Raw genomic sequence first — 107,744 nt, 5'->3', positions numbered from 1 at the left:
AACGGCTTCAAGCCGATGGGCGACCTGACGAACGCACTCACGCTGTCGACGGGCAACTGAGCGCCGGGCCGATTCACGAACGCAACATCGCTTCTTCGGGCGGCTTCGGCCGCCCTTTTTTTATCGATCGCGAGCATCCGGCCGGCCGCCCCTGCGAACGGACGGCCCGCGCGCGCCTCGTTTAGAATGCGCACTGCCTTTTTTGACCGCCCCGCACTCAGAGCGAGACCGCCATGATCATCAAACCGCGCGTACGCGGCTTCATCTGCGTCACCACCCACCCCGCCGGCTGCGCGGCGAGCGTCCGCGAGCAGATCGCGTACGTCGCCCGCCGTGGGCCGCTCGAGCACGGCCCGAGGAAGGTGCTCGTGATCGGCGCGTCGACGGGCTATGGGCTCGCCGCGCGCATCGCGGCCGCGTTCGGCGCGGGCGCAGCGACGCTCGGCGTGTTCTTCGAGCGCGCGCCGCTTGACGCGAAGCCCGGCACGGCGGGCTGGTACAACAGCGCGGCATTCCACGACGAAGCCGCCGCGCGCGGCCTCTACGCGGCGAGCATCAACGGCGACGCGTTCTCCGACGCGATCAAGCAGAAGACGATCGACGCGATCAAGCGCGATCTCGGGCAGGTCGATCTCGTCGTCTACAGCGTTGCCGCGCCGCGCAGGACGCATCCGAAGACGGGCGTCACGTTTCAGTCCACGTTGAAGCCGATCGGCCACGCAGTGCGGCTGCGCGGCGTCGACACGGACAACGAGGCGATCAAGGAAACGCTGCTGCCGCCAGCGACGCCCGACGAGATCGCGGGCACGGTCGCCGTGATGGGCGGCGAGGACTGGCAAATGTGGATCGACGCGCTCGACGCGGCGGGCGTGCTCGCCGACGGCGCGAAGACGACCGCGTTCACGTACCTCGGCGAGAAGGTCACGCACGACATCTACTGGAACGGCTCGATCGGCGAAGCGAAGAAGGACCTCGACCGCACCGTGCTCGCGCTGCGCGAGAAGCTCGCCGCGCGCGGCGGCGATGCGCGCGTATCGGTGCTGAAGGCGGTCGTCACGCAGGCGAGCTCCGCGATTCCGATGATGCCGCTCTATCTGTCGCTGCTCTTCAAGGTGATGAAGGCGCGCGGCACGCACGAAGGCTGCATCGAGCAGGTCGACGGCCTGTTGCGCGACAGCCTGTACGGCGCGCGGCCGCACGTCGACGCCCAAGGCCGGCTGCGCGCGGACCGGTTCGAGCTCGATCCGGCCGTGCAGGCGCGCGTGCTCGAGCTGTGGGACCAGGTGACGGACGACAACTTGTATGCGCTGACCGATTTCGCGGGCTACAAGACCGAATTCCTGCGCCTGTTCGGCTTCGAGATCGACGGCGTCGATTACGATGAGCACGTCGATCCGAACGTACAGATTCCGAATCTGATCGACTGATTCGCGAATCGTGCGGCCGCCGCACGCGCCCCGCCGATGCGCGTCACACGAGCCCGTTCTCCGTCGCGTACATGAACAGATCGACGTCGGATTTCAGCCCGAGCTTGCCCATCGCGTTGTGCTTGTGCGTGCTGACCGTCTTGATGCTGCGGCCATAGCGGTTCGCGATGTCGGTCATCGTCATCCCGGTCGCGCACAGCCGCACGACCTCGATCTCGCGCGGGCTCAGTTGCGGCGGCGCATCCGTCGCGCGCATCGCGAGCCCGCTCGCCGCGCCCGCGTGCGTGCCGACGAACGGCCGGCCCTGGCACACCGCGCCGACCGCGCGCGGCAGTTCGTCGAGGTCGCCGCGCTTGCTCAGCACCGCGAGCGCGCCCGCCTGGCGCATCGTGTGCATCAACACCGGATTGTCGAGCATCGTCAGCACGATCACGCGCACCGAAGGATGGCCGTCGCGGATCGCGGTCAGCATCGCGAGGCCGTCGGCGGCCCGCTGGTCGGGCATCGCGAAATCGGTGATGACGATGTCGCACGGCGTGGTCGCGAGCAACGCGAGCAGCCCCGCCGGATCATGCGCCTCGCCGACGATCGACACGTCGCCCATGCCAGCCAGCATGTGACGCACGCCCAACAGCACGAGCGGATGGTCGTCCGCGATCAACACTTGAACGCTCATTTACCTTCCTCCTTTTGGATCGCCGCGATCGCGCGATTGCGCCGGATGCGCAACGCAACGCAGCAAATGATTCACCATCGCGAGGATTTCCCGGACTGCGCCGCGAATCGCGCGCGCGTCGCCCGCCGTCAGCAGATGGTGGAATTCGTCGAGCAACGCATCGACGTGCGCCTGCCCGAACAGGCTGTACGTGCCGCGCGCCGTGTGACACCACGTGCGCAGCTCGCGAGCGGAGAGGCCGTCGCGCAGATCGCGCATCAGCGTGTCCCGGTCGCGCTCGAGCGCGCGGCGGCACGCGCCCAGGATCGCGTCGCGCGCCCCGCCGTGCTCGGACGACGCGCCGAAGCCCGCGAGCAGGCGCGCCGCGTCGATGCGCGACGGATCGAAGCGTAGCGCGGGCGCGGGCTCGATCGCATCGACGAGCACGCGCTCGAGCGCATCGAGCGTCGTCGGCTTGCCGATGCAGAACGTCATGCCGGCCGCGACGCAGCGCGCGCATTCGGCATCCGACACGAGCGCCGTCACGCCGACGACGGGCGTCGCGCGCACGCGCGCATCCGGATGCGCGCGGATCGCCGCCGTCAGCGCGACGCCGTCCATGCCCGGCATCCGACAGTCGGTGAGCACGACGTCGAACGCGCCCGTCTCGAGCGCGCGCAACGCTTCGTCGCCGCTCGCGCTGAAGCGCGCGCGGTGGCCGAGCGCATCGAGCTGATAGCGCAGCACGATGCGGTTCATCTCCTGATCGTCGACGACGAGCACGCGATACGCGCGCGACTTGCCCTCCGCCGCCGCGCGCGCGCACGTCGCGTCGCGCGCATCGAGCGCGGCGCGCAGGCTGTCGACGAACGCGCGCCAGCCGAGCGGATTGCCGCTCAGGCGCACGTGCGAGCCGTCGTCGGTCCAGCCCGCGGGCTCCGGCACATCGGTCACGCCGACCCAGCCGACCTGCGGCCGCGACGCATCGACGCGCGCGTCGTCGCACAGCACCGCATCGACGTGGGCCGCGCCGCGCGCGGCCACCCGCACGCCCGCCGTGCGCGCGTAGGCGGCAAGCGTCGCCGCGAGCGCGGCGTCGCCGACGTCGATCGACACGACCCGCCCCGCAAGCGCATCAGGCGCGTAGCCGCGCGCCGCGACCGCGCAGCGGATGCGCGCGGTCGCCGTCGTTCCCCTGCCTTCATCACTCGTCAACGTCACGTCCCCTCCCAGCAATCGCGCGAGCTTGCGCGCGATCGCAAGCCCGAGCCCCGTTCCCGATTCCGTGCGCCGCGCGCCGCGCGCCGCGCGCACAAACGGCGTGAAGAGTCGCGTCAACTCGTCGGCGGCAATGCCGATCCCCGTGTCGACGACCGTCGCGACGATCTCGACCGAACCGTCGACGTCGTCCGCCGCGCGCACGCGCACCGACACGCTGCCGTGCTCCGTGTACTTGATGCCGTTGCCGATCAGGTTGACGAGAATCTGCCGCAGCCGATTGCCGTCCGTCAGCACCGCGGCCGGCACGTTGGCATCGACGTGCAGCCGGATCCGCAAACCCTTGCGATGCGCGTGCACCGCGAGCATCGCGCTCACGCTGTCGACAAGCTCGCGCACGTCGACGCGCGTCTTCTCGATCGCGAATTGCCCCGCCTCGATGCTCGCGTGATCGAGAATGTCGTTCAGCACGCGCGCGAGCGACTGCCCCGAGTCCTGCACGAGACTCAGCAGCCGCTGCTGCTCCGGCGCGAGCAGCCCCTCTTTCACCAGCTCGACGAGCGCGAGCATGCCGTTCACGGGCGCGCGCAACTCATGGCTCGCGGTCGCGAGCGAGCCCCGGCTCGCTCTGAGCGCCGCCTGCAGCCGCTTCAGATCGCGATGCGCCCATCCGTAGCTCAACAGCGCGACGAGCACGTGGCTGCCCCACAGCAACGGGTGCACATGCGTCCACTTGCAGGGCTCGGTCGCGATCAGCATGCTCTCCTGCATTCGATTGGCGACCTGCGGCAGCGTCAGGAACGCGAGCGCCGCAGCGGAGATGCACACCAGTATGCGTCGACAGAATTTGCCTCCGCAAAAGCCGTCGCTTTTCATACCCTCATCCCATATGGAACCTCGCCAGAATACGCATCTCTTCCGTTGCCGGAAAAAACTCGCACATCCTTTTCTCGCGACGTTCCATTTATGGGTACGGTCGTTTATCCCATCGCACGTGCGCTTTCTCCGATTCTTCGATTCGATGGCGCGCAGTCGCGAACGGCGGCGTCCGCGCTTCGGCCGTCCCGCACGGGTGCGGGACGGCCGGCAAGCGAAAGTCGACGATCAACGCATGCGCATCGCGATATTCTCGCGCCCGATTTGGCCATGTCGGGCTTCGCACCTCGTCAAATCCACGCTTCGTTCGAAAATGAAAAAACTGATCCGGCTTTCTCGTTCACCTCCCTCTCTCCCATCCGATTCGATTCGCATGCCCGATACGATTTCAGAAAAGCGCCGATTTTCGGCTAATAGCGCACGTCCACGACCACGCTGTCCGTATACGTTCCGACGGCGGGCGTCTGCTGATCCGGATAGAGCCGCGCGGTATACGGAAACTGCTGCGCCGACTGGCCGTCGGCCGCCGCGCCGCTGCCCGCGCGGTTCGCCGACTGCCCCCACACCGCGCCGCCGCCCGGGCCGAAGATGTCGTACTGCAGCCGGCTCGCGCCGTTCGCCATCTGCCGGCGCCCGCTCGCGTGCGGATTCGCGCCGCTGGAGAGGCCCACCGTGTAGACCATCCCCTTCGTGCAGGTGAGCGACACGCTGCCCGTCACCGGCGCGAAGCTCGCAACCGTCGGCGCCGCGCCGAAGTTCACGTCGGGCGCGGCGATCACGCAGTCGTTCGTCACGGTGATCGTCACCGGCACGACCGCCGTGCCCGAGCCCCGGTCGCGGCCGAGGCAGATGCCGAGCACACCGATCCCGCTGCAGTAGTCCCAGTTCCAGGCGATCGTCAGCGTGTCCGTGTACGTGCCCGCCGCGACGTTGCTGCCCTGGATCGTGCGGAAATACATCGGCAGCGTCTGCGCGGGGCCGCCGAAGATCCCGAGCAGGTTCAGCAGTTGGCCGCTCGCCCAGTTGTAGGTCATGCCGAGGTTGAGCTTGATCGAGTAATTCTGGTCGGCGAACACCGAATATGGCACCGCGTCGCCCGTCGGGCCGACGAGCTTGCCGCCGTTCGCCGACGTGATCGTCGCGTTGATCTGGTCGCCGATCACGAAGAGGCCGAGCAGCGCGCCCGAGCATGACAGGCCGCTGCTCGTCGTCGACGTCGATTGCGGCTGGCTCGCGACGACGAACGACGTGACCGTGCCGAACGACGCGGGAGCGGCGCTCACGACCGAACACGTCGCATGCGCGTGCAGCGCCGGAAAGAAACCGAGCGCGAGCGTCGCCGCGACGCGCACGAGGAATTGTCGGAATGGCTTCATCGAGGAATCCTGTCGTTATTCGCCGCACGCGAGCGGACCGATGCGGCTCATCTGCGCCGCGTCGACGTCGGCTGCGAACGTCGCGCGGCAGGTTCGGCCGTCGGGCGTCCTGACGCGCAGGTGATTGACCGCGGACAAGCCTTCGAGATACGTCTCGCCCTGCCAGCCGACGAGCGCGGTCTGGCCGCTCTCCTCGTGCAGCACGCGCGAGCCGACGCCGATCGGCCGACCCGCCGCGTCGACGAGCGCGATCTGCGCGGAGACGATCTTCTGGATCGGGAACGTGACGAGCGCGCCGCCGTGGTCGCGCACCGCGACGCGACGCTCGACGATCGGCACGCGCACGTTGCTCGGCAAATCGAGCGGATCGATCTCGTACTTGCCCGCGTAGTAGGACGGCGCCCACGGCACGAGCAGATGGCCGCCGCCGTCGGTCCTGCCGACGAGCTGGTTCTCGTAGCGCACCGGCACGCCCTTGCGGCCTTGCGTGTCGATCAGCGCGAACGCATCGTCGACGCGATTCGCGGGCAGCACCGCGCCGTCCATCACGACGACCGAGCCCTGCGCCTCGCCCCAGCGCGCGTAGCCGCGCCCCGCGCCGTAGCCGTAGGCGCCGCCCTGCACCTGGACGTAGCGGTTGCGCCACGTCGCATCCGCCTGCTGGTAGTGCGAGCCGCCGCCCGCATACGCGAGATTCCAGCCGAAGCCGCCGTCGCTCGGCACGCTGCGGCTGTACTGCACGCGCTCGCTGAAACTGTTGCGCTCGTCGCGCGCGACCGAGCCCGTCACGACGCCCTTGTCGCCGAGCGGCACGATCAGTTGCAGTTGCGCGGCGACACCGTGGTCGCCGATCGTCTTGTTGACCGACGCGTAAAGCGTCGCGCGCCGGAACAATGGCCGCGTATACGACAGGTTCGCGATCCGCGTGTGCGTGCCGTCCGCGCCGCGCACGTCGAAGTAGCCGGCGCCGAGCGTGCCGCCGATCGCGCCGAGATTGAGCGCGGCTGTCGCCTGCGTGCTGCTGCGCACGAGCCGGTACGTGACGTCCGCGGGCAGATCGTAGACCGACAGATCGCGAAACCCGTCCGTGCGCTGGATTCGCTGCAGCGACACGCTGAACCGCTGCGACGAATAGCTGTAGCCGAACGCGTATTGCCGGCCCGACGTGCCGGCGAGACTGCTCTGCGTCGCCGCGACGTTGAGCACGCCGAACATGCCGACACCCAGGTCGAACCCGAGTCCGCCGAGCGCGAAGCGCTCGCCGCCCTCCGCGTGCCCCTCGATCGTCAGGTAATCGGCAAGGCCGTAGCGCGCGGTGCCCGACGCCGCGAACTTGCCGTACGAGAACGAGCGGATCCCGTAGTCGCGCCGCATCGCGCCCGCCGACAGCGAATAGTCGGAGAGCCCCTTTTGCAGCAGCGTGTTCGCGACGTAGAACGGAATCGTCGTCGCGACCTGGCGGCCGAGCGCGTCGGTCGTGACGACGGTCGCCTCGCCCGCGCCGTTGATGAACGGCACGTTGTTCATCGCGAACGGGCCGGGATTCACCTGCCCCGTCGTCGTCTTGCTGCCGTTGATGAACAGATCGACGGCGGTCGGCACCGCGGCCTGACCCGCAAACTGCGGCAGCGGATACGTGACGATGTCCGGCCGCACCTTGAAGTCGCGCTCGACCGACACGCCCCCCAGGCGCACGGCGCTCGACCACGACAGCGCGCCCGTGATCACGTCGCCTGCGGTGTACGTGAGCATCCGGTCCTGGTCCGAGTAGCGCCAGAACGTGTCGTAGCGCAGGTAGCGGTTGCTCCCGGCGCCGCCGATGCTGCCGCCGTAATCGCGCCGATAGACGCCCGTGTTCGTCACGGTGCCCCACTTGTCGAACAGACGCTGTTCGGTCCACGCGGACGTGTAGCTCGTGCCGAGCGTCGGCGAGTTCGTGTACACGTCGTAATTGAACAGGAGCCCGAAGCTGACGGCCGCGGGCGTGCGATCGTACAGCCGCCGCGAGCCGACCGTCTGCTGCGGCAGCCAGTCGGGCGGCACGGTCAGTTTCAGGCGCTGCTCGGTGCTCTCGTATTCGACCTGCACGCCGTCGAGCTTCGACAGATCGACGAGCGCGTCGGGCTCCGCGCCGGTGCGCACCGACGCCTGCGCGAGGTCGCTCGCCCGCGCGTAGTAGACGCCGTCCCGATAGCGGATCGGCACGATGCGCCCCGTCGACAGCTCATTGACGACGAGCTCGAGATACAGCGTGCCCTGCGCCGCCGCGCCCCCCGCGGGCGGCAGCGCGCGGCCGAAGCTGTCCGCGAGCGTCATCGGCTCGTTCGCGCGCGCGCCCCCCGCCGCCGCGAATGCGATGCCCACCGCCCACGCCGCCGCGCGCCGCCGCGGCAGCCCTCTCGTTCTGTATTCGTTGTACCGCTTCAAGGCATTTCCCCGTCGCGACATCGTCGCTTGTGTCGTGATGCGGATTACCGGTTCGAAGCGGCGCCGTCCACGTCGATTGCGAGATCGGCCACGCCGTTGACGGTGGCGATCAGCTTGGAATTGGAATTGAGCTTGATGGTCTCGGGCAGCGCCCAGCGCATCTGCGCGCCGGGCAGCACGTAGCCGAGCAGGCCCCGCGCGAAATCGGCGCGCGCGCCGTTCGCTTCGAACCCCGCATGCGTGATCCGCGCATGCACGGGGCCGCGGTTCGACACGACGAGCCAGCGCGTGCCGCCGTCGTGCGCGACGTGCCAGTGAAGCAAGGGCCGCCCCGCCGTCGCCGGGTCGCGGCGCCTGTCCGGGTTCTCTTTCGTCCACAGGCCGTCGCCGTAGACGAAAAGCGGCACCGAGTAGTGCATCTGGAACTTCACGCCGAGCGACGCCTCGCTCGCGGATTGCTGCGCGCCGTCGTCCGGCTGCGGGATCTCGTCGATCAGCACGCGATACGCCTGCTCGGTGCCTGGCGCCGCCTCCGCGAGCCGCGTGAGCCGGATCAACTGGCGCTTGCCTGGCGGCACCGTCGCCATCGGCGGGCTGCCCGCGATGCGCTGCTGGTTCTCGTCGTAGAGGTCCTCGCCGTTCGCCTCGCGCCAGCCGAGCACGCGCACCTGCAACGTCACCGGCCGGCGATCGCGGTTCTCGAGCCAAAGCGCCGCTGCCCGCTGGTCGCTCTCGATCACGGGATCGATCGGCCAGATCATCACGGACGCCGCCGCATGCGCATGCTGCGCCGCGAACGACGCCGCGGCCGCCGCGCCGAGCAACGCGCGACGCATCCGCGCCGCGCGCGCCGGCGCGCCAGGCGATCTCGAAACTTTCATCACGGATTCCTGATTGATTAATAACTGAGCGTGACCTGCGCGGTGTCGGTGTACGTGCCCGCGGGCACGCCGCCGCCCGGCAGCGTCAACGCGCCGTAGACCGGCAGCGTGATCGTCCCGGACACGGGCAGCGACACCGCCTGCCCGATCGCGATCGCCTGCGTGCGCCCGGGGTCCGAATACAGTTGGTACGCCACGCGCGCGCCGCCGCTCGCCAGATTGCGCTGCGTGTTGCCCGCGCTCGCGTTCGCGCCGCCGTCGATCGTCATCTTCAGCGTCGAGCCCGGCGAGCATTCGATCTGCAACGCGCCGCCGCCGACCGCCGCCTTCGCCTGCCCGGTCGCGACGGCCGGATGCGCGCCGAAGTCGAGCGTGCCGAAGTTCAGGCCGCTCGTCGGCCCGCCGCCCGCGACACCGCAACCCGCGACGATCTGCGCGCTGACCGTGAAGGCCTGGGTTCTGGGCAACAGCGTGTCGGCCCGGCCGGCAGCCGGCAACGCCGCGACGCCCAGCAGAAAAACCACTCGATGTAAGGTCGACATGACGATCGGAAATCTGGGATCGCCTCGCGGCCCGCTTGCGCGCGAGCCGCGAGGCCGGACTGAACGGAACCGACGCGTGCGCTTACCAGCCGAGCGTGACGTTCAGCACGTCGGTGTACGTGCCGGCGGCGAGCGCCGACGAGCTCGTCTTGTTGATGACGCCGTACAGCGGCAACGCGAATGCGGCGCCCGGCGTCGGCACTGCGACCGATTGCGGCGTGCCCGACACATATTGCTGCGAATGCCCCGCATCCGAGTAAACCTCGTATGGTACGAAGCTGCTGCCGTTCGCGAGCGCGCGCGTGCCCGTGCCGACGGCCGAGCCCTTCGATACGTTCTGGCCGCCGTCGATCGTCACCTGGATCGACGTGACATCCGGCGAGCACGTCACTTGCGTCGACGTCGAGCCGCCGCCCTTCGCCGCGCTCGTGAGCTGGCCCGTGAAGCCGCTCGGCTGCGTGCCGAAGTCGAGCGTGCCGAAGTTCGCCGAGCCGACCGAGCCGCCGCCCGTATCGACCGCGCAGCCCGTCGTCAGCACGAGCTGCGAGTTGACCGTCCCCGTGAGCGGGCTGGTTTGCGCCTGCACGCCCGCGCAGGCGGATACGCAGGCGAGAGCCGCCCAGACTTTCCAGTGAGCCTTCATTTTGTTTCCTTCTGTGTGGTGAAAAAGAACTGTTGCTGCTTACCTGCCCGGATCACCAGTCGAGCGTGATCCCGAGCAAATCCTCGTAGGTCCCGGACGGCACCGCGCGCGTCATGCCGTTGACGATGCCGTAGAGCGGCAGCGTCACGTCGTCCTGTCGCCCGTCGACGAGAAACGATTGCGGCATGAGCGGCACGTACGGCACGCTGCGCGCCGCGTCGCGGTACACGTTGTACGGAATCCGGCCGACGACGCGCCCGTCCGCGCCATGCTTGACCAGATAGCGGGTCGACTGGTCCCCGTTGCGACCGCTGTCGATCGAGACCAGAAAGCCGTTGACGTCCGGACTGCAAACGACGCGCACCGCACCGTTCGACGTCGCGCGGCCGTCGGCCATCAGGTAGTCGGACCAGAGCGGTCCTTGCGCGCCGAAATCCAGCCGGCCCAGATCCACGCTTCCGGCGACGCCCGCGACCTCGCATCCGCGGCTGACCTGCAAATTCACCTGCATCGTGCCGGTCAACTGCCCGGCCGAGACAGTCGCGAAAAACAGCATGAATGCCGCCCCGCTCATCATCCGCACCACACGCTTGCGCATTTCGCTCTCCACACGATCGCCCGTTGATCTCGTTGTTGTTTTTCGATGGCCCAATCGCCGCGCACGGCGGCCCCGTCGCCTCGCGCGCACCACGCATGCACCGACACTCGCCGATCCGCGCCGTGATTGCAGCGGACGAGCGCGGACGAACGGCAGCGCATCGCGCGCCGCCGTCGCGGCAGGCAAAGTCGGAATTCGAATTCGGTCGACCCGGTTTTTAATTGGTTGGGGTCGACCCGATTGGTCTACTCGATTGCGGTTATTTCTGAATCACGCCCCGGTTTCATCGAAAATATAATTGAATAGATGATGAATGCCCGACGTAATTGTTACTATCAGAATAATCCGAGTTTTGAAAAATTTGACAATGTTTAAAGATTCTTTCGAACGCTCGAGCACAGCCATTCGAACATGATCGACACGGCAAAATCCGTCATATGATCGTCACCCGCGCATCGTCGCAGGGATTCGGCCAGGAAAATCAAAAGCGGAAATTATCGACAGGAATAGCGGAATTCCGCCATTCTGACCGCGCATCGCCCGGGAATGGCGGCTGGACGAAGCGGTTCAATTTCGATGCGATTCGCGCGGCCGCCCGCCCGACTCTCATTGCGAGAGCGATATTCCATTTATCGTCATTTACTCGCCTGCACGCATTGTTCGAATGACGAATTATCTCGCGGCGCTTGGCTGTGCGATTCCAATCATTCGGCATCCGGACGATCGACGGCGCGGCATCCGGCGCATGCGGTCCAGGCGAAGACGCGCGTGCGTGCCGCCCGTCGCCCGCCCTTGCCCGCTCAGTTCGGCTGAAACCGGGGCAATAGCGCCGCGAACCGATCGGCGAGCGTCCGGCGCGACCGCTTCGGCCAGATCGCCGTCAACGGAAATTCCGGCAGCGCTTGCCCGTCGGCCACCGGGCTGAAATCGACGCCTTCGAACGTCAGCGTCCGGATCGACGACGGCAGCAGCGACACGCCGCAGCCCGCCGCGACACAGGCGATCACGGTCAGCGTGCGATTCGCGTCCTGAACGACCTCGATCGGATGGCCCGCGAGCCGGAACGCGCTGAGGATCGCCGCGCGAATCGACGGCAACTGCTCGTGCGGAAACCAGATGAGCCCCGCGCGCGACAGTTCCCGCAGCGTGATCGAGCCGTCCGGCTGCCGCGGAAACGACTTCGGAATCACGGCGATCAGCGGATCGCGCCGGATCAGCTTCTCGTGGACGGGGCCACCGATCGCGACGGGCGTATGCAGAATGCCGATGTCGATCTCGCCTCGCTCGAGCGCGACGACCTGCTCCGCATTGCTCATCTCCCGCATCACGAGATCGACGCGCGGCGCCGCCGCGCGCAACGCGCACACCGCGGCGGGCAACGTATCGAACAGCGCGGCCGACACGAAGCCGATGCTGAGCCGCCCTGCCCGCTGCGCGCCGATCTCGCTCGCGCGCCGCGCGGCGGCGTCCATCCGAGCGAGGCTCAGGCGAATGTCGTCGACGATCGCTTCGCCCGCCGTCGTCAGCGTCGCGCCGCGCCTCGAACGGTCGAACAGCTTCACGCCGAGCTCGCGCTCCATTTTCGTCAGCGCATGACTGAGCGCGGGCTGCGCGACGCCGAGGCGAATCGCCGCATGCGTGAGGCTGCCGGTATCGGCGATGGCCAGGAAATAACGTAGATGCTTGGATTCCATCTTCACTCTGCGCAATGAGACTGCTTTTTCGACGATCGTCGGCTTGCCGCTTCGCCACCGAATAGGCGGGCTGATTCGCGAATCCGCGCTTTCATTCCGCACTCGCTCCGGACAGACGAATTTGACTCGTGAATTTTCAATTTATCGACCATTCAATCAAATAGAATTATCCGATCAATCATTTCGAATATTCGCCGCCACGCATCGCGTCGAACGAAAATTGCCGCACCCCACGCAACGCAAACGTTGCCGAGCCTTTCCGCCCTGCACAAGCGGGTTCGACACGAAGCCCGTCATCATAATTTTCTTTTATCGATAATGCCCGGTTTCGTGATGCATTTATCGTTTGCCGCTCGATAAAATATGGCGATATGATGCGGAATTTTTCTCAATCGCTTATTGCGAAATCATTCTGGAGAGTGCGAGTGAGCTGGTACAAAGAAATATCGCCCGTGGAAAGACGCACGTTCAAGGGATGCTTTTCCGGCTGGGCGCTCGACGGCGTCGATACGCAGATGTTCAGCCTCGTGATTCCCGCGCTGCTCGCGTCGTGGAGCATCGGCAAGGGACAGGCGGGCCTGATCGGCGGCGCGACGCTCGCCGCGGGTGCGATCGGCGGCCTGCTCGCCGGCATGATCGCCGATCGCTTCGGCCGCGTGCGCGCGCTGCAGATCACCGTGTGCTGGTTCTCGCTGTTCACGTTCCTCAGCGCATTCGCGCAGAACTTCGAGCAGTTGCTCGCGCTGAAGACGCTGCAAGGGCTCGGCTTCGGCGGCGAATGGACGGCGGGCGCCGTGCTGCTGAGCGAAACGGTTCGCGCGCGGCATCGCGGCAAGGCGATGGGCATCGTGCAGAGCGCGTGGGGCTTCGGCTGGGGCGGCGCGGTGCTGCTCTACACGCTGGTCTTCTCGTGGCTGCCGCCCGAATGGGCGTGGCGCGTGCTGTTCGCGATCGGCGTGCTGCCCGCGCTGCTCGTGCTGTACATCCGGCGCGCCATCCCCGAGCCGCCGCGCGACGACGCGCGCGCGGCCGCGGCCGCGTCGGCGCGCGCGTCGGCGAAGAGCATCTTCGATCCGGCGGTGCTCCGGATGACGATCGTCGGCGGCTTGATCGGCGTCGGCGCGCACGGCGGCTACCACGCGATCACGACCTGGCTGCCGACCTACCTGAAGACCGAGCGTCATCTGTCGGTGCTCGGCACGGGTGCATATCTCGCCGTGATCATCGTCGCGTTCATCGTCGGATGCATGACGAGCGCGTACCTGCAGGACCGCATCGGCCGCCGCAGGAACCTGATGCTGTTCGCCGCGTGCTGCGTCGTGACGGTCAACCTGTACGTGCTGCTGCCGCTCGACAACGTCGCGATGCTGCTGCTCGGCTTCCCGCTCGGCTTCTTCGCGGCCGGCATCCCGGCCACGCTCGGCGCGCTCTTCAACGAGCTCTATCCGAGAAACGTGCGCGGCCGCGGCGTCGGTTTCTGCTACAACTTCGGCCGCGTCGCGTCGGCGATCTTCCCGGTGCTCGTCGGACACATGGGCACATCGATGCCGCTCGGCGTCGCGCTCGGCATCGACGCGGGCATCGCGTACGGGCTCGTGTTCATCGCCGTGTGGTTCCTGCCCGAAACGCGCGCGCGCGATTTCCAGACAGCGCAACCCGACGTCCGGGGCCGCGAAGCGGCACTGTAGACGCGAGGCGGCGCGAGGCGGCCTATCGGGCGCCCGTCATTTCGTGGATTTTCATGGATCAGGCATCGAACGATCCGGCAGTCGAAACGATGGGCCGCCCCTTCGCAACGCGCGCGCGCGACGCACGCGATCCGCTCGTCGACGCCTGGTACGGGAACGGGCTCGCGCCGATCGAGGCCGTCGATTCGCACGCGCACGTGTTTCTGCGCAGCCTGCCGCGCATCCCGACCGCGCGGCATTCGCCGGAATACGACGCGACGCTCGAATCGTACGTCGCGCATCTGAGCGCGTGCGGCGTCACGCACGCCGTGCTCGTTCAGCCGAGCTTTCTCGGCACCGACAATCACTTCTTCGTCGACGTGCTCGCGCGCTATCCGCAGCGCTTTCGCGGCGTCGCGAGCGTGAATCCGTGCACGGCCGAGGACGAATTCGCTCGGCTCGAAGCGACGGACGTGGTCGGCATCCGCCTGAATCTCGTCGGCCTGCCGATTCCGGATTTCGCCGCGCCGCGCTGGCGCGCGCTGCTCGCGCGCGCGAACGCGCTCGGCTGGCATGTCGAGGTGCACCGGCGCGCAGCCGATCTGCCTGCGATCATTCCCGCGCTGCTCGATCAATCGTGCCGCGTCGTGGTCGATCATTTCGGGCGGCCGGCGCCGCATCTCGGCACGCGCGATCCCGGCTTCCGGTTTTTGCTGTCGATCGCCGGCACCGGGCAGGTCTGGGTCAAGCTCTCCGCCGCGTATCGCAACATCGTTTCGGGCGATGGCACTGCGTTCGGCACGCGCGCGGCGCGCGCGCTGCTCGGCGCGTTTGCGCCGAACCGGCTCGTCTGGGGCAGCGACTGGCCGCATACACAGCACCGCGACCGGACCGACTACCGGACGACGCGCTCGGCGCTCGACGACTGGGTGCCCGATCCGCTTCTGCGGCGCATCATCCTCTGCGATTCGGCGCGCGCGCTGTTTCGCTTCGATCGCTAAACGACCGCGCGCGATGTGCCGACGCGCCGTCTCGTACGCCGCCTGCCCCCCGATGTATGCCAAAAATTTATGAATAACTCGGTCCGATCCGCTGGTTCGCGTCGACGCCGGCCGCTAGAATTTTCATCTCGATGACGATGACCCGGGCCCTTGTTCGACGGGCTCCGTGCTCGAATGCGTGCCGAACCGGCGCGCGATCGCGCGGACACCGGACGTCGCCGCGGATTTCGATTTTTCATCCCCGCACGCAGGCCTCACTCGCGCTGCGCCCGTTTGCGCGATGCCATCGCTTGACGGCGGATGGCATCGCGATCGACGCCGAAACGGGATCGTGATTGTTCGTTTCACCCGCCGGCCGCCGCATCGGGCTTCGCTTCTTTCGATCGGCGGTCGACTTGCCGTCATTCGTCCAACACACAACTCTACATTTGCCGGCCGATACGGGACGCGATCGAATCCCGACAGGCAAGGGAGCTTTTTTTCGATGGAAACCTACCTCGACCTTCTGGTGGAACGAGAAGCCCTGATGATCAAGCTGGATGCGGCGCGCACGCAGGCGCGCAGCGCCGCGCTATCCGAAGTGAAGCGAATCGTCGAGGAATTCGAACTCACGACGCAGGAAGTGTTCGGCCGTGCGGGCGTGTTGCGCCGCCGCGGCAAGCTCAAGCCGAAGTACCGCGATCCGAAGACCGGCGCGACATGGAACGGCCGCGGCCGCCCGCCCTCATGGATCGCCGGGAAGGATCGCGCCGCGTTCGTCGCGTGACGCCGGCGAGGCGTGGCGCAACGGGGCGCGACGTCAAGCGGCAACGTTTGCTCGCACCGCGTGCGCTGCGCGCAGGCCGCAGCAAGAAAGCCCACACCGCTCGCCCGAACCGTGTGGGCTTTTTCGTTGCATTCGGCTCGGCCCGACAGACAGACGCACAATCGACGATCCCGCCGCGTGCGACGCGCAGCCGCAACGGCGTCCGGCCGTCAGAACGCCGGATGGCACTCGAACGCGAGTTGCGCGCGCCCCTGCGAGCCGCTGCCGCGATCGACGGATTCCCGCTTCACGCTCGCCTGCATGCCGCGCTGCGCGCAGTAGTTCGTCGCTTCGTTGACGGCTCGCTCGTGCGCGCCCGCCCACGACAGCAGAATGCCGCGCGAGTTCGAATCGACGGTGTAGACGTTCGGGGTTTCAGTCGCGCTGATGTCGGATGCGCTCGAGCATGCGGCAAGCAGCAGCGCGCAGAGCGCGATTGATAAGGACGACGATTTGAGAACGCGTGGTTTCAATTTTGCAAGCGTGCTCTTCGAGCAGACTGGGAATAATGAGACACGTGAAAGTATGCCGCGCTCCGCCCGATAGATCATTCCCGTTACGCTTAACAGTCCGTTTCGCTGATGCAAACAATGTGCGGCGCCTGCGTGGCGCTTCGTCAGCCTCGCCGGCTTTTTTCCTGCTTGCGTGCGCGCCGGACATCGACCACGCAACGGGGCGCAGCGGCCGGGCTGCTCACGATGTGGGACGAATCGCCCGCCTCGCGACGCAATACATGCGCGGCACTCCATAGGCATGGCCTATGCCGGGCAGAGGAAGCCCGTTCTATCGCTTCGTTCGCAGGACAGCGAAAATAGCGACATCGGCCATGCTCCACGCCTCGAACGCACCCGACGCTCGCGCTTCGGATTCCGCTCGCCCGAACGCCAAACGCACTCAACCCCACTTTTATCGCACACGATGGACTTCTTCAGTCCGAATACGACGAGCACGATGCTTCATGGCGATGCCGGCCGCATCGACGCATTCGTCGACGCGCCGCCCGGCGACGTGCGCGGCATCGCCATCGTCACGCATCCTCACCCGCTACAGGGCGGCGATGCCGGACACAAGATTCCTCGCGCGCTCGCCCGCGTCTTTCAGCTATATGGCTGGCTCGCGATCCGGCCGAATTTCCGCGGCGTCGGCGGCAGCGAAGGCACGCACGACGCCGGCAACGGCGAAACCGGCGATATGCTCGCGATCGTCGAGGCCGTGCGCCGCGCGCATCCCGGCAAGCCCGTCGCGCTCGCGGGCTTCTCGTTCGGCGCGTTCGTGCAGGCGCGGGTCGCGCGGGCGCTGATCGACGCCGGCGCACCGCCCGCGTGCACGGTGCTCGCGGGCGTTCCGTTCGGCACCGTGCAGGGCGAGCGCCAATACGACACGCCCGCTGCGCCGGACGGCACGCTCGTCGTTCACGGCGAATCGGACGCGGTCGTCCCGCTTGCGAGCGTGATGGCGTGGGCGCGTCCGCAGCGGCTGCCGGTCGTCGTCGTGCCGGGCGCGAACCATTTCTTCACCGGCTGCCTCGGCATGTTCGTGTCGGTCGTCGAGCGGCACGTCGCGTCGTTGCGATAGCGATTCGCGGCCCGCGGCCGGCCGTCACGCGGCCGAATCGGTGCGCGCACGCAACGCGATGCCGGCCCACACGCCGCTGTCCGCGAGTTCCGCGATCAGTTCGACGATCGTCTCGCGCACCGCGAGCGCGGCCGAGCTCACGGGCGACGTGTTCGACCAGCACAGGCTCGCCGGACGCCGGACCTCGGGATCGACCAGGCGGCGCATCTTCGGCCGGTTCGCCGCGTCGCGCAGCGCCAGCGCCGATGCGGGCAGGATCGTGCACGCGGCGCCCGATTGCGCGATCGACAGCAGCGTCGGCAGCGAATCGATGTCGGCGACGATGTTGAGCGGCACCTCCTCGCGCGCGAAGATCCGCTCGAGCAGCAGGCGCAGCCCGTTCGACACGCTCGGCGCGACGAGCGGCACGCCCGCGAGCGCAGCGAGTGCGCACGTGCGGGCGCGCGGCGCCACGGCGCCGCCCGGCTCGCCGAGCAGATACAGCGCCTCGTCGAGCACGGGCATCGCGGTGATGCCCGTCGTGTTCGATTCGCGAAACAGGATCGCCAGATCGAGCCGGCCGTTCGCGAGCAGTTCGTTGATGTAGCCGCTCATGCTTTCGAAGAGTTGCAGGCGAATGCCCGGATAGCGCACGCGCACCCGTTCGAACACCGGCATCGCGAGCACGGACGCCATCGTCGTCGGAAAGCCCACGGCGACGGTCCCCGATTCCGCGCCCGCGCCTTCGCGCACTTCCTGCCGCAATTGATCCATCTGCCGCAGCACGAGCCGCGCGTGACGATAGAGCGCCTGCCCCGCTGCCGTCGGCTTCACGCCCTGCGGGCTGCGCACGAGCAGCGCGACGCCGAGATCGTCCTCGAGCTTCGCGACCTGCTGGCTCAGCGAAGGCTGCGCGACGTACAGCTTCTCCGCCGCTTTGCCGAGGCTGCCGTACTCGACGATACTGACGAAATAACGAAGCTGACGGACGTCCATCGCGCTGCCTGTCGGTCGAAAAGGCATAGGATACGCCTATGTCCGGCACATTCAATTGGTATTTCCCGTGCGCCGCCGGTTCCCCTAAAGTCGTCTCCATTCCAAGCCAATCCGCCCGGCCCGCCGGGCGACGGAGACGGCCATGCGCGCCACCCCAGCCGAGCGCCGCGACGACGCGGTCCAGATCGTCACCGACCTCGTTTCCCCCGCTCCCGCCGCCGCGCTCGCCGCCACGCTCGATCGCGACGCGCATCCGCGCGCCGGCGACCCGCTGCCGCCGCTATGGCACTGGCTGTACTTCTGGACGGCCGCGCGGCAATCGTCGCTCGGCAGCGACGGCCATCCGCGCACGGGAGGCTTCCTGCCGGATCCAGGCTTGCCGCGCCGGATGGCGGCGGGCGGACGCGTGCGCTTTATCGCGCCGCTCGCGATCGGCTCGAGCGCAACGCGCACGTCGCGCGTCGCATCACTCGAGCGCAAGGCCGGCCGCAGCGGCCGGCTCGCGTTCGTCACGGTCGAGCACCGGATCGAGTCGAGCGGCGCGCTTGCGATTCACGAGGAGCAGGACATCGTCTATCGCGAACCCGCCGAGCCGGGCGCACCGTCGCCGCCGCGTCAGGCCGCGCCCGACGGCGCGCACTGGCAACGCGAGATCGCGCCCGCCGAAACGCTTCTCTTCCGCTATTCGGCGCTGACCTTCAACGGCCACCGCATCCACTACGACCGCGCATACGCGCAGCACGCGGAAGGCTATCCGGACCTCGTCGTTCACGGCCCGCTGATCGCGACGCTGCTGCTCGATCTCGTGTCGCGATCGATGCCGGATGCGGTCGTCACGGACTACGCGTACAAGGCCGTGCGCCCCGCCTTCGTCGGCCGCGCGCTCACGCTGTGCGGCCGGCTTGTGCCCGACGGCCGGTCGGCCGAGCTGTGGGCGAAGGATCACGAAGGATCGCTGACGATGTCCGCGCGCGCGTCCCTCGTGCGATAACGCATTTCGAAGATCGAACGAACCACTCATGAACCCATCCATCGATCCCCATCAGGACATCCGCGAAGCGGTCCGCGATCTTTGCAGCCAGTTTTCCGCCGACTATTTCCGCAAGATCGACGAGGAACGCGGCTATCCGGAAGCGTTCGTCGACGCGCTGACGAAAGCCGGCTGGCTCGCCGCATTGATTCCGCACGAATACGGCGGCTCGGGCCTCGGCCTCACCGAAGCGTCGATCATCATGGAGGAGATCAACCGTGCAGGCGGCAATTCGGGTGCGTGTCACGGCCAGATGTACAACATGGGCACGCTGCTGCGCCACGGCTCGGACGAGCAGAAAGCGCGCTACCTGCCGCGCATCGCGTCCGGCGCGCTGCGCCTGCAGTCGATGGGCGTCACCGAGCCGACGGCGGGCACCGACACGACGAAGATCAAGACGACGGCCGTGCGGCGCGGCGACCGCTATGTCGTGAACGGCCAGAAGGTCTGGATCTCGCGCGTTCAGCACTCCGATCTGATGATTCTGCTCGCGCGCACGACACCGCTGTCGGACGTGACGAAGAAGAGCGAAGGCATGTCGATCTTCCTCGTCGATCTGCACGACGCGATCGGCCACGGGATGACGGTGCGCCCGATTCCGAACATGGTGAACCACGAAACGAACGAGCTGTTCTTCGACAATCTCGAGATCCCCGCCGAGAATCTGATCGGCGAAGAAGGCCAGGGTTTCAAGTACATCCTCGACGGGCTGAACGCCGAGCGCGCGCTGATCGCCGCCGAGTGCATCGGTGACGGCTACTGGTTCATCGACAAGGTGTCGCGGTACGTGCAGGAGCGCGCCGTGTTCGGCCGCCCGATCGGCCAGAACCAGGGCGTGCAGTTCCCGATCGCACGCGCGTACGTGAACGTCGAGGCAGCGAGCCTGATGCGCTACCGGGCGTGCGCGCTCTTCGATGCGCAAGAGCCGTGCGGCGCGCAGGCGAACATGGCGAAGCTGCTCGCCGCGGACGCGTCGTGGGAAGCGGCGAACGCGTGCCTGCAATTTCACGGCGGCTTCGGCTTCGCGTGCGAATACGACGTCGAGCGCAAGTTCCGCGAGACGCGCCTGTACCAGGTCGCGCCGATCTCGACGAACCTGATCCTGTCGTACGTGGCCGAGCACATCCTCGGCCTGCCGCGCTCGTTCTGACGAAGGACCGCCATGCGCCCGCTCACCGGCATCACTGTCGTCGCGTTCGAGCACGCGATCGCCGCGCCTTTCTGCACGCGCCAGCTCGCCGATCTCGGCGCGCGCGTGATCAAGATCGAGCGCCCTGGCGTGGGCGATTTCGCGCGGCAGTACGACGAACGCGTCTGCGGCCTCGCGTCGCATTTCGTGTGGGCGAACCGCTCGAAGGAAAGCATGACGCTCGACGTCAAGCGGCCGGAGGCGGTCGGCATCGTCCACGGCTTGCTCGCGAGCGCGGACGTGCTCGTGCAGAACCTCGCGCCGGGCGCGATGCAGCGACTGGGCTTTGGCTACGACGCGCTGCGCGAACGCTATCCCGCGCTGATCGTTTGCGACATCTCCGGATACGGACTCGACGGCCCGTATCGCGACAAGAAGGCATACGACCTCTTGATCCAGAGCGAATCGGGCTTCCTGAGCATCACCGGCTCGGACGACGCGCCCGCGAAAGCCGGCTGCTCGATCGCGGACATCGCGGCCGGCATGTATGCGTACTCGAACATCCTCGCCGCGCTGTTCGAGCGTGAACGCACGGGACGCGGACGACACATCGATCTGTCGATGCTCGAGAGCATGATCGAATGGATGGGCTATCCGCTCTACTACGCGATCGACGGCCAGACGCCGCCGCCGCGCACCGGCGCGTCGCACGCGACGATCTATCCGTACGGCCCGTTTCCGGCGGGCGACGGCAAGACCGTGATGCTCGGCCTGCAGAACGAACGCGAGTGGCAGCGCTTTTGCGACACCGTCGTGCGGCTGCCCGAGCTCGCCGCCGACGATCGCTTCCGCACGAACAGCCTGCGCTCGAGCCATCGCGATGCGCTCGCGCACATCATCCGCACTGCGTTTTCGACGCTGAGCGCCGACGAAGTGATCGCGCGCCTCGACGAAGCCGGCATCGCGAATGCGCGGCTCAACGACATGCATCACGTGTGGCAACACGGCCAGTTGAAGGCCCGGCATCGCTGGACGCACGTCGATACGCCGGCGGGCCCCGTGCCCGCGCTCTACCCGCCCGGCGTCGCCGCGCGGGACGAACCCGCGATGGCGCCCGTGCCGGTGCTCGGCCAGCACACGGACGCGATCCTGCGCGAGCTCGGCTACGACGATGGCCGCATCGCACGCTTGCGCGACGAAGGCGCCGTCTAGCGGCGCGAGACATGACCGGACCTTCCCCTCGAAGCAAGGCCGGCACGCATCGTTCATATCAGGAGACACGCATGACCCCGATCGTCAACGCGGCCGGTCGACTTGACCGCCTGCCCGTTTCACGTTTCCACTGGAAGATCCTCGGACTCATTGCGGCCGGCGCGTTCCTCGATGCATTCGACCTCTATCTCGCGAACGGCGCCGTCGCCGCGATGGTGAAGACGGGCTTCGCCGATCTGCGCAGCGGCGCGACGTTCGTGTCGGCGACCTTCGTCGGCATGATGATCGGCGCGGCGCTCGCGGGCTACGTCGGCGACAGGCTCGGCCGCCGCTATTCGTATCAGCTCAATCTCGCGGTGTTCGGACTCGCGTCGCTCGCCGCGTGCTTCGCGCCCGACATCCGCTGGCTGATCGGCCTGCGTTTCGCGATGGGGCTCGGGCTCGGCGCCGAGCTCGTCGTCGCGGCCGGCACGCTCGCGGAATTCGTGCCGCCCGCGACGCGCGGCAAATGGGTGTCGCTGCTCGCGATCATCATCAACAGCGGCCTGTTCTTCGCGCTCGCCGTCGGCTACTGGGTCATTCCGAATCTCGGCTGGCGATACATGTTCGCGATCGCGGGGCTCGGCGCGCTCGTCGTCTGGTTTCTGCGGCACCGGATGCCCGAATCGCCGCGCTGGCTCGAATCCGTCGGGCGGCTCGACGAAGCGGAAAAGACGCTGCGCGACATCGAGCGCGAAGTCGCCGCGCAAGCAGGCGAGCTGCCGCCCGTTGCGCGCGTCGTCGATCTGAACGTCGGCTCGGCGCCGCTCGGCGCGCTCTTCAAGGCCGGCATGCGCGGCCGCACGATCGTCGCCGCGATGACCGCGATCGCCGTCAACATCGGCCTGTACGGGTTCATCGCGTGGCTGCCGACGTTCTTCGTGTCGGAGGGGCTGTCGGTCGTGAAATCGCTCGGCTTCGTGCTGCTGATGTCGATCGGCTCGCCCGTCGGCGGCGCGTGCGGCTATCTGATCGCCGACAGGATCGGCCGCGCGAAGGGCATCGCATACGCGGCCGTCGTCAGCATCGTGCTCGGCTGGATCTATGTTTCGCTGCGCGACGCCGCGGCGATCATCGTCGTCGGCTTCTGCCTCGTGACGAGCATCTACACGATCACGACACTCGGTCTGTTCGGCTTCATTCCCGAGCTGTTTCCGACCGAAGTGCGGCTGCGCGGCACGGGCTTCGCCGGCATGACGGGACGCGCGGCGTCGATCGCGACGCCGTATCTCGCGCTCGCGCTCTATCGGCATGTCGGCGTGGGCGGCGTGATCGCGATGGTCAGCGCGGTCTTCGCCGCGCTGTGCATCGGCATCGGGATACTGCGAATCGAGACGAGCCGGCATGCGCTCGAGGACATCTCGCCGACGGCCGGGGACGGCGATCGGGATGCCGTGCGAACGGCCGCGCCTTGACGCGCGGCGCGGTCGTGAGCGCAAGACACGTGGCGGCATTTCATGTGCGCGGCAGCTTGTCGGGCATCTGCGCGCCGAAGCTGTCCGCGCCGGCAAGGCGCACGGACGATACCCCGGCGCAAGCGATTCGTTTTCTCGACGCGATGATCGTCGTCAGGCCAACGCGATGACGCGGGCGACGATATTCTCTGGCATCGCCTTCGTTGATCTGTCGTGTTCGCGTCGATTATCGGCGTGTTCGAATCTTGCGGGAACGCGAACGACACCCGCCCCGAACCGCGCGATGGTTGTGTTCGTTGCGCCGCATCCGCGCAGCGTGCCCGCCGTCACGCCTGCGCCCCGCCGCGGCGGCGCGCGGCCTGCGCGAGCAGCCGCTGCGCACGCAGCACGACCGGGCGATCGACCATCTTCCCGTCGACCGCGATCGCCCCCGCTTCGGCACGCGACGCCGCGTCGACGACGCGCGCCGCCCAATCGAGTTCGCGCTCGCTTGGACCGTAGCACGCATGCACGATTCCGACCTGCGCCGGATGAATGCAAAGCTTCGCGCCGAAGCCGTGCCGCTTGCCGTTCAGCGCATCGGCCGTCAACCGATCGGCGTCGTGAACATCGGGCGTCACGCCGTCGACGGGCGCATCGAGCCCGGCAACGCGCGAAACGAGCGCCAGTTGCGCGCGATGCGGATTCAGCGGATCGCGATCGTCGTCCATCCCCATTTCGGCGATGAAATCGAGCGTGCCGAACATCAACCGCTGCACGCACGGCGCTTTCGCGATATCCAGCGCCGCCCACATGCCGCGCGCAGTCTCGACGAGCGGATAGACCGGCAGTTCGCGCCGCGCGTGCGCGACCACGGCCGCGACATCGTCCGGGCCTTCGGCTTTGGGGATCACGATGCCCGCGACGCCGTCGAGCGCGGCGAGCTTCGCATCGCGCTCGAACCACGGTGTATCGCGGCCGTTGATCCGCATGAGCACCGGCCGGCTGCGGGACACCCATGCGGCGACGGTTTCGCGCGCGGCGTCCTTCGCCGCCGGCTCGACCGCGTCCTCGAGATCGACGATCACCGCGTCGGCGCCGCTCGACAGCGCGCGCTCGAACCGCTCGGGCCGGCTGCCCGGAACGAACAGATAGGACTGCGGGGAAATCGCGGTGTCGATCGGCATGTGGGTCTCCTGCTTCGGGTGTCGACAATATCGGCGAGGTCCGGCCGGCTCATGCAATGAGTCAGCCGAGTTCGTTCAGGAGTTCCGGCGCGAGCGTGAACCGATCGCCGACAAGACCGGAATCGGCCACGCCGAGGATCGGCGCGTCCGGATTCTTTTGATCGCGACAATCGCCTTCGAGTTCTTCATCCCCGTCAGATGCTGGATCGCGAGCGCCGTGCGAAGCGTTTCCCGAGCCTGCACGACGCCCATCGACACCGCGATCATCTCAGTCGCCGCGCCCGCTTCCTGCGGGCGCACCGCTTCTTCAACGGTGACTTCATCGGAACGCGCGTCGCACAATCACGTCGCTCATTACACGCGGATACGGCGCGCACGGCAACTATCGATTGACTCTGCCTGTCATAGCCCACGCCTATCGCCTCACGGCATGCGCCGGACGCGCAAGAATTCAGCCCGCGGCCGGAAGACCGGCTCGATGCGACGCGCTCAATGGATGGCGGGTCTGCGAGACGTCCGCGCTCGCTCGTCCAAAACACCGAGGCTCATCGGCTCACGACAATGCGATTCGCGTCAACCGACGAAACCCGTCACGAGCAACAGATTCGTTCCGCCGATCAGGACGAAGAGCGTCCATGCGATGATTTTCGCGCCGCGCCCGATCGCGTAATCGCGCATGACCGATCGGTCGCCGGCCGAACGGATCAGCGGCCACATCGCGAACGGCAATTGCAGGCTCAACAGCACCTGGCTCCAGACGAGCAACTGCCCGACTGCGCCGTCGCCGAGCCACAACACGCCGACGAGCGCGGGCACGAGCGCGAGCCCGCGCGTGATCAGCCGACGCTGATAACACGGGATCTTCATGTGCAGGAAGCCGTCCATGATGACCTGGCCGGCGATCGTGCCCGTCAGCGTCGAGCTCTGGCCCGACGCGAGCAGCGCGATGCCGAACAGCCACGCGGCCGCGCCGCCGACGACCGGCGTGATCAGCGTGTAGGCCTGCTCGATGTCGACGACGCCCGTCCGGCCGGTCGCATGGAATGCCGCGCCGGCGAGCACGAGGATCGCCGCGTTGACGAGCATCGCAACGACGAGCGAGATCCACGTGTCGATGCGAACCATCGCGAGCGTTTCCTCGATTGCGTCTTTCGTGCCGCCGACGACGCGCCGCGTCTGCACGACCGACGAGTGCAGATACAGGTTGTGCGGCATGATGGTCGCGCCGACGATGCCGAGCGCGAGCACGATCGCATCCTTGCGATCGTGACCCGGCACGCCGGGCGCGAGGCCATGCAGCACGGCCCGCCAATCGGGCGGCGCCATCGCGACCTGCGCGACGAAGCAGAACACGATCGTGCCGATCAGCCCGAGCACGATCGCCTCGACCTGCCGGAATCCCTTGCCTTGCAGGCCGAGGACGATCATCGTGTCGAGCGCTGTGAAAACGATGCCCCACGCGAGCGGCACGCCGAGCAGCAGCTTGAACGCGAGCGCGCAGCCGAGCACCTCGGCGATGTCGCACGCGATGATCGACACTTCGGCCGTGATCCACTGAACGACCCGGCCGAATGGCCCGTAGCGCTCGTAGCTCGCCTGCGCGAGATCGCGGCCGGCGGCGAGCCCGAGCCGCGCGGCGAGCATCTGCAGGAAGATCGCCGCGAGGCTCGAGAACGCGACGACCCACAGCAGCGCGTAGCCGAACTGCGAGCCGGCCTGAATGTCGGTCGCCCAGTTGCCGGGGTCCATGTAACCGATCGCGACGAGCAGGCCCGGGCCGGCGAAGCGGCGCAGTCTGGTGAAACGGGAGACGTTGGCGTCGATCGTGATGCTGCCTTTGACTTCTGCCGGGCAAAACGGCGCTGTGGGGACGGTGGGAAGCGGCATGGGAGATGCTTGGGGGCCTGTGTGCGTGGCGGTCATTTTACGCATTCACGGCAGCGGCGCTTCCGGGCCGTTTGAGGCGCGGCGAACGGGGTTGGCTTCGGTGTTGCGCGAGTGGAATTCGAAGCTAGTCGTTTACCGGCTGGCGCAAATGCCCGTTGAACGCGCGCGCTCGAATGAGTTCATGCACGGTGCGGCGTCCGCAAGGCTTGGCCTGCTTGCTCATTTCGTCCATCTGCGTGTAAAACTCGGCCAACTTCTTCAGTTTCTCGGATGCCTCTTGGAACCGGGTCGTGCCCGGTCGTTGGGATTGGGTCCCGGTTTTGACCCGATCCCACTGCGCGAATGGAGGACGAATCGATGCTCGACCAGCTCGGCCTGATTCCGCTCGGCGAAGCGGGGACGCGCGGGCTGCTCTACGCGTGGCTGATGGTCGCGATTCCGATCGGCATCGCGGTGGTCGTTCACCTGCTGATCGCGCCGTCGCCGCGCACGCTCGCGTGCAAGCGGCTCGCCGCGCGGCAGTTATCGGCCGCGGCCGCGGATCGCGCCGCGCTCGACGCCGCGCTGCGCGAAGGCAATCACCCGATCGATACGTGGCTCAAGCGGCCGAAGCCCGAAGGCTCGTCGTCGCGCGCCGATTGCGGGGCGCTCGCGCAGGCCGCCGCGTCGAGCACCGCGATACTCGTCGCCGTCGATCTCGCGACTCGCGAGCCCGATGCGCGGCTGCCCGAATCGTACGTTGCACTCATCGACAAGCCCATCATCACGATGCGCTCGCATTTCTGTCGCAACGCGTCGAGCGCCTGGTCGATGCTTTCCACCCAGTCTATCGCCGACGTGCGGTCCATCGCTTCCGGGCTGATTCCGTGCCCCGCGAGCCGCGGGCCGAGCACCGTGTAGCCGACGCGGCGATGAAGCTGCTCGCCGACGTACCGGACGCTCTGCGTCGAGCCGGTATAGCCGTGGGAAATCAGGATGCCGGTGGCGTTGCCGTCGAACAGGAACGGCTCGGCGCCCTCGAGGACGGGAGAGGAATCCATGAGTATTCTCGTGCGGGTGAAGTGGCTCGGATCGAATTTCGGGGATCCGCTTCGATGGGGCTTTGGCGGGATACGTTCGCATTCGAACACGAATATTCGATATGATATTAATTTTTGTTCGCTCGTTTCGTTTTCGAATCTATCGTAAACCCTCAGCCCTTACTGTCGGACTCTCGTCGCGTGCGATCCGAATCAAGCGCCCCGCGCCCTCTTCGCCCGCCGCGGCCAATCCGTAACGCACGATCCATTCGGACGCGCACTTCCAGGCATCCGAAACGAAAAGCGCCACATGGTCGCCCCACAGCGTTTCATTCATCGCCATTTTCACGAGATCAATTCATTTGACAACCTCTAGAACCAATCGAATTCCAAAAGATTCGATTGAATTGAATGATTGGCGAATTCATTTCTAAAAATGAACTCGGCGGCGAATCTATCCGGTGGCCAAGGAGATCGGCGAAGAACGGAGCGACAGACGGCTCCGGTAGAGCGCGCCCTAACATCGGGCCTCTCGTGCGCGGCAAAAGGCCGGCGAAAATATTGATGCAGTCCGATGCGTCGACATCCGTCACGCATTTTCCGATCGGGGCCGCCGCGCATCCGGCTCAATGGCGTCAAACGCGCCAGGACTTTTTAATAGGTCTCTAAGGTAAACCTTAAATTGACCGACACCGCGCGACATGCTGTATTTCTCAACGCGCAATTGCCCTCATCGACAAAAATCGAAACGCGGCGGATGAACGACGCCGCCGCATAAAAAGGCAGGACTGGGAAGCAAAACGGCCGTGGGTATCGACAACATTCCCCATTCAAGGAGAGCCAGCATGACCAGGAACGCAAGACGCACATGGCAACGAATCACCGCTCTGATCGCACTATGCGCGGCCGCGCTCTCGGCTCATCCCGCGCGCGCCGACGTTACCGCGGGACCGGGCGCATGGAGCAGCCAGCAAACGTGGGGCGCGGATACGGTCAATGGCGGCAATCTGACCGGCTACTTCTATTGGCCCGCGACCCAGCCGACGACGCCCAACGGTGAGCGCGCGCTCGTGCTCGTTCTGCACGGTTGCCTACAGAGCGCATCGGGCGACGTCATCGACAATTCGCAAGGCGCGGGCTTCAACTGGAAAAGCATCGCCGATCGATACGGCGCGATCATCCTGGCGCCCAACGCAACCGGAAACGTCTACAGCAACCATTGCTGGGACTATGCGAACACGTCGCCGAATCGCACGAACGGCCACGTCGGCGTACTGCTCGATCTCGTCAGCCGCTTCGTCGGCGACGCGCAATATGCGATCGATCCAAACCAGGTGTACGTGGCGGGCCTGTCTTCCGGCGGCGGCATGACGATGGTGCTCGGCTGCATCGCGCCGGACGTCTTCGCCGGCATCGGCATCAACGCCGGGCCGCCGCCCGGCACGACCACGCTGCAAATCGGCTACGTTCCGGCCGGCTACACGGCGCAAACGGCGGCCAATCAGTGCAAGGCGTGGGCAGGCTCGAACGCGGGCAAGTTCTCCACCCAGATCGCAGGCGCCGTATGGGGCACGTCGGATTACACCGTGGCCCAGGCGTATGGCCCGCTCGACACCGCCGCCTTCCGGCTCGTCTACGGCGGCGCGTTTACGCAGGGGTCCAAAGTATCCATTTCCGGCGGAGGCACGAACACGCCCTACACGGACAGCAACGGCAAAGTGCGCACGCACGAGATCGTGGTCTCCGGCATGGCCCACGCGTGGCCCGCCGGCGCGGGCGGCGACAACACCAATTACGTGGACGCGACGCACATCAACTATCCGGCCTTCGTGATGGACTACTGGGTCAGATACAACCTGCGCGCGAGCACCGGGTCGACGCAGCCCGGCACGCCGCCGGCGGGGCTGACCGTCACGGGCGCGACGCAGACGAGCGTGTCGCTGTCCTGGAACCCGGTCGCCAACGCGAGCAGCTACAACGTCTATCGCAACGGCAACAAGGTGGGCTCGTCGACGTCGACGGCCTACACCGATTCCGGCCTGATCGCCAGCACGACCTACTCCTATACGGTCACCGAGGTCGATCCGAGCGCGGGCGAGAGCGCGCAATCGTCCCCGGTGTCGGCGACGACGCAATCGAGCTTCGCCTGCACCGAGACGACGGCCACGAATTATGCGCACGTGCAGGCCGGCCGCGCGTACGATTCGTTTGGCATCGCCTATGCGGCCGGATCGAACCAGAACATGGGGCTCGACAACGTGTTTTATACGAATACGCTGGCGGAGACGAAGGCCGGCTATTACATCATCGGAGATTGTCCGTGAGTCTGGCGTTCATGCGAGCTCGGCACGCATTGCCCCTACGGGCCACGCCCTCAGCACCAATGCGTGCCGGCACGAGAAACCCGCCACGGCCGGCTTTAGTCCAGTCCACCGCCGCCCGGCTTCAACGGTGGCGGCGTCTTCCGGAATCCCCGGTCACCGGACATGCTCGCTCCGTCGTCCCGTTCGCGTTGAGTGGCATCAGTGTCGAGACTTGATGCATGTTCCTGCTTGCCGGTCCGACGCACCACCGCTGCCGCATCAAACAATCGCTCTGCAGCGATCCGAGCTGAGCGTGCGCTCGGCGCCAACTCGGTATCGAATGTCCGGCCCAGTGAACCGGCGGATTTCGTCGCCGCGTCGAAATGATGTCCGACCTCGTCAACCGGAAAATGGCCTAGCCGATCGCCGATACCAGCGAGTTGATTGCGCAATGAATCGAACATGTTCGGTACGGTCGGCAGCTCGACCATCGCATGATGGGTGTCGATATTGACCGGTGTGGCGTGCGGAAAAAAGTCGAGCGCGATGTAGCGCTTTTCGGTCAACTGATTTCCGACACGCAACTGACCGCGCAGCCCCTGCCTGACCAGGTCGCGCAGCAGGCCCCTGCCGGCTGCGTTATCGCCGTTACCCAACGCACGCCTGTAGCCTTGGCCGAGTCGTGCCGGATATATGTTCGTCGTGACGACTGTCTCCGAGCGCTGACGAGCGATATCGAAAGCAACCGCAATCCCCGTGATCTCGCCAATTTCGACACCGTGGAAGTCGACTGGAGCGCCCACGAACAATCCTCGAGATGACGCTGCGAACCGCATTAGAACAGATGCGGCAGGTCCGTCACCCGCTCGGCGGAGCGCGTCGGCTCGGCTGGCAAACAAAGTGAACGGCTCGCCATCCGACACGCGACGGCCGCCCTCATCCGATGAGTCCGGGTTATCGAATCCGATCCCGCCCGACCAAAGCGCCTGCAGCGACGACACGTCCAGCTTGAAGCCTTCGGAACCGAGCCGTGCATCAATGCCGCTCGCATGCCACCAACGTGTGTTCGCCGTGACGTAGCGGTCGAACGGCTCGGCAATCCAAGCGCTGATGTCGACACCGCCACCCTGCGCGGGCAGTGACGTGGCGAGCACGCTCCCAGCTCGCATCTGCTTGAAATAAACAGGCGACCCAACCCTCAACGAGCCCATTGACGCGGCATGAAGAGCGAATCGCGTACCGTTGGAGTCATGCAGTGCTGGAGGTGGAGCCTCGCGTCCGTCGAAGTCGCGACATTGCCGGGGCGCGCTCCCTATGTCGACTCCAATGTACGGACCCGAGAATGCCGTATCGAGACGAGATACGCCCGTCAGGTCGACGCTCGGGCGAACGATCCAGAACCTCGCGTCACACGCGGTAAAGCGAGTTGCGTTGCCGTCGAGACGGAGCACGGCAAGCACCCTCGTCCGGTCCGCGGATATGTTCAGCGCGGTCAGTCGGCCAATTTCGACGCCGCGGTAGCGCACAATTGTCTTGCCCGGCTCGAAACCTTCCGCATTGACGAAGCGGACCGTGACCGCAGCCTCCGACTGGGGCCACATTTCGGTCAGCAGGACGACGAGCAGCGCTGCGAGCGGAACACAACACGCAACCAGAAGCCAGCGCGCGCCCACCGCTATAGCGTCCCGGTGACGACGTTGCGTACGCTCTTGGCAATCCGACGAACACGAATCAGGTACGGCCTCAGACACCGCAGGATGCCATTCGTCATGCTGCCCCGCTGGCGATGCGTGGCCCCACAACCGCTCGTTGCAAGGCGGCAACGACGTTGTCGTCGCGGTTCTGAATGAGCTGTTTCCATCGCTCGCACGCCGCTGTCGAAGCGCCGCGCGCGATCATCGGGACAGGTCCTGGATGTCCGCCGGAAAGCCCAACACCAGCGTCAGATAAAAGAGCGCGGCAAACACGCCAGCCATCGTGCCGAATATGTCCCGCGCAATCGCACCGCGCATCAGATGAGCAGGAATCCCGATGATCAGATAGGCCGCCAGGAACACGATTGAAACCATGAGCGGAGGTGGCGTGACAAGAACGAGATGGGCGATTGCGCGCATGTTCATACTCCACATCAGTAGTGGTCGGCTCAGCGAGGCGCGTGAGCGCCGGCTCGTCGCCTCGTGGCGTGCGGCGCATCCCTATTGCAATTGACTGACGAGCGCGTCCGCGCCCTTGTCGATTCCGGTCCGGGCCGCGCTGAGCGAGCCGAATGCAGCGGGCAGATTCATCGCGTTTGGATATTGCTTCGTCACATAGGCGATCAGCAGCCGACCGCTCGTGCTGTCGTAGACCTCGACCGCATAGGAGACCGAGCCGCTGAACGCCCCCTTGCCACCCCGGATTGCCTGCACGCCGTTATAAAGGTTGCCGGCGATGTCGAAATGCATGGCTTGCCCGACCACCGCCGTCGTCTTTTCTGCACCCGTGAGCGTGAGCCGGACGCGCAGCGCCGCAGGCGACGGCTGTGGTGCAATCTGGAAGCGTTTCGCGAGTTTTTCGGTGAACGTCTTGCCCATGTAGTCCGCGAGCGTCGCCCTGTCCTGGGCATTCAAGTCGCCGAACTGATTGTCCTGGCCAGCGTAGATAACGACCGGGTCGACAATGACCTGCCGATATTTCGACCAGTCCACCTGTGCTGCGTACCGATACGGCACCTTTGCGGCGTCGCCGGTCCGGTTCTGCGTCAGTTGCGACGAGGATGACAGACCGGAATACGCAACGGGCTGCACACCGGCGCACGCCGTCAGCGTGAGCGCCGCGGCGCTCGAGACGAGAAAAGAAATGAATCGGGTCCTGTTCATATCGGATTCCTTGAGAAGGCGCTTGGCGCCGCCAGCGATGAAATGTCGAAAGGCTTGACGTGGCCGAAGCGTAACATCGCCTCGCTCAGATGTAAACCGTCTACCCGGTTTGTTTTTAACGAATGATCGACAAGGTACAATAAGTTGTTTGCGGTCCGGGGCGTTGCCTGCGGGCTCGCTCCGCCCTACTGCCCCGTCACCGCGCGCGAGCGCGCGACGCCATCACGCCCCGTAAATGGACAACCAGACCCGCTCGGAAATTTCCCGCAAGAAGGCCATCGACGCCGCACTCAGCATCCTGACGCGCGACGGCGTTGGTGGATTGACGTTTGACTCGCTGTCGCGCGAAAGCGGCATCAGTAAGGGCGGCTTGCTGCATCAGTTTCGTAGCAAGCAAGGCGTGCTCAAAGCGTTGCTGGAATTCCAGCAGCAGCAATTCGAACAGTTTGCACACGATTACCTCGTGAACGAGGGGGTGTCGAAGGCTGAACCGAACCTTTCTGCGCAGATTGCCATCTTCCGTGAGGCCATCAATCAACCGAACTCGGTCGCGCGTGCAGTGCTGGCGGCGATCATTGAAAGTCCGGAACTGCTGGAAGACCGAAAGGGAACCGATGCCGCCAGGCTGAAGGCACTGGATAAAGAATCCACCGATTTCGAACTCACGCTGCTGCGTTACTTCGCGGCGAGCGGCATTGCGTTCAGCGTATTGCTCGGCTTGACGCCGCTGACGGGCGCCATGCGGAATCGGCTGTTCACTCGCCTGCTCGATGACGAGAGCTGGAAAACGCTGACGGTCAAACGAAAGTCGCGGTGATGCGACGATGCCTGGCTGCCCGCATACTTCGATCGATCAGGCGGCCGGCGCATCGTACGTGTAACGACTTGCATTCGAAAACGACCGTGCTTGAAATCAGCGGCGTTTTCTGCTCGAAATAGCTGCAACTGACGGAACTCAGATCGGCAACCCGGCCGCCTGATCGACCGTAGCCGCGGTGACCCCGTTCGGCCCGATCTGTGCCGGCAAGCTCCAAAAGGGTGACAAGGAAGACCAGTATGTCGATGAGGCAGAGGCGCGTCGACGTGGCTGGGGCTCGGTGTACCGCTCGAGCTATCAACCGGTGCTGGCATGGCTGGAGAAGCAGTTGAACGAAGCGATGCACCTGAACGAGATGCAGGGGCAATGGATCGACACCGGCCCCGACGGCAAGAAGTGTACGCTCAAGCCCCTGCTGGATACCGAACCGGCCGACTATGGGGCGACCGATGCCGGAGCGCAAGGCCGGGGGCAGAAGATCACGAAAGATTCAGAGGCTTTCAAACACTTCCTGAAATACCGATACCGGGTGTATGCGATCGGTTACAACTGGCTGCAATCGAATGAGAAGTCGGCTCAGGACGTGATCGAGGGCATGGATTTCAAGGACAAGAAGTCCGGCAAGTCGATGCGGCTAATGGGGTCAAGGAGATCATCGCGGAGAACGACAGCGGCAAGGCGATCATCCTCGCAATGGCGAACAAGCTACGTCGCACAAACCCACACTGGATGCGGCATACGCACGCCGCGCACGCGCTCGCGCGCGGGGCTGAGCTGATCATGGTGCGCGACAACCTGCGGCACGCGTCGATCTCGACGACATCGACGTATCTGCATGGTGACGAGGTCAAACGGGCCCGCCAGTTTGACCTGGCATTCGAGGGGATATCCAAGTAGTCAGTGCCGTCTCCTCGACAAGCATCAGTGGCAGATAATGTGAGCAGGCGGAAATGGAATGCAAGCACAGTTGCAGTTAATCCAAGCACGCGTGATTCGTCAGTTGCAGCTATTTCGAGCAGAAAACGCCGCTGATTTCAAGCATGGTCGTTTTCAAATGCAAGTCGTTACAGCTAGCCATCCGGATGAATCCGGTCGGAACCTTTGCGAGCACCCGGTTATCTCGTGCCGCTTTCACGCTGTCCGATGATCAGAAACGAATCTCGATTCCTGCCCGCGATCCACTGAGGCGGCCTCCCTCGACCGCTCCACGTCGCGCCCGTTTCCGGGTCGCGGTATTTTGGGGCGATCGGACCACGAAGGAGTTTCCCGCGTCCTCGATTCGGCTTTGCTCGACCGAAGATGTCCTCTGCGGAAATTCCATACTGAAGGATGGTTTGTCGTATCGCCTTGATCGCGTCCGCTGCTTCCCTTTTTCGCGCAATCTCGGCCTCCTCCGCAATCGATTTCAATCTGGCCCGGAGCTCTTGAAAGGATTCAGAATTCAGTTCGCTCATTTTTATACCATCTATATATATTTACACCTCAAATCATCAGATTCAAACAAGACACCATGTCCCCGAACACAATCGACCTTCACATTTACTTACGCAGAATAAAAAGGCTGGGCACCGCATTTAGCTTAACAAGGCAGCACACAGCAAAGCCATCTGCACCGAGGGCCAACTCAACTTTTCGCAGATGGAAAACAAGGAAAAATGTGAGCTCCCTAAAAATGGAGCTCACATCAGCTTTCAATTAATTGCAATCAAATCGATTCGTCAAGACAATAACTACACCGGCACGACTGACGTTTTTTGCGGAGACCAACAGGCCGCCGCGATAAAGCTGAGGGCCGCAGTTCCCATCACGTAAAATGCAGGAGCAAGGTTGTTCTGTGCCGCCGCAATTGCCCAGGTAAGAATCGCCGCCGAAAATCCACCAAACGTAATGACAGCGAGATTGTACGAAATTGAAATTCCCGTGGAAACAATTTGACGTGGAAACGTATCGCTCAATGCCGCCAGGATTGGCCCTTCATAGCTCGCAATGACGAGCCCGAAGATGATCTGGAACAGCAGCAGCGAATGCAAACCGGGATTCACATTCAGGAGTCTGAACATGGGGTACGCAGCCACGACGGCAATGACGAGCGCCCCCATGAGAAATCGGCGCCGCCCGTATCGATCAGACAGATGACCAAAAATGGGCGTTACAAAGAGAACAATCGACGCCCCGACGAGAACGGCGATAAACCCTGTCGATGCCGGCAAATGCAAAACCTTTGTCGCATACGTGGGGATATAGAAGAGCAGTACATATGAGCAAACGGTCCAAAATATCACAAGACCAAATCCTATCAAGGTTTCACTCTTCCACCGACGCACGATCTCGAACACCGGCGTGCGCTCTCGGATACGAGAAGCCTCCTCCGTAGATTCATGCACCTGGTTGCGAATATAGATCCCGAGCGGACCAAGACACAAGCCAATCAAGAATGGTATGCGCCACCCCCATGACTCGACTTGCTCAGCGCTCAGATACTTGACAAGCACAACCGCAAGAACCGATGCAAGGATAATCGCAAATCCGATGCTCGCCTGAATCCAACTGGTGTAATAGCCCAGCCGTTCGACGGGCACATGATCTCTTAGAAATCCGGTAGCACCGCCCATTTCCCCTCCAGCGGAAAACCCTTGCAATAGGCGTGCGCATACGATCATCAATGGCGCCAAAATACCGGCATCCTTGTAAGTTGGCGCAAAAGCAATCAAGGCCGTACCGATGGTCATCAACGTTATCGTCATAACCAGGGTTGCGCGGCGCCCGATTTTATCCGCCATCCCCCCCAAGACAATACCGCCCACCGGCCGCATAAAAAATCCGACGCCAATCGTGGAAACAGACAGCAACAGGGACAGATTGTCGTCCGATGTCGGAAAGAATATTTTTGCAATGATGACAGAAAAGAAACCATAGGAAATAAAATCGAACCACTCGAACCCATTTCCTATGATCACGGCGACGACTGCCTTGGTCCTCTCCTGTACGGCGATGTCTCGCTTTCCCCCGCGCAAGCCAACAACGGTTTCCATATTCTTGTGCCCTCGGATTTTGATGTTCTGGCGCCTTTGGCAACGATCAACGGCGCAGCCAATGGTACGAGTTTTTCTCGCCTCCTTACTCTGAATTTTTTTCTGGCGAGGCTGAGTTTCTGGAATGCCCGGTCATCTCTTCAATGGCACCCGCTTCAGCAACCACTCCCGGAAATGCGCCACGGCCGCCGTATCGCGGCGGTCGTCGGGCCAAACCAACTGGTACGCTCCGCCGAAGCTCGCGCTTGCGTCCGATGCAAGCACCAAATCGGAGCTTTCAACCAAGGGCGTGATCATTTGGTTCCATCCGAGGAGGACACCATGACCTCGCAGCGCAAGCTGTAGCAATACGGGATAGCTATTGGCCGTTATTGTGCGCGATGGCTTGTACGCGATCTCGCTATCGCATAGATGGAACCAGTCGCGCCAGCTCATCCATTGACGCTGCTGCTCCTCTGCGACGAGCAACGTCGCACTCGTCAATTCTTGCGGCGATACGCGCCGGCGCCCCAGGTAGCCGGGCGCACAATAAGCGTGTACCTCTTCTTCGATAATACGGACCCCGCTCATGCCGGGAGGCGGGACATCGCGAATGTAATAAACGCCGATGTCGAATTCCGCGGTGTTCAGATTGAAAACACCCTCTCGAACCAAGATTCGAATTGCCACATTGGGATACTCTCGGCTGAAATCGGCGATGATGGGTGTCAAAAACATGCCGGCCGTGCCAGACGCACACGCGATCGTAATGCTATGTGGCGAGGGCTCCTTCATGACAAACGCAGTGGCTTCCGCGCAGCTTGTGAGCATGTCGTGAATCCGGTCGGCATAGGCCTGTCCGGCGCGCGTCAAATGAAGTGCTTTTGCGTCTCGCACAAACAACTGCATGCCAAGAAAACTCTCCAACTTTACAACCTGCTTGCTGACCGCACCTTGCGTAACGTTCAGTTCCTCGGCTGCACGCGTGAAGTTGCCATGCCGAGCAGCAGCATCAAAGAAAACAAGGCATTGCAGGGGCGGAATCGGGTGAATTTTCATGCTCGCTCCATATGGCTCTGACCCACCGGCACGGGATCACGAACGCATACAAACACTTGATGACACATCTTTCGGTGATCGAAGAGATGATCCAAACGAAGCTTCCCTTGAAAGAGCTTCCTGCCACCGTCAACGGATGACATGCCATCCTTCGAACTTGGTATGTCGCGGCGAACGAAACAGCCGAACTATGCGTTCCCGGACGATGCACGGCACGCTATCGACACAGGCCCGAAAAATCAAGAGCCATTCGTGCATCCCGGTGCGAATCTTCCGAAGGAGCACTCTACGCCGGGATCTCAAAGTACTGACGCAGTGCATTGACGACCGCAGTCAATGGGCTAGAGATACGGAAGAACGCCAAGAAGCCTGAATATTTATCGCCATAGTTCCATAATGTTGAATTATCGTGATGCCATAAAGAATGGTGCTGTGGCGCCATTTCCCACACTGGAAAGTTCTTCGAATGCATCCTGAAAACTGCTCTCTAGAAAATCCAGGCTCTGCTTCGCGGAATGAACACCGGACTTACCGAGAAACCAAGAAACATGCAGATGCATCGCGATCAGGAAAAAATGGACTTCAGCCGACCGGGACAGCCGACAAACACTTGCCACATTGAGATCGTTTAACGAATCATTCCGCAACGAGCGCTTGAACCTATATTGCCTATATTGGTTCGAAACGTTGGGTGACGCGAAAATGTTCGGCAAGGTGCGGCGTAGCGGATACGCTTTCGGAGAAAGAACTGATTGCTCTGGCTACTACGCTCGACAAGTCCAGATTGCGCCGTGCTCGATCACAACTAGCGACACCGGGAAGATGACAGCACGTTGACCGATTTGGTTACATCTTGGCTAACATGAGCCAACGAGGAGAGAATCGGAGCGCGAGGAGCGTTCTCGCAAATGCCTGATTTGACTGGCCCGCCCTACACGATTCGAACGTGTGACCTACGGCTTAGAAGAACGGCAGTTTGAAAATAGAAGGGAACGAAAGCGCAGTCAAATCAACGACTTAAAGCGATAGCCACCCCATAGCCGGCTACGCTTTCGCGACCATTTTAGTCAATTCTCAGGTATTCGGGGCACACCTTGGGCACACCCAGGCACCCTACTTCGCCGCCGTCAGCGCGTCGTAGTCGCGCTCGCACTGCTGGCCGGCGATGCGGGCACGGTCAGCGTACTCTGCCAGTTCGCCCGCGCGCTGGTCAGCGCGGCCGAGCACGTCGGCAAGCAGATCGAGGGCGTCGCCGGCTGCCGGGCTTCCGGCGGTAGCGGCAGGATGGCGGGCGGCTGCGACGAGCTGATCGACGCGCTGCTGCAGGCTGCCAGCGGCAGCGCGAGCAGCAAAAGCATCCGCGAGCGCGGCAGTGCGTTGTTGGTTCGCATCGTTTGCAATCTCCTGTTGAGCCGCGGTGCGGCGTTGTTCCTCGGCGCGCGCCGCCGCGACGGCGTCGAGCTGCGCCTTCTGCGCGGCGGCCGCCGTCATGCGCACACCGTCGGCGTGCCCCTTGAAGTACCCGCCGGCGAGGCCGACGAAAGCCGCCACGACGACGGCAAGCCAGACACGGGGATCGAACCAAGTCATTTCCGCTCCTTCGCATGCAACTGCTTCAGCTCGTCCGGCGAGTAGACGAAGCCCGGCAGCAGGAACGCCTGCACGCTCCATACCGGGTCGCTTTCCTCGTGCCGGCCGTGGTCCTTGCCCCGGTGATGGAGCGCGCACAGCAGCAGTTGGTTGTAGGTCGAGTCGACGAATGTCTCGGGCCGCGCCGGGTCGAACGCCTCCCAGTCGAATCCCTGCGTCAGACGAATCACGTCCCAGACCGGGTGCTGGCGCGGGATCGGGACGATGCACTGCAGCTTGTGGCTGAACATCGTGTCGACCTTGTTCAGAGCGACGCCGCGGATCCACTTCCAGTCGATCGCATGCGAGAACGCCCACTCGAAGAACCGGTGATGTGACTCGACCGCCTGGTCGTCGCCGCAGACCGCGCAGATGTAGCCGCCGGCCGCCTTCATCGCGCGCTTACTTGCGCGGAACGTCGCCGACTCGGTGCGCGGCTCGTGATCGGGATAGAACACGTCCTCGGCGAGCGTGCGCCGCGTTTCATGGGTATTCGTGGTCGTCATAGGCCGCGCTCGCACAATGCGCGCTCTTCCGCGCGGCGTTTCACCAGACCGGGCAGCACGCGGCCACCAGCGGTCACCCATTGCGGCCGCCCGTTGTCCGCCTCGTTCAGCGCGCGGCACGCGCCCTTCCAGTCACCGGAGTTGAATCGCTTCGCCGTCGTGCTACCGCAGTACGCGCCGCCGCCGACGTTGTAGGCGAAGCTCACGGCGGCGGCGAGCTGGTACGTGTGCCCCTTCAGCACCGGCGTGCACTTCAGCACCGGCTCGGCATGCTCGATGAGGCGCTGCTCGAGGCGCGCGCGGCACTCGTCGGGCGTGAAGCGCTGGCCGGCGTGCACGTCCTTCGTGTCGCCGTTGCAGGCCGTGATGATCCCGATCGGGTCCGGCCGCGCAACGAGCTCGAGCCCCTCGAACTTCGGGACTATGGAAAAAAGAAGGGCTGCCGCAGCAGCCCCCACAACACCAGCGAGTGTCTTCTTCGGTACGTTAGCCATCGAGCAGTGCCCTCTTCCCCTTGTTTTTGATCAGGTAGTACGCCTGCAGCCCGATGTACGCGATCGTCGCGACGGCTACCCACCAGTTGATGTCGTGGCCGGTCAGCCACAACCAGAAATTGCTTCCCACCGCCGGCGCTGCCTTGGCTGCGCTCACCGCGAGATCGTTCTTCATCGAGTCCCCGAAATGAAAAAGCCGCGCGGAGGCGGCAGTAAGTATTCTTGACATATAGGCCCATTGGGCCTAGATTAACGACTAGAGGAAGCGCTACCGCGCGGCCCACACATCCGAGAGGACTCCATGCATACCACGCTCGTTGCGGCGTTGCGCCGCCTTTTCCCCTATGCGATACGAACCGCCGACCCCGAAAGACCTGGAGCAGCTCAAGCACGACCTGCAATTCAGCAGCGCGCAGATGGCGGACCTATTCGGTGTGCAGGGTGGCCGGCAATGGCGCAAGTACACGGGTGGCGAAGAACCGCGCGACATCAGCCCGCATATCCTCTTCTTCGCAGCGGCACGACTCGAACTGTCGCCGGCGGACATCGAGCGGGTGCTGGCACGCATGAGATCGATCGGCGCCACGATCGACTTGAACGACGAGCCGGAAGCGTAGGCGGCGCCTCTATAACGGCCACTTCAGCCGTTGCGGGTATCATCCCGCGTTGGAATCACACCACCATCAAAGAAAAAATGGCGAAAGGCGTAATTGCATCGTTTCTCGGGATGATTGTGATGGCATGCAGCGCATGCGGGGGCGACGGCAACAATCCCGGCGTCAACCCGCCCACTCAGTCGGCGTCGAAATCAGTAACTCCCACGTGTTATGTCGAAGGTGCGAAAGCTGGATCGTCCTGCATCCTGGACGATCAAGCCCTCGCGCGCTCGGTCGTACAGTTCGGCGATTCGGCGCGTCTCAAGCAGGTGTTTGAGAAAGCGCGCTCGGGGCAACCGATCACCGTCGCCGCAATTGGTGGATCGATCACTCAAGGTGCATGGGCGACGGCTCCGGAAGATCGCTACGTGAATCGCATGTTCGGCTGGTGGCAAGCCACCTTCCCGCAGAGCAAGATGACGCTCATCAACGCGGGGATCGGGCAAACGAACTCACTGTACGGACAGCAGCGCGCTCAACGCGACCTGTTTCAGTACAACCCGGATTTCGTGATCGTCGAGTTTGCGAACAACGATGCGATCACTCCGGAGATGCAGAACAGCATGCGTTCGCTGATCCGAATGATCCTCGACTCACCGTCGCACCCCGCCGTGATGATGCTCTTCACGATGGCGCGTGACGGAACGAACTCCGAGGACAATCAAATTCCGGTCGGCAAAGAATTCAATGTGCCGATGGTCGCCGTTCGTGAAGCGATTCTCCCGCTCGAGAAAAGCGGCCAGCTCGACCCGGTCGACATCACGGCCGACCCGATTCACCCGAACGATCTGGGCCACAAGATTCTCGCCCAGATCGTTGCATATCGGCTCCAGTCGTCCCTGCACGACTGATCACTTGGTCGGCGGCGGCATGAATGTGCCGTCGCTGTACGAATACCCTGCGCTGACCGATACCCCTTCCTCGACCGGGATTGCCTCGCTATCTTCAGGCGGCTGCCACGTCTCCGTATCGCCGTCCCACAAGACCGTGTTGTCGACGACCCCGTCCTTCACGATCGCATACATGCCCGTCATGACCATTCCTCCACGGTGAAATAAGCATTGCCTCCGGCACCTCCAGCAAGTGCACCGCCGGTGTTTCCTTGGGAACCTCCGCTAGCGCCCGTCCCGGAAGACTGCGCGGGTGTTCCGGGTTGCCCTTGAATCCGACCGCCAGGGCCCGGACGTCCATCACCCGATGCCCCACCATCTCCACCAACGCCTGCACCCGATGCGAACACCTGGCCGACGGCACCGGGGCCGCCAACGGCCGAATCGAGGATCGTGCCGCCGCTTGCGGTCGGAGGCGAGCTGATGGTTCCGGCACCAGCGATGAGAGGCGGAACTCCCGCTGCCGTGGCAGCGCTTCCCACTCCACCAGGAAGCGTAACGAGACTGCCGAACGTACTCGTGCCGCCGTTGCCTCCGTTGTTTAGTCCAGCGGCACCGGCGGTTCCAGGTGCACCGATCGTCACCGGGATTCCTCCGGTAAATCCTGACGTGAACCACACGTCGATATACGGGCCGCCACCGCCGCCGCCGGCGGCGGCAACTTGAGTCGAGCTTGTCGACGGAACTCCGGCCGAGCCGCCGCCGGTTCCACGCCCACGCACACGAATCTTGTTCGTGCCCGGGGTGTTGGTATAGGTCCCACTGGAAGAGAACGTCTGAACGTTCAACAGCCGGCCCGAATTCACATTCGCCTGTACAAATGCCGTCGTCGCGAGCTTCGTGCTGTTGTCGCCGGCGGCCGGCGTCGTACCCGTGATTCGCGCCCCCAGGGTGATCGCTTCATTCGAAACAATCCACGACCCGCCGGTGACATCCCATTCGTTTCCGCTTCGATTCGTCAGCTCAACCGTGTCGTTTGCGTTCAGCGTCAGCGTCGTATTCGAGGACCCCATCCCGGCGCCCGGCGCATAGATGAACGCACCGCCAACGGCTTGAATGGTGTATGTCGCGCCTGCCCCTCCTTGCGCGTAGAAGCGAATCGTTGAGCCAGGCTGTGCACCGTTGCCGGACGGCAAAGTGATCGTGCACGATGACCCATTAATCTGAATCGCCGAGCCGAATGCAGTTGCGTCGAGAATTGTGTTGGTACCCTGAACAAGCTTGATGCCTGAGAAGCTGCCGAGCGCTCGTTGCACGAATGCATTTGTTGCCAGCCTCGCAGTACTGTCGAACTGCGGGGCCGTCGTCCAGTTCGCACTGGCCATTACCCCAGCAAACGGCAATTGAGCGCTGCCGCCAATCGCGACCCACTGAGTTCCGCTAGCCTGCGCGATGATCAAGTTGTCGCCTGGACTCAGGACGATGCTCGTACCACCGCTGCCTGCAAGGATCGTGTCGCTGCCTGCTCGCGTAATGGTGACAGTAGCAACAGCAGATGTGTTGCTAAACGTGAAGGCGCCCCCCACCGGCATCGTAGCGGCAGACGGAAGCGTGAATGTCGACGCGGATCCACCCCAGAAATTGATCAACGACCCGGACTGCAAAGCCGTAAGGGTTTGGCTCGACGTGTATGCTGCGAAGGTTTGGAAATTACCCAGCGCCCGTTGAACGAACGCGGTCGTCGCTTGCTTGGTGCTGTTGTCGAACTGCGCGGCCGTGATGCCCGCCGCGTTGATCGCGGCCTGCAGGTTCGCCAGCAGCGTCGCAGTAGTGCCGTCGTCGACCGAGTTCTGCCCGGAGAAATTGGCCGTGAACTGCGCAAGCACTGCCGCCATAATCGAGCTCTGGCGCCATACCTTGTTGAGCTGCGCCGACAGCGCAGTGCCGGATTGAAAGCCCGACAACCGAGCCGCGAGCGCGGCGTAGGTCGCCTGGTCAATAACGTTCGGCGAGCTGCCGCCGCCGAATACGAGAAAGTCATTCGTTGCCATCAATGCTCCGAGCATAAAAAAAAGCCACCCGAAGGTGGCTTGAAGACAATGCGATTGGCGGTTAGACGGGCCTGCTCCAGGCTCCGACGTCGAACCCGGCCACTAGCTGATTGCTCATGTCGAAGCCGAACAGCGGCGAGCCGTCGACAGTCGTCACGATCGTGTAGTTGACGCGAACGCCTTCAGGTTTCAGCGGGATATAGCCGCCAGACAGCAGCGCGAGAAACGTCGCCGGCGGTACCTTCCCCGCGATGCCGATCGTCATCGACATGTCCTGATGGTCTTCGATGAATACGTGCGTGTCGGCGTCGAAGATGCTGTTCAGAATCGCCGCACTCGACGCGAGCGTGCCGTCCCAGTGGTTCGCCCCGATCTTGGCGCGAATGACGAGCCGGTACGTGTCGTCGTCGAGAATGGTGAGCCCCGTATCGGGATCGAACGGCCCCTTCCATGTGCCTTGATCGAAGCCAAGGCCCGCGATGTCGAACGAGAAGTAGATGCCCGTCAGCGGCGTACGGATCTTCCGCGACACGCCGACCCAGATCCCGATCGTGTCGAGTTGATCGCCGACGGCGACGTCCAGGTCGAACTTGCCCGGCATGCTCGCCAGCAGATTCATCTGATCGACGAATGGCTGTACAAGCGCGCCGATCGTCGCCATGAATCGCGGCTTGTCGCTGTGCTCCGAGGTGATCAGCGCGGTGTAGTCGGTCAAATCCGCCATCAGGTCACCACCAATGTCACGTTCGCAGGCGTGCAAGACGCTGCCTCGTTGAACAGCAGCGCGACGTCCGGCACGCCTGCGCCGCGCGGCCCGATGAGCGTCAGGCCGGACAGCTTGAACGTGACGCCGCCGCCCACACTGTTCGCCGCAGTCAGCGCGTCACCCCATTCGACGCTGCCGGACAGACCACCGCCTATCTGGACTCCGTTGATATAGTCCGACACGGCCTGCTGGATCTGCTGGCCCGTCTGACTCGTATAACCAGCGAGTGCCTTGATGGTCACGGTAGCTGAAGTCGGGGCCGAGGCCGGCCGGAAGAAGCTGATCGTGATCGGCCGACCATAGATGTCCGTGACGACGATGGCCGTCGTGCCGTACGTGCCAGCGCCGGGTGTCTTCTTCGCTGCTATCGCGTTCGCGATCGCCGTCGCGTCGCCGCCCTCGACGACGAGCGAGATCGAATGCGACGGGATGCCGTTCGCGTCCGTCGCGCTCGTGTCGTTCTCGTATGCCACGTACCGCGTGACACCGGCAACATTCGCAACCGCGCCAATGATGCCGTCGAGCACGGTCAGCGAGGGCAGCGCCGTCGACACCGTCTGCCGCTGCCGCAGGGCCGCATCTTTCTCGACCGGCGCACCCTCGGCGGCGTCGGCCGGGTTCGTCACCGACTGCCAGCCGAGCGCCGGCGTCGCGATCTGGTTGATCGTGCCCGCGCGAGCGGACACGTCGCCGATCGTCGCGCACGTCGCCGTGACCGTGATCGTGCCGCTCGGAAGAATCGTAACGGTCGCTGGCAGCAACCATTGCGCGCCGTTCGCGTCCTTCGCTGCGCCGTTCGTGATCGTCGCGCCGGCCTGCCCGACCAGCACCAGGTCGGCGCTCGAGTACGACGCGACCTTTCGTGCGATGCCGTTGATCTTGACGTTGCTGGACAGGGCATCGTCCTGCGCAGTTGCCGGGCTGAACGACCGATAGATCGCGATCGCGACCGAGTTGACGTCGCTGATTGCCTTCGCGAACACGCCGAGCAGTTGGCCGTCCTGGCTGTCGGGCTCAAGGTACGTGTCGGCGCCGTAGATCGAGCGGTACTGGTCCTGCAGGAACGCGAGCACGTCCGCGTATGTCGGCGCGGTGATGCCGTTAGCGTCGATGGTGGGTGCAAGGGTCGTGAGGGTCACAATGTCGCCTGTACCGTGGTGGTGCCGTAGATGGTGTTGATCGTCGCGGTGACGGTCAGCACGCGCGTATCTGAATCCACCGCGCTCGAGTAGCTCGTCAACTCGGTCACACCCTGTGTCCCGAGGATGCACGTCCGGATCGCCGCGTCGTACTTGCCGCTCGTGTACTTCCCGAGGACGTCGGTCGCCCACGGCATGCCGGCCGTCGTGTCGAGGAACCATTCGCCGCGCAGCAGTCGCAGGCGCGTCAACACGGCCTGCGCTACTGTCTCCGGCGTGTTCACAAGGAAGTCGGCCGCTCCCCCGCCGAAGACGTAATCGCCGTCAGCGTCGAGTTTTCGGTATCGCATGGAGCCCCAGAAACGAAAAACCCGGCTCGGGGCCGGGTCAGTTAAGCAGCGACGGCTGCATCTGGCTTTCGAGAAGCGTGCGCTCGGCATCGAGGCCGGGCAGCTCCCGTTTTCGGGCTAGCATCAGGTGCGAGCCGAATGAGGCACGCACTTTCGACTCGACCTCGCGGGCGATCAACGCCTGCATCTGCTGCCAAAGCGTCTGCTCACGGCGGCCGAGCACGTCGCGCATCCGGAAGAACTCCTTCACCAGAGCGATCTTGAAGGCGATCACCGATGGCGAATTGCGCATGAACGTGATCAGCAGCGTCGCCTGGTGCTCGTTCAGCATCGCGTACTCGGTCGCTTTGGCGAAACCGCCTTGCTCGAGCGCTCGCCCCTTCCGGATTTGAAATTGCAAAGGGCCAAGCTCTTGAAAAGAAACGGAATGTTTCCGGATCAACTGCATCAAACCGCGATGCCCTTGTCCCACGCCTCGCGCAATGATCTCGGACGAAGCGCGCGCCTCGCCGTCGACCGGCACAACCAAGGGAAAAGGAAGATCTTTCATGGGAACCTCCCGCAGATGCCCGGGAATGAGGGACCACGGCAGCGCGCCCGGGAAGCGCGTTTTCGACTGGCCGGCCTATCCGTGGTCATGAAACGAAAAAGCCCGGCGCGCGGCCGGGCTTCGTGATGGGTTACTGGTACGTCAGTTGACCGGGCCGGTGTTACCGCCCTGCGGGTCAGAGTGCGTGTGCGTGTCGTCGACGCGCTTGCCGTTTGCGGTGATCTGGCCGATCACGTTCAGGATGCCGTTGAACACCGCCGCGGCACCGCTTGCCGCGCTGCCGACCATACCGCCGACGAACGTCAGCAGGCCAGTGATCGTCACGGCGGCCGAGAACGTCGACAGAGGCGCGACCACGTCGAAACCGCCGGGCGCCACGATTTTCACCTTCTGCAGTGTCGGGTTCAGGTCGATGTACGTCACGCCGTCGTCGCTGCGCAACTGCGTCGACGCGCCACTGACGCCGGCGAGCGCGCGCGGCCGAGATCGAAAGCCAAGCAGGACGAAGCCATCCGACAGGTCGTGCATGCGCAGCTCGGCCTGCTCCTGCACACCGCCAGACTGCCACCAAGCGTCGATGCAGCGTGATGCGAACACGACGAGGCACTCATCACCCGGTGCCACGGGGAACGTCAGCGTACAATTTCCGCCGGCCGGAAACTGGACCGGGCAGTCGACCAGTAGCGGGAGCGCGACGCTCTGGATCGTACCGTCGATGCCGCGCACCTGCGCCTTGATGGCGGGCTGCACGCTGCATGTCGGCGGCCGGTCGGCGGCGCTTTCGAACGACTGGATGATGCCGGGCAACGCTGTCCAGATGCCCGCGCGCACGCCGTCGAACGCTTCACGCAGGGCGACCTCCGGGTCGCCTACTCTTTCACGTCGATCCATAGGATGAAAATGAAAAAACTGCTGTTGACCGCTGCGCTGCTTGCGCCGCTCGCCGCCGTCGCTGACGACGCCTACGTCTACCCGTTCGCCGGCATGAAGGTCGGCGTGACGGTCGAAAACGACTTTCCGACTATCCTGTACACGGCGAAGAAGTGCGACCTGCCGCTCGCGAACGCGAAGAACATGCGGCGCTACGAGTCCTATCGCGGCGTGTGGGATATCGGCTGCTGGGGCGAGACGATCGACGGCGACGCCGTGATCATCGTGCCGAAGATGCCGATGAAGTCGATGCCTCTCAACGTGCTCGCGCGCGCAGATGTGAAGCGCAACGGCGAGAACACGACGATGACCATCAAGGCACTGCCGACGTACGGCCGCTAGCCGAACCTCTTGATTACGTCGGCGGACGGTACCGCCGCCTTGTCCTTGAACGAGTCCGGCAGCACCGTGACGTCGGCCGCAAGGCAGATCACGCTCGTGTACCACTCTTCGCCGCGCGTATCGCCGCTGACGTCCGCGAGCATCACGTAGTAGAAGCCGTCGTCCTGCAGCTTCGCCTGCATCTCAATCCGTTCGTTCTCGGCCTGCTGGTCGACGTTCAGGCTGTACTCGTACTGCTGGATGCTGGCGTTGTCGAGCCAGATCAGTCGGCCGATCTTCACGGTCGGGTTCAGCAGCATCTTCACCTCAATGCCGTTCGCCGTCTGCTGCGGCAGACCGACCATGCCAGTCTCCGAAGTGATTACCGGGATGTCGCCGGGCATGTACGCTGTCTCAGGCACCAGTACGACCTTCCCATCCTGGATGCTCCAGACCGTCTGAGTCGTCTTGGCGATCCCTCGCAGGAAGTCGCGCGCCATGCCGAACATCACCTTGCCGCGCGGCAGCGGGTTCGATGTCACCTGCGGCATGTAGCCGAGCGACACGCCGTACGGATTCATGGCCGCGGTCGCCACTGAGACGTGGTCCGTCGCCACCGAACCGGCCGCGAGCGTCGCGTTCACCACGGAAAAGTTATAGGCAGAGTCGCCGTCCGCCGCAGTGATGTCGAGGAACGTGTCGGTCTGGCTCTCGCGCCCGCGCCGCGCCTGCTTGATCTGGCCGTCGAAGATGATCCCGTAGTTGCCGTCGTAGCCGGCTTGCAGCACGACGCGCGTGAACTCCTTCTGCGCGCGCCGCGCCGTCGTCGCGGAGACGTTGTAAACCCGGATGCGCGCCGAGTTCGGCGTCTGCAGGTCGCCCCGCTGCACGCGGAACACGATCCGCAGCTCGGACAGGTCGAGCGCTTCGCCGCTGTCGAAGCCGATGATCAGCGATACCTTGCGGCCGAACTGCTGAACGCTCATTGATCCGTCACCCAGAAAACGTGCGAGCCGATACCGAGATCCTCGTACGTCGGAACGTCGTCCGGATCAGCGGCGCCCTGCACCCACAGCCGCCCTTTAAAGCCCAGGTGCTTGTACTGCGCGAGCAAGTCGATACCAGTCACCAGCGGGATGCCGGAAACCAGCGGATTGTCCGACGCGTCCGCGATGTCGAGCACCCATCCCGCGCCGCCGGCCTTGCGGTACTGGACCGTCAGGCGATAGTCGGTCCCGCTCAGCGTCACGGTGAAGCGCTCGGGACGTGGCGAAAACGGAATCTCGAAGAAGCTCGGCATCACATACTCCCCGGCGGTACCGCGCCGCCTGGCGCTGGCGTCGCCGGCATGGCGGCCTTCGTGCCGCCGTTGCCGGTCTCGGCCGTCGACGCCGGGTCGGCCTGGTTCTCGCGCAGAGGCAGCTTCGTCACCTGCGTCGACACGATGCGGATCTGCTTAAGCGTCGCCGTCAGGATCAGCGCGCTCGACGTCTTCACGTCGATCGTGAGCCGCAGCCCCTGCAGAAGCATGTTCTGGTAGGTTCGGCGGCTCGTCGTGACGTCGAACGGCGTGCGCGCCTGCTGCAGCGCGAGTAGCTGCGAGTAGATCGCGTTGATGTACTGTGCCGACGGCAGGCCACCGCCGTCGAACGTCGCCTCCGCCGCGCCGAGCAGCGCTTCGTAGTCGGCGTTGCTCCAACCGCAGCGCATCGCGAGATCCGGCTGGCGCTTGAAGGCGTGATCGGTGATCTGCGCCCCTTGCTCGACCGGATGCTCCGTGATGGTCAGCTCGTCGTTGTAGACCTCCTCGATCGCGACCTGCACCGTGATGCCGCCGATCTTCTTCGGCGAAATCAGGATCATGTCGAGGATCATGCGATCACCCCCTGCAGGTTGCGGACCATGTCGGCATTCACCGCGCGCTGCTCGCGCTCGACTGCGCGACCGGCCGCGTTCGGATCGCCGGCGCCGCTCACGTGGATCTGTGTGGACTGGTGCAGCTCGACCTTCGCCACGTCACCGCGCGCCGCAGACTGCGCCGTCAGTGCGGCCGCCGGCTGGTACGTCGCGCGGGTGTTGCGCAGCGCGGCCTCCATCTCGGCGGCCGTTATGCTGGCGCGGTTGTTGCCTTTGCCGGCGTAGTAGCTGCGGCCGGTGTCGGGGTCCGCGACACTCGCCCACTCACGCGACGCCGCGCGCAGCGCGCCACGCAGATCGTCACTGCGCCCTTCGACGTAGTCGGCGATCGCGCGCCGCTTGTTGCGCACCAGGTACTGCTCGAAGATCCGGTCCTGTAGCCGGCGGTCGAACATTTCGTCGCCTTTCAGCTTCAACCCGCGCGCGGCCTCGGCCAGGGTGCTACCGATGATCTGGTAGCGGCCCGCCGCGTTGAACTGCCCCGCGCGCTGCGCGGCCATGACCTGCGCCAGCGTCATGCCTTCGAGATTCTCGGTGCCGGCACGGTAACCGCCGCGCGCGCCGCGGTTCACGCTGTTGTAATCGCCTTCGCCGCGTGCGATCAACTTGCCGAACGCCGTATCCGCGAGCTGGCCGAGACGGTCGGCGAGACCACCGTCGTCGGGAGCCGAAACGCGCTCGATCCGCGGTGCCAGCACCGGCGTCGGAACGACTTGCGGTGTCGGACTCTGCGCGCCGGACGGTTGCGGCACCGGTGCCGACGGCTTTTCGCCGCCTTGCGTCAAAGTGGGTTCCGGTGCGGCCAATGACGGCGCAGTGGCCCGTGGCTGCTCGGCGCGCGGTGGCGTCAGTTTCGCGCCGCCGCCGTCCTTCACGCTGTCGATTTCGGCCTGTGTGTATCCGCCGGTAGCGTTGAGGCCGCGGCGATCCTTCAGCGTGAGGATGTCCCACAACGAGCGGAAGCGGCCGCCCGACAGCTTCGTGATCAAACCGTCGATCTGATCGCGTAGTCCATCACCGATCTTCCAGCCGAGGAAAGCGGCGCCGACGGCGGCCGCGCTCGAGGCGAGCGCGGCAAGTTCGACTCCCATTGCGGAGAGCAGACCTGTTGCGCCGCTGGCCGCCGCGCCGCCCGCGCGCAGCGCACTCGCGATCTTCCAGATGCCGCCCGCGATCTTGAATACCCCCAGCGCCTTCAGCACCACGCCGAGCAGCAGGATCTTTGTCGACCAGCCGTTCGTTGAATGGTCGAGCTCGATGAACAGATCCACCAGCTTCCCGAGCGGCGGCCCTGCAGCTTCTGCCACTTTCAGGATGGCATTCGCAATATCTGCGATTCTGTTCGCGACCTCGTCGCCGTGCTCATCCATCCAGTGCTGGAACCGATCTAGGCCCGGGCCAACCTTCCCCAGCATCGCGCCCTCGACGCGGATGCCGAGGTTCTCGAACGTCGTTCCGAGACCGCGCACCTGCGTCATGAACTTGTGCGAGTCGTCGGCTGCCTTGTCGAGGCCCGTCGTCTGCGACATCTCGCGGTACTGCGCTAGGAGCTTCTCGAAGTCCCCGTTGCGCATCGCGAGCATCAAGTTCTCATCGATGCCGAGAATGTTGCCGTACTGGCTGGCAAGCCACGTCGGCTTGTTCGCCAGCGACTTCCCGAGATCCGACATGATGTCGACCGTATCGCGCAGCTCGCCGTTCGCATTGCGCGTCTGCACGCCCAGCGTCGCGAGATAGCCCTCGCTGGCCGGGTTGCTGCGCAAGAAGCGCGCGAGGTTCTCGATCGTGCCGGTGGCCGCCTCGGCCGAGATGCCCATATTCCGCGCCGCGAACTCGAAGCCGCGCAGATTGGCGGCCGACGCGCCGGTGCGTTGCGACACGAAGTACAGTCGCTCGAGCTTCGACGCGAATGCCGCGACGCCCGCGCTCACGGCGAGCGCGGCGCCGGATACGGTCGCGACGAGCTGCTTGACGCCCTTCGTCGTGCCTTCGACGCCTTCCTTGAAGTTCTTCAGACCCTTCTCGTCGACCTTGAAGCCAAGAGCCACGAGAAATTCGCGGATGACGACCGAATCAGCCATTTTCTCTTTCCATCTTGCGGCGGAACGCCGCGTCGTTGTCTGCCCGGACGGCGAGTGAATCGTTCATAAGCGCGATGTCGGCTAGGTCGAGCGTTCCGTCGAGCAGCGACTCGTACCGGCACATCTGCGCATGTACTGGAGCGAGCAGCCAATCCTCGCCGCCGGGCAGCGTGCGGATCCAGCCTACGTCGCCGCCGGGCTGCTCGCTTGGCTGGTAAGGAGCCCGGCGATAAAAGGGCCGAGGTTCGCCACCACGGCGCGCACGACGAGCGGCAGCATCACGTCGATGCCGATGTCGTCGAACATCGACGTCTTGTGAGCGGTGTTCCAGACCTTCGCCCAGCCGGGCCCCTGCCAGCGCTCGACAACGGACAGGCACGTGCCGAAGACGTATTCCGCGTCCTCGTCCTTCAGGTTGGCCAGCGCGTCGGCGAACGGCTGCAGCACCGGTGCGATTGAGTTCACAAGGGCCAAGACGCCCTGCTTCTCGTCGGCCGAAACTCCCTCCGTCTTGTCCATTTCTTCGTAGAACTGCAGCAAGACTGGGATCATCGGCGGGATGATCGGCGCGATGCGACGCGACACGTGAAACTGCTGCATCGCGCTCAGCTTGCCGATCGCGTACCGCGCACCGTTGAGTTCGATTTCGGTAGCCATGTTCAGTACGTCCCGAGGATGTTGTCGATCTTGATCGCGTCGAAGACCCATTCGACAATGTCGCCGTCCTTCGCGTACTTCAGGTCGGGCGCCTTCTTGAACGCGCAACTGCGCGCGGTCGTGACGTCTCCAGCGGCCGTCTGCCGAACCTCGATCAGGTTCTTGCCCCACAGCCGGCTGTCGAGCGACTGCGCGTCGTACAGCGCCATCAACTTCGCGTTGATCGGCGCGGTCTTCAGATAGCGCAACGTCACTTGCCCGGACTTGTCGGCGTGCAGACTATGCATGCCCTCGCCGTCCGAGCCGATCGTCATCGTGTTCTTGTCGCCCGCACGGACGATGGTGATACCTTCTTCGGCAGTCGCTTCGCCGTAACCGAGCGAGAACGCGCCGCCCGGGCCCACGATCGTCGCCGCGACGTCCTGAAAGCTGTAAGTCGTCATGTTGAGATGCCCCTGTTACCGATTGACGTTGACGAGGATGTCGACGCTATGGATCGCGCCGGCTTCCTTCGCCGCGACCTGGAACGTGACGGACTTGCGCGCCTCGCGGTCGGCCTGCGACTGCGTCGCGATCGGCGGTGTGTAGACGTAGTAGCCCTTCGCCAGCGTGTCGCCCTGATTCAGCGCGCCGAAGCCCGTCGAATTCCAGACGCCCGGCGCGAGATAGCCGTTGTTCACCGCCGCCTCACACGCCGCCGAGATGGTCGCGGCGATCAGCGCATTGCCGCCGTCGGTCTGCGGAATCTTCGTCGGGCTCTGGTACAGCAGGTTGTAGACGTCCGTCTCGATGCGGTTGCGGAACCAGATCGCGTTGTAGACGGAGTCGGCGAACAGGCCGCTCGGCGTCACGCCGTACTGAATGATCGACGTGTCGTTGCTGTAGTTCACAAACACGTTGCAGTTCTTCGCCTGCAGCGAATTCGCCTGCGTGCTGGTCAACTGCTCCGCGGCGACGCTCGGCTCCTGCTTGAACATCAGCGTGATCGTCGTGTTATTTCCGTCGAAATTGACCGTCAGCAGGCGCCCGAGCAGCGACGAAACCGCGTACGGCGTCGAGCTCGAGTACTGCACGATGGAGTACTTCAGATTGAGCGCCTTCAACTTGCTCGCGATGTCGGTCGATACCGTCGAGTCGAGCACCTGCGGGTTCTGCGTCGTGATGCCGTAGAGGTGCCGCTGGTCCGCCTCGATGAGATTCGCGACCGCGATGTGCTGCGCATCCGTGATGGATGCATCGGCGAAATCGAGGCCGAGGAACTGATTGGCGAATCGGTCGAGGAACACCGCGGCGGCGTCGACGGGTTGCTCGGGCGCGATGCCGGCCGCCGGCGTGCCGGCGAGACTGCTGGTCAGGCCGAGCATGGACGAAACGTCCGTACCACTGCCCGGCGCTGTCGCATACCCGACAGTCGAGCTGGTACCGGACGTGCCCGACGTCACCACGAACTGCGAGCCATTCCACGCAATCGTCGCGCCGGTCAACTTCGCGTTGATCACCGTCGCGACGCCGTTCAGATTCGTCTGCGCGGAAAAATCGAGCGCCGTGACCGTCTTCGCGGTACCGTCGATCGTGATGCTGAATGCGCCCGCCGTAACGGCGTTCCAGACGGTCATGTCCTGCTGCGCAGTCGACAACACGCCACCGCGCAACGAACCGGACGTCGCGGTCTTCGCCCAGCGTCCGATGCACACCGTCTGCGGTTGCGGCACCTGGTTGAAAGCCAGCGCCGCCGCAAAATACTCGGGCGAGTTCGTGCCAGCATCGGCCGCGACCGCATCAATACTCCCGTACGAGCGCAGTCGCTCGTTCGTGTCGATGAACGAAGAGGCCCCGAGAATGAGCAGTGTGTTCAGGTTCGCGCCCTGCGCCGCGAGCGGCGACATGTTGATCGTGACGTTGATCAGACGCGATACCGGCAATCCGTTGGACATGCTGATCCCCTACGAGTGGATGTTCGAAACGCCGTCCACGGGCGTCGACGAGTCGGTCGTCGTCGCCACCGTGGCCGATTTGAGGTTGAGGACCAGATAGGTCCGGGTGATCTTGCGGCGCAGCGTCACGGTCATGTCGTAGCGCCGTACCCACTGCTGGTTGACGAGGTCCGGCGCCGCGCGGATCGGCCCCACGCCGACGAAGGCCATGTCAACTTTCTGGAGCTGCTCACGGTTCTGCGGGATCGCGAGGCCGTCGGCGAGGCGCTGCGCGTAACCCTTCGCGCGCGGCCCGTAGAACGTGCACGGGACGTCGATGTCCTGGTGCCGGATGTACGTGTCGTGGCCGTCGCCGGCGCCGTCGTGCTGGATCGCCGGGCCGGCGTCCGGCTCTTGCTCCTGCACTCCAAATGCGCACCAGTCGACGGACGGTTCAGGTTGCTTCGGGACGGTCGGCTGCCAGCGCGGCCGCACGAGGTCGCCGGGCAGCGCCGTGACGCCCGCGATCAGGTCGTGGACCAGATCGTCGAGATCATCGTCCTCGTCCGGCGGCGCATCGACGGCTGGCGCCAGGTATCCGCCGGTCGAGCTGTCGTTCATGGGGTCATCCGGAAAGAGGCTTCAAGTCGCACGTCGCGCAGACGAAGCCGCGGCCGAAGTGCGAGTAGTCGTTCACGTTGACGACGGTGTAGGTGCGGCCCGCCCATACGACCTCGTCGGCGTCCTGACCCGTGCTGCCGTCCGTCAGCCGGAACATCGTGTGCAGCGTGATCGAGCCGATGATTCGGCTGCCGTCGGCGTTGCGGTGCAGGATGTCGCCCTTGTCGCTCGTCACGACGGCCGCGAACGATGTCGACGTGGGCGTGTTGTGCGCGCGGCCCTTCTCGTTCGTGACCTGCGTCATGCGGTTGCAGATCAGACCCATGTCCATGAAATCGGGATCGAGCAGGACGTCGGTGACATCGAGGAAGGCCATTGCTGGCTCCAATACAAAAGGGCCGCGCGAGGCGGCCCTTGGGATGAGGAAAGCAGGGTGCTACTTCTTACGGACCACATACGTGATCGAGTTGCGGTACTGGGTGGTGTCGACCAGCGTGTTCTCGCGCGTGACGCCACGGCGCCGACGCGCGGCCAGCGTAGAGTCGGCAAGTTTGGGTTGGATGTTGCTGTTGATCTTCGCGCGCACCGAGTTCTGTGCGACGAGGCCGGCGCGATTCAGGCTGCGGTCGACCTTCTCAAGGTCGCCGTCGAGCGCCGCTTCGACGCCCTTCTGCAGTTGCGGCTCGAACTTCGGCCGCGCGTCCTGCACGCCGGGTACCAGGTGCGGGCGCGCCGGGAGGTTGTTCGCCGGCGAGCCGTTCTCGAGGATGTAGCCGATCTCGGCGTTGCTCAGCGGCTCGCCCTGGTCCTTGCGGCCCGCGGTGCTGTCGGGCACACCGACGAGCACTTCTTTCTGCACGAGCCCGCTGATCGACTTCAGGATCTCGTCGAGGCGGTCGATTTTCATGCTGCCCATGGGATTCTCCCGACGGGCAGCGGCAGCGTTATAGCTGAATGCCGCCCGAGCCCATCATCAGCGCGAGGCTGAGATAACGGACGCCGTACATCGTGGCGTTCCAGAAGCCGCCGTCCTTGATGGCGACTGCATCGGTGTTATAGCTCGCGCTCACCTTATCGACCGCCTTCGACGACTGCGGCCCGGTCACCTGCCCGGGCACGCCGCCAACTGCGGCCGTCTTCTGGTCCTTCAACGCGAGCGCGAGATGGTGCGCAGTAACCAGTGCGACGCCCAGATCAGTCAGTTCGCCCCAGCGATCAGCATTGACGAGCGAGACCGCCACCGTCAGCCAAAACTGCACGAGCGAATCCGGATACGTAGTTGCGTCGAACTCAGGGAACGACTGGCGGAACTGAGTGATGTCCACGTGTCACCTTGCCAATAAGCGGATTCCCGGCGCGCGCCGACAGGGCGCGGCGCCGGGAGGCCATTATGCCTTCTTCCCGCTACCGGACTTCTGGGTCGTACCGTCGGCTGCGCCATCCTTCGCGGCCGCCGCGGCATCCTTCTGGGCTGCCTCGAAGGCGGCGACCCGCGCGGCGAGATCCTGCTCGCTCGCGGCAACCGCCGCTTCGCGCGTGTCGAGTGCTGCCGCGCGTTCGTCCAGACCTTTGCTGAACGTGTCGAGCTCGACCCGCAGCTTGTCGAGGCGGTCCGATTCGGACTGCAGGTCGGCCTTCGCGGCGGCCTGATCCGGCGCGCCGCCTTGCGAGCCGCTCGAATCGCCGGATTTCTCCGGCAGCGGGCCGGTGTGCGCCTTCGCGTACCAGTGCTCGGCGATGAAGTCCTCGACCTCCTGCACGCCGGCCTCGACGCGACGAACGACTTCCTCGCCCTCGTGGAGCAGCCGGATCGTGAACGCCGTCAGAACGTTGATCTTCGCCATGTCAGATCCCGTCCCGGTAAGCGGCCGTCGTACCGTAGCGCCATTCGACGCGGCCGATACGCGACCAGTAGGTCGTGATCTGGAACAGCGAACGGTACTCGAGCGGCGTACGCTGCAGGTCCGTCATCGGGAACTGGACGTACTTCTTGTCGCTGTTGTACGCGACCATCCTGTCGACGGTGCCGAGCTGGCCCTGCGTGCCGCCGGCGCCCGCGCCGATCAGCCACTTCAGCTCGAGGATTTCGAGCGGCGTGCCCTGCTGCGTGCAAATGTTGTTCTCGAGCAGGTACGTGAGGATCGACTTGTTGCCAGCGTCGCTCACGATCTGCGATGCAACCCAACCGAGTTTCGCGGGCGGCAGCATGAGGCGGTTGGGCTTCACCTTCCAGCCGGACGCTTGCCATGCCGACGTAAGGATCTCGTTGACGTCTTTGAGGATCTCCTTCGGAGTCTTCGTCTCCCATTGCGGGGTACCGGCCGCACCGTTCGCGACGTTCGAAACGCTCCCGACGGCGCCGATCGAGTTCACCAGTCCGGTGAAGCTCATCTGCGGATCGCCGTAGTAGACGATCTGGTCGAGGTCCATGTTGCGCTTCATGTTCATCGCCTCGACCTTCTGCGAGTCGATGGGCATGCCGAGCGCTTGCGACTTGATCAGCTCGGGTACCGTGTACTTGACTTCGGCACCCCAGAGCAGCATCGGCTGTGCGGTCTTGCCGATGTCGACCGACGGGCCCGCCAGCGCGTTGCCTTCGTTCGAGATCCAGTTCAGACCGTTCGGGTTGATGCCGCCGCTCATCCCGAACGCCGAGTTCGTGAACGACGCGACTTCGTCGGCCGCCGACACGTCGCTGCGAATGTAGATGTCGCGCGACCAAGTGTATTCGACGAGCGGCTCGTTGAGCGTCTGGTCGAGGCGTTCCAACTGGCCGACGAGGAACGCGCCCGTCGAATCGATCGTCGCACGATCGTAGGTGTACTGCTGGTCCTGCGTACGCGCGCGGATCAGTCGGCGCGTCGCATCCGCGACGGCCGCCGACATCGGGAGCGAGGCCCCGGCCCGGCGCAGGTGCTTCAGTTCGGACATGTCCATGTAATGGCTCCAGAAATGCAAAAGCCCCGCAATTGCGGGGCTTCGGGTGAAGCGCTGTTCAGCGCCGGATCAGATGTTGACGGCGATCTCGACGGTGCCGTATGCGTCAGCCGGACCGGTGAAGTACCAATTCGCCGGCATCGCGACGGTGTTGGTGCCGTCGGCCGCCGCTTCGAAACCACCGAGCGGCTTGCCGGCGGCGGCCGCCGCGACGCGCACGTACACCGTACCGTTCTTCGTGGCCGGCGCGGTGCCGCCCAGCGCGGCGTTGAAGTAGCCACGCTTCAGGATGTCGGTCGGGCCGCTCGTCGGCGGCGTCGAAGTCCCGAGCGGATCGGTGCCGTTACCCTGAATCGGATACGCGCGCAAGTTCACGCCGTAGACGAGCGCCGCGGTGTCGGCCGCGTTGTTGATCGGCTGAATCTTGCCGTTCACCATCTTCACCGGCACGCCGAACGCCGTCGGCGGTGCAGCCGGATCGATCAGCTGCGTCTCGATCGTGGCGACTTCGGCGCGCTGGAGATCGCCGGCGAAGCCCGCCGGCATGCGATATTGATAAGCTTGCAACGAGGGCATGTCGGCTCCTTTACTTGCGGACCTTCCAGAATTCCGCGTGGATTGCGTTGATGTCTTTCCGCTCGGCCTGAGCGGAATCGTTCGTCCGGCGCTGCGTGACGCCGGAGTTCTTGCTGCGCACGACCTCCGACGCTGCATTGAAGAACGCCGTCACGGAATCGCAGGTCATGCTCGCGACGTTCGCGGCGCCGACCACGGACTTGACCAGCTCAGCGTTCTCGTTCTCCATCGCGGCGCGCAGCGCCCGGCGGCGCAGCACGCAGATAGCGTCGACCGTCTTCTTGCGCGCGACCTTCGCGTCGAACGTCGGCAGGCGCACGCCCGGCGCGAGGATCTCGGCGCGCGAGAGTGCGTCCTGGAACTGATCGCGCAACGCGGTGCTATCGCCGGTCCGCGTACCGCCCTTGTCGTCATTGCCTTCGCCGGCACCGTCGTTGTCCATCGTGCCGGTGCCGTCCAGATCGTCGTCATCGCCATCACCGTCGCCGGTCGGCGTGCCGCCGCCTTCAAGCTTCGTCACGCGGTCGGCGAGTGCGTCGATCTTGCCGTTGGTGGCTTGGATCGCATCGAGCACCTGCTTGAGCGGATCGCCTTCACCACCGCCCGCGCCTTCGTCGCCCGTCGCGGACACACCCGCCTTCGGATCAGCGCCGGTGCCGGGCATGTGGATGTGAATCTGCGGTTGGCCGTCGCCACCCTCGCCGCCTTCGTCGCCGGTCATCTCGCTCGCGACCTTCTCGAACGCTTCGGAATCGCGCGTCATGAACGCCTTGCGCAACGCGTCGACGAACTTGGAGCCTTTCTTGGTTGCCATGCTTGCATCTCCTGTCGGGAGTAGGTTGGAACTGCTATCCCCGATCGAACACACGGGGCCACAGCGGGCGCTTTTCACGAGGGCGACGTGGTTGCCCACGATCACCACCTGTCGCGCCCGCCCAGGCGCAATCTGTTCGTAGTCGGCGTCGTAGCCGTTGCTGACCTGCGTGAGCGCGTCCGCGCCCTTGCTCTGCACTCGGCGAATCGCCTCGGCGTCAGTGATCAGCAGGTCGGCGAGCATCAGCTCGGCCTGGTCGCCTTCGCCTTGCCGCACGTTACGGACCGTGCCGCGCGCCACCGACATGTAGTTCGCCGGCGTCACGAAATCCGGCGGATGGTCGATCGTGATCGGCTTGCCCTCGAAGCTCGCGAGCGTCTCGGGGCTGAAGAGCACGTCGGCCGTACGCTCGGCGACGATGACGCCGTCTTTCGCCTCGATCTCCGGCAGCTCGAAATAGGCGTAGTCCTGCGCGCCGACGCGGGCAATCGGCACGGCCTCGCAGAGCAGGAAGCCCTCCGGCGTGATCGACTGCCGCTCGCCGAGCTGCTCGGTCGCGTACACGCCGGACGCCGTAATGCCGTCTCGGGTATGTGCGCGAGCGCGCGCCGCGTGCGAGCCGCAGGTGCATGCGTGGTCAGTGGTGAAAATGCGCATATCAGTCTTCGATACTGGTTCGGACACCGCGCGCGATGACGCCGCGGATTCGCTCGTAGTCGGGCTCACTGCGCGTGAGCCGGCACCACACGGCCAGGGACCGGACATACAGCGGCAACCACCATGCAGTGCGCACTCGCACGCGCAACGTCGTTCGATGTGTCGGCATGCTCAGTCCACCCAGTCAGGAATCTCGACCGTCTGCCCGGCGAGTTCATGTGTGCAGTCACCGCAGAACTGGATTCGACCGTCCGTGATGAACGAATGGCAGACGTTCTGTCGATCGCCTGGCCCGGGCCACGACACGAGGATCGACGGCGACAACGTCGGGGCTTCGACGCTGCCGTTCCAGCTCCATCGCACCGGGTTCGGAGAATCGCAACCGTGCGGATAGACGACGTGCAGCTCACCGCACGGGCACACGAACAGCAGCGATCCGCTGCTGTCCCGCTTCATCTTCGCCATATCAGTCCTTCGGGAGCACGACTTCGGCCCAGCACCGGCAGTTGTAAATGCAGCCTGGGTGCGCCCGCGCGCCCGACCGCTTATCCGCGACCGGCGGCTTGTCCCACGTGAAAAACTTGCCTTCCAGCTCGCGATGGTCCTCGCGCACATCCGAGTCGCCCGACGTCCGCCAGAAGTAGCCGGGGCTGCCGACGTCGAGCGCGCGCGCCTCGGTGAGCGTCGCGGCCGTGCGACTGACCTCGGTTCTCGCGATCGTGTCGGCACGGCTTTTCGCGACCTGCCCGGACTCCTGAATCGCTTTCGAGATCTGCGCGGCGCGCGCGCCGTCGACGATTCCTTCCAGCGTCAGGCGGTGCACGCGCTCGGCCGCGTCGAGCGGGATGGACTTAATCAGCCGCACCTGCTCGGATAGGAGCGCGCGCATCGTCTCGCCGGTGGCCGCCCCGCGGATTTCGTCGCGAAGCGCACGCGACATGTCGGCGGCCTGCTTCATCCACATCTGCTCGTCGCGTCGATTCAGGTCGGCGATCATGCGCGCCGCAGTCGCCTCGGCCCACGGCGCGAGCGTCTCGGCATACCTACGAAGCAGTTCCTCGATCGTGGGCGCGTACGATGGGTCATCGGGCGGAAAGCCGCCCACCAGCACGCCGACCTGATGGGCGATTTTTCGCAACTGGCCGCCGTACTTCCGCTCGGCGCCGCTCAGCCGGACGGGGTTCTTGCGCCGGTCGCGCTTTCGATCGAGGGTGAGGATCATCGACGTCGGAAAAGCCTGCGAAGCAGAGAATCGTTCGTGCGCGCGGCCGCGCCCGGCGCCGGGTCGAGCGGAAGTGTCGGATCGATGTCCGGCGGGTCTTCGCCTCGCTCGTCCTCTTCGGCCTGCTCGATCGCTTCGTCAGGGATGTCGCCGAACATGCCGGTGTCGGGCGACGACGCCTTCAGCTCGCGCATGCCTTGGCTGCGCGGAATCAGATCGGCGTCGACGGCCTTCGTCACCGAGTCGACCGTCTTGTTGCCGATCTCCGCCTTCTCGGCGGCCGACATCTCCTGCAGCGGGTTGAACTCGTACGAGAAGTCCTCGGGCAACGGCTGCCCGATCTCCGACCGACACATCACGTCGAGCAGCCCGTGCAGCGGATTTCGCAGCCGGCGCTCCTGCCGCGTGTGCACCTTCTCGTGATACAGCAGACGCGACCCTTCACCGGTGTCGCTCAAGCCGGCCGGCTGCTGGCCGAACAGGCGATCGAGCGGAATGCCCGTCGCGCCGCTGAGCTGCATCGCGAACTGGAGCAGGACGTCCGAGAGTCCGCTGAACGCGTACTGGTGCGTCTCGAACTTGTCGGTCGAGTCAATGAGGGTGATGCCCTCGTTCGACTGCCCGAGCCGGATCATTTCGACCTGCTTCAGCAGCCCGTTGAGCGCCGGGCCGCCCATCGCGATGATCTCGCGCAGCTTCTCGACGCTCAGCGTGCGCAGATGCGCCTTGTAGACGAGCTGGCCGGCGCCGACCGTCGCACTGTCGAATGCGATCAGCCGGTCCCACATCGGCTCGAGGATCGACAGCCCCCAGCCGTTCTCGCTGATGCGTTGGTAGAACGGCAGCGCTTCGCCATCCATGCGCAGCACGCGCGAGTGGTGAATGCGCCCCTGCGGCAAGCCGATCGCCGTCGGCAGCACGTCGTAGTACTTCGGCATGCCGAGATCGGGGCCGAACTCGATCACGACCTCGCCGACCGGCGGCGCAACCATCCAGCGGTCGAGCACGAGCAGGCCCTTGAACTGGCCTTTCCCGATGGTCTCGCGCCGAAGCGGCTGCGACATGTCCTGGCCGTCGATCAGCATTACCGCGATCGCGCCCCCGTACAGTTGCGCCCACTTGCCGGTATCGCAGAGTTGGTCCCAGATCGCCTTGCGCGTCAGCGCTGTCTCCATCTTCGACACGTCGGTAGGATCGAGGCCGGACATTTCGATGCCCTTGCGGGTCATGTCCTCCGGGATCGCGTCTACCGCGGCGCGCACAATCCACGATCCGCGATAGGCGGCTTCCAGCCAGACGCGGTTGCGGCTCTGGTACGTCAGCGTGTACTGCGCCGCGGACGCCTGGTTGTCGGCCCCCCATCCGAGCCGCGCTTCGAAGTTGGCGAACGAGTCGACCGTGCGATGGGCATGCGTCGCCGCCGGTGCGCGCGGCGGCCGGGTCTGTTGCTTCCGTTTCGACATTCCGGGAAATCCTGTCGTGCTCAACCGGCAAGCCGCTCCCAGACCGACAGGTCTTTCGCGCCTCCCAGCATGTCGTTGATCGCGTCGACCATCGGGTCAATCTGGTCGTCGTGCATGTGCGTGTCGTCAGCCGTAAACGAGTCGCACTCGGTCAAGAAGTCGCTGACCCACGGGGCATCCAGCGGGACGCCGACGTTGCCGGCGTCGATGTGGCTGACGACGTCCATGACGCGCGTCAGCTTGTCCTTCACGCGCTCGATGCCCTCGATCGGGATGCCGCCGTCAGCCTGGATGTCCTGAATCAGGCCGGTACCGCTGGACTTGTCCTCGACCTTCATCTGGCGCAACACGGGTGCGCCCGGGTCGTCGGTACCAATGGCCGCATGCTTGTTCCAGAAGTCGATCGCGCGGCGCTTCAGCTCGGGCGCCTTCCACTTCCCGCGCACCAGGTCGATCAGGTACAGACGGTTGTCGTACCCAAGGCCCCAGCACTCGAACACGCTGTAGTCGTTCCGCTCAGCGGTCTTCTGCGCCGTGTCCGCGAAGATCTTCCGGTACTGAAGCTGCGGCAGCGCGCCGTAGCGCAGGAACTTGCCGCTCTGGATAATCCCGCCGCCCAGCGGCGACGGACGCTGCATGTACTGGCCGTTGAACACGTACGCGTCGGCCTTCTCGGACGCGAGCAGCTCCTGCAGCGGTTCCTTATACGGCCAGTAGCTGTACCGGCCGTCAGCGTCCCGCTCGTCGCACTCGACGCGATCGCGGATGTGCGCCGGCAGCTTCGCGACGTACTCGTCCGTGATCAGCGCCGGGATCTCGATGAACTCCCACTCGCCCGGCAGCTTGCGCGCCTTGATGAAGCCCGTCGGGTCTTCCTCGGCGAGCCGCTGCATGATCACGATGATCGGCGTGTCCGGACTCGCCTTTCGGCTCTTCACGGTCGACTGCAGCTTGCGGTTGGCTTTGTCCCGGTTCGTCTTGCTGTACGCGTCCTCGACCTTCAGCGGGTCGTCGATGATGATCGCGCCCTGCCAGCCCTCGGCCATGTGCCCGGCCCGGAAGCCGGTGATCTGACCGCCAAGTGAAACGGCGTACACGCCGCCGGCTTTCTTCCCATCGACGAGCACGTTCCAGCGCTTCTTCGACTTCGCGTCGTCAGCTACCTTCAGCGGCCAGAGCGCCTGGTACTCGTCGGATGCGACGATGTCGCGCGCCGTCTCGCTGTTCAGCAGCGCGAGGTCGTCCGAGTAGCTGATGTGCAGGAACCGCGCGCGCGGGTTCAGCGCGAGGCCGCGCGCGATCAGGTTGATCGCGACCAGCTCGGTCTTCGACGAGCCGGGCGGCACGTTGATGACGACATTCTTCAGCGTGCCGTCGATCACGCGCTGCACCGTGTCGGCGATCAGCACGTGGTGCCAGTTGACGCGAAACTTGATCGCTTGGCGATGCTTGAAGAAGTACCGGCTGAAAAACAGGTGGTCCCGCTCGCACTTCGCCTTCAGGACTGCCCGCTCAATGGCGGGGTCAATACTCGTCTTCGAGCTTGGCGACGGCGGCTGCGACTTGGCTTTCATCGACGACGACCGTCCTGTTCTCGATCGGGCCGCCGTTCTCCCCAGTGAGTTCGTGGCGGCGCTTGTTCGTGAACGCGTCGCCGGATTCCTTCGCAGCCTGTTCGAGCAGCTGCGCCATCAGCGGCAAGTTGTTGCGCCGCTCCGCCTCCGCAACGGCTCGGTCGAGCGCGCGCAGGCGCACCGCGCGGTGCGACACGCCGATGCCGGACGTGTCGTTGAGGAACTTCTCGCGCGTGCGCTCGAAGATCTCGCGGTACTTCTTGCTGAGCGTCTCGCCCGCCCGCTTCGTCGGGTCGTAGCGCTCGCACTGCTGCGGCGACACCTCAACGCCGAATTCCTCGCGCACCGACTTCGCCGCGCGCGACGGCGTATCGAAGCAGGCGAGCGCCTGCGTTACGAACACCTTGATGGGTTCGGGAAGTGCTGCCATAGCGGGAGACGTTCAGAAAGGGCTATGCGGACGGTCAGATGTGCAACCAGGTACGGCCGCTCAAGATGTCGCGGATTGCAGTCTCGGACACGCCGAACTGCCGTGCAATCCTCGTTTTCTCGCCTCGTCGGCCCACAGCCAAACCACGAATTTCACGCACCGCGGCATCGGTAAGTTTCGCTTGACCGTTTGCCTCGCCCTTGGCGTCAGCAAGCCCGGTCTCATATGCATGCAGCGAGTTTCCCGATGACGTAACCCATTCCAGATTCCTGAAGTAAGGATTCCCCTTGTCGCCGTCAATGTGGTTCACCTCGGCTCCGACGAACGGCGCTGGCCCGAGAAATGCGCGTGCAACCAGAATATGAATCATCTGGGTGCGCCGCTTACCGTCCCTACTCAGATCCACTGATGGGTACGGTCGATCCTTACTGCGATTACATGGCCTCAAGATGGCGCCGGCCTTCGCACGCGTCCGCGTCGTCAGACGCTTCACACGACCATAGTCGCTGATGGCGTAGTCCGGGAAGTCCGGCACGGTTTGCCATCGCTCGGCGTCTAAGCAGCCTTCAATATGCAAGTTCCGCATGCTTGTGCTATCGATGCGTGAGAGATGGTCGGTCCGGCATTTGCCGCCCTGACCATCTTGGAAATGTCGCTATCGGGACCGCCAGTTCCGTAACGCGCCACGATCCCAACGAACTCGCTGACGTCATGCGCCCGGATACCCAGCTTGGGAAACCCATCCTTCGTGAAGGCTGGGGCACCGAACTCATCCGTCTTCTGAGCGATGTGCATCAATTCGTGCTCGACGAGCGCGCACCACTGCAGGTCGTTGCACTCGCGCGCGTAGTGCGCGTCGAGCGTGATCAAGTATGCCGGCACGCGGCCGAACCATTCGAGGTACTGCTGTTCCTGCCGGGCCCGCTGCCAGCCGCCGGCGCGGATCATCACCTCTTCGCATTGGCCGATGACGCGCCGCATCTGGCGCACGTTCTCGACTGCCGCCCAGAGGTAGGCGACGTCGGCGTCGACTAGGTGCGTGTGGTCCGGGTTGTGCAGCGGCGCGCCCTCACGCAGCAGCGTCTCGTTCACCCACTCAGCGACGCCGTCGGCAGGCACGATGCGCCTGGTCCAGTTCGAATCGCTGAAGAGGATGTCGGGCGGCGCAGGCCGAGACGCGTGCGCTACCTTCGCGACATCGGTTCGCTTCGAACGAGACATGTTTTTCGTGAGCCCGGAAAGGCCATGCAGCCGGCGTAGAATTACCGAGCCGGAGTCCGCCGGCTCACGCTACGGGAGTGAATCTATGGCAGGAATGGAAGCAAAGAATCGAGCGACCGAACTCGTAAAGGCTGCACTCCAAGCTGGCCTTTTTCAACCGGGTTCGCCGAATGCATGGCTGACCGAACCTGAGAAAAATGGAGACGCGCTCGGAAAACTCATAGCCGCTGCAGTGAAGGCCGCGACAGACGAGCTCGACAAGCTGTAACGAAAAAGCCCGCTGGCTTTCGCTCAGCGGGCTTGGAGCAGCTCGAAGTAACTCAGATCTGGCCCAATCCGATGGTCGGAAGATGACGACCGGTGATGGCGATACCAGGACCACCAAACGGCGAAGGCCCAGTAAGCGAGAATCCGCCCGGCTGAACTTGTCCGGTCAAATTCAACGAGAACTGACCACCCGGCGTCCCGAAGACTGAAACCGCATTCGGCGCATAAGCCGAAATCGTCAGCCGCGCAGTAACCTGCGTCCCGACGACATCGTAAGTGCCCTCGTAGCGATACTGGTCGTCGCCCCCGGTGATGACGCCATCGTCCAGCTTCACGTGGCCACCCACCCCAGGCAGCGATGCGCCGAAGTCGACTTTGTAATGTCCGTTCTGAAGCATCTGATCTCCTTTCGCGGTCCCACCCGCACGAAGATCTTACCGGAAACGGACGCCAGAAACGCCGAAGCCCGCTTTCGCAGGCTTCGTTTCTCCGGACGCACGTATGACGTGTATCGAATATTGCGGATTATTGTGCATGCTCCGCAAAAAAGTCAAGCAACTTCGCTCGACCTCAACAATCCGATCTCGTCGAAGCGTCGTTCGATCACGGACCACGCGAGCCCTTCGACTCCCCTATCACCCGCCTTCTTGTCGCCTTCGATCCAGAGCCGGACCGCCTTGTTGTGATTGCCCACCGTGTTGCGGTGCGCGTCGCAGTCCTCGGCGATCTGCGACAGATCGCACTTCACCCCGAACAGCCGCTCGATGATCGCGCGCCGCACGCGGTAGTGCGAAAAGCCCGAGCAGTAGGCGGCAGACGCCTGCGTCAGCCACCCGATCGCCGCCTTCCATTCGAGATTCGGCGTCCGGCCGCTGCAGCACGCCGCGCCGCATGAGCACGACAGATCACGCGGCGCTGCGCGCGCGACGATCACCGACAGGTGCAGATCGGGCAGTTCCCAGAGATGCCGGCGGATCTGCCCGGCCTGCCCGGCACCGTCGAGCCCGACCAGGCCCATGCCAGTGCCGATCGACTCGCCGCGCAACCGCTTCGCCAGCATCGTCTCGCCGTACTGCTGCGACGAGTAGCAGAGCGCGAACCGCACGGCGTCGAACGCCGACTTGAATTCGACGACTTCGCTCATCGTGCACCCCGCGTCGTCATGGCCAGCGCCTGCACGCTGCCAAGCCAGCTACCGTACCCCGTGAGGTGGCTCGTGAAGTCCGGCCGGACCCGCGTGTCGACGTGCGCGTCCGGCGCGCGGCAGGTTCCGGCGATCGAGTACTCGCGGCCGCGGCGCGTGCTGCTCGAATCGAGCCGCGCGAGCGCGACGTCGGTCGCCAGCAGCTGCCGCATCGACGACAGCGGCACCTCCAGCTTCTCGGCGAGACGGGTCGCCGTGTACCGGCTGCCCGGCCTCATGGTCTTCAGCACCGCGTTGATGGTCAGCTTTCCGTTTTTCGTTTTCAAGGCCCGCTCCTATGCTCGCTGCAAATTCAATTCGATGGCTTCGATGCGCACGCCGGGCACGCGCGCGTAGCGCTTCGAGATCCAGAGGTCGACGACCTGGCCGTCGTCGGCGTACACAACCCCGTTCATGCCGTCTTTCAACGCCTTGACAACGTTGTCGGCGTAAGCCGCGCCGTTCATGCTCCGATCTGCGCGTTCGGTGACGCAAAGTCACCATGCAATTTTTTCGCTTCCGCGTCGTATGCAGCTGCGGCTTGCTCGCGTGTGTCAAACAGGCCGATAAACCGTTCCTGACCATCCACCCAGATCCGTGCCCGCCATTTCCCGTGGGCAGCTCGCGAAACGCCCTTGAAGCCGCTCGAATTGTTCTTCGCAAGACTCGTGTTCTGTGCGTTTCCGTTGGTGGTTGCTTGCCGGAGGTTCGCGTGTCGGTTATCCAATCGATTCCGGTTGACGTGGTCGACGATCAGTTGCCCCTTTCCGCCATCGAGCAGCAGCCAGCGATGGAGCGTGACGCTGTTGGCGAATCCCGGCGGCCGGCCGACAACGTACCCGCGCCGGTCGACCGTCCAGGCGATATGGCGAGTTTTCTCGACATCCGTAACGTCGATCAGCGCCCAGCCGTAGAAAACGCCGCGCTGGCCATGCAACGGAAGCTTCGCGACGACGCCGTCCGTTTCGATTTCGCGGCGGTCAAACGGCGCACCGAAGTGTCGAACCTCTGCGGCGATGCGGGCCGCTTTCGCCTCTTCGAAAGTGCGCAACCATCCGAGATAGACGCGCTTCCCATTCACGCCAATACCCGCGACGAAACCACCATCCTTGTGCGCGCTAACGCCACGGAATTTCTCTTCACTCACTCGAAATCCTCCTGCTGCCAGCCGCCACCATCTCGCTTTGCCTTCGGTTTCACGGCAAGGAACCGGAACGGGTACATATCGGCCGCGACCTTGATCTTGACGCGGGCATCGTCTTGCCAGTGCCCCTTCACCTCGTGCATCTCCATCGCGCCATCGGCCCGCATAACCGCGAAGTCGGGGGAATAGAACGTATTGTCGGCAAGCCGCAGCTTCACGCCCTCGAAGCGGTACCACGCGATCATGCCTGCGACGCGGAGCGCCTCCAGGAACGTCGCGTACTGCTGCTCGGTCTTGTTCATCGCACCGGCCTTGAGCCGGCCTAGTGCCTGAATGCGGCGCTTAGCAGACTGCTGCGCGAGAAGCGATTGCTGTTGCGTCATCGTTGACCCTCGAGGATGGCGCCGGCCGCGACGGGCCCGGCGGTGTTGCGAAATGTGCGGTTGTGCTCGTCCCACCACGGGCCGTCGCCGGCCGCTTCGAACACGCGCAGCTTGAAATCGAACGGCGGTTCGTCGGAGCCTTGCTCGAGGCCGAGCCTGCGGCCGTGCTCGACGATGCCGGTCCACGAGCGCCACCAGTCGCCAACCGTATGCGTCGACGTCCCGGACTTCGCGGTGCGCGCAGCGAGCAGATCGCCGAGGATCGTCTCGAGGAATCCGACATTCAGCGGCTGCTCGGAGCGCTCGCGCTCACGGCGCTTTCGGCCCGTGGCGATTGCCGCTCGCAGGTCGTCGACCGTCACGCCTCGCCCGGGCCAACTCACCAACCGCGTGTCATCGGCGGCGAAGCCGACGCCCGACGAGCGAAGGATTTCGACGAAAGCGGCGGCGGCGTTCAGCGCATCGTCCGCTACTGCCTGTGTTGTGCCGCCGCCGCTATGGTTTACATATTGGTTATTGGTTCTTGGTTCTTGGTTAGTTTTAGAACTGGTTATGTCTGGGGGGGCACTGGCAACCGGATCGGAACCCGATGAAAACCCACCGGGTTTTTCTTGGGTTTCCGTTTGGTTCTGTTTGGTACCCACCTCGGTAGCTGCGCGCTTTTTCGGCCGACCACCCTTTTTCCCGTTCTCCTGGGCGGTTTCGGCGCGCAAACGGTAGGCCGCGATCTCGATTTCGCATCGTTCGTGGACGTATCCGGCGTCCGTCTGCGTGAACTTGAAACGCAACAGGTTCGCCACCGCGCGCCGCTCTTCCTCGGCGCTCACGCCGACGGCGTAGCACACCGCGTCCAGGTCCAGCGGGAGAGGTTTCTCGGTGTCGTAGTAGACGTCGATCAGGTCGCGGTAGATCCATCGCTCGACACGGCTCATGTTGACCGTGCCGGACCTGAAATCGCCGATGTGATGGGGGTAATAGTTCACGGCGCCCTCCGTTCAGAGGGCACCGTGCGTGCGCACCTTACTTGCTGCGCTTCAGGCTGTCGCGTTGCATGCGCTCGAGCACGCGCTTGCTTTCCTTGCTGTCCTTCTCGGATTGCTTGATTAGGCCGTCCCAGTACGCGCGTTCCGCGCCGCTGCGGCCCGGAGCTGGCTGACGTGTGTCTTTCGTTTTCATGCCGATCCTTGCCGCCTGCCGAATAGAAGATTCGAGCGCACGCGGCATGACAGGAGAACGCCGCGCGCCGGTGCGTGCCGGCTGCCCGAAGCAAGGTTCCATAATACGACATCGAGCACTGCAGCTCGACGTTCGAAAGGGTGAGAGGATTCGGGAGTTCGTTCATCGTGCTTCCCAGAGATGCTTTTGCCCGCGCAGGTGCGCCGCGGTGTCGACGCGCGGTCGCGCGGGCATGTTCCAGTTGCCGCCGCCGCGCGCGCCGACGAGTCGCCAGCCAGCGCCGCGCAGGCCCCAATACGGCGGCGACGTGACGATCGTCTGCGCGCGCACGCCGTCGGCGATCATGGCGCGCATCAGGTCGCGGCAGTCGCCGCGGTGGGAATGGCCGAGCCAGTTCACGCCGCCTCCTGCGCAATATGCGGCAGCGGTTCGGCGGCCGACTCAATCGCAATCTGAATGCGCTCGAGCTGCTGACGGAGCCGCTTGACTTCGGAATTAGCGTTGAGCCGGCGTGCAGCTTCCTTGCAGGCACTGGCAATTTCCCATGCCCCTGCGCTCTCCCTCAGTCCAAGCGCTCGCGCGAGCTCGATGCGTGCGCCGTCGACCTGCGCAGCGTCACGCTCGGCGTGCTCTTTCGCGCGATCAAGGATCAGATGACGCTCGCGTTCAGCCTCCTCGGCAAGGTTCTCGAGCCGCTCGGTGGCCGTCTTCAGGCGACGCTCAGCATGTAACCGGTCGCGCATCGCGTCCGCAACGATGTCGCCGAGGCGCTTCCGGAGCGTTTTCTCGATCGACCATTCGCTATGCAGGCCGACCCGCACCTGTTCAAGGTTCGTGTTCGCGAGCCGCGCCATGCCGTCGATGATCAGCTTGATCCATGCGTCGCGCGGCAGGTTCTCCATGTTCTTCAGCGTCGGGCCCTTCAGCGAGCGCCAGCCGTCCGGGCCGCGCACGATCAAGCCGCAGCCAGCGGGGATGTCTTCTTTCTTCAGCAGCCCGGCCGGCGCGGCGAAGATCACGCCGGCGGCAAAGCGCAGGTACGACGTCCACTTGCCGGCTGTCACGTCACGCCGGAAGTCGGCGACGCTGATCTTGCATTCGTACGCGACCGGCTGGAAACGCGCGAACGAGCACGGCACGGTGTAGACGTCCGGCCGTGGCGAGCCGGCCGGCCCGAGTTGCATGTCGGTCCAAACGAGGCGATCGGACGCGCCGCGAAGATGCGCGGCGAGATCCTTGGCGAGGTCGTCGTGCGCCCAGTTCATACGAACTCCCACCGCACGCAAGCTTCCGCCGCGAGTGCGCTATGATGGTTTCGCCGCGGGCGTGCGCGGTCTATTTGAAGACGGGGAATCAGATGGCGATCTTGACTGTAACGGCAGCTATTGCCGGCCTGAAAAATACAATTGACCTTGCAAAGGCGGCAGTCGCCGCGCGAGATGAACTGAAGCTCGCCGAAATGCAGCAGTCGATCAACGATCGCGTGATTGACGTCCAAAACGCAGCTCTTGCGTTGCAGGAAAAGCAAGCGGCCGCGCGCGACGAAATCGATGAGCTGAAAGAGCAGCTTCGTACAGCCAATGCGAAATTGGGTGACCTCGAGCGTGCGCTCGGCGAGCGCGCCGAGTACAAACTGCATGCAGTATCCGAAAGGGGCTTCGTGTATCGATTTGTCGGCCAGGACGAGCCCGAACATTTCATCTGTCAGCCTTGCTACGACGGACCTGAACGCAGAAAGACCGTACTCAGGTTCACTCCGCGCGGCCAGTACAGCGTCGCATCCTATTCCTGCCCGACGTGCCGGAATATTGTGCGCCTGTGAGGTATACGCGGTTGTCGAATTGGCCAGCAGTTTCATGCTGCCTCCCGATACGGTTCAACCGGCGTCGCGCAGACGACCTGTTCCCAGTCGTAGACGCTGTACGGCCGCGCGCAGTCGTTCGCCGCGGCCCAGCCACGCTCCCACTGCTTCGCGAACTGCGCGAGCGCGCCGCGCAGGGGGCTCTCATGGAACGGGACGCCGGCGCGCGCCGCGCGCCAGCCTGCGCGGAACGCCGCGCGCTCGAATAGTTGGGTCAGCACGAGCCGCCCTCCTGCGTATAGTTGATCGGCGCCGCCTCGGGACGCACGCGCTCGAGCATCCAGAGCTGGTCCGGACGGAACGCGAGGTAGTCCTGCGGGGGATCTCGGAAGATGAAAAGGTGCTTTTCCTCGACGAGGCCGAGGTACGTCATGGGGCGCCCGAGCTTGCGGGCGAAGTGCTTGCCGACGTCGCGGTGGCTGAGCGTCAACGTCATGCCGCCGCCTGGCGCTGGCCGAACGCCTGTTGGACGAATTCGCCGATCGCCTGCTGGCTGAGCCGGCGGTATTCCTCGATCGCCTTGCGCTCCTGGATGGCAAGCCACTGCCGCGGGTAGTCGCAGCCGGTGAACATGCAGAAGCGGTCAAGCTTCGTAGCCGGGAACGGCCGGCGGCCGGCGATCAGGTCGCCGAAGTGCGGATAGTGAATGTCGCAGTAGAGCGCGAGCGTCTTGCGATCGAAGCGCCGCAGCCCGAGCTCGAGCGCGTGCGCGAGGCAGTCCTCGAAGCTCATCGCCTCGATCTCCCCGTCCGGCAGTGTCGCCGCCTGCACCCACGGCGCGAACATCCTGAATTCGGTCTGGTTCATACGAAAAATCAATCGTTACCCAGTTGATTACCCACTTGCTTACCCAGTTGGCGCCGGGGCGAAATAACGGCCAGGACGTGCCTGGCCGGTTGAACAAACAGGACCAGCGCGAACCGTTACAAGGGAGGTGCCTCAAGCAGCTCCGGCCATACGCGCTTGATTACCTCAACGGGAAACATCTCCGCGCGCGTGACTTGACCACCTGTCTCCTGCTCGATGGGCCGGCCAAACGGAATCGGAATGGGACGCTCGCCGCTTGCCCAGCGACTAACGTCGGATGCGTGAGCGTCGATTGCTCGGCTGAGAGCCGTGAGCCGGCCGCGCTCGGCGGAAAGGTAGGTTTTCAGGTCCATGCACGGACTTTAGCGAAACGCGAAAGGAATGTCTATAGCGTTTCGCGCATATACGGTTTTAGCGTTTTGCTATTGAATGCGAGACATGAAGGAAATTGACGAAATCCGTCGAGACAATCTCCGGATCATCGAGGCAGAGCACGGCGGCCCTGCGGCCGCCGCGGCGGTTCTTGGGATGTCCCATTCCCAGTTCTCGAACCTCCGTGACGGAGCCAAGGATTCGAAAACTGGGCGTCCGCGCGGGATGCGCACTGCTACTGCTCGCAAAATCGACGCACTTGCGGGGAAGCCAGCCGGTTGGCTCGATACTGACCACTCCCTTGTTGCGAGCGACGCGACGACCGGCGCCGAGCCGGCCGGCTGGAACAAACTCAACCAAGCTCAGCGGGCGCAGGTCGAGTCGTTTATCGGTTGGCTCATCAGCCAGTCAGCTACGCAACCTGACGCTACGCCGTCAGAGGGAAAGCGCTTCGGCAAAGGCGACTGACGACTCCGACCGGACGACTGCTCGCGGTTCAAGCGACGCGTCCGAAAAAAGCCAGTCACGCGTAAGAAGCAAGCCCTCCCCGTCATCAGCCAATCCCAATACCGGGTCGCCGACCAGCTCGCACTCCCAGCGACCGTCACCATGTGATTGGTCGACCCTCACGATCCTGCCAACCAGCGCGCGGTTCCGCGAGCGGACTACACGCGCCAGATCTCCAGGTTTGCACTTCGTCCTGCATGCCCTCGTCTCTCGATTCACATTAGCCCCGCTCGTTTGTCGCCCAACTACTGTATGGATATACAGCAGTGTAGTCCCACAATTGGGGAGCTTTCAACTCCCCACTGTCACAACTGACATCGAATCCCCGCCGCCCTCCCAGCCAGGCCGTCTCCGCGGCACGATCCTGCGGCGCAAACACGATTCGCGAAAATTTTCGCGTTTCGCTATAGACAAACATTTCGCGTTTCGCTAAAGTCTGTTCCAACGCGGCACCGATGCCGCGCCACCGCCCCAGGCGGATCGCTCTCTAACAATCGAAGGTAAGCCGGGACCGCGCAAGCGGAGCAACCGGCCGGCGCGATCAGCGTCGTGAGTCAGGACAGGCGCAGCGCGCTAGGCCGATGTACGGCTACCGCTTGCAGGCTTGAACGGACCTGACACAAGACAGCCAGCACCACGTGACCGATGGCTTTGTAATCGGCACAAACCTCGCGCGGCCCGGAGCCGGCACGGCCGGGAGTAGCCGGGCGCGCGAGTGATGCAGTCCCATGGAGCCGGAATGCGCAGGCTGATGCGCACCTGGCGTAGTTGTCAGAGTCCCGAAGCCGGAGATCAGCGCCGGCCCGGCTCCATGAGACTGTCCAGAAACAGCTCTGACCGGTGGCGGTTCTTCTTCTGAGGCGTCACCAGTGAGAGCTGCACACGCAGCATAGCAGTTCAAGACTCGAATTTGATTAGTAATCCTACTTTCAATGGAGGGCGCGATGCACAACCCTCGAACCCATCAGCACAATCTCCTCGTCCTCGCGGCACGTGTCGAGCAACGCGCCGACCAGCTGCAGGCCGCGGCCGACGATGCCGCGCTGGCGCGCGACGAGCGCAACGAAGCAATCGCCGAGCGCGTCACGTTCGACGTACTGCCGTTCTCGACCGAGCAGATCGCCGTGCTCGATGCCGCACTGCGCCGCGGACAAATCGAGGACGTGTACGAGGTCTGGAACATCTGCACGGCCGCGCTCGACGACGAGATCGCGCGGCGTATCGCGGACGCCGACGTCGCCTCCGCTTCGCCGCGTTTCGCGCACACGTACTGCTCTTCCTGCGGCGTGGAACTCGGGCCAGGCAACGCCGGCGCGAGCAGCTGCACCGATCACCGCATACACGCGCTCCGTGTCGTGTGAGCCGCCTGACCAACCTCGCCCGCTACAGGAGAACGACATGTTTATCGCCCACGAAATCAATTTTGCAGGTCGCCCGTTCTACTTCAACGGCCTGTACGAAGTCGGCGCGGGTAGCCCGTACATCTGCCACGCCAAACGCTATGAATTGCGTGAAGACGCCGAGCGCGCTGTTGCGCCCTGGAACCGGCTGGGTCGAGCGTTCAAGGTGCGCGAAGAAACTCCTGACGAAGTAGCGCAGGCATAACCACCGGAGCCAGACATGAGCGAAAAAGCCAAGGCGGCAATCACCGCAATGATGCGCAAGTTGAAAGACGATCCGCGTGTCGCGTACTACATCTGCCCGATGACGCACACGTACGACCTGCTCGTCGCGGCGCATTGCGAACTGAACGGGCTCGACGAAACGCAGTTCCGCGCCAAGTTCGAACGCACGCTGCGATTCGAAAATCCGGCCGCGCGCGACGACGCCTGACCAACCCCGCCCGCTACAGGAGAACGACGTGACCACCATCGACATCGCCACGCTCACAAAGGTCGAGCGCAGCATCATTCTCTACGCGGAATCATGCAGCGTGGACTACGGCGGCCTGCTCGAAGGCATGCGCATGAATGACGATGATCTGACCGCGCTTCGCAAGTTTCAGGACGCCGGCCTTCTGTCCTTCGGCCGCATTCCCGCAAAGCTCCTCGGACCGCTTTCCGATTTCGGCCGAAAGCCGACCTACTGGATCACGTTCACCGACGATGCGTGGCAGCTCGCGTATGCGCTGCGCCGCCAGCGAGCGGCCCGTGGATCGGCATCGCGCACGAAAGTCGACGAAGTGCTCGCCGAACGCGAAGTCGCCTGACCAACCGCGCCCGCTCTGCGGGCAATCACACCACACCGAGAGACCACATGGGACAGACCATCCACACGCAAGGGCCGTGGGAAGCATGCGAGCCCGGCGACTACCTCGACTACGACGGGAACTGCATCGTCGTGCTCGGCGAAGACATCCGCATCTGCGTGGTGCTCGGCACCAGCGACGCATCGAAGGCGAACGCGAAGCTGTGCGCTGCGTCGCCCGATCTCGTGACGGCACTGCGCCTCGTCGCCTCAAAGACTGTGCTCACGTCGGGGATCCGCGCAATCGTCGACGCCGCACTCGCAAAGGCCGGTCACAGCGCGCCGGAGCCCGTGCGGCACATCACCGTCGCGGGGGTGGATCGATGAGCGCGCGGAAGCAAACGCAAGGCACCTTCGACGGCGACGAACGCGTGCTGATCGAAGATGCTCAGGCCGATCGCGACGAATTCGACGCCGACTACCGCGATCGCGGTTGCTCGTGTTTCATCAGCCCGCCGTGCAGCTTCTGCACCCATCCGGGTAATCCACGCAACCAGGACGAAGACGAGTCCTGCTGGAAGGAGGCCTGATATGTCATCCCTCAAGTCCCCCGCCCAATGTGGCGATCTCGCCGAAAAGCTGATCGCCGATTACGTGCGCAACTGCGGCGCATACGGCAACCCTCAGGCACTCGCAAACGTGATCGAGATGTTGATCAGCAAGGCGGCACTCGGCATCGCAATGGTCGGCAGCGAGACGATCGCTCAGCAGATCCTCGACCGGACGAAGCACAACGTCGCGACGTACGCCGAGCGAAACCTGCGAAGGGGTCATTAATGCGTGCCCTCTCCCTCCACCGGTCGGCAGCCGACAACGCACTGCTGCGCGCCGCCGCGCGCGGCCCGCGCATGCGCTACGTGATCGAGGGCGCCGTCTGGGCTGCGGCCTACGGCGCCGCGGTCGGCGCGCTCTGGTTCGGCGCGCACCTCGCCGGGCCTTATCTCCGGAGCCTCGGATGAGCGACTTCTACGTCATCGCAGTCTGCCACACGATCCGCGACCACCACTACATCACGCTTTGGCGCCCGGATGACTGCGGCTACACGCCCGTGCTGCCGCGCGCCGGCATGTACGAGCGGCAGCGGATTGAATCGCACCTCGACTACTACAACACCGGCGACCACATCGCGGTACCGGTGAGCGCGGTCGACCAACTGGCGACGTCGATCCCGGCCGGGTTCTTCGACCACGCGGGAGACGGCGTACCGAACACGAAGGCAAGTTGGGACGCGATCCGCGCCGCGGTGACGTATCCGACCGAATGGCCGATCAAGCCCGAATGGCACGGCAAACGACGCAGGAGAACGCGATGACGCCCTTCGACTATCTCGGCGCGCTGCTCGACCGGATTCACGAATGGAATCCCATAGCCGGGTACCTTGCGGCGCTCGCGATCGCTGCAGTCTGCACGCTCGTGTTGGCGCGGTTGAACGCCGACGGCTCGGCTGTCACCCCAATCGTCGCGAGGTCGGCATGAGCCGCTTCACTGATCACGCCGACCGCTTCGAGCGCCGGCACCCGCGCGCCGCACGCGCGCTCGTCGTCGCGATCCTCGTTGCGGTCGCGCTACTCGCTGTCGCCGTCGACAGCATCGTCAAGCGCCACGGAATTCTGTAGGTCCGCCCGCCCATGCCGCCCTGCATCCAGCGAGGGCGCAGCCACTGCCGTACATATCGAATCCCGGCGCTGCCGCGCCACGCGCTCGCGCGCCGCCAGCGCGCATCCCCGTCGTCGTCCCAGGAGCACCTCGAGATGAAAACCATCGACACACAACCCGTCGAGTCGTCGCAGATCCACAGCATCGGCTACGACGCCGAAACCGAAACGCTCGCGGTCCGTTTCAAGGGCCGCACCGGTGAGCCGACGTCGCTGTACCACTACTCGAAATTCACGCAGGCGAACTTCGACGCGTTGAAGACGGCTGACTCGATCGGATCGCACCTCTACAAGCACATCAAGCCGTTCCCCGAGCGCTTCCCGTACGAGTGCATCGAGAAGATGCCGGCGGCCGAGCAGCCTGGGGCCGTAGGTGCCGCATGACCGACTCCGTCTATGCGGTGCGCGCCTCGAGCTGGGGCGCGCTTTTCGAGTGCGCCTATCGGTGGGAGGGGATCCACCTCCTGAAGATGCGCAACGTCGTCGGCCTGCGCGCCGCGCTGGGCACCGCCATCCACGCCGGCACGGCCGCCTACGACCAGAGCGTGCTCGACGGCTCCGGCCTGACGGTCGATGACGCGGCCGGCGCGTTCATCGACAAGCTGCACGACCCGTCGAACGAGTACAACCCGGCGAGCGACGATCTCAGCCTGAAGGAAGCCGAGCGAATCGGCATCTCGCTCACAACGAAGTACTGCCTCGAGATTACGCCGCGCTACGACTTCGTCGCGGTCGAGATGGAGACGAAGCCACTCGACATCGAGTGTGGCGGCGGGATCGTCATCCGGCTGACGGGAACGCTGGACCGCGCGCGCGTGCGGCGCACGGCGCTGGGCCCTGGAATCGCGGACCTGAAAAGCGGTTCGAAAGCGGTCGCCAATGGCGTCGCTGTCACGAAAGGCCACGGCCCGCAGATCGGCACCTACGAGATGCTCTATGAGCACACGACCGGCGAACTGATCGCCGACACCGCCGAGATCATCGGCCTGAAAACGAAGGGCACGCCGGAAGTCGCGACCGCGCCGATCGCGAACGCGAAGCGCGTGATGGTCGGCACCGAGGAAACGCCCGGACTGATCCAGTTTGCGGCCGACATGTTCCGCTCAGGTCGCTTCTACCCCAATCCGAAATCGCTGTTGTGCGACAAGAAGTACTGCCCGCGCTACGGCACCTGTCAATTCCACGAATAACGAGAGTTCATCGACATGAGCACCCCCGTTCAAATGAAAGACGTCAAGAGCGCCGGCGGCGTCCCTTCCCTGACACCCGACCAGGCAGTCGACATGTTCACCGAGCGAGGCTTTTCGCTCGCGAACCGTATCGCAAAGGCATATGCAAGCAGCGATGCCGTTCCCGCGCAGTTCCGCTCGCACAACCTGAAGAAGGCCGGAATCGAAGAGCACTGGGTCGAAAACCCGTCTGCAATCGGCAACTGTCTCGTCGCAATCGAGGTTGCGCGCGCCGTTCGCATGTCGATCACTGCCGTGATGCAGAACGCCGACATGATCGAGGGCAAGCTGCGCTGGTCCGGCAAGTTCGTGATCGCGGCGATCAATGCGTCGGGGCGCTTCACGCCGCTGCGCTTTCAGATGATCAACCGTGGTCGGATCACGGCCAAATACAAGGAAAAAACTGGCTGGAATAAGGAAGCCAGGAAACCGATTTTCGAGGACCGTCAGGTAGAAGTCGACGACATCGAGTGCATTGCATGGGCGCTTCCGAAGGGGACTCCCGAGCCTCGCTTGTCGCCCGACGACCTCCGCAAGTATCCCGGTCGAATGCTCGACTTGTACCGTGACATCGGCATGCCCGTCATCGAGTCGGCGCCCGTCACGATGCAGATGGTCGTCGAGGAAGGCTGGTTCGGGAAATCCGGGTCGAAGTGGCAGACCGGCCTGCGCGCGCTGATGTTCCAGTACCGCGCCGGCAGCTTCTTCGGCAACATCCACGCCCCCGACATCGTCATGGGTATGGGCCGCTCTTCGGAAGAAGAAGCTGACGTCGTCGACGTGTCGCCGGACGGTTCCTATACGGTCTACAGCACCACCATCGACGAGCTGCGCGGCGGCCGCGCTCAACCGGCAGAGGAAGTCCCGCGCGGTGCATCGCAGGCGCAAACGGGGCCCGCGACGGAATCGCACGCGCACGGCGCAACGCCGGCGGCCACGCAAGCAGATCCGGTCAACGACCAGGACAGCCCACAGGAGGATGGTGGTCACGGCCAAGGCGGTTTCGACTTCGACGTCGCCGGCCTCGTGCGCGGCATCCGCGAAGACATCGAGTCGGCGAAGACCCCCGAAGACCTCGACCTCGCCCGCAGCGCGATCAGCGGCGTACCGGATGAAACCGCCAAGGCCGAACTGAACGCCCTCGCCTCGGCGCGTATGCGCGCCATCACCGCCGCGGCTGAACAATCGGCCGCCGGCAAGGCGACTGCCCAAACGACCGCGCCGGCCGGCCGCCGGACGCGCGGCCCGATCAGCGCCGACTAACCCAACCAATTCGCCGCCTAGGATTTCGACATGACCGACAAGAACGTCCTCCATATGACCGCCGAGACGATCGGCAAAGACCTGCTGTCCGCGCTCGTTACCGAGATCAAGCTGTTGCCGGACCTCTGGGTCAAGCTGTCCCAGAACAAGCAGAACGACGTCATCGACAGGCTGCGTGCGCGCGTCGAGCACAACGTCAAGATGGCGACGCACCTGATCGCGAGCGACGGCCGTGTCGTTGTCCAAGGCGATCTCGTGCAGATCACGATCAAGGACGGCGTCAAAGCGGCGGTGGAATTCAGCAGCGCCGCACCGAATCTCCATGATCTGTATGACGCACAAGGCAAAGCCGTCCTGCTCGTCGTCGCGAACGCTGCCGCGCACACCGGCGGCATGGATGAGATCCGCGGCGAATCGGATCAGCGCGGTCTCGATCTCGGTCGCGAGTACACGGACAACGACGGCGACGGGATGGAGGGCGACAAACCCGATAGCGACGTCGTCGACGCCGAGTTCCGCGAAGTGCCGAAGCTCAGCGACGGCCCGACGCAGGCGCAGCTCGACGAACAGTGGCAGGCTGGCCGGCAGGCGGCCGCCGAAGGAAAACCCGAAAGCGAATGCCCGGTGATGGTCGGCGAGCTGTGCATTGCATGGGTGAAGGGCTGGAAGGAATGGCACGAGGAACAGGCCGCCGCCAGTGACGGGGACCCGCTGTATCCCCAGGTCGAGGCGTTCGTGATCGAGCAGCAGAAGGTCACGATTTCAAGCGTGCAGCGCCAGTTCAAGATCGGCTACAACCGCGCCGCGCGGCTGGTCGAGCTGCTCGAAGCCAAGGGCATCGTCAGCGCGATGGATTCGGACGGCGGCCGCACAGTGCTGCGGCCACGCGGACCGCAAGGAGAGGCAGCGTGAAAATCACCGATATCTACGTGGCGAACGTGCTCGGCATCCGCACAGCGGATATCCGGCTCGCGAAACCGGTCACCCTCTTCACCGGCCCGAACGGTGCCGGCAAGAGCAGCCTGCAGGAAGCCGTGCGAATGGCTCTCACCGGCGACACCGTGCGCGTCGCGCTGAAGAAGGAATACGGCTCGCTCGTCACCGAGGGGGCCGACGGCGGCCAGATCGTTGTCGCGTGCGGCGAGCAGGCGAACAGCGTCATGCTGCCGTCCGGGAAGCTCAAGCGCGAGCTCGCCGAGGATCCGCGCTTGCCGCTGGTGCTCGACGCGCAGCGGTTCGCACACCTCGGCGCGGCCGAGCGCCGGACTTTCCTGTACGACCTGATGGGCGTGAAGATCGGCGTCGACGAAATGCGCGCCCGGCTGCTGGACAAGCTCGGGTTCCGTGGCGATGCGGTGCCAGCCCCCGCCGCCGCGCGGCTCGCAGCCATCACACCGATGTTGCGCGCCGGCTTTGAAGCGGCGCAGAAGGAAGCGGCCGACCGCGCGCGCGGCGCGAAGCAGTCGTGGCGCAACGCAACCGGCGAGACGTACGGCAGCCAGAAGGCAGCTACTTGGCGCCCGGCGCCGGTCGAGTTCGACGAGGCGGCATTGCGGAAGCTCACGGGCGACCGCGCTGCGCTCGACGACCGGATCGGCGAACTGCAGCAGCAGATCGGCGCAGCCGACGCGGCGGACACCGCGGCACGCGCGCGTGCATCGAAAATCGCCGACCTGCGCACGCGCGCCGCCGGTTACGCGAAAGCGGCCGAGCTCGCACAGCTCGCCGACGAGCAGGTCGCCGAATTCCTGCCCAAGGTCGAAGCGCTTCGTGTGCGCGCCGGCGCGGCGCCGGCCGGCACCGAATGCGCATGCCCGGAATGCGGGGCGCTGCTGCGCTACCTGAACGGCGTGCTGTCGGCCGCGGCCGCCGCCGGCGCACGCGACGATGAGGCAGCCGCGAAGCTCCCCGAGTACGAGCAGGGTTTGAAGACGCTGCAAAACGCCGCTGCGAACCGCAAGCGCGACCTCGAGGCGGCAGATGCCGCCGCGACGCAGTTGCGTGCGCTCGAAGACGATGCAGAGAACAGCGGCGCGGCCGCCGCGCGCGAAAGCGGCGACGCCGCGCGGTCGGAGCTGGCCGACCTGCAGCGCCGCCGGAAGCAGCTGGACACCGACATCACAACGCTTCGCGAGATCGAGCGCCGCGCCGCCGGCGCCGCTGATCTGGCCAAGCAAGCCGCCGCGCTTCACGACGACGTCGCCGCGTACGAAGCGATCGCCGACGCGCTCGCACTGAACGGCATTCCTGCCGATCTACTGCGTGAAGCGCTGACGCCGTTGAATGAGCAATTGACGGCGCTGGCGGAAATGTCCGAATGGGCCGACGTTACGATCACGCCGGAGATGGAGATCCTCGCCGGTGGCCGCGTGTACGCCCTGCTGTCGGAGTCGGAATGCTGGCGCGTCGACGCGCACATCGCCGCGGCGATCAGCCACTTCTCCGGCCTGAAGCTGCTCGTGCTCGATCGCGCCGATGTCCTGGTCGGGCCCGAGCGCGATCGCCTACTGTACTGGCTCGACGATCTCGCCTACGCAGGTCAGATCGATACGGCGCTCGTGTTCATGAGCCTCAAGACGCCGCCGGGTGGCCTGCCGGATGCCATCGAGACATTCTGGGTCGAGGGCGGCCACGTCGCGCCGATCGGCGCGCCGCGCACGCATCGGGAGGCAGCATGATCGAGCAGATCGAACGGCACCTCGCCGTGGTGGAGGACGCAACCGCGAAAGCGATCTCTGCCGCGCTCGGCTTGCCCCAGGTCGAGGTATCGAAAACGCTGCACAAGATGGTCGGTGCCGGCACCATCGAGCGCGAGAAGCGTGCCGGCGGCGGCAACGAGTACGTGTACTGGCTCGCGGGCGCATCGCAACCGGCGCATACGTCAGTTGCCAATGTCCCGACAGCGATTGGTCTCGGCGGTGAGCCGGCATATCCGAATGCTGCCTCCGCGATGGACCGCACGACATCACCGCAGCTTCCGCCTGCTCAGGGCGTGATCGATGCCGCTCACGACCTGCTGATGACCAGCGCGCCCAATGAGGTTCTTCAGCGGCTCAGGACCCTTCATCGCGAGCTGGTCGCATACGAGTCGAGCGGCAATCCGGCCTATATCGAGCCTGGCTCGCATGCGATCACGTCGCTCGACATGACTCTCCAACTGCTGTCGGACACGCGAATCGCGCGCGACGAGTTTGCCGCCGAGAACGCGTCGTTGAAAGAAGTGAACACGCGCCTCAAGACGAACAACGCGCAGCTCGAGCAGCGCATCGACTCGCTCAGCGGTGATGTCCGCCCGATCGGGTCGGTTTTCGTCACCGTCGGTCGGTCATCGAAGCCCATGCGGCACGCCACCATCGAGAAAGCGCAAAAGCGTGGCCGCGCGCTCGTGCGCAGCGAGAAGGAATCCGAGGTTCTCGTGCTCGAACCGGTCGGCCGGATCGTGCGCGGAACGGAGTGGCGACCTCGATAGCAGCACCGCCGCGCGCCTTCCGTGCCCCGGATTGCGCGGCGCATTCGAGCGGCTCGCACAGCGCCCATTTTTTCGAACTGACCATGCACACGACGAAAACTCCGTGGAATCCGTCGCGCCGCGCCACCGCGCGGGTGAAGAATCCGTTGCCGGCCCCGACCGCGTGCCCCTTCGACGGCGGCACGGTCGAGATCGTGAACAACTCCGAGATATACGGCCGCGAGTACGGCGAATGGCCGTGGGCGTTCCTCTGCCGCACGTGCCGCGCGTACGTCGGGCTGCATCCGTTCACCGGCATTCCGCTCGGCACGCTGGCCGATGCGCCGACCCGCGAGGCACGGAAGCGCGCGAAGGCAGCATTCAACCCGATCTGGCAGTCCGGCTCGATGACGCGCACCGACGCGTACGTCTGGCTGGCCCAGCAGCTCGGCATCGAGAACCACGAGGAATGTCATATCGGATGGTTCGACATCGAAACTTGCGACCGCGTGGTCGCCGTAATCCGCGAGAAAAATCACCAATGACCGATACCCAAGATTCGCTCTGGCGCGCGCTCGCGCGTCTTGAGCACGCCGAGCTGCTGGAAGACGACCGCAACCTGCTGCGGCCCGCGTTCGCCGCGTTGCACGGCAGTCACGCGATGCGCATCTCCGACACGATCGTCGCGCGCATCCGTCATCTGGACGCGACGCTGCCGAAGACGACGGAGGCCTGACATGCTGCTCGACAAGATTGGCGGCGCTGACACCGCGTTCCGCGTTCAGATCGAAGGCATCTACTGGGGCGGCAAGATCGGCTGCGAGCCGCATCTGAAATACGGATACGGATGCGACACGGTACCGAACGGCTGGACTGAGATCACGTGGGAAGTGTTCGCGAAGTCGAAGTTCTTCTGGTACACGCCAATCGCGACCGGCTGGCTGCGCACGACAATCGGCGATGCGCGGCTGTTCTTCATGCATGACCGCGTCAGCTTCGCGATGATCGGCGACCGCCGCGTCGGCACGGTGCAGGTATTCCGGTTTGGTTGCGAACACGACATGAAGAGCGAAACCGTTGGCAACTGCCTGCACCGCTACACGTGCACGAAGTGCGGCTTCAGCGAAGTCGTCGATTCGTCGGACTGACGCCAATCAAGCCAAGGAAGTGCATACCGCGACGCCCGATCGCGCCGCAGTGATCTAGATCGCGCCTTCACACCTCAACGGCGGGCGCTCGGGTGACGGGTGGGCGCCGTCACAACGTGCACTTTGGCCTGCAGCCGCCGCACAGCGCTTTCATGCTACCCCGCTGCCATATGCGAGCCGAGCACCCGCCATTGAGGTTGATCGGAAGCGCCACTATCAGGTCATTTATAAGAGCACTCCCCCAGATATAATTCTGCGCATAGAAAATTAGTGATCCGACAAGTTGCGTGTCTCGACCGCATTGCAGTGTTGCATTTCACGATCTGCCACGAAATTCAGATTGAAGGCGGCAAGCGCAAGCCTGCCGCACAATAAAGAACCAATCGCTCATCCCTTGCGGATCACCGATTCATTTTTTAATTGCATTGGCACGATCGCACTATAATACGGCCAAATATAAGGACCACCTGCACCTTGATTCAAATCCTGATGGATTGCGGTATAACCTTCAATCGCAGGCGGAGAAGAACTATCAATCACAAGCAGCATGATTGCGGTGATAGGCTTTTTGCTCGCCTCTCCGTTCTTCCATGTCATGTAGATGTATTTCCCGCCCGCACCCGCATTCAGATCTTGCGGGCTCCAATTCCAACCCGACGGTGGATTGGATTGAGCTTGGTCATACGCAACGAAATTCAGTGACGTGACCGGGTTGCTATCACCGCATTGATAACCAAGATAAATATATTGACCGCCCACGCCGGTGTTTGTGTCAACAGAAATGAAATCCCAAGGCGGCTGGTACTGTGGCCCCGGAGTGCTTCCTGCTTGAGTCGTGAGGGCATTAATCGGACTTGTCATTTTTCAACCCCTCTCTATGTCTAAGAGACAAATCCAGTATATAAAAAACCTCCGAATACGCAATCAGAAATTTTTCCATACCCCTCACCTGATCGAGATTTATTTCGCCTTCTTCAATTATCTTTTAATTTGATTATGATTTTAATCATCCCCATTTATAAGCACGCGCCACCTTACAATGACTTTCAAGTGCTTTTGCCCCTCATGTTCTCGTAGTCGATTGCGAATTCGTCATCAAACATATACATCGTTGCAGTGATATGCATCTTCATCGTCAAGTGATCTCCCTTTAGCTCAAAGCGCATCTTCACGCGCGTAGGTGAATCGCTATGCATAGCGTGCCCGGCCGCTATCAAAATGCCAATCACCTGAATCGAATGGGACGGCTTCGAAGAGGGCTCGCGTTCGCGTTGTCACCTCCGGATCGTCGACTTCGAAACCGCCAGCCGCAACGGCGAACCGTTCTCGCGCCTCAATGAGGTGCTCGGCATCCTCCCGAATCCGGTCATGCGCACCTGCACTGCGAATCTGAAGGTAAAGGCCGGTCGAGCGTTCATGCAGTCACGGGGATACGGCGAATGGCAAAACGTGATGGGCATTCGTGCAGACGAACCACGGCGCGTCACTCGTCTTACATCACCTGGACGAGACAACAGCGGCGGGGAGTCGAATCTTCCACTCGCACGCGCCAACGTCCGCGAGGCTGACGTTCTCGCCTTCTGGCGTGCTCAGCCGTTCGACCTCGCGCTCGATCCGGAAGGCGACTTCGGGAACTGCGACGGACGCTTCCTGAAAGCGCGGCACAAGATCGTGCGCGCGTTCGTTACACGGCCCGAGCTGGCCACCTGGTGGATCAACGAAGAATCACGCCCGTCAGGCGCCACATTTCGAAACGACCGCCCACGCTATTCCGAACTGCTGCGCGGGCCGAGTTCTACGCGAAGCAAATCCCGCTTGCATTTCCCGAGCACGAAGAGGACGACGCCCTCATTGACTGCATGTGCGGCGACTGAACCACAGAGCACACCACCATGCCCCATTCCAATAGCCGCGCTGATGCGTCCTACAGCGACGCCGAGAAGGCTGAGGACATGGCTCCGGCGACGGCTAAGTACATCAACCCCCACTCGCCGCGCGCACATGTGGTCCTCGGATAGCGCGGCGACTTTAGGGCGGCCAGCACGAGCGCCCGTTTTTTCGGAGTTCATGGGGCAGGAATGCGCAGGCTGATGCGCAGCGAGTGGAAACAACTGAGCGGATAGACATCCTAGGCCGGAGTCCCGGCTGCTATGAAAACATGCGCGCCGCCCTGAGCCGGAGAAAGATCAGCACCGGCCCTGCCCCATGAGCTTCGAGACAACGAAGATGACGAACGAAATTCACTTGCCATTGAGGCTTTATCTGTAGAGGAAGCGATGACCGTACCGACCGCAGTGTTCCTGTTTGACAAGACGGGGAATATGGCGCGGCCTTGGGCCGAGGCCGGATACCGCTGTATCTGTTTCGACATCCAGCACGTCGGCCGCACCGTTCGCGACGGGATCATCTTCCAGCAATGGGATGCCCTGATCGGGCCGCCATCTCTGCCGCCCGACTCGCTCGTCGTGTTCGGCTTCGCGTTTCCGCCGTGCACGCATCTGGCTGTAAGCGGTGCGCGCTGGTTTCAAGGCAAGGGCCTGCGCGCGCTGTCGCAGTCGATCGAGATGTTCGCTGCTGCTGCTGAGTTCCTAGAATCGCTTGGCTGCCCCTACGGCATCGAAAACCCGGTGAGCGTGATCTCGACGCACTGGCGCAAGCCGGACTACACGTTCCATCCGTACGAGTTCACGGGCTTCGAGCTAACGGACAACTACACGAAGAAGACTTGCATCTGGGCCGGAGGCGGATTCGAGATGCCGACGCCGAACTGCGCTGAAGGACTCGGCGCGCCCGACAACCGGATTCATGCTGCCCCCCCCATCCGATGACCGCGGCGACATTCGCTCGGGGACGCCAATGGGATTTTCGCGCGCAGTTTTCGCGGCGAATGCGAAGCAACTGACCATCTGAGGACACCACCATGAACGACCAACAACAGAGCCGCGCTGATGCGCTGACGGATCGAATCGATTCTGCGATGGATCTTGCACATCGATGGGCAACCGCCACCTATTACAAGGGACTTTCGAAGCCATACGAGAATTTTGACAAGATTCGCAGACAACTGCGTTCGACGCTTCGCGAACTCGCCGCATCCTCTATCGACCAGCCCACATCGCTCACGGCGCAGGCTGGACAGCCTACAGATTGGCGCGGAGATTTCGAGCGTCAGGCGAACGCGGCGGGTTTTGACCTATCCCGCGAGGAATTTGGAGGAGAGTATTGCCATCCCGATTCAGCGGACGCATTCCGTTGGTATTACACCGGTCGTCTCGACGAAGCGTGTTCGGGCACCCCATCTTCGCAGCTCGCAGCAGCGCCGATCGGTTATTGCGAACGCGCTGGCGGTTGCGTGTGCGGCGGCGATCTGCCGCGAGTGCGTGAGGGTTGTTCGGAGTGGGTGAAGGTCGAATCACAAGCCGCCCGCGCCACCTCTGCCAATAAGACAGGTGCGGAAGGGACGAAGACCGAAGCCGAGATCCGCAAGACCATGACGTCTGAACAGATCCAGCTTGAACGCAAGCTGACGTGCGAGGCGATCGACGGTGCCATCGCATTCGGCTACCAGAACACGAATCCACCGCCGGCCGACGATCACTGGCTCGCGCCATACTGGCATGTTGGCCGCAAGCAAGCAGAGCTTGAATCACGCGCACACACGCCAGCAAAGGGATCAATAAAAACCCCGGAATGGGCATTTGCGCGCTCTGGAGAATTTCGAGACGAGTCAGACGCCGAAAAAATGGCACTTCGCGACTATGGCCTAACAGGCGGCGATTCCGGCAGATTCGATTTCAGTGCTGGCTTTACTCGCGGCGCTCAGTACGGGCGAGCAGAGATGCGTGTAGCGCAGAATGCGCTAGCTGACATTGACGCCGTGCCTCGCTCCCCCTCTACGGCGGCAGAATCGCCGGCCGACCATATTTCCCAAGCGGGAAAAATGGTGAGCGCGGAAGGGACAGCCGACGAGCGGGCGGCGTTCGAACGGTATGTGATCCTTTCTACGGATCAATCAATCGAGCGAGATTCGCGAGGCGAATACGTAAGCCAACTCACGCGCGAGTGGTGGCGAGTCTGGCAAGCCCGCGCGGCAGCATCGCCCGCTGCGGAATGGCCGACGCACGACGAGGCGATAGGCATTTATCGGCGGATTCGGGCGCAGGCGCACAGAAATCCAATCGGCTATATCGAGGCGGATGAACTCGAAAAGCTCGGCTCGCCAGAATTCGCGGACGTTCCGGAGAACCACGTGCGGCTGTGGCATCCCGCCAACCCGCCATCGCGCGCCCTGATCCCCGTCTACTGCGCTCCCCAGCAGACAGGTGAGCCGTTTGGCTGGATCAGTAGGCATGACTTCGAGATCGGCGATGGCGTCGCACTGGTTGGCGCAAATACCAAGGCAGATGATGTGCCTCTCTACACCGCCCCGCAACCCGCGCAGGCCGACGCACCAGCGGCGTGCCTGACTGAACAGTCGATCGTCGACGCCGTGAAGAAGTGGTTTCCAGATCGAGCATATCAAGCGCGATTTTTCGCCCGCGCCCTTCTCAATGGAGCCGAAAAATGAAAATCACCAAAGGACAAATCATCGCCTTCACCGAAGGAGTGTATTCAGACTATTGTCTGCGCGATCACATGCGCGCCTTGGATGAGTTCGAAACCGATGACAAGTTTGCAGAATTCAAACTCACGCCCGAATTCAAGGCTTCTAGCTTTCGGGAACGAGAGGACTTGTTTATGGCATGGCTAGTGAAGACTGGCGCTGTCGAGCCGTTAGATGACGAGGTGACGGAGTGGCACATCACTTCGCATAGAGGATTTTATTCGGAATAGGAGCCGACCATGAGTGAAATCCGACAGTTGCCGGTTCCTCAGGAAACCAACCGTCCCGTGCCTAAACGTATCGTGCGTCCGTGCGAATGGGGTCTTTGGGGTGCGGTGAACGACCTCGAAACGCAGCTCGGCTCTGTCGAGGCGTACAACCGCCTCTGCATCGCTGCCGAGCAGTTGAAGGCAAAGATCGACCGAGGCGATGGGAAGTCTCAGCATCCGATGTGGGCCACTGACCCGAAGATGATCTATCCGGCAGGAACCAACCATGACTGACCTCGAACTGCGGTTCTATATATCACTCAAGCTAATCGCCAAGGCGTATCAGACGCCCGCGCAGATCCGGCGCAACAGCGAGAAGCAATTCGGGCTGCCCTACGAGGAAGCGCTCGAATATGCCTACGAGAACATCCAGCAAGAGGCTCGCAACGCGATCAGAGGCGTGCGCATGCCGAAGCCGAAGAAAGGAGCCGACCATGACTGACAAGCTGACGGCCGGCCAGATCGTTGAAATCTGGAATCACGTCGAATGGAAGGATCTCAATCCGCTCGTGACTGATTTCCAGCGCTCATTGCTGATGCGCTTCGCGCGCGACATTGAGAGCGCCCTTCTCGACCTCGACGCCTCCCGGCAAGTCGAAATCGACGCCTACAAGCGCGAGGTGCGGGAATATCAGGCCGCGCTTGAGTCGATGGGAGCGCATCTTAAAGGGATGCTATCGATGCTATCGGATCATCATCGAACCTTGATCGAACAAGCCGAGGACCGTCTCCGTGGACGGTCCGCCGAAGATACGGTGGCCGCAAATGGGTTACTCGAAGTCCTAATCGCACATCCGATCACGCAACAGCCGAGCTATTGCGATATCCACTGCAAGAAGTTTTGCCAGAACTCGGTTCATGGAATGTGCGATGGGCCTCCCCCTCAGCAGTCGAGCGATGAGTGCCCGCATGGCATTGACGACGGAGCATGCAAGCATTGCTACCAAGAGGCGACGGAGCCGAGGGGTGAAGTGACGGACTGGTGGCCGATCGAAACCGCGCCGACTGATGTACTCGTTGCGGTCTTCTGGCTCGACAGTGAAGATGAGAAGAACCCGGAGCGCTACGACTTCGACATGCTCGAAGACGGATGTTGGCGCCAATGGACGGACCACTATGAATGGGCGCATTCGGTCGCGCCTGCCGGAAGTCTCATACCGCGTGAACGGCCGCCATATACGCATTGGAAACCGCTCGGCGTGCCGACTGATGCCCGCCCCCAAGGAAGCGAATGAAATGAAGATCACCGATGACATGCTGACGGAGTGGTTTCCGGCTGACGAATACGCCCCGGTTCACGAAGGCGAGTATGAGACGCGCACAACGTTATATCCGGTACCAGAACAAAGGTTGTTCGCTAATGGGCATTGGTGGAAGTTTTTGTCTGGCATTGGAAAATGCGAATCTGCATTCATCTCTTTTATCGGTGCCGAATTTCGCGGCCTGAAGGAGAAGTACCATGGATGAGCGAGAGATGAAGAAATGCGCGGAGTGCGGCATGTCGTACCGCGCTGGCGAGTATCACCCTTACGCAGCCTGCCTGATGTTCATGGCATGCCACAACGGCGATACCGTGCGCGGGAATCTTCAGGACGTGCTCGACACCGCCCTCCGCACCATTCCCGACAGGGACGCGGGCCTTGAGGATGCAGCCGTGCTCATGGAACAACGCGCGGCCGAGATTGAGGCGTGCGGAAACATGACCGCACACACGATGGCCCTCATCTATCGCGACGAGGCCGAGAAAATCCGCGCCCTGAAGACCACGCCGACCGCCGCATCGAGGGAGAAAGGAAATGGCTGAGATCGACATGAAGAAGCTGCGGGAGTTGGCGCAGAAGGCGACGCCCGGACCGTGGACCGTTGACACTGAATGCCTTGATGGTCATGGCCGTCTTTATGTATCCAAGGGGCAGCCGGACAATTTGCTCGGACGCATCCTCGAAGTATTCCAAAACTGCCTTGTGCGAAGTAAGCAGCGTATGGCGAATGCTGAATATATTGCTGCCGCCAATCCAGCAACCATCCTCGCCATTTGCACCCGCCTAGAAGCAGCGGAAAAAGATGCGGCAGAGAAAAAACTGAATTTGCTAAAGCTCCAGCGCTCCGGTCAGATGGCCGCAACAATGTCGCACAAACACATTGTCGTGATGCAGGCAGCTTGGATCGAATGGCAGTACGGCGAAGGTGCCGAAGGCGCGATGGAATGGATCGAAAACACGCTTGAAGGCCCCGGACTCATCCCGAATCCGGACGAGCCGCACTATCGCGAGGCCCAGGCGTATTTCGATATAAATCGAAGCCTGAAGCTCTACGACGAATCTCTCGACGCGGCTATCGACGCAGCCCTCGCGCAACGACAGGGTGAAGGATCGTGAGCGAGAAAACGAATATTGAGTGGTGTGATTCTACGTGGAATCCATGGGAAGGCTGTCAGAAGGTCGGTCCGGGCTGCGATCACTGCTACGCCGAAGCCCGCAATGCACGCTTCGGCGGCGGCTCGGCCGTGAACTGGGGGCCGGGCGCACCGCGGCGTCGCACGTCGGCCACGAATTGGCGTAAGCCACTCGCATGGAACGCCGCGCACGAGCGGTTCTTCGCCGCGCACGGCCGGCGCCAGCGCGTCTTTTGCGCGTCGCTCGCGGACGTGTTCGACAACGCAGTCGACCCGGCGTGGCGGAGAGACCTGTTCGACCTTATTGTAGACACGCCGAATCTCGACTGGCTCTTGCTCACGAAGCGCATTGGGAATGTTCAGCAGATGGTTCAAACGGCAACCCTATGCGACTTTCTTCCGTCGAACATCTGGCTCGGCGCGACGATCGTGAATCAGGCCGAGGCCGACCGCGACATTCCGAAGCTGCTCGCGGTGCCCGCGCGCGTGCGCTTTCTGTCGATGGAGCCACTGCTCGGCCCCGTGGACCTGCGGTTCCATATCTACAGCGAGCCAACCGGCAACTTTCGTACGCACGGCGACAAGCGCCAACTCGAACTACGCCGGCCGGCCGATGGCGGCCTGCATTGGGTGATCGCCGGCGGCGAAAGCGGTCACGGCGCGCGTCCGATGCATCCCGACTGGGCTCGAGCACTGCGCGACCAGTGCGCGGCCGCGGGCGTGCCGTTCATGTTCAAACAGTGGGGTAAATGGCGTCCCGGACTCGGAGCCTCGAATGAACAGATCGACACGGCGCGCACCGGCGGATGGGTGTCGCTCGACGGATCTTTTCACGACGGCAATGATGAACGTGCGTTTCGGCGTGGCGACGAGAACGTCATCCATCTCGCCAAGCATGCCGTCGGCCGCCTGCTCGACGGCCGCACGCATGACGAATTTCCTGCTACCGCTGGTCTATCTCTTGAGCGGCAACCATAAATCCATGCTCGAACGCTTCCTCCATTCGGTCGGAAAGCCATCGCCCGACAACTTTCGTTCCATCGATATAGACGTGCACGGGCCACTTGTCGGACATGGGATCGTATCCGGTCACCACCTCAACCTTGCAGCCCTTGTACTCGTCAGTTTGAACGTTTCGCACTCCGCTTTCCGTCTGGATCCGAGCCATGGTTGCCTCCATTTTTTGCGAAGGAAATCGTAGCATGAAGGAACGCCCTATCCTTTTCAACGGCCCGATGGTACGCGCGCCCCTCGACAACTGCGCGACTCAACGGAAGAGTTATCGAACCGTCGCATCATCTACCCGTCTTCGAGCCTCGTCTCTTCGGTACTCGATCGCCCGTTCGGGCGTGATGGTCACGCCGGCCGGCAGCATACGAATCGGCGACTCGCGAAACAGCACCTCGCCATCGCGCACGCGGACGATCGACATGCCGACCAGCACGCGCGGGCCGAGCGCATCGCCCTCACGCTCGATCGCCCCGATCTCAACGTCGTAGCCGCGGTACGTGAATCGCTCGAGCATGATCGGCCTCAACCGTAACGCGCGAGCCATTCAACGGCGAACGACCGCGCCCGTTCGACGGCCGCCTCTTCGGTTTCGTAAGCCCCGAGATTCTTGAATGATGCCTCCGGGTTGTAGCCGATGTAGGTGAATGTCACCTGTGATGCGAACTGGCCGTCTTCGGTCGCGCGCGGCATGCAGTCGACGTGGTAGCCGCGCATCGTGAACAAATGCTTCATTTGAATCAGATCATGAAACTAACCGGGAGATCGTAGCACTCCCGGGTTTCATGAATCTGACGGCGCGACGCGCGCGGGCGTCAGTGCTGGATTGAATTCACCGCAAGCCATACGCGGGACGCTGTCTCGCCCGTCAAAACACGAGCAAACGCAGCACCGCACGTCGAGCACTCGTAGTGCTCTTCCCGACATGCGCCTTGGAACACGCCGGCGCCGACCATTACGAGGTGCTTCGGCTTAACGACTGACGGTTTCCCGTGCAGGTCGACGCACTCTGCGCAAAGCGCGATCGTCTCCAGTTCCATGGCCACCTCCGTACTTTTTGAATTCGAATTGCAAGGGATCCTAGCATGCACGATCTCGCGACAACGCCTGGCCGTTCGGACAACGAGGCCAATAAAGAAATCGCGCTCACGCTTCATCAGGTGGCCGAACGCCTCCAACTGTCCTACAGCACGGTATTCGCAATGCGACATCAAATCGGATTTCGCCTTCCCGGCTCACGCCTCTGGCGCGTCTGGCCGTCTCGACTTGCCGGACTTGGAGAAAAACGCAACAATTTGACCCGGCTATCGCTACGGGTCGGTGGAGAAAATGGATGTCAATCCGTAGACGTAAAGGCTCCGGGGTCTGGTTTATCGACCTCCGCGCGCCAAGCGGCGAAAGAATTCGCCGCTCTGCTGAAACAACGGACAGGAGGGCAGCGCAGGAATACCACGACCGGCTGAAAGCCGATCTGTGGCGACAAGACAAGCTCGGTGAGGTGCCCGACCGCATTTTCGAAGAAGCGGCAATGCGGTTTTTGAAGCTGTGCGAAGGGCAACGAGACTATGCCGGCAAGGTTCGGCACGTTACATACTGGGGAGAGCAGTTCCTCGGACGATCAATCCGAACCATTACGGCTGACGACATTTTCGATGCTCTACCCACGCATCGCCTGATCAAAGGGAAGCCGGCGCGCCCGCTGGAGCCTGGGACACGAAATCGATACATCAACACCATTCGACGCATGTTGAATTTGTGCGTCGAATGGGAGTGGATCCATCGAGTTCCGAAGCTCCAGCGGTTCGAGGAACCGGACGTGCGCGTGCGCTGGGAGCCGCCGGAAGTCATCATGAAGATGATCAATGCGTTGCGCATCCCATGGATGCGCGATGCCGCGGTCGTCGCGATGGCGACTGGCATGCGTGAGTCTGAGTTGTTCGGTCTGCGGGTATCGCAGATCGATCTGGCTCAGTGCAATGCTTGGATCACGCACGAAGGGGCGAAGTCGAGACGGGCGCGCTCGGTGCCGTTGAACCAGGACGCCATGAGCGTGCTCAAGCGGCGCATGAAGACGGCGACGGATCTCGTGTTCACGCGGGAGTTCGCGCGGGGAGACGGGCCACCGAAGCTGATCGGGCAGATAGACAAGCGGGACTTCGCGCGGGCGTGCGAGGCGGCCGGAATGGAGGACTTCCACTGGCATGACCTGCGGCACACGTGGGCAAGCTGGCATGTTCAACGCGGGACGCCGCTGATGGTGCTAAAGGAACTGGGCGGATGGGAGACGATCGCGATGGTGCAGAAGTATGCACATCTGGCGCCCAGCCACCTGGCGCAGCACGCCGGCACGGTCACGTTTTGGGCACAGTCGGAAGGCGAGAAACAAAAAGCGCCGCTGTCGGAAGCGGCGCAAAGCCTTGCTGCATAAGGCTTTATACTGGCCCGCCCTACACGATTCGAACGTGTGACCTACGGCTTAGAAGGCCGTTGCTCTATCCGACTGAGCTAAGGGCGGTCGCCAAGGAAGAAAATCACGGCAAGCGCCGCGCTTTACACTGCGGGAGGCTGCCGGAGACCGCAGACAGCCATGAAAAACGTCCCGCCACGAACTCGGCAAAAAACCGAGCCAGTAATTATACCCGATCGCTTCGCGGAAGCGATCGGAAACGCCAATTGCAGATCAAACCGGCTGCGCGTGGAACATGAACCAGCCGAGACAGAACAGCCCCGCGAGCACGCAGTACAGGCCGAACGACGCAAGCCGCCCGCGCCCTTCGAAATAACGCATCAGGAAACGCACGCTCAGATATGCTGCAATCGCCGTCAGCACGCCGCCCAGCAACGCGTCGGCGAGCTGGTCGGGCGCATGGAAAAGCTTCGGCAATTCAAGCAGCCCCGCCGCGAAGATGATCGGCGTGCCGAGCAGGAACGAGAATTCCGCCGCCTTTTCCGCAGTGAGTCCGGCCGCGTTGCCGGCGATCATCGTCAGGCCGCTGCGCGAAAACCCCGGAATCAGCGCACCCACCTGCGCGAGGCCGACGAAAAACGCCTGCTTGAACGTCAGCTTTTCGGGCGGCTGGTGCGCGCGTGCGCGCTGGATGCGGTCGCCGAGCCACAGCAGGATACCGTTGACGATCAACGCGAACGCGACGATCCGCAAATCGTGAAACACGCGCTCGATGCGCTTTTCGAGCAGCAGCCCGACGAGCCCCGCCGGAATCGTGCCGATGATGAGCGCCCACATCAGATGGCCCTCGTCGTTCTTGCGCCCGTTCAGCGATGCGAAGAAACCGGCGATCAACGCGATCCAGCGCTCGCGGAAGTACCACAGCAGCGCGAACGCAGTGCCGAGGTGCAGCGCGACGAGGAACGGCAGCAGTTGCGGCGCGTGCTTGTCGATGTGCATGCCGAACAGCGCGGGCACGAGGAGCGTATGCCCCAGGCTGCTGACGGGAAAGAGTTCGGTGACGCCCTGCAGGACGCTCAGAAATACCAGAAACCAGAGGCTCACGCGTCGGTCCTTTTATCGGAGAGGGTTAAGCGAGGAGAATCGACGGAAACGGCGTCGCGCAGATGGCCGCGCCGCCCGAAAAAACCGCGCCCCGATTATGCCGAGCGAGAATGACCGCGCCAAGGCGTTTGGCGCGAATCGGGCACCTGGCTAACAGCCAGATACACTTTTAATGCAAATGAAAGAAAAACGAAAGTGAACTGCTGCGCATCGCGACAGTGCTTTCAGGACGAAAGGCGGCGAATCAGCGGCCGACTTTGTAAAAGAACAACACGGTGCTGCCCGTAAACATGCCGAACAGCGTAAGGGCCATCGCAGTTGCCAGATCCATGTTCGCTCCTTGTTGGGACAGATCCGGCGCTATCAACATGACCGGTTCGCGTCATTGTCCTTACGGTTTGCCGTTTTTGACATTCTCGATTTCCCGCATGCGCACTTTCCATTCGCCGCGCGCGGGTCACCTCTGCCGCACCGATGCGCACGCCCCGCGCCACGGCGATTCCGCTATCCTTGACGACCTATCTTGGAGAACATCGACGCCTGCCACCATGCCCTCTTTCCAGAATCAGGACATCCTCGAGCTCATCGACGGCGCGTCGCTCGCGCGCATCGCACCCGAAGCGGGCGGCCGGCTGCTGTCGTGGAGTATCGGCGACGCGAGCATTGTCTTCTGGCCCGATGCCGCAGACTGGTCCAATCCCGCGAAGATCCGCGGCGGCAATCCGCTGCTGTTCCCGTTTCTCGGCCGGCATCGGGCCGACGGGCGAATCGGCTTCTGGCGCGACGGCGCGGGCATCGTCCGCGAGCTGCCGATGCACGGCTTCGCGCGCGATCTGCCGTTCGATGCGCAAGCGGATGCCGACGGTCGCGGCGTCACGCTGACGCTCGGCAGCAGCGATCGCACGCGCGCCGGCTACCCGTTCGATTTCCGCTTCGCCGCGCGCTACCGGCTCGTCGACGAGCGCACGCTCGACGTCGCGCTGACCACGACCAATCTCGGCGACACGCCACTGCCGCACTACGCGGGACACCATTTCTATTTCGCGCTGCCGCACGCCGAGCGTGCGTCGACCGTGCTCGAGCTGCCGCCGACGCAGCGGCGCCGCCAGCTCGACGACGGCTCGATCAGCGCGCCCGAGCCTGGCTCGTCGCGCTACACGCTAGACGATCCGGCCATCCTCGACCGCTTCCACTGCCTCGACGGCATCCCCGCCGAGCCGGTGCGCGTACTGATGCCCGGCCGCCGGCACGCGATCGACATCGACCTGAACCGTCCTGGCTCGGCGCCGTGGTACGCGGTGACGACCTGGACGGAGGCGCCCGGGTCGGACTTCTATTGCGTGGAGCCATGGCTCGGCCTGCCCGACGCGATTCACAACGGCCTCGGCTTGCGGCGCGTCGCGCCGGGCGCGACGGAAACCGCTGCGCTGCGTATCCGCGTGACGCCGCTCGCCTGACGCGCCCCCGACGTCGGCTTGCCCGCAAGACGCGGCGCGGCGGCCCGCGCGAGCGGCTGCCGCGCCGCCCCGCTCCACCCGCACGCATCCTTCCGGGCAAGCGCGTTCGGCGCCCTTGCCGCCCCGAAACGGCGAGCCCGCCGCCGAACCCGTTAAAATCAGACGTTTTTGTACCCGCCGCCGCGCACTGCCGCGGCGGCGCCTTGCGAGGTTCAATGTTGCTGAAAACAACGAGACGGCTCGTCGTCGCATCGCTAGCCGCGCTGCTCGCCGCGTGCGGCTCGGCGCCCGTCGGCCCCGGCTTCTACCGGGTCGAGCGCGGCGACACGCTCTCCCAGATCGCGCGATCGAACCGCCAGTCGGTCGCGAACATCGTCCGCTGGAACCAGATCACGAATCCCGACGCGATCGAAGTCGGTCAGGTGCTGCGTGTCGCGCCGCCGGCCGGCTCCGCGTCGACGTCGGGCGCGACGGGCACGACGGGCGCGTCGCGCAGCCCGAGCCGCCCGGCGCCCTCATCGCCCTCGTCGCCCGCGCCTTCCGTGAAACCCGCGTCGAGCATCTCGCTCGTCTGGCCCGCCGCCGGCAACGTGATCCGCTCGTTCGACGGGGCGAAATCGAAGGGCATCGACATCGCAAACACCGCCGGCACGCCCGTCATCGCGGCGGCGGCCGGCACGGTCGTCTACGCGGGCAACGGCCTGCGCGGCTACGGCAACCTGCTGATCGTCAAGCACAACGCCGACTTCCTGACGACGTACGCGCACAACCGCACGCTGCTCGTGAAGGAAGGCCAGACGGTCGCGCAGGGACAGAAAATCGCGGAGATGGGCGATACCGACAACGATCGCGTCGCGCTGCACTTCGAGCTGCGCTACGGCGGCCGCTCGATCGACCCCGCGCGCTACCTGCCGTCGCGCTGACGCAGCGCGACGCGCCCCGCGCACAACGCGACGTGCGCGTTCCGGCGCGAGCCGGGCAATCGGATCAAGAGAACGATCAGCGTTTGCGCAGCCGGCCGTGCAAACGGCCGGACAGCGGATCGACGTGGCATGCGAACGCCACCAGCGCGCCGATCCCTATCACGCTGAGCCCCGTAGCTATCAGAAGCAGGTCCATGGTCGTATCTATCGTTGGTGAAACGATCATACGCAGCATTTGTGGTTTACGCATGAACGCGCCTTCTAGGATCGACCCTAACGGGCAAGCGTGCGCCCGGCGATTCGGTGTACTGTGCATCGAAACGGCGCACGAAAAAACGATCGGAGACGCACGATGCTGCCCCATGCCGCCCATTACGCCGAGCTCGTCGACCGCTTCGCATGGCGCATTCCCGCGCGCTACAACATCGGCGCCGACGCATGCGACAAATGGGCGGACGGCAGCGGCCGCGTCGCGCTGATTCACGAACATGCGGACGGCGTCATTGCGCGCTACACGTTCGACGAACTGAGGAGCAGCTCTAATCGGCTCGCGAACAGCTTCGCGCGCGCAGGCGTGAAACGCGGCGACCGGATCGGCATCCTGCTCGCGCAAGGCCCGGAAACGGCGATCGCCCATCTGGCCGCCTACAAGCTCGGCGCGGTCGCGGTGCCGCTCTTCACGCTGTTCGGCGCGGACGCGCTCGAATTCCGCCTCGGCGACAGCGGCGCCGTCGCGGTCGTCACCGATCGCGCCGGCTACGAGAAGATCGCGCCGCTGCATGCGTCGCTGCCATCGCTCGCGACGGTCTACTGCACCGGCGGCGCGCCCGATCTCGCCGAGCCCGGCGTGCTCGCATTCGAAGCGGCGCTCGCGGCCGAATCGGACAAGTTCCAGCCAGCGGACACGTCGGCCGACGACCCGGCGCTCATCATCTATACGTCCGGCACGACGGGCAAGCCGAAGGGCGCGCTGCACGCGCACCGGGTGCTGCTCGGCCATCTGCCGGGCGTCGAGATGTCGCAGAACCTGTTTCCGGCGCGTGCGCGCCTGTTCTGGACGCCCGCCGACTGGGCGTGGATCGGCGGGCTCCTCGACGTACTGCTGCCCTCGCTGCATCACGGCGTGCCGGTACTCGCGCGACGCTTCGAGAAATTCGATGGCGCGGCCGCGTTCGAGCTGCTCGCGCGGCACGGCGTCACGCACGCGTTCCTGCCGCCGACCGCGCTGAAGCTGATGCGTGCGGCCGTCGCGCAGCCTCGCGAGCGCTATGCGCTCGCGCTCGAATCGGTGGCGAGCGGCGGCGAGTCGCTCGGCGCCGAGCTCGTCGCATGGAGCCGCGACGCGTTCGGCGTGACGATCAACGAGTTCTACGGTCAGACCGAATGCAACGTCGTGCTGTCGTCGTGCGGCGCGCTGTTCGAGCCGCGCGTGGGCACGATCGGCAAGGCGGCGCCCGGGCATCGCGTCGCGATCGTCGACGATGCCGGCAACGTGCTGCCGCCCGGCGTCGCGGGCAACATCGGCGTGCGCGCGCCCGACCCCGTGATGTTCATCGGCTACTGGCACAAGCCCGATGCGACGCGCGAGAAATTCGCCGGCGACTTCCTGCTGACGGGCGACGTCGGCATTGCCGATGCCGACGGCTTTTTCCGCTTCGTCGGCCGCAACGACGACGTGATCACGAGCGCCGGTTACCGGATCGGCCCGGGGCCGATCGAAGACTGCCTGCTCAAGCACCCGGCCGTGCGGATGGCAGCCGTTGTCGGCGTGCCGGACCCGACCCGCACCGAAATCGTCAAGGCGTTCGTCGTGCTGAACGCCGGCTACGAAGCGAACGACGCACTCGCACGCGAGCTGCAGGCGCACGTGAAGACACGGCTTGCCGCGCATGAATATCCGCGCGCGGTCGCATTCGTCGACAGCCTGCCGATGACCGCGACGGGCAAGATCATCCGCCGCGCACTGCGCGACGCGTGACGCGTGCGATACGTGACATGCGCGGAGCGACCGGGCCGCGCTCCGCGCATGCCGCTCGAACGCCCCATCGGCACACGCACGCCCTGATCCTCGCACGCCGCCGCCCGCCGCGAAACTCGTCCGAACGGCCGAGTCTCGCCGGCCGTTCGAATGGTTTATAGTGGCGCTCACTGTCGGTTCCGTCACATCACACCATGTCTTCGAACACCCCATCCCCCGACTCGCCCAGCCCGCTCTATCTGAACCTGCTCGGCGAAACCGCGAAGATCGACTGGTGCGATCTCGAGCGTTTTTTTGCGCAAGGCAAGCTGCTGTCGGTCGCGCGCGATCTCGATCTCGTGAGCGTCGCCGAAGCGATCGCAAGTGACGACAAGGAGCAGGTCACGCGCTGGCTGTCCGCGGGGCATGTCGAGCGGATGCAGGCCAGCACCGCGCAGGATTACTCGACGCGCAATCCCGAGCTGTGGGCGGTCGTCGTATCGCCGTGGGTGTGCGTGCAGGAACGCGCGTAACGCAGCGATGCACGCCTCCTCCACTTCCGCGCAAGCGGGCGAAGACCCCGAGCCGCGCCAAGCCGCGAACCGGCATCGGCGCGTTCTCGGCCTCGCGTTGCCGATCATCGCCGCGAACCTCACGCAGCCGATTCTCGGCGCGGTCGACACCGCCGTCGCCGGTCACCTGAACGGCCCGCAATATCTCGGCGGCGTCGCGCTCGGCGGCCTCTTCTTCAACTTCGTGTACTGGGGCTTCGGCTTCCTGCGAATGGGGACGACCGGGCTCGTCGCGCAGGCGTTCGGCGCGAACGACCTCGCCGGAATCCGCATCAACGTGCTGCGCGCGCTTCTGCTTGCGTTCGCGCTCGGCGCGGCGGCGCTCGCGCTGCAAGCCCCGCTTCTCGGCATCGCATTCGCCGCGCTCGGCGGCAGCGATGCGGTGCGCGCGACCGCGCTCGAATACGCGCACGCGCGGATCTGGGCTGCACCGTTCGCGCTCGCGAACTACGTCGTGCTCGGCTATCTGCTCGGCGTGCAGCGCGTGCGGCTCGCGCTCGTGATCCAGATATTCGTCAACGTCGTCAACATCGGCGCCGTGCTGCTCTATGTGTACCGCTTCAATTGGGGTGTCGCGGGCATCGGCGCCGCGACCGCGACGGCCGACATCGCGGGCTTCGCGGCGAGCGCGCTGCTGCTGCGCTGGCTGAGCCCGCGCGGCCTCGCGAAGGTCGGTCGCGCCGAGCTCCTCGATCGCGCGGCGCTCGCGCGTCTCGTCGCCCTCAATCGCGACATTTTCATCCGCACGCTGTGCCTGCTGTCGGCGTTCGGCTGGTTCGCGCATCTCGGCGCGCGGCAAGGCGACGCAACGCTCGCGGCCAACGCGCTGCTCCTCAATTTCCAGACCTTCATGGCGTATGCGCTCGACGGCTTTGCGCATGCGGCGGAGGCACTCGTCGGCGCAGCGGCCGGCGCGCGCAATCGCGATGCCTTCCGGCAAGCGCTGCGCACGACGTTCTTCTGGGCGGGAATCGGCGCGCTCGCGTTCGCGCTCGCCTATTGGGGCGCAGGCAACTGGATCGTCGCGCAGCTCACCGATCAACCATCCGTCCGCAGCGTCGCCGAGCGCTATCTCCCGTGGGCCGCGCTCTCTCCGGTGATTTCCGTCTGGGGCTTCATGCTGGACGGCGTGTTCATCGGCGCGACGCACACGCGCGCGCTGATGCGGGCGATGGCGACATCGTTCGCGCTGTTCGTCGCTGCAACGCTCGCGCTGGTCGGCCCGTTCGGCAATCACGGGCTCTGGATCGCATTGCTCGTGTTCATGGCCGCGCGCGGCGCGACCCTTGCGCGCCATCTGCCGGGGCTCGAGCGAGCCATCGCGCAAGACGCGACGCCGGCAGCGCGCACCGCCGGCTGACGCGCATCTCGCTCCCGCCCGGCCCAAAGGCGCCAATCCGCGTCACGCATCGGCCGACGACGACGGTCCGCGCGGCGGGCACGCGCTATTAGCCGAATCGCGCCGCCACCGCGGCACGCTCGAATACGGGCAAGGGCGGGCACATGCCATCCGCCCGGCTGAAGGCAAACGCGCTCACAACGCGCCTTCCGCTTGCCTCCACGTACGCCGCCGCGATCGCGGTTATTTCGCTGGCGTCGCAGCGGCTCCGCCCACGCCGGGCTCGCCGAGCATCGGCGGCGGCGTCATGTCGGTCGGCACGCCCTGATAGTCGGGCGGATCTTGCGGCGGCGTGCCGCGGCGGCCCTGTCTGGGATCGTTCGCGCAACCGGCAAGCACGGCCGCCACGAGCGCGGCGATGACAATGCGAGTCATGGATTTCCTCGGAATGATCGGTCGATCGCGCCCCGGTTCTCGCCGGATAGCGCCCGGCGAGTCTACCGGAAATCGGCGCGCGATGATGCCGACGCGCGCCTTCGTGTCCGCGTCGGCATGTCCTACTATGTAGACGTGGCGCTATGTCCGTTTGAAAGGAGGGCTGCCATGGATGCCGAATCGATTGCGGGCCTGATCGGCCTGGGTATCGGGCTGCTGGTGCTCGTCAGCTTGTCGGTGTACGAATCGCGCGAATACAAGCGCGCGCACAACGGCGAAGGCATGATCCATCACTGGATGGCCGAACATCACCTGCTCGACTGGCGGCGCAAGCACTGACCGACCGCCTCACTTCCGCCGTCTCACGGATGACGAACGCAAACGCGACGCCGCGCGTGAAAACGCGCGGCCCGCTTGCGTGGGGTGCGAATGCGCCCGTTCGAAATCGCCGCCGATCTTCACCCGCAGCCGGCGGGAAAGACGCTGTTTGCGCACCGGAATGCGCGCAACCGCAGCGCGCGCTGTCGTTTCGATTCGATGAACGGTTGCCGATAAAAAACGGCACATCGATACAATCGCCGTGCCGTCTGACGTGCGGACCGATTTCCGCTCGCGCCGGGCAGCGTCAGCGCGGCAGCGGATCGTTCAGGAAGTGGCGCGCGTAACGGGCGTTGATGTCCGACAGGCGGAACAGCGTGAGGAAGTCCGCGCAATTGAAGTCGGGATCCCACGCGGGCGCGCCGCAGATCTTCGCGCCGAGCCGCAGGTAGCCCTTGATGAGCGGCGGCGGCGCGACCCTCACACCGGTCTGCAACTCGTCGACGGGCAGCGGCGTGTGCGGAAACGCGCGATACTCGGGCGCCGTCAGCGCATCGCCAAGCGATTGATAGAGATTCGCCGCATAGTGGCCGCCGTCGGCCATCGACACGCTCGCGCAACCGAGCATCGTCTCGTAGCCGTTTTGCAGCATGTAGGTGCCGAGCCCCCCCCAGAGCGCCATGATCACGGCGCCGCTGCGATAGTCGCGATGCACGCACGAGCGGCCGACCTCGACCATCTTCGAGCGCAGATGCGTGAGACGCGACAGGTCGAACTCGCCCTCCGCGTACAGGCGGCCGACACGCGCCGCCTGATGCGGCGGCAGCACGCGGTAGGTGCCGACGACCTTCAGCGTGTCGAGATCGCGCACGAGCAGGTGATCGCAGTACGGGTCGAACGGATCGACGTCGAGGCCCGCCGGGCCGCTCACGTGCGCGCCCATTTCCTCGGCGAACACGCTGTGGCGCAGCCGCTGCGCTTCGCGCAGCTCGTCTTCGGTGCGCGCCCACGCGGCGCGCAAGCGGAACTCGGCGGTGACCGTCTCGGCCGCGCGCGGCAACCGGCGGCGCGGCAAGTCAAGGGGTAGCGAGGCAAATGGGAGCGTAGGCGTCGGCAGTTCTCGCATTAGGCTTTCCTGGTCGTAAGGAAGAAGACGACATGCCCGCCAATGTAGTAACCGGCCGTGACGCTTACGTGGCAAAACGGTGTCCATTCGGTGACGTGTCGCCGATTTGACTTTAGCAGAAAGCAGGAAACGGCGTTTGATTGCGACCCAATCAGACTAGATCGGGCGAAATGGCCGCGCGCAGCACGGTCTGCCCATTGCCTTCCCGCGCGCGGCTCGAAAGCCACAGCAGCCCGCCCTTCTTGACGCTCCAGCTCTCGTCCGAGCCGGCGAGCAGGTGCGCGGCCACGCTGCCGAGCGTCGGCTGATGCCCGACGACGACGACCGTCGATGCGATCCCGTCCGGCCAGCCGGCCGCAGCGAGCACGTCGTCGGCATCGCAGCCGGGCGCGAGCTCGTTCGCGGTCCGATAGTGGTCGGTCAGCGCCTCGGCCGTCTGCACGGTGCGCGCGGCGGGGCTCGCGAGCACCGTCGCATGGCGCTCGATGCGCGCGCGCAGCCACTTCGCGACGGCCTGCGCGTCCTTGCGGCCGCGCGCGGTCAATTGGCGCGCGAGGTCGGTGCTTGCGTAGTCTTCGGCTTCGGCATGTCGCCAGAGAATCAGGTTCATCACGAGACGCCTCCAGAATGAGCGGAGCCGCACGCTGCGGCTTCGCGACACGGCGGTCGAGATGCCGCGACATTCGCCATTGTTGCGCAATCTGCACGCATGCGCGAACGATTGCACGCGGAGATTGACCCGATTTAGGCAAGAGCGATACAATTGTTGATTCCTCGGAGCGTAGCGCAGCCTGGTAGCGCATCTGATTTGGGATCAGAGGGTCGTAGGTTCGAATCCTATCGCTCCGACCACTATACGAAAAGGGTTCCACTGCGGGGTTCCGCTGCGGAGCTTCTTCACGAAAAAAGCCCGGCCGGCGTCCAATCAAGACGCCTCGTCAGCCACGACAAAGCCCGCGCCCTGCGGGCTTTGTCGCGCCTCGGCCCGGCGCGACGCCTCCATCGCCAGTTTCTGAGTCAAGTCAATTTCCCCCGCAATGCAATACGCCAACATTAAGGCGAGCACGAAGGGAGAACACAGGAATGAGCTGGCATTGCCATGTAGCGCGTGAATTGGCGCATATCGAGGCAGCGATCGGGCTCCTCGAGAAAACGAGAAAGGAATTCGCCAACAACACGGTGGTGTGCGATCCCGCATACTGGCGGCTCAGGCTCAATACGATCCGGGGACGCCTTGACGAAGACCGCGCGCTAGAACGCCGGATGAGCGAACTCCTGGCTCGCGTCGATCGACTCGAAGCGAGGAACCCGCATCGAGAAAGCGACGACGCGCTGGCATGAAACGCCGGATGCGGCTCGCGGGCGAATAGCGAAAGCGTCTCGTGCAGCTTATCAGACATGAAACGGCACATCGAATGTCCTCGTCGGTCACTCGATCACGCTGTTGCGATCCCCCTTCAACAGCATCTGCGGCACCTGGCCGAACCGATACGTGCCGCTCGCGGCGTCGAGATCGAACACCCAGACGAGATCGAAGCGATCGTCGGGCCATGTCTGCGGCACCGTCTGCTTGCCGAGTGGAAGCGCGTCAGCGATCGCCGGAATGTCCTCGTGCTGCCACGCGATCAGCACGCATCCGCTGCTCGCGACGGCCGCCTGCGCCAAGTCCTTTTCCTGACCTTTCGTATAGGCATCGCTGATCGCGAGCCCGAGCTTGTGCGCGAGCGGCGTGATCGTGTCGATCGGACGCTTGCTCTTCGCATGCTTCGCGACCGCCGCCGCGAACAGCCAGTCGGGCGTCGCGAGATCGGCGTGCTGCAGCGGGCCGCGGCTCGGCGCAAACAACACCGCGAGCGCGCCCGCGCGTTGCCAACCGGGCACGGTGAGCGCCTCGACGTCCTGCTCGCCCTTTGCGTTCACGCCGTATGGCGCGCCGTCGCCGGTCGGTTTCTCCGCATGCCGGATGATCATGATCTTGTGGGCAATCGGGCTGGCCATTGCGTGTCCTCCTGGTCGTTGTTCGTGGACGGCGGGCGAACGTCGCGCGATGAGAACGTCCGCCGTCATCTGTGATAGCAAGCGAATCCGGCAAACGCAATGGAATCCCGCCGCTCGCGGGCTGCTCACGGCTCACGCGTCGCCGCGCGACCGGGAGGCGCGCGCGGCGCGTCGTGCGAGCGTCGGATCGCCATCCGCCGCCAGTCCGGCCATCGGCCGCCGCCGCAAGCCGCGGAACATGGCAGCGGCAGCGGCGCTCGCGCGTGCGTCGGCCGCGTAGCGGAGCGCGGCGATCGCCGCGAGCGCGACGAGCAATCCGGCCAGCACGTCGACGAGATAATGACCGCCCTGCGTCGGCGTCGACGCGATCATCCCGCCGTTGAGAAACAGCGCGAACGGCGCGACCACGCGCACGCGCCGCAGCGCATATGCGAACAGCACGCCGAGCACCGTGTGAAACGACGGCAGCGACACCATGCCCTGCAGTGCGGCCAGATCGATGACGCGCAGCGTTCCGTCGCGCAATCGCACGAAATCGCTCACGCCCGACAGCGCGACCGGATCGATCACCCGGAAATGCAGGAACGCGCTCGCCGCCGGAAACGGCGTCGAAATCAGCAGCACCACCATGCTCGTCAGCATGAAGAGCGTGACGAACTCCGACAGCTCGGCGTCGCGTCTCGTCAAGCCCAGCCAGATCGCTATCCCGATCAATTGCCACTGCGCGCTGTCGTACGCGAACGCGAGCGCGCGCCGCAGCGCCGGATGCGCGCGAATCCGCTCATAGACGGCGGGCCAGTCGAAGCCGAGACGGGCGTCGAGGCGGATCAGCGTGCCGTCGATCAGCGGTGGCCGCAAGGTCACGCACAGGTAGGACAGGATGCCCGCCGCCGCGACGAACGCGGCAAGGAGTGCGAGCCACGCGAACGTTCGGGCGGCCTCGCGATAGCGAAAACGCGCTGCGACGTCCGCGTAGCGCGGCACGCGTGCGACGCCGCCCAATACGAGCGAGAACGCCGCGCAGACGGCAATCGCCCGCGCGGCCACGGCGGCGCCGGCCCCTTGCAACGCGTAGCCGCCCGCGCGCAGCCACACAGCGTCGACGAGCGCCACCGCCGCGCACAACGCTGCGCCGACGCCATAGCGGCCCATCGCGAGCGTGCGGCGGCGCGAGTTGTCGAAGGGGGCGGTGTCTGCGCGATGCGTCATGAATTCACTCTCGTCGGGCGGCTGGCCGCGCCCGGCGGCTCCCGGCATGGCTCCAGCGGTTCGCCGCGCACGGCGTGCCCGAAGCGGGTCCGATGCCGGCGAAAAACGGCCGCTCAGGCGGGCGCGTCGCCCATCATAGATCGTCGGTCGCATGTGGGTCGATCATCGCCTACGCGCATGTCGCCTACGCGCATGTCGCCTACGCGCACACGTCACCCAAGCGCAGCCCCCGCCTCGTCGCGAGCCGCCGCGCCCGCATAATGGTGCGCCCGCCCAGCGCACGTGCATCGGACGCGTCCGCGCCACGCCGCCTGCGCATGCCGG

General features: G+C 64.2%; 132 protein-coding genes, 2 tRNA genes and 6 pseudogenes (1 of these 140 cut by a window edge). 63 read left to right on the top strand and 77 right to left on the bottom strand.

Annotated features, from left to right (window positions below; all coding sequences use genetic code 11):
- Both WS92_RS18080 and fabV read left to right on the top strand, forming a co-directional pair.
- On the top strand, positions 1-60 hold the 3' portion of the coding sequence (locus WS92_RS18080) for an acid phosphatase (protein ID WP_059929368.1). 1,524 nt of this gene lie to the left of the window's left edge; the window shows 60 of its 1,584 coding nt (coding positions 1,525-1,584); the start codon falls outside the window, past its left edge; it ends in the stop codon at positions 58-60.
- A 173-nt stretch (positions 61-233) separates the two neighbouring features.
- On the top strand, positions 234-1,427 hold the full coding sequence (fabV, locus tag WS92_RS18075; protein ID WP_059929370.1) for an enoyl-ACP reductase FabV: 1,194 nt from the start codon (positions 234-236) through the stop codon (positions 1,425-1,427).
- Positions 1,428-1,470: 43 nt separating this feature from the next.
- On the opposite strand, the gene WS92_RS18070 is transcribed toward fabV, so the two are convergent.
- From WS92_RS18070 to WS92_RS18035, 8 genes are all read right to left on the bottom strand, one after another.
- A complete protein-coding gene (locus WS92_RS18070; protein ID WP_009912761.1) occupies positions 1,471-2,103 on the bottom strand; it encodes a response regulator in 633 nt (210 codons plus the stop codon).
- Positions 2,104-4,176, bottom strand: coding sequence for an ATP-binding protein (locus tag WS92_RS18065; protein ID WP_059929372.1), 2,073 nt, complete (start codon positions 4,174-4,176; stop codon positions 2,104-2,106).
- Between the two features lie 410 nt (positions 4,177-4,586).
- Positions 4,587-5,552 carry a Csu type fimbrial protein gene (locus tag WS92_RS18060; protein WP_006026436.1) on the bottom strand — a complete coding sequence of 322 codons (966 nt, stop codon included), beginning with the start codon at positions 5,550-5,552 and terminating at the stop codon, positions 4,587-4,589.
- A 15-nt stretch (positions 5,553-5,567) separates the two neighbouring features.
- Entirely contained in the window at positions 5,568-7,979 is a 2,412-nt protein-coding gene (locus WS92_RS18055; RefSeq protein ID WP_059929374.1) for a fimbria/pilus outer membrane usher protein, read from the bottom strand.
- A 44-nt stretch (positions 7,980-8,023) separates the two neighbouring features.
- Positions 8,024-8,860, bottom strand: coding sequence for a fimbrial biogenesis chaperone (locus tag WS92_RS18050; RefSeq protein ID WP_059929376.1), 837 nt, complete (start codon positions 8,858-8,860; stop codon positions 8,024-8,026).
- Positions 8,861-8,877: 17 nt separating this feature from the next.
- The gene (locus WS92_RS18045) at positions 8,878-9,402 is read right to left on the bottom strand and encodes a Csu type fimbrial protein (RefSeq protein ID WP_059929379.1); all 525 of its coding nucleotides are present in this window, start codon (positions 9,400-9,402) and stop codon (positions 8,878-8,880) included.
- Between the two features lie 82 nt (positions 9,403-9,484).
- Positions 9,485-10,045: a Csu type fimbrial protein gene (locus tag WS92_RS18040; RefSeq protein WP_006026432.1), complete on the bottom strand. Its 561-nt coding sequence runs from the start codon at positions 10,043-10,045 to the stop codon at positions 9,485-9,487.
- Between the two features lie 52 nt (positions 10,046-10,097).
- Positions 10,098-10,643, bottom strand: a complete 546-nt coding sequence (locus WS92_RS18035) for a Csu type fimbrial protein (protein WP_059929605.1) — start codon at positions 10,641-10,643, stop codon at positions 10,098-10,100.
- 126 nt (positions 10,644-10,769) lie between these two features.
- Here WS92_RS18035 and WS92_RS37210 point away from each other — a divergent pair, with 126 nt between their 5' ends.
- Both WS92_RS37210 and WS92_RS35890 read left to right on the top strand, forming a co-directional pair.
- Positions 10,770-10,949: a hypothetical protein gene (locus WS92_RS37210; RefSeq protein ID WP_075644852.1), complete on the top strand. Its 180-nt coding sequence runs from the start codon at positions 10,770-10,772 to the stop codon at positions 10,947-10,949.
- Positions 10,950-11,080: 131 nt separating this feature from the next.
- The gene (locus WS92_RS35890) at positions 11,081-11,311 is read left to right on the top strand and encodes a hypothetical protein (protein WP_171845216.1); all 231 of its coding nucleotides are present in this window, start codon (positions 11,081-11,083) and stop codon (positions 11,309-11,311) included.
- Positions 11,312-11,443: 132 nt separating this feature from the next.
- Here the strand turns inward: WS92_RS35890 and WS92_RS18030 are convergent, their stop codons facing one another.
- Entirely contained in the window at positions 11,444-12,337 is an 894-nt protein-coding gene (locus WS92_RS18030) for a LysR family transcriptional regulator (protein WP_015600209.1), read from the bottom strand.
- 452 nt (positions 12,338-12,789) lie between these two features.
- Here WS92_RS18030 and WS92_RS18025 point away from each other — a divergent pair, with 452 nt between their 5' ends.
- From WS92_RS18025 to WS92_RS18015, 3 genes are all read left to right on the top strand, one after another.
- Positions 12,790-14,025, top strand: coding sequence for an MFS transporter (locus tag WS92_RS18025; RefSeq protein ID WP_041861718.1), 1,236 nt, complete (start codon positions 12,790-12,792; stop codon positions 14,023-14,025).
- A gap of 53 nt (positions 14,026-14,078) precedes the next feature.
- Positions 14,079-15,005 carry an amidohydrolase family protein gene (locus WS92_RS18020; protein ID WP_015600500.1) on the top strand — a complete coding sequence of 309 codons (927 nt, stop codon included), beginning with the start codon at positions 14,079-14,081 and terminating at the stop codon, positions 15,003-15,005.
- A gap of 484 nt (positions 15,006-15,489) precedes the next feature.
- Positions 15,490-15,771, top strand: a complete 282-nt coding sequence (locus WS92_RS18015) for an H-NS histone family protein (RefSeq protein WP_009917351.1) — start codon at positions 15,490-15,492, stop codon at positions 15,769-15,771.
- 209 nt (positions 15,772-15,980) lie between these two features.
- On the opposite strand, the gene WS92_RS18010 is transcribed toward WS92_RS18015, so the two are convergent.
- Positions 15,981-16,283, bottom strand: a complete 303-nt coding sequence (locus tag WS92_RS18010; protein WP_009917353.1) for a hypothetical protein — start codon at positions 16,281-16,283, stop codon at positions 15,981-15,983.
- A gap of 445 nt (positions 16,284-16,728) precedes the next feature.
- On the opposite strand from WS92_RS18010, the gene WS92_RS18005 reads away from it, so the two are divergent.
- Entirely contained in the window at positions 16,729-17,385 is a 657-nt protein-coding gene (locus WS92_RS18005; RefSeq protein WP_015600892.1) for an alpha/beta hydrolase, read from the top strand.
- 24 nt (positions 17,386-17,409) lie between these two features.
- Here WS92_RS18005 and WS92_RS18000 read toward each other — a convergent pair whose 3' ends face one another.
- On the bottom strand, positions 17,410-18,360 hold the full coding sequence (locus WS92_RS18000) for a LysR substrate-binding domain-containing protein (RefSeq protein ID WP_006026423.1): 951 nt from the start codon (positions 18,358-18,360) through the stop codon (positions 17,410-17,412).
- A gap of 142 nt (positions 18,361-18,502) precedes the next feature.
- On the opposite strand from WS92_RS18000, the gene WS92_RS17995 reads away from it, so the two are divergent.
- The 4 genes from WS92_RS17995 (at position 18,503) to WS92_RS17980 (ending at position 23,185) form a co-directional block, all read left to right on the top strand.
- Positions 18,503-19,351, top strand: coding sequence for an HTD2 family dehydratase (locus tag WS92_RS17995; protein ID WP_059929381.1), 849 nt, complete (start codon positions 18,503-18,505; stop codon positions 19,349-19,351).
- 28 nt (positions 19,352-19,379) lie between these two features.
- The gene (locus WS92_RS17990; protein ID WP_059929383.1) at positions 19,380-20,540 is read left to right on the top strand and encodes an acyl-CoA dehydrogenase family protein; all 1,161 of its coding nucleotides are present in this window, start codon (positions 19,380-19,382) and stop codon (positions 20,538-20,540) included.
- Positions 20,541-20,552: 12 nt separating this feature from the next.
- A complete protein-coding gene (locus WS92_RS17985) occupies positions 20,553-21,731 on the top strand; it encodes a CaiB/BaiF CoA transferase family protein (protein ID WP_059929385.1) in 1,179 nt (392 codons plus the stop codon).
- A 71-nt stretch (positions 21,732-21,802) separates the two neighbouring features.
- Entirely contained in the window at positions 21,803-23,185 is a 1,383-nt protein-coding gene (locus WS92_RS17980; protein ID WP_059929387.1) for an MFS transporter, read from the top strand.
- A 326-nt stretch (positions 23,186-23,511) separates the two neighbouring features.
- On the opposite strand, the gene WS92_RS17975 is transcribed toward WS92_RS17980, so the two are convergent.
- From WS92_RS17975 to WS92_RS17965, 3 genes and pseudogenes are all read right to left on the bottom strand, one after another.
- Entirely contained in the window at positions 23,512-24,351 is an 840-nt protein-coding gene (locus WS92_RS17975; RefSeq protein WP_059929389.1) for an HpcH/HpaI aldolase/citrate lyase family protein, read from the bottom strand.
- A 130-nt stretch (positions 24,352-24,481) separates the two neighbouring features.
- A pseudogene (locus WS92_RS36675) lies at positions 24,482-24,675 on the bottom strand (electron transfer flavoprotein subunit beta/FixA family protein); the annotation flags it as partial.
- A gap of 249 nt (positions 24,676-24,924) precedes the next feature.
- Positions 24,925-26,238, bottom strand: coding sequence for an Nramp family divalent metal transporter (locus tag WS92_RS17965; protein WP_015600234.1), 1,314 nt, complete (start codon positions 26,236-26,238; stop codon positions 24,925-24,927).
- Positions 26,239-26,598: 360 nt separating this feature from the next.
- Here WS92_RS17965 and WS92_RS34925 point away from each other — a divergent pair.
- From WS92_RS34925 to WS92_RS17945, 3 genes and pseudogenes are all read left to right on the top strand, one after another.
- Positions 26,599-26,976: pseudogene (locus WS92_RS34925) on the top strand (FUSC family protein); the annotation flags it as partial.
- Between the two features lie 173 nt (positions 26,977-27,149).
- Entirely contained in the window at positions 27,150-27,383 is a 234-nt protein-coding gene (locus tag WS92_RS34920; RefSeq protein ID WP_141668056.1) for a hypothetical protein, read from the top strand.
- A 719-nt stretch (positions 27,384-28,102) separates the two neighbouring features.
- Positions 28,103-29,581, top strand: a complete 1,479-nt coding sequence (locus WS92_RS17945; protein WP_059929400.1) for an extracellular catalytic domain type 1 short-chain-length polyhydroxyalkanoate depolymerase — start codon at positions 28,103-28,105, stop codon at positions 29,579-29,581.
- 95 nt (positions 29,582-29,676) lie between these two features.
- On the opposite strand, the gene WS92_RS17940 is transcribed toward WS92_RS17945, so the two are convergent.
- From WS92_RS17940 to WS92_RS17930, 3 genes are all read right to left on the bottom strand, one after another.
- Entirely contained in the window at positions 29,677-31,233 is a 1,557-nt protein-coding gene (locus WS92_RS17940) for a PqiB family protein (protein ID WP_231755875.1), read from the bottom strand.
- Between the two features lie 222 nt (positions 31,234-31,455).
- Complete coding sequence (locus WS92_RS17935) at positions 31,456-31,674, bottom strand: hypothetical protein (RefSeq protein ID WP_015600098.1); 219 nt, start codon at positions 31,672-31,674, stop codon at positions 31,456-31,458.
- Between the two features lie 81 nt (positions 31,675-31,755).
- On the bottom strand, positions 31,756-32,418 hold the full coding sequence (locus WS92_RS17930) for a DUF3313 domain-containing protein (protein WP_006026412.1): 663 nt from the start codon (positions 32,416-32,418) through the stop codon (positions 31,756-31,758).
- Positions 32,419-32,653: 235 nt separating this feature from the next.
- On the opposite strand from WS92_RS17930, the gene WS92_RS17925 reads away from it, so the two are divergent.
- The 3 genes and pseudogenes from WS92_RS17925 to WS92_RS17915 form a co-directional block, all read left to right on the top strand.
- A complete protein-coding gene (locus WS92_RS17925; protein WP_059929402.1) occupies positions 32,654-33,235 on the top strand; it encodes a TetR/AcrR family transcriptional regulator in 582 nt (193 codons plus the stop codon).
- Between the two features lie 166 nt (positions 33,236-33,401).
- Positions 33,402-33,925 (top strand): annotated as a pseudogene (locus WS92_RS35885) (alpha/beta hydrolase); the annotation flags it as partial.
- 12 nt (positions 33,926-33,937) lie between these two features.
- Positions 33,938-34,132: pseudogene (locus tag WS92_RS17915) on the top strand (tyrosine-type recombinase/integrase); the annotation flags it as partial.
- A 218-nt stretch (positions 34,133-34,350) separates the two neighbouring features.
- On the opposite strand, the gene WS92_RS32570 reads toward WS92_RS17915, so the two are convergent.
- The 7 genes from WS92_RS32570 to WS92_RS17885 all read right to left on the bottom strand — a co-directional run bounded on the left by WS92_RS32570 (position 34,351) and on the right by WS92_RS17885 (position 40,109).
- Positions 34,351-34,689, bottom strand: coding sequence for an H-NS histone family protein (locus WS92_RS32570; protein ID WP_082743519.1), 339 nt, complete (start codon positions 34,687-34,689; stop codon positions 34,351-34,353).
- Positions 34,690-34,965: 276 nt separating this feature from the next.
- A complete protein-coding gene (locus tag WS92_RS17910) occupies positions 34,966-36,267 on the bottom strand; it encodes an MFS transporter (RefSeq protein WP_059929404.1) in 1,302 nt (433 codons plus the stop codon).
- 132 nt (positions 36,268-36,399) lie between these two features.
- Complete coding sequence (locus WS92_RS17905) at positions 36,400-37,305, bottom strand: LysR substrate-binding domain-containing protein (protein ID WP_006026409.1); 906 nt, start codon at positions 37,303-37,305, stop codon at positions 36,400-36,402.
- Positions 37,306-38,418: 1,113 nt separating this feature from the next.
- Positions 38,419-38,895 carry a DUF2514 family protein gene (locus WS92_RS17900; RefSeq protein WP_059929406.1) on the bottom strand — a complete coding sequence of 159 codons (477 nt, stop codon included), beginning with the start codon at positions 38,893-38,895 and terminating at the stop codon, positions 38,419-38,421.
- Positions 38,892-39,440, bottom strand: coding sequence for a hypothetical protein (locus WS92_RS17895; RefSeq protein ID WP_059929408.1), 549 nt, complete (start codon positions 39,438-39,440; stop codon positions 38,892-38,894). Before WS92_RS17895 ends, WS92_RS17900 begins: the two co-directional genes overlap by 4 nt.
- On the bottom strand, positions 39,437-39,934 hold the full coding sequence (locus WS92_RS17890; RefSeq protein WP_059929410.1) for a lysozyme: 498 nt from the start codon (positions 39,932-39,934) through the stop codon (positions 39,437-39,439). The genes WS92_RS17895 and WS92_RS17890 overlap by 4 nt, the downstream gene beginning before the upstream one ends.
- Complete coding sequence (locus WS92_RS17885; protein WP_004532301.1) at positions 39,927-40,109, bottom strand: hypothetical protein; 183 nt, start codon at positions 40,107-40,109, stop codon at positions 39,927-39,929. Before WS92_RS17885 ends, WS92_RS17890 begins: the two co-directional genes overlap by 8 nt.
- Before the next feature lie 169 nt (positions 40,110-40,278).
- Here WS92_RS17885 and WS92_RS17880 point away from each other — a divergent pair, with 169 nt between their 5' ends.
- Both WS92_RS17880 and WS92_RS36670 read left to right on the top strand, forming a co-directional pair.
- A complete protein-coding gene (locus WS92_RS17880; protein WP_059929411.1) occupies positions 40,279-40,551 on the top strand; it encodes a hypothetical protein in 273 nt (90 codons plus the stop codon).
- A gap of 77 nt (positions 40,552-40,628) precedes the next feature.
- Positions 40,629-41,441 (top strand): SGNH/GDSL hydrolase family protein, encoded by an 813-nt coding sequence (locus tag WS92_RS36670; protein WP_231755876.1) that lies wholly within the window; start codon positions 40,629-40,631, stop codon positions 41,439-41,441.
- Here the strand turns inward: WS92_RS36670 and WS92_RS17870 are convergent, their stop codons facing one another.
- The 7 genes from WS92_RS17870 to WS92_RS17845 form a co-directional block, all read right to left on the bottom strand.
- Complete coding sequence (locus tag WS92_RS17870) at positions 41,442-41,624, bottom strand: hypothetical protein (RefSeq protein ID WP_141668054.1); 183 nt, start codon at positions 41,622-41,624, stop codon at positions 41,442-41,444.
- Positions 41,621-43,471, bottom strand: coding sequence for a hypothetical protein (locus tag WS92_RS34915; protein WP_141668053.1), 1,851 nt, complete (start codon positions 43,469-43,471; stop codon positions 41,621-41,623). The genes WS92_RS17870 and WS92_RS34915 overlap by 4 nt, the downstream gene beginning before the upstream one ends.
- Before the next feature lie 61 nt (positions 43,472-43,532).
- Positions 43,533-44,195, bottom strand: a complete 663-nt coding sequence (locus WS92_RS17865) for a DUF2612 domain-containing protein (protein ID WP_059929415.1) — start codon at positions 44,193-44,195, stop codon at positions 43,533-43,535.
- Positions 44,195-45,376: a baseplate J/gp47 family protein gene (locus WS92_RS17860; RefSeq protein ID WP_059929417.1), complete on the bottom strand. Its 1,182-nt coding sequence runs from the start codon at positions 45,374-45,376 to the stop codon at positions 44,195-44,197. Before WS92_RS17860 ends, WS92_RS17865 begins: the two co-directional genes overlap by 1 nt.
- Positions 45,373-45,726, bottom strand: a complete 354-nt coding sequence (locus WS92_RS17855) for a contractile injection system sheath initiator (protein ID WP_059929419.1) — start codon at positions 45,724-45,726, stop codon at positions 45,373-45,375. Before WS92_RS17855 ends, WS92_RS17860 begins: the two co-directional genes overlap by 4 nt.
- A gap of 37 nt (positions 45,727-45,763) precedes the next feature.
- Positions 45,764-46,276, bottom strand: coding sequence for a Rha family transcriptional regulator (locus WS92_RS17850; protein ID WP_059929421.1), 513 nt, complete (start codon positions 46,274-46,276; stop codon positions 45,764-45,766).
- Positions 46,277-46,417: 141 nt separating this feature from the next.
- Entirely contained in the window at positions 46,418-47,167 is a 750-nt protein-coding gene (locus WS92_RS17845; RefSeq protein WP_059929423.1) for a Gp138 family membrane-puncturing spike protein, read from the bottom strand.
- 3 nt (positions 47,168-47,170) lie between these two features.
- Between WS92_RS17845 and WS92_RS17840 the strand changes: the two genes are divergently transcribed.
- Complete coding sequence (locus WS92_RS17840; RefSeq protein WP_059929425.1) at positions 47,171-47,548, top strand: hypothetical protein; 378 nt, start codon at positions 47,171-47,173, stop codon at positions 47,546-47,548.
- On the opposite strand, the gene WS92_RS17835 is transcribed toward WS92_RS17840, so the two are convergent.
- The 22 genes from WS92_RS17835 to WS92_RS17735 all read right to left on the bottom strand — a co-directional run bounded on the left by WS92_RS17835 (position 47,545) and on the right by WS92_RS17735 (position 65,610).
- Complete coding sequence (locus tag WS92_RS17835; protein WP_059929427.1) at positions 47,545-48,513, bottom strand: phage protein; 969 nt, start codon at positions 48,511-48,513, stop codon at positions 47,545-47,547. The two genes, WS92_RS17840 and WS92_RS17835, sit on opposite strands and share 4 nt — an antisense overlap.
- Positions 48,510-48,827 (bottom strand): phage baseplate plug family protein, encoded by a 318-nt coding sequence (locus WS92_RS17830; RefSeq protein WP_059929429.1) that lies wholly within the window; start codon positions 48,825-48,827, stop codon positions 48,510-48,512. The genes WS92_RS17835 and WS92_RS17830 overlap by 4 nt, the downstream gene beginning before the upstream one ends.
- Positions 48,827-49,402, bottom strand: a complete 576-nt coding sequence (locus WS92_RS17825; protein WP_059929431.1) for a phage baseplate protein — start codon at positions 49,400-49,402, stop codon at positions 48,827-48,829. The genes WS92_RS17830 and WS92_RS17825 overlap by 1 nt, the downstream gene beginning before the upstream one ends.
- Positions 49,399-51,525: a hypothetical protein gene (locus WS92_RS17820; protein ID WP_059929433.1), complete on the bottom strand. Its 2,127-nt coding sequence runs from the start codon at positions 51,523-51,525 to the stop codon at positions 49,399-49,401. The genes WS92_RS17825 and WS92_RS17820 overlap by 4 nt, the downstream gene beginning before the upstream one ends.
- 183 nt (positions 51,526-51,708) lie before the next feature.
- Entirely contained in the window at positions 51,709-52,182 is a 474-nt protein-coding gene (locus WS92_RS17815; RefSeq protein WP_059929435.1) for a phage tail assembly chaperone, read from the bottom strand.
- Between the two features lie 2 nt (positions 52,183-52,184).
- Positions 52,185-52,625, bottom strand: a complete 441-nt coding sequence (locus WS92_RS17810; protein ID WP_059929437.1) for a phage structural protein — start codon at positions 52,623-52,625, stop codon at positions 52,185-52,187.
- 15 nt (positions 52,626-52,640) lie between these two features.
- A complete protein-coding gene (locus tag WS92_RS17805; protein WP_059929440.1) occupies positions 52,641-54,116 on the bottom strand; it encodes a DUF3383 domain-containing protein in 1,476 nt (491 codons plus the stop codon).
- A 9-nt stretch (positions 54,117-54,125) separates the two neighbouring features.
- Positions 54,126-54,716 (bottom strand): phage neck terminator protein, encoded by a 591-nt coding sequence (locus WS92_RS17800; RefSeq protein WP_059929442.1) that lies wholly within the window; start codon positions 54,714-54,716, stop codon positions 54,126-54,128.
- A gap of 4 nt (positions 54,717-54,720) precedes the next feature.
- Positions 54,721-55,092: a hypothetical protein gene (locus WS92_RS17795; RefSeq protein ID WP_059929444.1), complete on the bottom strand. Its 372-nt coding sequence runs from the start codon at positions 55,090-55,092 to the stop codon at positions 54,721-54,723.
- Positions 55,093-55,152: 60 nt separating this feature from the next.
- Positions 55,153-55,632 (bottom strand): hypothetical protein, encoded by a 480-nt coding sequence (locus WS92_RS17790; protein WP_059929447.1) that lies wholly within the window; start codon positions 55,630-55,632, stop codon positions 55,153-55,155.
- Positions 55,633-55,660: 28 nt separating this feature from the next.
- Positions 55,661-56,041 (bottom strand): DUF4054 domain-containing protein, encoded by a 381-nt coding sequence (locus tag WS92_RS17785; protein ID WP_059929450.1) that lies wholly within the window; start codon positions 56,039-56,041, stop codon positions 55,661-55,663.
- A gap of 63 nt (positions 56,042-56,104) precedes the next feature.
- Positions 56,105-56,560, bottom strand: a complete 456-nt coding sequence (locus tag WS92_RS17780; protein WP_059929452.1) for an STY1053 family phage-associated protein — start codon at positions 56,558-56,560, stop codon at positions 56,105-56,107.
- A 1-nt stretch (position 56,561) separates the two neighbouring features.
- Positions 56,562-57,653, bottom strand: coding sequence for a DUF2184 domain-containing protein (locus tag WS92_RS17775; protein ID WP_059929454.1), 1,092 nt, complete (start codon positions 57,651-57,653; stop codon positions 56,562-56,564).
- Positions 57,654-57,722: 69 nt separating this feature from the next.
- Positions 57,723-58,229 (bottom strand): structural cement protein Gp24, encoded by a 507-nt coding sequence (locus WS92_RS17770; RefSeq protein WP_059929456.1) that lies wholly within the window; start codon positions 58,227-58,229, stop codon positions 57,723-57,725.
- Between the two features lie 10 nt (positions 58,230-58,239).
- Entirely contained in the window at positions 58,240-59,700 is a 1,461-nt protein-coding gene (locus WS92_RS17765; protein WP_059929458.1) for a DUF2213 domain-containing protein, read from the bottom strand.
- 171 nt (positions 59,701-59,871) lie between these two features.
- Positions 59,872-60,165, bottom strand: coding sequence for a ubiquitination-like system serine protease family protein (locus tag WS92_RS17760; protein ID WP_059929460.1), 294 nt, complete (start codon positions 60,163-60,165; stop codon positions 59,872-59,874).
- A 1-nt stretch (position 60,166) separates the two neighbouring features.
- Complete coding sequence (locus tag WS92_RS17755) at positions 60,167-60,922, bottom strand: phage head morphogenesis protein (RefSeq protein ID WP_059929462.1); 756 nt, start codon at positions 60,920-60,922, stop codon at positions 60,167-60,169.
- On the bottom strand, positions 60,919-62,385 hold the full coding sequence (locus tag WS92_RS17750; protein ID WP_059929464.1) for a DUF1073 domain-containing protein: 1,467 nt from the start codon (positions 62,383-62,385) through the stop codon (positions 60,919-60,921). Before WS92_RS17750 ends, WS92_RS17755 begins: the two co-directional genes overlap by 4 nt.
- A gap of 20 nt (positions 62,386-62,405) precedes the next feature.
- Positions 62,406-63,959 carry a phage terminase large subunit gene (gene terL / locus WS92_RS17745; protein WP_059929465.1) on the bottom strand — a complete coding sequence of 518 codons (1,554 nt, stop codon included), beginning with the start codon at positions 63,957-63,959 and terminating at the stop codon, positions 62,406-62,408.
- Complete coding sequence (locus tag WS92_RS17740; protein ID WP_059929467.1) at positions 63,910-64,389, bottom strand: DUF2280 domain-containing protein; 480 nt, start codon at positions 64,387-64,389, stop codon at positions 63,910-63,912. Before WS92_RS17740 ends, terL begins: the two co-directional genes overlap by 50 nt.
- Before the next feature lie 34 nt (positions 64,390-64,423).
- Entirely contained in the window at positions 64,424-64,759 is a 336-nt protein-coding gene (locus tag WS92_RS36665; RefSeq protein ID WP_231755877.1) for an HNH endonuclease, read from the bottom strand.
- Between the two features lie 185 nt (positions 64,760-64,944).
- The gene (locus WS92_RS17735) at positions 64,945-65,610 is read right to left on the bottom strand and encodes a putative metallopeptidase (RefSeq protein ID WP_059929470.1); all 666 of its coding nucleotides are present in this window, start codon (positions 65,608-65,610) and stop codon (positions 64,945-64,947) included.
- An 85-nt stretch (positions 65,611-65,695) separates the two neighbouring features.
- Here WS92_RS17735 and WS92_RS34910 point away from each other — a divergent pair, with 85 nt between their 5' ends.
- Complete coding sequence (locus tag WS92_RS34910; protein WP_141668052.1) at positions 65,696-65,878, top strand: hypothetical protein; 183 nt, start codon at positions 65,696-65,698, stop codon at positions 65,876-65,878.
- A 52-nt stretch (positions 65,879-65,930) separates the two neighbouring features.
- Here the strand turns inward: WS92_RS34910 and WS92_RS17730 are convergent, their stop codons facing one another.
- From WS92_RS17730 to WS92_RS17690, 10 genes and pseudogenes are all read right to left on the bottom strand, one after another.
- A complete protein-coding gene (locus WS92_RS17730; protein ID WP_059929472.1) occupies positions 65,931-66,275 on the bottom strand; it encodes a GrlR family regulatory protein in 345 nt (114 codons plus the stop codon).
- A 152-nt stretch (positions 66,276-66,427) separates the two neighbouring features.
- On the bottom strand, positions 66,428-67,021 hold the full coding sequence (locus tag WS92_RS17725) for a hypothetical protein (protein WP_059929474.1): 594 nt from the start codon (positions 67,019-67,021) through the stop codon (positions 66,428-66,430).
- On the bottom strand, positions 67,018-67,347 hold the full coding sequence (locus tag WS92_RS17720; protein ID WP_006027859.1) for a hypothetical protein: 330 nt from the start codon (positions 67,345-67,347) through the stop codon (positions 67,018-67,020). Before WS92_RS17720 ends, WS92_RS17725 begins: the two co-directional genes overlap by 4 nt.
- Positions 67,348-67,356: 9 nt before the next feature.
- Positions 67,357-67,509 (bottom strand): annotated as a pseudogene (locus WS92_RS17715) (RusA family crossover junction endodeoxyribonuclease); the annotation flags it as partial.
- A gap of 14 nt (positions 67,510-67,523) precedes the next feature.
- The gene (locus tag WS92_RS36155) at positions 67,524-68,207 is read right to left on the bottom strand and encodes an HNH endonuclease (RefSeq protein ID WP_197420749.1); all 684 of its coding nucleotides are present in this window, start codon (positions 68,205-68,207) and stop codon (positions 67,524-67,526) included.
- Positions 68,204-68,587 carry a hypothetical protein gene (locus tag WS92_RS17705; RefSeq protein ID WP_059929478.1) on the bottom strand — a complete coding sequence of 128 codons (384 nt, stop codon included), beginning with the start codon at positions 68,585-68,587 and terminating at the stop codon, positions 68,204-68,206. Before WS92_RS17705 ends, WS92_RS36155 begins: the two co-directional genes overlap by 4 nt.
- Positions 68,584-69,570 (bottom strand): YdaU family protein, encoded by a 987-nt coding sequence (locus WS92_RS32560; RefSeq protein ID WP_082743520.1) that lies wholly within the window; start codon positions 69,568-69,570, stop codon positions 68,584-68,586. Before WS92_RS32560 ends, WS92_RS17705 begins: the two co-directional genes overlap by 4 nt.
- A 37-nt stretch (positions 69,571-69,607) precedes the next feature.
- Positions 69,608-69,865, bottom strand: coding sequence for a hypothetical protein (locus WS92_RS34905; protein ID WP_141668051.1), 258 nt, complete (start codon positions 69,863-69,865; stop codon positions 69,608-69,610).
- Positions 69,866-70,045: 180 nt separating this feature from the next.
- Positions 70,046-70,162: pseudogene (locus WS92_RS37205) on the bottom strand (site-specific DNA-methyltransferase); the annotation flags it as partial.
- Positions 70,159-71,028 carry a V-type ATP synthase subunit E family protein gene (locus WS92_RS17690; protein ID WP_059929481.1) on the bottom strand — a complete coding sequence of 290 codons (870 nt, stop codon included), beginning with the start codon at positions 71,026-71,028 and terminating at the stop codon, positions 70,159-70,161. The gene WS92_RS17690 and the pseudogene WS92_RS37205, both read right to left, overlap by 4 nt.
- A 92-nt stretch (positions 71,029-71,120) precedes the next feature.
- Between WS92_RS17690 and WS92_RS17685 the strand changes: the two genes are divergently transcribed.
- Positions 71,121-71,585: a coiled-coil domain-containing protein gene (locus WS92_RS17685; protein WP_059929484.1), complete on the top strand. Its 465-nt coding sequence runs from the start codon at positions 71,121-71,123 to the stop codon at positions 71,583-71,585.
- 32 nt (positions 71,586-71,617) lie between these two features.
- On the opposite strand, the gene WS92_RS17680 is transcribed toward WS92_RS17685, so the two are convergent.
- The 4 genes from WS92_RS17680 to WS92_RS17665 form a co-directional block, all read right to left on the bottom strand.
- Positions 71,618-71,845: a hypothetical protein gene (locus WS92_RS17680; protein ID WP_059929486.1), complete on the bottom strand. Its 228-nt coding sequence runs from the start codon at positions 71,843-71,845 to the stop codon at positions 71,618-71,620.
- Positions 71,839-72,060: a hypothetical protein gene (locus WS92_RS17675; RefSeq protein ID WP_171845227.1), complete on the bottom strand. Its 222-nt coding sequence runs from the start codon at positions 72,058-72,060 to the stop codon at positions 71,839-71,841. Before WS92_RS17675 ends, WS92_RS17680 begins: the two co-directional genes overlap by 7 nt.
- Positions 72,057-72,431 (bottom strand): hypothetical protein, encoded by a 375-nt coding sequence (locus WS92_RS17670; RefSeq protein ID WP_009927929.1) that lies wholly within the window; start codon positions 72,429-72,431, stop codon positions 72,057-72,059. The genes WS92_RS17675 and WS92_RS17670 overlap by 4 nt, the downstream gene beginning before the upstream one ends.
- A 116-nt stretch (positions 72,432-72,547) precedes the next feature.
- Positions 72,548-72,784, bottom strand: a complete 237-nt coding sequence (locus WS92_RS17665; RefSeq protein WP_059929488.1) for a transcriptional regulator — start codon at positions 72,782-72,784, stop codon at positions 72,548-72,550.
- An 85-nt stretch (positions 72,785-72,869) separates the two neighbouring features.
- Here WS92_RS17665 and WS92_RS17660 point away from each other — a divergent pair, with 85 nt between their 5' ends.
- The 21 genes from WS92_RS17660 (at position 72,870) to WS92_RS17570 (ending at position 84,300) form a co-directional block, all read left to right on the top strand.
- Complete coding sequence (locus tag WS92_RS17660) at positions 72,870-73,271, top strand: hypothetical protein (RefSeq protein ID WP_059929618.1); 402 nt, start codon at positions 72,870-72,872, stop codon at positions 73,269-73,271.
- A gap of 983 nt (positions 73,272-74,254) precedes the next feature.
- On the top strand, positions 74,255-74,671 hold the full coding sequence (locus tag WS92_RS17655; RefSeq protein WP_059929620.1) for a hypothetical protein: 417 nt from the start codon (positions 74,255-74,257) through the stop codon (positions 74,669-74,671).
- A gap of 37 nt (positions 74,672-74,708) precedes the next feature.
- Positions 74,709-74,915 carry a hypothetical protein gene (locus WS92_RS32550; RefSeq protein ID WP_082743522.1) on the top strand — a complete coding sequence of 69 codons (207 nt, stop codon included), beginning with the start codon at positions 74,709-74,711 and terminating at the stop codon, positions 74,913-74,915.
- Positions 74,916-74,930: 15 nt separating this feature from the next.
- Entirely contained in the window at positions 74,931-75,143 is a 213-nt protein-coding gene (locus tag WS92_RS17650) for a hypothetical protein (protein ID WP_059929490.1), read from the top strand.
- A 28-nt stretch (positions 75,144-75,171) separates the two neighbouring features.
- A complete protein-coding gene (locus WS92_RS17645; protein ID WP_059929492.1) occupies positions 75,172-75,519 on the top strand; it encodes a hypothetical protein in 348 nt (115 codons plus the stop codon).
- A 47-nt stretch (positions 75,520-75,566) separates the two neighbouring features.
- The gene (locus tag WS92_RS17640; RefSeq protein WP_006027877.1) at positions 75,567-75,884 is read left to right on the top strand and encodes a hypothetical protein; all 318 of its coding nucleotides are present in this window, start codon (positions 75,567-75,569) and stop codon (positions 75,882-75,884) included.
- Positions 75,881-76,087, top strand: coding sequence for a hypothetical protein (locus tag WS92_RS17635; RefSeq protein WP_006027878.1), 207 nt, complete (start codon positions 75,881-75,883; stop codon positions 76,085-76,087). Before WS92_RS17640 ends, WS92_RS17635 begins: the two co-directional genes overlap by 4 nt.
- A gap of 1 nt (position 76,088) precedes the next feature.
- The gene (locus WS92_RS17630; RefSeq protein ID WP_059929494.1) at positions 76,089-76,334 is read left to right on the top strand and encodes a hypothetical protein; all 246 of its coding nucleotides are present in this window, start codon (positions 76,089-76,091) and stop codon (positions 76,332-76,334) included.
- Positions 76,334-76,516: a hypothetical protein gene (locus tag WS92_RS17625; RefSeq protein ID WP_059929496.1), complete on the top strand. Its 183-nt coding sequence runs from the start codon at positions 76,334-76,336 to the stop codon at positions 76,514-76,516. Before WS92_RS17630 ends, WS92_RS17625 begins: the two co-directional genes overlap by 1 nt.
- The gene (locus tag WS92_RS17620; RefSeq protein ID WP_059929498.1) at positions 76,513-76,869 is read left to right on the top strand and encodes a hypothetical protein; all 357 of its coding nucleotides are present in this window, start codon (positions 76,513-76,515) and stop codon (positions 76,867-76,869) included. Before WS92_RS17625 ends, WS92_RS17620 begins: the two co-directional genes overlap by 4 nt.
- On the top strand, positions 76,866-77,033 hold the full coding sequence (locus tag WS92_RS17615) for a hypothetical protein (RefSeq protein ID WP_231755878.1): 168 nt from the start codon (positions 76,866-76,868) through the stop codon (positions 77,031-77,033). The genes WS92_RS17620 and WS92_RS17615 overlap by 4 nt, the downstream gene beginning before the upstream one ends.
- Positions 77,030-77,173 carry a hypothetical protein gene (locus WS92_RS35875; protein WP_171845226.1) on the top strand — a complete coding sequence of 48 codons (144 nt, stop codon included), beginning with the start codon at positions 77,030-77,032 and terminating at the stop codon, positions 77,171-77,173. Before WS92_RS17615 ends, WS92_RS35875 begins: the two co-directional genes overlap by 4 nt.
- 135 nt (positions 77,174-77,308) lie before the next feature.
- Positions 77,309-77,596, top strand: coding sequence for a KTSC domain-containing protein (locus tag WS92_RS17610; RefSeq protein WP_059929500.1), 288 nt, complete (start codon positions 77,309-77,311; stop codon positions 77,594-77,596).
- Positions 77,593-78,402, top strand: a complete 810-nt coding sequence (locus WS92_RS17605; protein ID WP_059929502.1) for a RecB family exonuclease — start codon at positions 77,593-77,595, stop codon at positions 78,400-78,402. The genes WS92_RS17610 and WS92_RS17605 overlap by 4 nt, the downstream gene beginning before the upstream one ends.
- A 15-nt stretch (positions 78,403-78,417) precedes the next feature.
- Complete coding sequence (locus WS92_RS17600; protein WP_059929504.1) at positions 78,418-79,704, top strand: hypothetical protein; 1,287 nt, start codon at positions 78,418-78,420, stop codon at positions 79,702-79,704.
- Positions 79,705-79,734: 30 nt separating this feature from the next.
- Positions 79,735-80,616, top strand: coding sequence for a DNA translocase FtsK (locus WS92_RS17595; RefSeq protein WP_059929506.1), 882 nt, complete (start codon positions 79,735-79,737; stop codon positions 80,614-80,616).
- Complete coding sequence (locus WS92_RS17590; RefSeq protein ID WP_059929508.1) at positions 80,613-82,382, top strand: AAA family ATPase; 1,770 nt, start codon at positions 80,613-80,615, stop codon at positions 82,380-82,382. Before WS92_RS17595 ends, WS92_RS17590 begins: the two co-directional genes overlap by 4 nt.
- Positions 82,379-83,173 (top strand): hypothetical protein, encoded by a 795-nt coding sequence (locus WS92_RS17585; protein WP_059929509.1) that lies wholly within the window; start codon positions 82,379-82,381, stop codon positions 83,171-83,173. Before WS92_RS17590 ends, WS92_RS17585 begins: the two co-directional genes overlap by 4 nt.
- Positions 83,158-83,697 carry a zinc-finger-containing protein gene (locus WS92_RS17580; protein WP_242425360.1) on the top strand — a complete coding sequence of 180 codons (540 nt, stop codon included), beginning with the start codon at positions 83,158-83,160 and terminating at the stop codon, positions 83,695-83,697. Before WS92_RS17585 ends, WS92_RS17580 begins: the two co-directional genes overlap by 16 nt.
- Positions 83,694-83,888: a hypothetical protein gene (locus WS92_RS17575; protein WP_059929513.1), complete on the top strand. Its 195-nt coding sequence runs from the start codon at positions 83,694-83,696 to the stop codon at positions 83,886-83,888. Before WS92_RS17580 ends, WS92_RS17575 begins: the two co-directional genes overlap by 4 nt.
- A gap of 1 nt (position 83,889) precedes the next feature.
- Complete coding sequence (locus tag WS92_RS17570; RefSeq protein WP_059929515.1) at positions 83,890-84,300, top strand: hypothetical protein; 411 nt, start codon at positions 83,890-83,892, stop codon at positions 84,298-84,300.
- Between the two features lie 387 nt (positions 84,301-84,687).
- Here WS92_RS17570 and WS92_RS34900 read toward each other — a convergent pair whose 3' ends face one another.
- Positions 84,688-85,161: a hypothetical protein gene (locus WS92_RS34900; RefSeq protein ID WP_141668050.1), complete on the bottom strand. Its 474-nt coding sequence runs from the start codon at positions 85,159-85,161 to the stop codon at positions 84,688-84,690.
- Between the two features lie 1,415 nt (positions 85,162-86,576).
- Between WS92_RS34900 and WS92_RS17560 the strand changes: the two genes are divergently transcribed.
- The 10 genes from WS92_RS17560 (at position 86,577) to WS92_RS17525 (ending at position 92,545) form a co-directional block, all read left to right on the top strand.
- Positions 86,577-87,128 carry a hypothetical protein gene (locus WS92_RS17560; protein ID WP_059929519.1) on the top strand — a complete coding sequence of 184 codons (552 nt, stop codon included), beginning with the start codon at positions 86,577-86,579 and terminating at the stop codon, positions 87,126-87,128.
- A 92-nt stretch (positions 87,129-87,220) separates the two neighbouring features.
- Positions 87,221-88,867: a hypothetical protein gene (locus WS92_RS36655; RefSeq protein ID WP_231755879.1), complete on the top strand. Its 1,647-nt coding sequence runs from the start codon at positions 87,221-87,223 to the stop codon at positions 88,865-88,867.
- Entirely contained in the window at positions 88,864-89,133 is a 270-nt protein-coding gene (locus tag WS92_RS17550) for a hypothetical protein (RefSeq protein WP_059929523.1), read from the top strand. Before WS92_RS36655 ends, WS92_RS17550 begins: the two co-directional genes overlap by 4 nt.
- A 9-nt stretch (positions 89,134-89,142) precedes the next feature.
- Positions 89,143-89,406 (top strand): hypothetical protein, encoded by a 264-nt coding sequence (locus WS92_RS34895; RefSeq protein WP_141668049.1) that lies wholly within the window; start codon positions 89,143-89,145, stop codon positions 89,404-89,406.
- Positions 89,399-89,614 carry a hypothetical protein gene (locus WS92_RS17545; RefSeq protein WP_059929525.1) on the top strand — a complete coding sequence of 72 codons (216 nt, stop codon included), beginning with the start codon at positions 89,399-89,401 and terminating at the stop codon, positions 89,612-89,614. The genes WS92_RS34895 and WS92_RS17545 overlap by 8 nt, the downstream gene beginning before the upstream one ends.
- Entirely contained in the window at positions 89,607-90,407 is an 801-nt protein-coding gene (locus WS92_RS17540; protein WP_059929528.1) for a hypothetical protein, read from the top strand. The genes WS92_RS17545 and WS92_RS17540 overlap by 8 nt, the downstream gene beginning before the upstream one ends.
- 1 nt (position 90,408) lies before the next feature.
- On the top strand, positions 90,409-90,639 hold the full coding sequence (locus WS92_RS34890; protein ID WP_141668048.1) for a hypothetical protein: 231 nt from the start codon (positions 90,409-90,411) through the stop codon (positions 90,637-90,639).
- Positions 90,632-90,976: a hypothetical protein gene (locus WS92_RS36650; RefSeq protein ID WP_231755880.1), complete on the top strand. Its 345-nt coding sequence runs from the start codon at positions 90,632-90,634 to the stop codon at positions 90,974-90,976. Before WS92_RS34890 ends, WS92_RS36650 begins: the two co-directional genes overlap by 8 nt.
- Positions 90,969-91,550 (top strand): ead/Ea22-like family protein, encoded by a 582-nt coding sequence (locus WS92_RS17530; protein ID WP_059929530.1) that lies wholly within the window; start codon positions 90,969-90,971, stop codon positions 91,548-91,550. The genes WS92_RS36650 and WS92_RS17530 overlap by 8 nt, the downstream gene beginning before the upstream one ends.
- On the top strand, positions 91,547-92,545 hold the full coding sequence (locus WS92_RS17525) for a phage Gp37/Gp68 family protein (protein WP_059929532.1): 999 nt from the start codon (positions 91,547-91,549) through the stop codon (positions 92,543-92,545). Before WS92_RS17530 ends, WS92_RS17525 begins: the two co-directional genes overlap by 4 nt.
- Positions 92,546-92,846: 301 nt before the next feature.
- On the opposite strand, the gene WS92_RS17515 is transcribed toward WS92_RS17525, so the two are convergent.
- On the bottom strand, positions 92,847-93,092 hold the full coding sequence (locus WS92_RS17515) for a hypothetical protein (protein ID WP_059929622.1): 246 nt from the start codon (positions 93,090-93,092) through the stop codon (positions 92,847-92,849).
- An 8-nt stretch (positions 93,093-93,100) separates the two neighbouring features.
- Positions 93,101-93,310, bottom strand: a complete 210-nt coding sequence (locus WS92_RS17510) for a hypothetical protein (protein ID WP_059929534.1) — start codon at positions 93,308-93,310, stop codon at positions 93,101-93,103.
- Positions 93,311-93,908: 598 nt separating this feature from the next.
- Between WS92_RS17510 and WS92_RS36645 the strand changes: the two genes are divergently transcribed.
- On the top strand, positions 93,909-95,003 hold the full coding sequence (locus WS92_RS36645) for a tyrosine-type recombinase/integrase (protein WP_059929536.1): 1,095 nt from the start codon (positions 93,909-93,911) through the stop codon (positions 95,001-95,003).
- Positions 95,004-95,013: 10 nt separating this feature from the next.
- Here WS92_RS36645 and WS92_RS17495 read toward each other — a convergent pair.
- Positions 95,014-95,090, bottom strand: a tRNA-Arg gene (locus WS92_RS17495).
- 165 nt (positions 95,091-95,255) lie between these two features.
- Positions 95,256-96,086 (bottom strand): undecaprenyl-diphosphate phosphatase, encoded by an 831-nt coding sequence (locus WS92_RS17490; RefSeq protein ID WP_006026372.1) that lies wholly within the window; start codon positions 96,084-96,086, stop codon positions 95,256-95,258.
- Between the two features lie 548 nt (positions 96,087-96,634).
- Between WS92_RS17490 and WS92_RS17480 the strand changes: the two genes are divergently transcribed.
- The 5 genes from WS92_RS17480 (at position 96,635) to WS92_RS17460 (ending at position 102,355) form a co-directional block, all read left to right on the top strand.
- A complete protein-coding gene (locus WS92_RS17480; RefSeq protein WP_006026370.1) occupies positions 96,635-97,543 on the top strand; it encodes an aldose epimerase family protein in 909 nt (302 codons plus the stop codon).
- A gap of 215 nt (positions 97,544-97,758) precedes the next feature.
- Complete coding sequence (locus WS92_RS17475) at positions 97,759-98,466, top strand: peptidoglycan DD-metalloendopeptidase family protein (RefSeq protein WP_015600304.1); 708 nt, start codon at positions 97,759-97,761, stop codon at positions 98,464-98,466.
- A 352-nt stretch (positions 98,467-98,818) separates the two neighbouring features.
- Positions 98,819-100,444 (top strand): acyl-CoA synthetase, encoded by a 1,626-nt coding sequence (locus tag WS92_RS17470; protein ID WP_059929538.1) that lies wholly within the window; start codon positions 98,819-98,821, stop codon positions 100,442-100,444.
- A gap of 194 nt (positions 100,445-100,638) precedes the next feature.
- A complete protein-coding gene (locus WS92_RS17465) occupies positions 100,639-100,956 on the top strand; it encodes a DUF2288 domain-containing protein (RefSeq protein WP_059929541.1) in 318 nt (105 codons plus the stop codon).
- 7 nt (positions 100,957-100,963) lie between these two features.
- Complete coding sequence (locus WS92_RS17460) at positions 100,964-102,355, top strand: MATE family efflux transporter (protein WP_015601994.1); 1,392 nt, start codon at positions 100,964-100,966, stop codon at positions 102,353-102,355.
- Positions 102,356-102,577: 222 nt separating this feature from the next.
- On the opposite strand, the gene WS92_RS17455 is transcribed toward WS92_RS17460, so the two are convergent.
- A complete protein-coding gene (locus WS92_RS17455) occupies positions 102,578-102,769 on the bottom strand; it encodes a hypothetical protein (protein WP_059929542.1) in 192 nt (63 codons plus the stop codon).
- Between the two features lie 168 nt (positions 102,770-102,937).
- Here WS92_RS17455 and WS92_RS17450 point away from each other — a divergent pair, with 168 nt between their 5' ends.
- Positions 102,938-103,108, top strand: a complete 171-nt coding sequence (locus WS92_RS17450; protein ID WP_004191316.1) for a hypothetical protein — start codon at positions 102,938-102,940, stop codon at positions 103,106-103,108.
- Between the two features lie 286 nt (positions 103,109-103,394).
- On the opposite strand, the gene WS92_RS17445 is transcribed toward WS92_RS17450, so the two are convergent.
- Entirely contained in the window at positions 103,395-104,213 is an 819-nt protein-coding gene (locus WS92_RS17445) for a GNAT family N-acetyltransferase (protein ID WP_006026364.1), read from the bottom strand.
- 151 nt (positions 104,214-104,364) lie between these two features.
- Complete coding sequence (gene sixA / locus WS92_RS17440; protein ID WP_009911942.1) at positions 104,365-104,823, bottom strand: phosphohistidine phosphatase SixA; 459 nt, start codon at positions 104,821-104,823, stop codon at positions 104,365-104,367.
- 165 nt (positions 104,824-104,988) lie between these two features.
- Here sixA and WS92_RS17435 point away from each other — a divergent pair.
- Both WS92_RS17435 and WS92_RS17430 read left to right on the top strand, forming a co-directional pair.
- Positions 104,989-105,065 (top strand) — tRNA-Pro (locus WS92_RS17435).
- Between the two features lie 231 nt (positions 105,066-105,296).
- Positions 105,297-105,554, top strand: coding sequence for a hypothetical protein (locus tag WS92_RS17430; RefSeq protein ID WP_015601862.1), 258 nt, complete (start codon positions 105,297-105,299; stop codon positions 105,552-105,554).
- 87 nt (positions 105,555-105,641) lie between these two features.
- On the opposite strand, the gene WS92_RS17425 is transcribed toward WS92_RS17430, so the two are convergent.
- On the bottom strand, positions 105,642-106,211 hold the full coding sequence (locus tag WS92_RS17425; RefSeq protein WP_009911939.1) for a hypothetical protein: 570 nt from the start codon (positions 106,209-106,211) through the stop codon (positions 105,642-105,644).
- A gap of 132 nt (positions 106,212-106,343) precedes the next feature.
- A complete protein-coding gene (locus WS92_RS17420) occupies positions 106,344-107,420 on the bottom strand; it encodes a phosphatase PAP2 family protein (RefSeq protein ID WP_059929626.1) in 1,077 nt (358 codons plus the stop codon).
- Between the last annotated feature and the right edge of the window lie 324 nt (positions 107,421-107,744).

The sequence above is a fragment of the Burkholderia sp. MSMB1588 genome (assembly GCF_001546925.1).
GTDB classification, from domain to species: domain Bacteria; phylum Pseudomonadota; class Gammaproteobacteria; order Burkholderiales; family Burkholderiaceae; genus Burkholderia; species Burkholderia humptydooensis.
This window is presented reverse-complemented; position numbering and strand designations above follow the sequence as displayed.

Bases quoted from the DNA above. Each gene is read 5' to 3' on its own strand.
- fabV (WP_059929370.1), top strand. From the start codon at position 234: ATGATCATCAAACCGCGCGTACGCGGCTTCATCTGCGTCACCACCCAC.
- WS92_RS18070 (WP_009912761.1), bottom strand. From the start codon at position 2,103: ATGAGCGTTCAAGTGTTGATCGCGGACGACCATCCGCTCGTGCTGTTG.
- WS92_RS18065 (WP_059929372.1), bottom strand. From the start codon at position 4,176: ATGAAAAGCGACGGCTTTTGCGGAGGCAAATTCTGTCGACGCATACTG.
- WS92_RS18060 (WP_006026436.1), bottom strand. From the start codon at position 5,552: ATGAAGCCATTCCGACAATTCCTCGTGCGCGTCGCGGCGACGCTCGCG.
- WS92_RS18050 (WP_059929376.1), bottom strand. From the start codon at position 8,860: ATGAAAGTTTCGAGATCGCCTGGCGCGCCGGCGCGCGCGGCGCGGATG.
- WS92_RS18045 (WP_059929379.1), bottom strand. From the start codon at position 9,402: ATGTCGACCTTACATCGAGTGGTTTTTCTGCTGGGCGTCGCGGCGTTG.
- WS92_RS18040 (WP_006026432.1), bottom strand. From the start codon at position 10,045: ATGAAGGCTCACTGGAAAGTCTGGGCGGCTCTCGCCTGCGTATCCGCC.
- WS92_RS18035 (WP_059929605.1), bottom strand. From the start codon at position 10,643: ATGCGCAAGCGTGTGGTGCGGATGATGAGCGGGGCGGCATTCATGCTG.
- WS92_RS35890 (WP_171845216.1), top strand. From the start codon at position 11,081: ATGATCGTCACCCGCGCATCGTCGCAGGGATTCGGCCAGGAAAATCAA.
- WS92_RS18030 (WP_015600209.1), bottom strand. From the start codon at position 12,337: ATGGAATCCAAGCATCTACGTTATTTCCTGGCCATCGCCGATACCGGC.
- WS92_RS18020 (WP_015600500.1), top strand. From the start codon at position 14,079: ATGGATCAGGCATCGAACGATCCGGCAGTCGAAACGATGGGCCGCCCC.
- WS92_RS18015 (WP_009917351.1), top strand. From the start codon at position 15,490: ATGGAAACCTACCTCGACCTTCTGGTGGAACGAGAAGCCCTGATGATC.
- WS92_RS18005 (WP_015600892.1), top strand. From the start codon at position 16,729: ATGGACTTCTTCAGTCCGAATACGACGAGCACGATGCTTCATGGCGAT.
- WS92_RS18000 (WP_006026423.1), bottom strand. From the start codon at position 18,360: ATGGACGTCCGTCAGCTTCGTTATTTCGTCAGTATCGTCGAGTACGGC.
- WS92_RS17995 (WP_059929381.1), top strand. From the start codon at position 18,503: ATGCGCGCCACCCCAGCCGAGCGCCGCGACGACGCGGTCCAGATCGTC.
- WS92_RS17990 (WP_059929383.1), top strand. From the start codon at position 19,380: ATGAACCCATCCATCGATCCCCATCAGGACATCCGCGAAGCGGTCCGC.
- WS92_RS17985 (WP_059929385.1), top strand. From the start codon at position 20,553: ATGCGCCCGCTCACCGGCATCACTGTCGTCGCGTTCGAGCACGCGATC.
- WS92_RS17980 (WP_059929387.1), top strand. From the start codon at position 21,803: ATGACCCCGATCGTCAACGCGGCCGGTCGACTTGACCGCCTGCCCGTT.
- WS92_RS17975 (WP_059929389.1), bottom strand. From the start codon at position 24,351: ATGCCGATCGACACCGCGATTTCCCCGCAGTCCTATCTGTTCGTTCCG.
- WS92_RS17965 (WP_015600234.1), bottom strand. From the start codon at position 26,238: ATGCCGCTTCCCACCGTCCCCACAGCGCCGTTTTGCCCGGCAGAAGTC.
- WS92_RS34920 (WP_141668056.1), top strand. From the start codon at position 27,150: ATGAAGCTGCTCGCCGACGTACCGGACGCTCTGCGTCGAGCCGGTATA.
- WS92_RS17945 (WP_059929400.1), top strand. From the start codon at position 28,103: ATGACCAGGAACGCAAGACGCACATGGCAACGAATCACCGCTCTGATC.
- WS92_RS17935 (WP_015600098.1), bottom strand. From the start codon at position 31,674: ATGCGCGCAATCGCCCATCTCGTTCTTGTCACGCCACCTCCGCTCATG.
- WS92_RS17930 (WP_006026412.1), bottom strand. From the start codon at position 32,418: ATGAACAGGACCCGATTCATTTCTTTTCTCGTCTCGAGCGCCGCGGCG.
- WS92_RS17925 (WP_059929402.1), top strand. From the start codon at position 32,654: ATGGACAACCAGACCCGCTCGGAAATTTCCCGCAAGAAGGCCATCGAC.
- WS92_RS32570 (WP_082743519.1), bottom strand. From the start codon at position 34,689: ATGAGCGAACTGAATTCTGAATCCTTTCAAGAGCTCCGGGCCAGATTG.
- WS92_RS17910 (WP_059929404.1), bottom strand. From the start codon at position 36,267: ATGGAAACCGTTGTTGGCTTGCGCGGGGGAAAGCGAGACATCGCCGTA.
- WS92_RS17905 (WP_006026409.1), bottom strand. From the start codon at position 37,305: ATGAAAATTCACCCGATTCCGCCCCTGCAATGCCTTGTTTTCTTTGAT.
- WS92_RS17900 (WP_059929406.1), bottom strand. From the start codon at position 38,895: ATGACTTGGTTCGATCCCCGTGTCTGGCTTGCCGTCGTCGTGGCGGCT.
- WS92_RS17895 (WP_059929408.1), bottom strand. From the start codon at position 39,440: ATGACGACCACGAATACCCATGAAACGCGGCGCACGCTCGCCGAGGAC.
- WS92_RS17890 (WP_059929410.1), bottom strand. From the start codon at position 39,934: ATGGCTAACGTACCGAAGAAGACACTCGCTGGTGTTGTGGGGGCTGCT.
- WS92_RS17885 (WP_004532301.1), bottom strand. From the start codon at position 40,109: ATGAAGAACGATCTCGCGGTGAGCGCAGCCAAGGCAGCGCCGGCGGTG.
- WS92_RS17880 (WP_059929411.1), top strand. From the start codon at position 40,279: ATGCGATACGAACCGCCGACCCCGAAAGACCTGGAGCAGCTCAAGCAC.
- WS92_RS36670 (WP_231755876.1), top strand. From the start codon at position 40,629: ATGGCGAAAGGCGTAATTGCATCGTTTCTCGGGATGATTGTGATGGCA.
- WS92_RS17870 (WP_141668054.1), bottom strand. From the start codon at position 41,624: ATGACGGGCATGTATGCGATCGTGAAGGACGGGGTCGTCGACAACACG.
- WS92_RS34915 (WP_141668053.1), bottom strand. From the start codon at position 43,471: ATGGCAACGAATGACTTTCTCGTATTCGGCGGCGGCAGCTCGCCGAAC.
- WS92_RS17865 (WP_059929415.1), bottom strand. From the start codon at position 44,195: ATGGCGGATTTGACCGACTACACCGCGCTGATCACCTCGGAGCACAGC.
- WS92_RS17855 (WP_059929419.1), bottom strand. From the start codon at position 45,726: ATGCGATACCGAAAACTCGACGCTGACGGCGATTACGTCTTCGGCGGG.
- WS92_RS17850 (WP_059929421.1), bottom strand. From the start codon at position 46,276: ATGAAAGATCTTCCTTTTCCCTTGGTTGTGCCGGTCGACGGCGAGGCG.
- WS92_RS17845 (WP_059929423.1), bottom strand. From the start codon at position 47,167: ATGGATCGACGTGAAAGAGTAGGCGACCCGGAGGTCGCCCTGCGTGAA.
- WS92_RS17840 (WP_059929425.1), top strand. From the start codon at position 47,171: ATGAAAATGAAAAAACTGCTGTTGACCGCTGCGCTGCTTGCGCCGCTC.
- WS92_RS17835 (WP_059929427.1), bottom strand. From the start codon at position 48,513: ATGAGCGTTCAGCAGTTCGGCCGCAAGGTATCGCTGATCATCGGCTTC.
- WS92_RS17830 (WP_059929429.1), bottom strand. From the start codon at position 48,827: ATGCCGAGCTTCTTCGAGATTCCGTTTTCGCCACGTCCCGAGCGCTTC.
- WS92_RS17825 (WP_059929431.1), bottom strand. From the start codon at position 49,402: ATGATCCTCGACATGATCCTGATTTCGCCGAAGAAGATCGGCGGCATC.
- WS92_RS17820 (WP_059929433.1), bottom strand. From the start codon at position 51,525: ATGGCTGATTCGGTCGTCATCCGCGAATTTCTCGTGGCTCTTGGCTTC.
- WS92_RS17815 (WP_059929435.1), bottom strand. From the start codon at position 52,182: ATGGCTACCGAAATCGAACTCAACGGTGCGCGGTACGCGATCGGCAAG.
- WS92_RS17810 (WP_059929437.1), bottom strand. From the start codon at position 52,625: ATGACGACTTACAGCTTTCAGGACGTCGCGGCGACGATCGTGGGCCCG.
- WS92_RS17805 (WP_059929440.1), bottom strand. From the start codon at position 54,116: ATGTCCAACGGATTGCCGGTATCGCGTCTGATCAACGTCACGATCAAC.
- WS92_RS17800 (WP_059929442.1), bottom strand. From the start codon at position 54,716: ATGAACGACAGCTCGACCGGCGGATACCTGGCGCCAGCCGTCGATGCG.
- WS92_RS17795 (WP_059929444.1), bottom strand. From the start codon at position 55,092: ATGGCCTTCCTCGATGTCACCGACGTCCTGCTCGATCCCGATTTCATG.
- WS92_RS17790 (WP_059929447.1), bottom strand. From the start codon at position 55,632: ATGGGCAGCATGAAAATCGACCGCCTCGACGAGATCCTGAAGTCGATC.
- WS92_RS17780 (WP_059929452.1), bottom strand. From the start codon at position 56,560: ATGGCGAAGATCAACGTTCTGACGGCGTTCACGATCCGGCTGCTCCAC.
- WS92_RS17775 (WP_059929454.1), bottom strand. From the start codon at position 57,653: ATGGACATGTCCGAACTGAAGCACCTGCGCCGGGCCGGGGCCTCGCTC.
- WS92_RS17770 (WP_059929456.1), bottom strand. From the start codon at position 58,229: ATGCCCTCGTTGCAAGCTTATCAATATCGCATGCCGGCGGGCTTCGCC.
- WS92_RS17765 (WP_059929458.1), bottom strand. From the start codon at position 59,700: ATGCGCATTTTCACCACTGACCACGCATGCACCTGCGGCTCGCACGCG.
- WS92_RS17760 (WP_059929460.1), bottom strand. From the start codon at position 60,165: ATGGCGAAGATGAAGCGGGACAGCAGCGGATCGCTGCTGTTCGTGTGC.
- WS92_RS17755 (WP_059929462.1), bottom strand. From the start codon at position 60,922: ATGATCCTCACCCTCGATCGAAAGCGCGACCGGCGCAAGAACCCCGTC.
- WS92_RS17750 (WP_059929464.1), bottom strand. From the start codon at position 62,385: ATGTCGAAACGGAAGCAACAGACCCGGCCGCCGCGCGCACCGGCGGCG.
- terL (WP_059929465.1), bottom strand. From the start codon at position 63,959: ATGAAAGCCAAGTCGCAGCCGCCGTCGCCAAGCTCGAAGACGAGTATT.
- WS92_RS17740 (WP_059929467.1), bottom strand. From the start codon at position 64,389: ATGGCAGCACTTCCCGAACCCATCAAGGTGTTCGTAACGCAGGCGCTC.
- WS92_RS36665 (WP_231755877.1), bottom strand. From the start codon at position 64,759: ATGATTCATATTCTGGTTGCACGCGCATTTCTCGGGCCAGCGCCGTTC.
- WS92_RS17735 (WP_059929470.1), bottom strand. From the start codon at position 65,610: ATGTCTCGTTCGAAGCGAACCGATGTCGCGAAGGTAGCGCACGCGTCT.
- WS92_RS34910 (WP_141668052.1), top strand. From the start codon at position 65,696: ATGGCAGGAATGGAAGCAAAGAATCGAGCGACCGAACTCGTAAAGGCT.
- WS92_RS17730 (WP_059929472.1), bottom strand. From the start codon at position 66,275: ATGCTTCAGAACGGACATTACAAAGTCGACTTCGGCGCATCGCTGCCT.
- WS92_RS17725 (WP_059929474.1), bottom strand. From the start codon at position 67,021: ATGAGCGAAGTCGTCGAATTCAAGTCGGCGTTCGACGCCGTGCGGTTC.
- WS92_RS17705 (WP_059929478.1), bottom strand. From the start codon at position 68,587: ATGACGCAACAGCAATCGCTTCTCGCGCAGCAGTCTGCTAAGCGCCGC.
- WS92_RS34905 (WP_141668051.1), bottom strand. From the start codon at position 69,865: ATGGAACCTTGCTTCGGGCAGCCGGCACGCACCGGCGCGCGGCGTTCT.
- WS92_RS17690 (WP_059929481.1), bottom strand. From the start codon at position 71,028: ATGAACTGGGCGCACGACGACCTCGCCAAGGATCTCGCCGCGCATCTT.
- WS92_RS17685 (WP_059929484.1), top strand. From the start codon at position 71,121: ATGGCGATCTTGACTGTAACGGCAGCTATTGCCGGCCTGAAAAATACA.
- WS92_RS17675 (WP_171845227.1), bottom strand. From the start codon at position 72,060: ATGACGTTGACGCTCAGCCACCGCGACGTCGGCAAGCACTTCGCCCGC.
- WS92_RS17670 (WP_009927929.1), bottom strand. From the start codon at position 72,431: ATGAACCAGACCGAATTCAGGATGTTCGCGCCGTGGGTGCAGGCGGCG.
- WS92_RS17665 (WP_059929488.1), bottom strand. From the start codon at position 72,784: ATGGACCTGAAAACCTACCTTTCCGCCGAGCGCGGCCGGCTCACGGCT.
- WS92_RS17660 (WP_059929618.1), top strand. From the start codon at position 72,870: ATGAAGGAAATTGACGAAATCCGTCGAGACAATCTCCGGATCATCGAG.
- WS92_RS17655 (WP_059929620.1), top strand. From the start codon at position 74,255: ATGCACAACCCTCGAACCCATCAGCACAATCTCCTCGTCCTCGCGGCA.
- WS92_RS32550 (WP_082743522.1), top strand. From the start codon at position 74,709: ATGTTTATCGCCCACGAAATCAATTTTGCAGGTCGCCCGTTCTACTTC.
- WS92_RS17650 (WP_059929490.1), top strand. From the start codon at position 74,931: ATGAGCGAAAAAGCCAAGGCGGCAATCACCGCAATGATGCGCAAGTTG.
- WS92_RS17640 (WP_006027877.1), top strand. From the start codon at position 75,567: ATGGGACAGACCATCCACACGCAAGGGCCGTGGGAAGCATGCGAGCCC.
- WS92_RS17635 (WP_006027878.1), top strand. From the start codon at position 75,881: ATGAGCGCGCGGAAGCAAACGCAAGGCACCTTCGACGGCGACGAACGC.
- WS92_RS17630 (WP_059929494.1), top strand. From the start codon at position 76,089: ATGTCATCCCTCAAGTCCCCCGCCCAATGTGGCGATCTCGCCGAAAAG.
- WS92_RS17625 (WP_059929496.1), top strand. From the start codon at position 76,334: ATGCGTGCCCTCTCCCTCCACCGGTCGGCAGCCGACAACGCACTGCTG.
- WS92_RS17620 (WP_059929498.1), top strand. From the start codon at position 76,513: ATGAGCGACTTCTACGTCATCGCAGTCTGCCACACGATCCGCGACCAC.
- WS92_RS17615 (WP_231755878.1), top strand. From the start codon at position 76,866: ATGACGCCCTTCGACTATCTCGGCGCGCTGCTCGACCGGATTCACGAA.
- WS92_RS35875 (WP_171845226.1), top strand. From the start codon at position 77,030: ATGAGCCGCTTCACTGATCACGCCGACCGCTTCGAGCGCCGGCACCCG.
- WS92_RS17610 (WP_059929500.1), top strand. From the start codon at position 77,309: ATGAAAACCATCGACACACAACCCGTCGAGTCGTCGCAGATCCACAGC.
- WS92_RS17605 (WP_059929502.1), top strand. From the start codon at position 77,593: ATGACCGACTCCGTCTATGCGGTGCGCGCCTCGAGCTGGGGCGCGCTT.
- WS92_RS17600 (WP_059929504.1), top strand. From the start codon at position 78,418: ATGAGCACCCCCGTTCAAATGAAAGACGTCAAGAGCGCCGGCGGCGTC.
- WS92_RS17595 (WP_059929506.1), top strand. From the start codon at position 79,735: ATGACCGACAAGAACGTCCTCCATATGACCGCCGAGACGATCGGCAAA.
- WS92_RS17585 (WP_059929509.1), top strand. From the start codon at position 82,379: ATGATCGAGCAGATCGAACGGCACCTCGCCGTGGTGGAGGACGCAACC.
- WS92_RS17575 (WP_059929513.1), top strand. From the start codon at position 83,694: ATGACCGATACCCAAGATTCGCTCTGGCGCGCGCTCGCGCGTCTTGAG.
- WS92_RS17570 (WP_059929515.1), top strand. From the start codon at position 83,890: ATGCTGCTCGACAAGATTGGCGGCGCTGACACCGCGTTCCGCGTTCAG.
- WS92_RS34900 (WP_141668050.1), bottom strand. From the start codon at position 85,161: ATGACAAGTCCGATTAATGCCCTCACGACTCAAGCAGGAAGCACTCCG.
- WS92_RS17560 (WP_059929519.1), top strand. From the start codon at position 86,577: ATGACCGTACCGACCGCAGTGTTCCTGTTTGACAAGACGGGGAATATG.
- WS92_RS36655 (WP_231755879.1), top strand. From the start codon at position 87,221: ATGAACGACCAACAACAGAGCCGCGCTGATGCGCTGACGGATCGAATC.
- WS92_RS17550 (WP_059929523.1), top strand. From the start codon at position 88,864: ATGAAAATCACCAAAGGACAAATCATCGCCTTCACCGAAGGAGTGTAT.
- WS92_RS34895 (WP_141668049.1), top strand. From the start codon at position 89,143: ATGAGTGAAATCCGACAGTTGCCGGTTCCTCAGGAAACCAACCGTCCC.
- WS92_RS17545 (WP_059929525.1), top strand. From the start codon at position 89,399: ATGACTGACCTCGAACTGCGGTTCTATATATCACTCAAGCTAATCGCC.
- WS92_RS17540 (WP_059929528.1), top strand. From the start codon at position 89,607: ATGACTGACAAGCTGACGGCCGGCCAGATCGTTGAAATCTGGAATCAC.
- WS92_RS34890 (WP_141668048.1), top strand. From the start codon at position 90,409: ATGAAGATCACCGATGACATGCTGACGGAGTGGTTTCCGGCTGACGAA.
- WS92_RS36650 (WP_231755880.1), top strand. From the start codon at position 90,632: ATGGATGAGCGAGAGATGAAGAAATGCGCGGAGTGCGGCATGTCGTAC.
- WS92_RS17530 (WP_059929530.1), top strand. From the start codon at position 90,969: ATGGCTGAGATCGACATGAAGAAGCTGCGGGAGTTGGCGCAGAAGGCG.
- WS92_RS17515 (WP_059929622.1), bottom strand. From the start codon at position 93,092: ATGCTCGAGCGATTCACGTACCGCGGCTACGACGTTGAGATCGGGGCG.
- WS92_RS17510 (WP_059929534.1), bottom strand. From the start codon at position 93,310: ATGAAGCATTTGTTCACGATGCGCGGCTACCACGTCGACTGCATGCCG.
- WS92_RS36645 (WP_059929536.1), top strand. From the start codon at position 93,909: ATGTCAATCCGTAGACGTAAAGGCTCCGGGGTCTGGTTTATCGACCTC.
- WS92_RS17480 (WP_006026370.1), top strand. From the start codon at position 96,635: ATGCCCTCTTTCCAGAATCAGGACATCCTCGAGCTCATCGACGGCGCG.
- WS92_RS17475 (WP_015600304.1), top strand. From the start codon at position 97,759: ATGTTGCTGAAAACAACGAGACGGCTCGTCGTCGCATCGCTAGCCGCG.
- WS92_RS17470 (WP_059929538.1), top strand. From the start codon at position 98,819: ATGCTGCCCCATGCCGCCCATTACGCCGAGCTCGTCGACCGCTTCGCA.
- WS92_RS17465 (WP_059929541.1), top strand. From the start codon at position 100,639: ATGTCTTCGAACACCCCATCCCCCGACTCGCCCAGCCCGCTCTATCTG.
- WS92_RS17460 (WP_015601994.1), top strand. From the start codon at position 100,964: ATGCACGCCTCCTCCACTTCCGCGCAAGCGGGCGAAGACCCCGAGCCG.
- WS92_RS17455 (WP_059929542.1), bottom strand. From the start codon at position 102,769: ATGACTCGCATTGTCATCGCCGCGCTCGTGGCGGCCGTGCTTGCCGGT.
- WS92_RS17450 (WP_004191316.1), top strand. From the start codon at position 102,938: ATGGATGCCGAATCGATTGCGGGCCTGATCGGCCTGGGTATCGGGCTG.
- WS92_RS17445 (WP_006026364.1), bottom strand. From the start codon at position 104,213: ATGCGAGAACTGCCGACGCCTACGCTCCCATTTGCCTCGCTACCCCTT.
- sixA (WP_009911942.1), bottom strand. From the start codon at position 104,823: ATGAACCTGATTCTCTGGCGACATGCCGAAGCCGAAGACTACGCAAGC.
- WS92_RS17430 (WP_015601862.1), top strand. From the start codon at position 105,297: ATGAGCTGGCATTGCCATGTAGCGCGTGAATTGGCGCATATCGAGGCA.
- WS92_RS17425 (WP_009911939.1), bottom strand. From the start codon at position 106,211: ATGGCCAGCCCGATTGCCCACAAGATCATGATCATCCGGCATGCGGAG.
- WS92_RS17420 (WP_059929626.1), bottom strand. From the start codon at position 107,420: ATGACGCATCGCGCAGACACCGCCCCCTTCGACAACTCGCGCCGCCGC.